General features: G+C 62.0%; 109 protein-coding genes (1 of these 109 cut by a window edge). 68 read left to right on the plus strand and 41 right to left on the minus strand.

The genetic code is table 11. The annotated features are described in order from the left end of the window. Positions 1-467, minus strand: a 467-nt coding sequence (locus tag V3587_RS01980) for an MFS transporter (protein WP_331698992.1), incomplete at its 3' end; no start/stop codon positions are given. A 56-nt stretch (positions 468-523) separates the two neighbouring features. Here V3587_RS01980 and V3587_RS01985 point away from each other — a divergent pair. Further along, complete coding sequence (locus V3587_RS01985; protein WP_042448361.1) at positions 524-1,174, plus strand: TetR/AcrR family transcriptional regulator; 651 nt, start codon at positions 524-526, stop codon at positions 1,172-1,174. A gap of 3 nt (positions 1,175-1,177) precedes the next feature. Here the strand turns inward: V3587_RS01985 and V3587_RS01990 are convergent, their stop codons facing one another. Next, positions 1,178-2,278, minus strand: a complete 1,101-nt coding sequence (locus V3587_RS01990) for an adenylate/guanylate cyclase domain-containing protein (RefSeq protein ID WP_007732623.1) — start codon at positions 2,276-2,278, stop codon at positions 1,178-1,180. A 206-nt stretch (positions 2,279-2,484) separates the two neighbouring features. Between V3587_RS01990 and V3587_RS01995 the strand changes: the two genes are divergently transcribed. Beyond that, a complete protein-coding gene (locus tag V3587_RS01995) occupies positions 2,485-3,204 on the plus strand; it encodes a DUF6319 family protein (protein ID WP_030537011.1) in 720 nt (239 codons plus the stop codon). 74 nt (positions 3,205-3,278) lie between these two features. Then, on the plus strand, positions 3,279-3,935 hold the full coding sequence (locus V3587_RS02000; RefSeq protein WP_007732621.1) for a S1 family peptidase: 657 nt from the start codon (positions 3,279-3,281) through the stop codon (positions 3,933-3,935). A 13-nt stretch (positions 3,936-3,948) separates the two neighbouring features. On the opposite strand, the gene ilvD is transcribed toward V3587_RS02000, so the two are convergent. Continuing rightward, positions 3,949-5,643: a dihydroxy-acid dehydratase gene (gene ilvD / locus V3587_RS02005; protein WP_003940201.1), complete on the minus strand. Its 1,695-nt coding sequence runs from the start codon at positions 5,641-5,643 to the stop codon at positions 3,949-3,951. A 142-nt stretch (positions 5,644-5,785) separates the two neighbouring features. Between ilvD and V3587_RS02010 the strand changes: the two genes are divergently transcribed. The 3 genes from V3587_RS02010 to V3587_RS02020 all read left to right on the plus strand — a co-directional run bounded on the left by V3587_RS02010 (position 5,786) and on the right by V3587_RS02020 (position 9,190). Next, the gene (locus tag V3587_RS02010) at positions 5,786-6,127 is read left to right on the plus strand and encodes a hypothetical protein (protein WP_003940142.1); all 342 of its coding nucleotides are present in this window, start codon (positions 5,786-5,788) and stop codon (positions 6,125-6,127) included. Between the two features lie 103 nt (positions 6,128-6,230). Then, the gene (locus V3587_RS02015; RefSeq protein WP_007732613.1) at positions 6,231-7,919 is read left to right on the plus strand and encodes an alkaline phosphatase D family protein; all 1,689 of its coding nucleotides are present in this window, start codon (positions 6,231-6,233) and stop codon (positions 7,917-7,919) included. After that, the gene (locus V3587_RS02020) at positions 7,916-9,190 is read left to right on the plus strand and encodes an alkaline phosphatase family protein (RefSeq protein ID WP_058037682.1); all 1,275 of its coding nucleotides are present in this window, start codon (positions 7,916-7,918) and stop codon (positions 9,188-9,190) included. Before V3587_RS02015 ends, V3587_RS02020 begins: the two co-directional genes overlap by 4 nt. Here V3587_RS02020 and V3587_RS02025 read toward each other — a convergent pair. Further along, a complete protein-coding gene (locus V3587_RS02025; protein ID WP_007732609.1) occupies positions 9,187-9,744 on the minus strand; it encodes a TIGR03086 family metal-binding protein in 558 nt (185 codons plus the stop codon). The genes V3587_RS02020 and V3587_RS02025 overlap by 4 nt on opposite strands. Positions 9,745-9,845: 101 nt before the next feature. Here V3587_RS02025 and V3587_RS02030 point away from each other — a divergent pair, with 101 nt between their 5' ends. From V3587_RS02030 to V3587_RS02055, 6 genes are all read left to right on the plus strand, one after another. After that, the gene (locus V3587_RS02030; RefSeq protein ID WP_030537012.1) at positions 9,846-10,841 is read left to right on the plus strand and encodes an aldo/keto reductase; all 996 of its coding nucleotides are present in this window, start codon (positions 9,846-9,848) and stop codon (positions 10,839-10,841) included. A gap of 45 nt (positions 10,842-10,886) precedes the next feature. Further along, entirely contained in the window at positions 10,887-12,158 is a 1,272-nt protein-coding gene (locus tag V3587_RS02035; RefSeq protein WP_283376058.1) for an MFS transporter, read from the plus strand. 70 nt (positions 12,159-12,228) lie between these two features. After that, on the plus strand, positions 12,229-12,657 hold the full coding sequence (locus V3587_RS02040; RefSeq protein ID WP_007732604.1) for a DUF6325 family protein: 429 nt from the start codon (positions 12,229-12,231) through the stop codon (positions 12,655-12,657). 24 nt (positions 12,658-12,681) lie between these two features. Further along, positions 12,682-13,008 carry an SHOCT domain-containing protein gene (locus tag V3587_RS02045; protein ID WP_003939954.1) on the plus strand — a complete coding sequence of 109 codons (327 nt, stop codon included), beginning with the start codon at positions 12,682-12,684 and terminating at the stop codon, positions 13,006-13,008. Between the two features lie 63 nt (positions 13,009-13,071). Continuing rightward, entirely contained in the window at positions 13,072-14,979 is a 1,908-nt protein-coding gene (locus V3587_RS02050; RefSeq protein ID WP_283376059.1) for an alkyl/aryl-sulfatase, read from the plus strand. Between the two features lie 114 nt (positions 14,980-15,093). Continuing rightward, positions 15,094-16,332 carry an HNH endonuclease signature motif containing protein gene (locus tag V3587_RS02055; protein WP_317829729.1) on the plus strand — a complete coding sequence of 413 codons (1,239 nt, stop codon included), beginning with the start codon at positions 15,094-15,096 and terminating at the stop codon, positions 16,330-16,332. Positions 16,333-16,399: 67 nt separating this feature from the next. Here V3587_RS02055 and V3587_RS02060 read toward each other — a convergent pair whose 3' ends face one another. Both V3587_RS02060 and V3587_RS02065 read right to left on the minus strand, forming a co-directional pair. Beyond that, the gene (locus V3587_RS02060; RefSeq protein WP_047269774.1) at positions 16,400-17,395 is read right to left on the minus strand and encodes an endonuclease/exonuclease/phosphatase family protein; all 996 of its coding nucleotides are present in this window, start codon (positions 17,393-17,395) and stop codon (positions 16,400-16,402) included. Positions 17,396-17,462: 67 nt separating this feature from the next. Then, complete coding sequence (locus V3587_RS02065; RefSeq protein ID WP_283376061.1) at positions 17,463-18,884, minus strand: short-chain fatty acyl-CoA regulator family protein; 1,422 nt, start codon at positions 18,882-18,884, stop codon at positions 17,463-17,465. 167 nt (positions 18,885-19,051) lie between these two features. Between V3587_RS02065 and prpD the strand changes: the two genes are divergently transcribed. The 6 genes from prpD to V3587_RS02095 all read left to right on the plus strand — a co-directional run bounded on the left by prpD (position 19,052) and on the right by V3587_RS02095 (position 24,966). Then, positions 19,052-20,554 carry a 2-methylcitrate dehydratase PrpD gene (gene prpD, locus V3587_RS02070; RefSeq protein ID WP_007732586.1) on the plus strand — a complete coding sequence of 501 codons (1,503 nt, stop codon included), beginning with the start codon at positions 19,052-19,054 and terminating at the stop codon, positions 20,552-20,554. Continuing rightward, positions 20,554-21,471: a methylisocitrate lyase gene (prpB, locus tag V3587_RS02075; RefSeq protein WP_042448311.1), complete on the plus strand. Its 918-nt coding sequence runs from the start codon at positions 20,554-20,556 to the stop codon at positions 21,469-21,471. The genes prpD and prpB overlap by 1 nt, the downstream gene beginning before the upstream one ends. Beyond that, a complete protein-coding gene (locus V3587_RS02080) occupies positions 21,468-22,589 on the plus strand; it encodes a bifunctional 2-methylcitrate synthase/citrate synthase (protein WP_020909098.1) in 1,122 nt (373 codons plus the stop codon). Before prpB ends, V3587_RS02080 begins: the two co-directional genes overlap by 4 nt. Before the next feature lie 189 nt (positions 22,590-22,778). After that, positions 22,779-23,561 (plus strand): enoyl-CoA hydratase, encoded by a 783-nt coding sequence (locus V3587_RS02085; protein WP_054781517.1) that lies wholly within the window; start codon positions 22,779-22,781, stop codon positions 23,559-23,561. Positions 23,562-23,621: 60 nt separating this feature from the next. Beyond that, the gene (locus tag V3587_RS02090; protein ID WP_042925046.1) at positions 23,622-24,482 is read left to right on the plus strand and encodes an SDR family NAD(P)-dependent oxidoreductase; all 861 of its coding nucleotides are present in this window, start codon (positions 23,622-23,624) and stop codon (positions 24,480-24,482) included. 10 nt (positions 24,483-24,492) lie between these two features. Next, entirely contained in the window at positions 24,493-24,966 is a 474-nt protein-coding gene (locus V3587_RS02095; RefSeq protein ID WP_054781518.1) for a MerR family transcriptional regulator, read from the plus strand. A gap of 6 nt (positions 24,967-24,972) precedes the next feature. Here the strand turns inward: V3587_RS02095 and V3587_RS02100 are convergent, their stop codons facing one another. Then, positions 24,973-25,482 carry a MarR family winged helix-turn-helix transcriptional regulator gene (locus V3587_RS02100; RefSeq protein WP_118606639.1) on the minus strand — a complete coding sequence of 170 codons (510 nt, stop codon included), beginning with the start codon at positions 25,480-25,482 and terminating at the stop codon, positions 24,973-24,975. 94 nt (positions 25,483-25,576) lie between these two features. On the opposite strand from V3587_RS02100, the gene V3587_RS02105 reads away from it, so the two are divergent. Then, positions 25,577-26,545, plus strand: coding sequence for an NAD(P)/FAD-dependent oxidoreductase (locus V3587_RS02105; RefSeq protein ID WP_218679868.1), 969 nt, complete (start codon positions 25,577-25,579; stop codon positions 26,543-26,545). Here V3587_RS02105 and V3587_RS02110 read toward each other — a convergent pair. Both V3587_RS02110 and V3587_RS02115 read right to left on the minus strand, forming a co-directional pair. Further along, positions 26,503-27,423: a TIGR01777 family oxidoreductase gene (locus V3587_RS02110; RefSeq protein WP_283376062.1), complete on the minus strand. Its 921-nt coding sequence runs from the start codon at positions 27,421-27,423 to the stop codon at positions 26,503-26,505. The genes V3587_RS02105 and V3587_RS02110 overlap by 43 nt on opposite strands. Beyond that, complete coding sequence (locus V3587_RS02115) at positions 27,420-28,097, minus strand: TetR/AcrR family transcriptional regulator (protein ID WP_283376063.1); 678 nt, start codon at positions 28,095-28,097, stop codon at positions 27,420-27,422. Before V3587_RS02115 ends, V3587_RS02110 begins: the two co-directional genes overlap by 4 nt. 145 nt (positions 28,098-28,242) lie before the next feature. Here V3587_RS02115 and V3587_RS02120 point away from each other — a divergent pair, with 145 nt between their 5' ends. Together V3587_RS02120 and V3587_RS02125 are read left to right on the plus strand one after the other, a co-directional pair. Then, positions 28,243-28,647, plus strand: coding sequence for an EVE domain-containing protein (locus V3587_RS02120; RefSeq protein WP_050656414.1), 405 nt, complete (start codon positions 28,243-28,245; stop codon positions 28,645-28,647). Positions 28,648-28,659: 12 nt separating this feature from the next. Further along, positions 28,660-29,106 (plus strand): MarR family winged helix-turn-helix transcriptional regulator, encoded by a 447-nt coding sequence (locus V3587_RS02125; RefSeq protein WP_003940281.1) that lies wholly within the window; start codon positions 28,660-28,662, stop codon positions 29,104-29,106. A 6-nt stretch (positions 29,107-29,112) separates the two neighbouring features. On the opposite strand, the gene V3587_RS02130 is transcribed toward V3587_RS02125, so the two are convergent. Next, positions 29,113-29,766: a TetR/AcrR family transcriptional regulator gene (locus tag V3587_RS02130; RefSeq protein WP_231782531.1), complete on the minus strand. Its 654-nt coding sequence runs from the start codon at positions 29,764-29,766 to the stop codon at positions 29,113-29,115. A gap of 94 nt (positions 29,767-29,860) precedes the next feature. Between V3587_RS02130 and V3587_RS02135 the strand changes: the two genes are divergently transcribed. The 9 genes from V3587_RS02135 to V3587_RS02175 all read left to right on the plus strand — a co-directional run bounded on the left by V3587_RS02135 (position 29,861) and on the right by V3587_RS02175 (position 39,614). After that, a complete protein-coding gene (locus V3587_RS02135) occupies positions 29,861-30,322 on the plus strand; it encodes a MaoC family dehydratase (RefSeq protein ID WP_047271233.1) in 462 nt (153 codons plus the stop codon). 28 nt (positions 30,323-30,350) lie between these two features. Beyond that, positions 30,351-31,523, plus strand: a complete 1,173-nt coding sequence (locus tag V3587_RS02140; RefSeq protein WP_047271166.1) for an acyl-CoA dehydrogenase family protein — start codon at positions 30,351-30,353, stop codon at positions 31,521-31,523. A gap of 9 nt (positions 31,524-31,532) precedes the next feature. Continuing rightward, positions 31,533-32,666: an acyl-CoA dehydrogenase family protein gene (locus V3587_RS02145; RefSeq protein WP_283376064.1), complete on the plus strand. Its 1,134-nt coding sequence runs from the start codon at positions 31,533-31,535 to the stop codon at positions 32,664-32,666. A gap of 130 nt (positions 32,667-32,796) precedes the next feature. Continuing rightward, the gene (gene htpG / locus V3587_RS02150; protein ID WP_054187735.1) at positions 32,797-34,725 is read left to right on the plus strand and encodes a molecular chaperone HtpG; all 1,929 of its coding nucleotides are present in this window, start codon (positions 32,797-32,799) and stop codon (positions 34,723-34,725) included. 154 nt (positions 34,726-34,879) lie between these two features. Beyond that, positions 34,880-35,419 carry a DinB family protein gene (locus V3587_RS02155; protein WP_003940638.1) on the plus strand — a complete coding sequence of 180 codons (540 nt, stop codon included), beginning with the start codon at positions 34,880-34,882 and terminating at the stop codon, positions 35,417-35,419. 92 nt (positions 35,420-35,511) lie between these two features. Further along, the gene (locus V3587_RS02160) at positions 35,512-37,092 is read left to right on the plus strand and encodes an FAD-binding oxidoreductase (RefSeq protein WP_042452763.1); all 1,581 of its coding nucleotides are present in this window, start codon (positions 35,512-35,514) and stop codon (positions 37,090-37,092) included. After that, the gene (locus V3587_RS02165; RefSeq protein ID WP_149357924.1) at positions 37,089-38,006 is read left to right on the plus strand and encodes a diacylglycerol kinase; all 918 of its coding nucleotides are present in this window, start codon (positions 37,089-37,091) and stop codon (positions 38,004-38,006) included. Before V3587_RS02160 ends, V3587_RS02165 begins: the two co-directional genes overlap by 4 nt. Positions 38,007-38,052: 46 nt before the next feature. Continuing rightward, positions 38,053-38,880, plus strand: coding sequence for a potassium channel family protein (locus V3587_RS02170; protein ID WP_228401308.1), 828 nt, complete (start codon positions 38,053-38,055; stop codon positions 38,878-38,880). 47 nt (positions 38,881-38,927) lie between these two features. Next, positions 38,928-39,614, plus strand: coding sequence for a TetR/AcrR family transcriptional regulator (locus V3587_RS02175; protein ID WP_007731351.1), 687 nt, complete (start codon positions 38,928-38,930; stop codon positions 39,612-39,614). A gap of 6 nt (positions 39,615-39,620) precedes the next feature. Here V3587_RS02175 and V3587_RS02180 read toward each other — a convergent pair whose 3' ends face one another. Then, positions 39,621-40,805, minus strand: a complete 1,185-nt coding sequence (locus V3587_RS02180; protein ID WP_283376066.1) for a metallophosphoesterase — start codon at positions 40,803-40,805, stop codon at positions 39,621-39,623. Positions 40,806-40,928: 123 nt separating this feature from the next. Between V3587_RS02180 and V3587_RS02185 the strand changes: the two genes are divergently transcribed. Next, positions 40,929-41,558 carry a GyrI-like domain-containing protein gene (locus V3587_RS02185; protein ID WP_007731353.1) on the plus strand — a complete coding sequence of 210 codons (630 nt, stop codon included), beginning with the start codon at positions 40,929-40,931 and terminating at the stop codon, positions 41,556-41,558. A gap of 3 nt (positions 41,559-41,561) precedes the next feature. Here the strand turns inward: V3587_RS02185 and V3587_RS02190 are convergent, their stop codons facing one another. From V3587_RS02190 to V3587_RS02215, 6 genes are all read right to left on the minus strand, one after another. Continuing rightward, the gene (locus tag V3587_RS02190) at positions 41,562-41,954 is read right to left on the minus strand and encodes an RNA-binding S4 domain-containing protein (protein WP_003940158.1); all 393 of its coding nucleotides are present in this window, start codon (positions 41,952-41,954) and stop codon (positions 41,562-41,564) included. 24 nt (positions 41,955-41,978) lie between these two features. Beyond that, positions 41,979-42,872, minus strand: coding sequence for an oxygenase MpaB family protein (locus V3587_RS02195; protein ID WP_007731355.1), 894 nt, complete (start codon positions 42,870-42,872; stop codon positions 41,979-41,981). Between the two features lie 164 nt (positions 42,873-43,036). Further along, entirely contained in the window at positions 43,037-43,885 is an 849-nt protein-coding gene (locus V3587_RS02200) for a 3-hydroxybutyryl-CoA dehydrogenase (protein WP_020909078.1), read from the minus strand. Positions 43,886-43,972: 87 nt separating this feature from the next. After that, positions 43,973-45,130 (minus strand): acyl-CoA dehydrogenase, encoded by a 1,158-nt coding sequence (locus V3587_RS02205; RefSeq protein WP_003939784.1) that lies wholly within the window; start codon positions 45,128-45,130, stop codon positions 43,973-43,975. A 159-nt stretch (positions 45,131-45,289) separates the two neighbouring features. Further along, positions 45,290-45,982, minus strand: coding sequence for a TetR family transcriptional regulator (locus V3587_RS02210; protein WP_030535165.1), 693 nt, complete (start codon positions 45,980-45,982; stop codon positions 45,290-45,292). A 28-nt stretch (positions 45,983-46,010) separates the two neighbouring features. Then, complete coding sequence (locus V3587_RS02215) at positions 46,011-47,615, minus strand: acyl--CoA ligase family protein (protein ID WP_030535166.1); 1,605 nt, start codon at positions 47,613-47,615, stop codon at positions 46,011-46,013. A 131-nt stretch (positions 47,616-47,746) separates the two neighbouring features. On the opposite strand from V3587_RS02215, the gene V3587_RS02220 reads away from it, so the two are divergent. Both V3587_RS02220 and V3587_RS02225 read left to right on the plus strand, forming a co-directional pair. Then, positions 47,747-48,613 carry a helix-turn-helix transcriptional regulator gene (locus V3587_RS02220; protein ID WP_030535167.1) on the plus strand — a complete coding sequence of 289 codons (867 nt, stop codon included), beginning with the start codon at positions 47,747-47,749 and terminating at the stop codon, positions 48,611-48,613. Between the two features lie 115 nt (positions 48,614-48,728). Continuing rightward, positions 48,729-50,156 (plus strand): amidase, encoded by a 1,428-nt coding sequence (locus V3587_RS02225; protein ID WP_003940167.1) that lies wholly within the window; start codon positions 48,729-48,731, stop codon positions 50,154-50,156. Between the two features lie 28 nt (positions 50,157-50,184). Here V3587_RS02225 and V3587_RS02230 read toward each other — a convergent pair whose 3' ends face one another. From V3587_RS02230 to V3587_RS02285, 12 genes are all read right to left on the minus strand, one after another. Then, positions 50,185-50,865, minus strand: a complete 681-nt coding sequence (locus V3587_RS02230) for a 3'-5' exonuclease (RefSeq protein ID WP_003940028.1) — start codon at positions 50,863-50,865, stop codon at positions 50,185-50,187. A 123-nt stretch (positions 50,866-50,988) separates the two neighbouring features. Next, positions 50,989-52,122, minus strand: coding sequence for an o-succinylbenzoate synthase (menC, locus tag V3587_RS02235; protein WP_007731359.1), 1,134 nt, complete (start codon positions 52,120-52,122; stop codon positions 50,989-50,991). Then, complete coding sequence (locus tag V3587_RS02240; RefSeq protein WP_007731362.1) at positions 52,112-52,933, minus strand: GNAT family N-acetyltransferase; 822 nt, start codon at positions 52,931-52,933, stop codon at positions 52,112-52,114. The genes menC and V3587_RS02240 overlap by 11 nt, the downstream gene beginning before the upstream one ends. Next, positions 52,911-54,074, minus strand: a complete 1,164-nt coding sequence (locus V3587_RS02245) for a M20/M25/M40 family metallo-hydrolase (RefSeq protein WP_283376067.1) — start codon at positions 54,072-54,074, stop codon at positions 52,911-52,913. Before V3587_RS02245 ends, V3587_RS02240 begins: the two co-directional genes overlap by 23 nt. Next, positions 54,071-57,430 carry an alpha/beta fold hydrolase gene (locus V3587_RS02250; RefSeq protein ID WP_283376068.1) on the minus strand — a complete coding sequence of 1,120 codons (3,360 nt, stop codon included), beginning with the start codon at positions 57,428-57,430 and terminating at the stop codon, positions 54,071-54,073. The genes V3587_RS02245 and V3587_RS02250 overlap by 4 nt, the downstream gene beginning before the upstream one ends. Then, positions 57,427-58,218, minus strand: coding sequence for an ABC transporter ATP-binding protein (locus V3587_RS02255; protein WP_003940215.1), 792 nt, complete (start codon positions 58,216-58,218; stop codon positions 57,427-57,429). Before V3587_RS02255 ends, V3587_RS02250 begins: the two co-directional genes overlap by 4 nt. Further along, positions 58,215-60,095, minus strand: a complete 1,881-nt coding sequence (locus tag V3587_RS02260; protein ID WP_225320135.1) for a dipeptide/oligopeptide/nickel ABC transporter permease/ATP-binding protein — start codon at positions 60,093-60,095, stop codon at positions 58,215-58,217. Before V3587_RS02260 ends, V3587_RS02255 begins: the two co-directional genes overlap by 4 nt. 1 nt (position 60,096) lies before the next feature. Continuing rightward, positions 60,097-61,110 (minus strand): ABC transporter permease, encoded by a 1,014-nt coding sequence (locus V3587_RS02265; RefSeq protein WP_064443748.1) that lies wholly within the window; start codon positions 61,108-61,110, stop codon positions 60,097-60,099. Between the two features lie 62 nt (positions 61,111-61,172). Beyond that, positions 61,173-62,774, minus strand: a complete 1,602-nt coding sequence (locus tag V3587_RS02270; RefSeq protein WP_283376069.1) for an ABC transporter substrate-binding protein — start codon at positions 62,772-62,774, stop codon at positions 61,173-61,175. Positions 62,775-63,001: 227 nt separating this feature from the next. Further along, positions 63,002-64,600 (minus strand): ABC transporter substrate-binding protein, encoded by a 1,599-nt coding sequence (locus V3587_RS02275; RefSeq protein ID WP_007731371.1) that lies wholly within the window; start codon positions 64,598-64,600, stop codon positions 63,002-63,004. Between the two features lie 144 nt (positions 64,601-64,744). Further along, complete coding sequence (locus tag V3587_RS02280; protein ID WP_007731373.1) at positions 64,745-66,346, minus strand: PucR family transcriptional regulator; 1,602 nt, start codon at positions 66,344-66,346, stop codon at positions 64,745-64,747. A 49-nt stretch (positions 66,347-66,395) separates the two neighbouring features. Then, positions 66,396-67,310 carry an SDR family NAD(P)-dependent oxidoreductase gene (locus V3587_RS02285; protein WP_007731375.1) on the minus strand — a complete coding sequence of 305 codons (915 nt, stop codon included), beginning with the start codon at positions 67,308-67,310 and terminating at the stop codon, positions 66,396-66,398. A gap of 100 nt (positions 67,311-67,410) precedes the next feature. On the opposite strand from V3587_RS02285, the gene V3587_RS02290 reads away from it, so the two are divergent. Together V3587_RS02290 and V3587_RS02295 are read left to right on the plus strand one after the other, a co-directional pair. Then, positions 67,411-68,028 carry a TetR/AcrR family transcriptional regulator gene (locus V3587_RS02290; protein ID WP_003940047.1) on the plus strand — a complete coding sequence of 206 codons (618 nt, stop codon included), beginning with the start codon at positions 67,411-67,413 and terminating at the stop codon, positions 68,026-68,028. 302 nt (positions 68,029-68,330) lie between these two features. After that, positions 68,331-69,482 carry a magnesium and cobalt transport protein CorA gene (locus tag V3587_RS02295; RefSeq protein WP_007731382.1) on the plus strand — a complete coding sequence of 384 codons (1,152 nt, stop codon included), beginning with the start codon at positions 68,331-68,333 and terminating at the stop codon, positions 69,480-69,482. Positions 69,483-69,570: 88 nt separating this feature from the next. On the opposite strand, the gene lppU is transcribed toward V3587_RS02295, so the two are convergent. Beyond that, positions 69,571-70,188: an LppU family putative lipoprotein gene (gene lppU, locus V3587_RS02300; protein WP_007731384.1), complete on the minus strand. Its 618-nt coding sequence runs from the start codon at positions 70,186-70,188 to the stop codon at positions 69,571-69,573. A gap of 109 nt (positions 70,189-70,297) precedes the next feature. Here lppU and V3587_RS02305 point away from each other — a divergent pair, with 109 nt between their 5' ends. From V3587_RS02305 to V3587_RS02365, 13 genes are all read left to right on the plus strand, one after another. Next, the gene (locus V3587_RS02305; RefSeq protein WP_039973226.1) at positions 70,298-71,344 is read left to right on the plus strand and encodes an ATP-dependent DNA ligase; all 1,047 of its coding nucleotides are present in this window, start codon (positions 70,298-70,300) and stop codon (positions 71,342-71,344) included. Next, entirely contained in the window at positions 71,344-72,384 is a 1,041-nt protein-coding gene (ligD, locus tag V3587_RS02310; protein WP_003940248.1) for a non-homologous end-joining DNA ligase, read from the plus strand. The genes V3587_RS02305 and ligD overlap by 1 nt, the downstream gene beginning before the upstream one ends. Before the next feature lie 78 nt (positions 72,385-72,462). Continuing rightward, positions 72,463-72,978, plus strand: a complete 516-nt coding sequence (locus V3587_RS02315) for a DUF6764 family protein (protein ID WP_037128623.1) — start codon at positions 72,463-72,465, stop codon at positions 72,976-72,978. A gap of 108 nt (positions 72,979-73,086) precedes the next feature. Further along, complete coding sequence (locus tag V3587_RS02320; RefSeq protein ID WP_097388129.1) at positions 73,087-74,298, plus strand: serine hydrolase domain-containing protein; 1,212 nt, start codon at positions 73,087-73,089, stop codon at positions 74,296-74,298. Between the two features lie 15 nt (positions 74,299-74,313). Next, positions 74,314-74,532 carry a dodecin gene (locus V3587_RS02325; protein WP_003939815.1) on the plus strand — a complete coding sequence of 73 codons (219 nt, stop codon included), beginning with the start codon at positions 74,314-74,316 and terminating at the stop codon, positions 74,530-74,532. A gap of 10 nt (positions 74,533-74,542) precedes the next feature. Beyond that, positions 74,543-75,424 (plus strand): hypothetical protein, encoded by an 882-nt coding sequence (locus tag V3587_RS02330; RefSeq protein WP_097386914.1) that lies wholly within the window; start codon positions 74,543-74,545, stop codon positions 75,422-75,424. 81 nt (positions 75,425-75,505) lie between these two features. Continuing rightward, a complete protein-coding gene (locus tag V3587_RS02335; RefSeq protein ID WP_283376070.1) occupies positions 75,506-77,188 on the plus strand; it encodes an FAD-dependent oxidoreductase in 1,683 nt (560 codons plus the stop codon). Positions 77,189-77,404: 216 nt separating this feature from the next. Further along, the gene (locus tag V3587_RS02340; protein ID WP_064113418.1) at positions 77,405-78,328 is read left to right on the plus strand and encodes a L,D-transpeptidase; all 924 of its coding nucleotides are present in this window, start codon (positions 77,405-77,407) and stop codon (positions 78,326-78,328) included. Positions 78,329-78,402: 74 nt separating this feature from the next. Beyond that, positions 78,403-79,377, plus strand: a complete 975-nt coding sequence (locus tag V3587_RS02345; RefSeq protein WP_172827032.1) for a carbohydrate ABC transporter permease — start codon at positions 78,403-78,405, stop codon at positions 79,375-79,377. Further along, a complete protein-coding gene (locus V3587_RS02350) occupies positions 79,374-80,276 on the plus strand; it encodes a carbohydrate ABC transporter permease (RefSeq protein WP_003939837.1) in 903 nt (300 codons plus the stop codon). The genes V3587_RS02345 and V3587_RS02350 overlap by 4 nt, the downstream gene beginning before the upstream one ends. A 37-nt stretch (positions 80,277-80,313) precedes the next feature. Beyond that, complete coding sequence (locus V3587_RS02355; RefSeq protein WP_003940485.1) at positions 80,314-81,645, plus strand: ABC transporter substrate-binding protein; 1,332 nt, start codon at positions 80,314-80,316, stop codon at positions 81,643-81,645. A 15-nt stretch (positions 81,646-81,660) separates the two neighbouring features. Then, positions 81,661-82,746: an ABC transporter ATP-binding protein gene (locus tag V3587_RS02360; protein WP_054187729.1), complete on the plus strand. Its 1,086-nt coding sequence runs from the start codon at positions 81,661-81,663 to the stop codon at positions 82,744-82,746. Between the two features lie 16 nt (positions 82,747-82,762). Then, the gene (locus tag V3587_RS02365; RefSeq protein ID WP_003940244.1) at positions 82,763-83,089 is read left to right on the plus strand and encodes a YnfA family protein; all 327 of its coding nucleotides are present in this window, start codon (positions 82,763-82,765) and stop codon (positions 83,087-83,089) included. A gap of 67 nt (positions 83,090-83,156) precedes the next feature. Here V3587_RS02365 and V3587_RS02370 read toward each other — a convergent pair whose 3' ends face one another. Beyond that, positions 83,157-85,115 carry a M13 family metallopeptidase gene (locus tag V3587_RS02370; protein WP_007731407.1) on the minus strand — a complete coding sequence of 653 codons (1,959 nt, stop codon included), beginning with the start codon at positions 85,113-85,115 and terminating at the stop codon, positions 83,157-83,159. Between the two features lie 112 nt (positions 85,116-85,227). Between V3587_RS02370 and V3587_RS02375 the strand changes: the two genes are divergently transcribed. The 3 genes from V3587_RS02375 to V3587_RS02385 are packed head-to-tail and all read left to right on the plus strand — an operon-like array spanning position 85,228 to position 88,506. After that, the gene (locus V3587_RS02375) at positions 85,228-85,677 is read left to right on the plus strand and encodes a helix-turn-helix transcriptional regulator (RefSeq protein WP_030535180.1); all 450 of its coding nucleotides are present in this window, start codon (positions 85,228-85,230) and stop codon (positions 85,675-85,677) included. Positions 85,678-85,682: 5 nt separating this feature from the next. Beyond that, complete coding sequence (locus tag V3587_RS02380) at positions 85,683-86,093, plus strand: VOC family protein (RefSeq protein ID WP_003940539.1); 411 nt, start codon at positions 85,683-85,685, stop codon at positions 86,091-86,093. Between the two features lie 52 nt (positions 86,094-86,145). After that, positions 86,146-88,506, plus strand: coding sequence for an ATP-binding cassette domain-containing protein (locus tag V3587_RS02385; protein WP_007731409.1), 2,361 nt, complete (start codon positions 86,146-86,148; stop codon positions 88,504-88,506). Positions 88,507-88,522: 16 nt separating this feature from the next. On the opposite strand, the gene V3587_RS02390 is transcribed toward V3587_RS02385, so the two are convergent. The 6 genes from V3587_RS02390 to V3587_RS02415 form a co-directional block, all read right to left on the minus strand. Beyond that, on the minus strand, positions 88,523-89,470 hold the full coding sequence (locus V3587_RS02390) for an intradiol ring-cleavage dioxygenase (protein ID WP_283376071.1): 948 nt from the start codon (positions 89,468-89,470) through the stop codon (positions 88,523-88,525). A gap of 66 nt (positions 89,471-89,536) precedes the next feature. Beyond that, positions 89,537-90,463, minus strand: a complete 927-nt coding sequence (locus tag V3587_RS02395; protein ID WP_064443751.1) for a PaaI family thioesterase — start codon at positions 90,461-90,463, stop codon at positions 89,537-89,539. A 44-nt stretch (positions 90,464-90,507) separates the two neighbouring features. After that, entirely contained in the window at positions 90,508-91,290 is a 783-nt protein-coding gene (locus V3587_RS02400; RefSeq protein WP_003940511.1) for a pirin family protein, read from the minus strand. 115 nt (positions 91,291-91,405) lie between these two features. Beyond that, positions 91,406-92,152: a pirin family protein gene (locus V3587_RS02405; RefSeq protein WP_283376072.1), complete on the minus strand. Its 747-nt coding sequence runs from the start codon at positions 92,150-92,152 to the stop codon at positions 91,406-91,408. Between the two features lies 1 nt (position 92,153). Continuing rightward, positions 92,154-93,119: a pirin family protein gene (locus tag V3587_RS02410; protein WP_007731415.1), complete on the minus strand. Its 966-nt coding sequence runs from the start codon at positions 93,117-93,119 to the stop codon at positions 92,154-92,156. Between the two features lie 114 nt (positions 93,120-93,233). Further along, positions 93,234-93,956: an IclR family transcriptional regulator gene (locus tag V3587_RS02415; RefSeq protein WP_283376073.1), complete on the minus strand. Its 723-nt coding sequence runs from the start codon at positions 93,954-93,956 to the stop codon at positions 93,234-93,236. A 138-nt stretch (positions 93,957-94,094) separates the two neighbouring features. On the opposite strand from V3587_RS02415, the gene V3587_RS02420 reads away from it, so the two are divergent. From V3587_RS02420 to V3587_RS02445, 6 genes are all read left to right on the plus strand, one after another. Continuing rightward, the gene (locus V3587_RS02420) at positions 94,095-94,544 is read left to right on the plus strand and encodes a nuclear transport factor 2 family protein (RefSeq protein ID WP_007731417.1); all 450 of its coding nucleotides are present in this window, start codon (positions 94,095-94,097) and stop codon (positions 94,542-94,544) included. A 49-nt stretch (positions 94,545-94,593) separates the two neighbouring features. Next, a complete protein-coding gene (locus V3587_RS02425; RefSeq protein WP_064113425.1) occupies positions 94,594-95,430 on the plus strand; it encodes an SDR family NAD(P)-dependent oxidoreductase in 837 nt (278 codons plus the stop codon). Beyond that, positions 95,423-96,205: an SDR family NAD(P)-dependent oxidoreductase gene (locus V3587_RS02430; protein ID WP_064443754.1), complete on the plus strand. Its 783-nt coding sequence runs from the start codon at positions 95,423-95,425 to the stop codon at positions 96,203-96,205. Before V3587_RS02425 ends, V3587_RS02430 begins: the two co-directional genes overlap by 8 nt. After that, the gene (locus V3587_RS02435) at positions 96,202-97,659 is read left to right on the plus strand and encodes an FAD-dependent oxidoreductase (RefSeq protein WP_003940616.1); all 1,458 of its coding nucleotides are present in this window, start codon (positions 96,202-96,204) and stop codon (positions 97,657-97,659) included. The genes V3587_RS02430 and V3587_RS02435 overlap by 4 nt, the downstream gene beginning before the upstream one ends. A 76-nt stretch (positions 97,660-97,735) precedes the next feature. Then, complete coding sequence (locus V3587_RS02440; RefSeq protein WP_007731424.1) at positions 97,736-99,049, plus strand: MFS transporter; 1,314 nt, start codon at positions 97,736-97,738, stop codon at positions 99,047-99,049. 26 nt (positions 99,050-99,075) lie between these two features. Then, positions 99,076-99,564 (plus strand): nuclear transport factor 2 family protein, encoded by a 489-nt coding sequence (locus V3587_RS02445; protein ID WP_030535188.1) that lies wholly within the window; start codon positions 99,076-99,078, stop codon positions 99,562-99,564. A 68-nt stretch (positions 99,565-99,632) separates the two neighbouring features. Here V3587_RS02445 and V3587_RS02450 read toward each other — a convergent pair whose 3' ends face one another. Together V3587_RS02450 and V3587_RS02455 are read right to left on the minus strand one after the other, a co-directional pair. Continuing rightward, the gene (locus tag V3587_RS02450; RefSeq protein ID WP_283376074.1) at positions 99,633-101,273 is read right to left on the minus strand and encodes an ABC-F family ATP-binding cassette domain-containing protein; all 1,641 of its coding nucleotides are present in this window, start codon (positions 101,271-101,273) and stop codon (positions 99,633-99,635) included. Between the two features lie 208 nt (positions 101,274-101,481). Next, the gene (locus V3587_RS02455; protein WP_021332048.1) at positions 101,482-102,039 is read right to left on the minus strand and encodes a TetR/AcrR family transcriptional regulator; all 558 of its coding nucleotides are present in this window, start codon (positions 102,037-102,039) and stop codon (positions 101,482-101,484) included. 51 nt (positions 102,040-102,090) lie between these two features. On the opposite strand from V3587_RS02455, the gene V3587_RS02460 reads away from it, so the two are divergent. From V3587_RS02460 to V3587_RS02495, 8 genes are all read left to right on the plus strand, one after another. Then, on the plus strand, positions 102,091-103,050 hold the full coding sequence (locus V3587_RS02460) for a DMT family transporter (RefSeq protein WP_118606597.1): 960 nt from the start codon (positions 102,091-102,093) through the stop codon (positions 103,048-103,050). After that, complete coding sequence (locus V3587_RS02465) at positions 103,047-104,642, plus strand: amidohydrolase (protein ID WP_283376075.1); 1,596 nt, start codon at positions 103,047-103,049, stop codon at positions 104,640-104,642. The genes V3587_RS02460 and V3587_RS02465 overlap by 4 nt, the downstream gene beginning before the upstream one ends. Before the next feature lie 516 nt (positions 104,643-105,158). Then, positions 105,159-105,701, plus strand: a complete 543-nt coding sequence (locus V3587_RS02470) for an alternate-type signal peptide domain-containing protein (RefSeq protein WP_283376076.1) — start codon at positions 105,159-105,161, stop codon at positions 105,699-105,701. Between the two features lie 3 nt (positions 105,702-105,704). Then, positions 105,705-106,259 carry a hypothetical protein gene (locus V3587_RS02475; protein WP_007731434.1) on the plus strand — a complete coding sequence of 185 codons (555 nt, stop codon included), beginning with the start codon at positions 105,705-105,707 and terminating at the stop codon, positions 106,257-106,259. Continuing rightward, positions 106,256-106,891 (plus strand): signal peptidase I, encoded by a 636-nt coding sequence (locus tag V3587_RS02480; RefSeq protein ID WP_058226215.1) that lies wholly within the window; start codon positions 106,256-106,258, stop codon positions 106,889-106,891. Before V3587_RS02475 ends, V3587_RS02480 begins: the two co-directional genes overlap by 4 nt. Next, positions 106,884-107,480, plus strand: a complete 597-nt coding sequence (locus tag V3587_RS02485; RefSeq protein ID WP_283376077.1) for a SipW-dependent-type signal peptide-containing protein — start codon at positions 106,884-106,886, stop codon at positions 107,478-107,480. The genes V3587_RS02480 and V3587_RS02485 overlap by 8 nt, the downstream gene beginning before the upstream one ends. A gap of 7 nt (positions 107,481-107,487) precedes the next feature. Then, positions 107,488-109,170, plus strand: coding sequence for a signal peptidase I (locus tag V3587_RS02490; protein ID WP_007731439.1), 1,683 nt, complete (start codon positions 107,488-107,490; stop codon positions 109,168-109,170). 41 nt (positions 109,171-109,211) lie between these two features. Beyond that, positions 109,212-109,829: an alternate-type signal peptide domain-containing protein gene (locus tag V3587_RS02495; RefSeq protein ID WP_283376078.1), complete on the plus strand. Its 618-nt coding sequence runs from the start codon at positions 109,212-109,214 to the stop codon at positions 109,827-109,829. A 98-nt stretch (positions 109,830-109,927) separates the two neighbouring features. On the opposite strand, the gene V3587_RS02500 is transcribed toward V3587_RS02495, so the two are convergent. Next, positions 109,928-110,635 carry a hypothetical protein gene (locus V3587_RS02500; protein WP_283376079.1) on the minus strand — a complete coding sequence of 236 codons (708 nt, stop codon included), beginning with the start codon at positions 110,633-110,635 and terminating at the stop codon, positions 109,928-109,930. A 354-nt stretch (positions 110,636-110,989) separates the two neighbouring features. Between V3587_RS02500 and V3587_RS02505 the strand changes: the two genes are divergently transcribed. Continuing rightward, positions 110,990-112,273, plus strand: a complete 1,284-nt coding sequence (locus V3587_RS02505) for a hypothetical protein (RefSeq protein WP_283376080.1) — start codon at positions 110,990-110,992, stop codon at positions 112,271-112,273. Next, the gene (locus V3587_RS02510; protein WP_378396727.1) at positions 112,273-113,658 is read left to right on the plus strand and encodes a lipase family protein; all 1,386 of its coding nucleotides are present in this window, start codon (positions 112,273-112,275) and stop codon (positions 113,656-113,658) included. Before V3587_RS02505 ends, V3587_RS02510 begins: the two co-directional genes overlap by 1 nt. Before the next feature lie 6 nt (positions 113,659-113,664). Here the strand turns inward: V3587_RS02510 and V3587_RS02515 are convergent, their stop codons facing one another. Continuing rightward, a complete protein-coding gene (locus V3587_RS02515) occupies positions 113,665-114,888 on the minus strand; it encodes a cytochrome P450 (RefSeq protein WP_283376082.1) in 1,224 nt (407 codons plus the stop codon). A 185-nt stretch (positions 114,889-115,073) separates the two neighbouring features. Here V3587_RS02515 and V3587_RS02520 point away from each other — a divergent pair, with 185 nt between their 5' ends. Then, positions 115,074-115,343, plus strand: the beginning of a protein-coding gene (locus V3587_RS02520; protein WP_007731448.1) for a TetR/AcrR family transcriptional regulator. It continues 285 nt past the right edge of the window; the window shows 270 of its 555 coding nt (coding positions 1-270); it begins with the start codon at positions 115,074-115,076; its stop codon lies off the right edge, out of view.

A 115,343-nucleotide genomic window follows, 5' to 3' on the forward strand; every position in this document is an offset into this window, starting at 1 on the left:
CAGACTCCGACGGCGCGGGCACGCTGCGCCGGCGGGAAACCTGCAGTGAGTAGAGACAGCGTCGCCGGCATGACAAATGCGGCGCCGACGCCGGAGATCACGCGGGAGACGATGATCCACGACGGTTCGTCCGCGAAGACCGGAATCGACGAGCCGGCAGCAAAAACGAGTAGTCCGAACATGAGCAGTTCTCGTCGACCGTATCGATCGCCGAGTGCGCCCGCCGGCAACAAGAGACAAGCCAGCGTGAGCGTGTACCCGTCCACGATCCACGTGAGCTGGCTCTGTGTTGCACCGGTATCGCGGGCCAAGTCGGGAAGGGCCGTGTTGAGAGCGGCCATCGCTGCGACGACCAGCGCGACGGCGCAGCACGCGACCGTCAGCATCCAGATCTGTCGGATGGTCCACGTGGACTGTTCGAGCGTCGTATCGCTACTCACGAAACCTCCCGATAGAAACAAGACCATCAGTATCGTTACAAGAACAGCAGTTCCACAACCCCCAAGTGGGTATAACTGAAGTTGTGACGGTGGGAATCGACAAGCAGGGAATCGAACAGCAGGGAAACGACGAGGACCCGCGCAAACAGCGTTCCAGGTCCAGGTTGCTCGACGCAGCGACCACGCTGCTGGCAGAAGGCGGCGTCGACGCCGTGACGATCGATGCCGTCACCAAGTTGGCCAACGTCGCGCGTGCGACGCTGTATCGCCATTTCGACAGCGGCACGGAGTTACTCGCCGCGGCATTTGCACGTCTACTGCCGCCGGTGCCGGAGATGTCCGGTGAAGGCGATCTCCGCGCGCAGTTGCTCGAGTTGTTGACCAGTCAGGCCAAGGCCATCGAAAGCGCACCGATCCAGGTGACGGCGATGTGCTGGCTCGGCTTGGGGCCGGAACTGAAGGGTTATTCGAGCGTCGATGCCCTGTCCACGGACAAGCCCGAATTGCGATCGCTGCGCCAGACGGTTTTCGAGCAGTACCGACACGCGTTCGATCGGATCCTGCGCTCGCCGGGCGCGATCGACGCGTTGGGGGAGTACGACTACGACGTCGCACTTGCTCAGTTGGTCGGACCTTTGGTGCTCACCAAGCTGGCCACGCTGACGCCTCTCGGGGAGGCTGCGTGTGAGCAGATCGTGGACGACTTTCTGGCTGCACGCGGAGTGTCGAGCTGACGCTCACGGCTCCAGGTTGCGTCGAAGGACGTACTGTTCGAGCCTGTCGATTCCGCGTACTCGTCGCGGACGAAGGTGCCGCAGTTTGAAATTGGCGTCCGAGCCGAGTTGGGTGGCCAACTCGGAGTCGATCAGCACGGTGCCGGGACGAGCAGAGCTGGTGAGGCGCGCGGCCTTGTTGACCACCGAACCGTAGAGATCTCCGAAGCGAACCAACGTCGGCCCCATGGCCAGGCCCACCCGAAGCTGCGGATCGTCGTGATCGGCGAGGACCGCCTGCTGGATCTGCAAAGCGATCTCGGCTGCGTGATGAGGACTCTCGGCGGCAAACATGACCTCGTCACCGACGGTCTTGACCACCCAGCCGTAGTTGCGACCGATGATTTCGGTGGACGCGGACTCGAACCGCTCGAGCAGATCGTTGAGTTCGGCGGAGTCGAGGCCGCGGGTCAGCGAGGTGTACCCGACGATGTCGGCGAAACCCACAACCAGAACACGACTCGCTACTTCTTCGCCCGGGTTTCCCACGTTGCGGCCCGTCGACGACGCGACGTGACGCTTCCATACGTACGTCTGCAGAGATTCGACAGCGGGAATGATCTCGGCGCCGAGGCGCAGAACGATCTTCCGGATCGCTTCGGGCTCGTGATCTGCCGAGTCGGCGAGCTGGTCGATGATGTGTGTGCTGATCAGCGAGACCTGCCACTCAGCCAACCTCGACATCGACTGCCCCAGTGAACGGGCGGCAGCCACCTCACTGCTCTGCGAGATGACTCCTCGATTGACCATGTCGATGATCGTCTTGAGGGCGTTGGCGTCTTGCTGGGTGAACATGACGGCGTCAGGATCCTCGTCGACGGCAAAGCCCATCGCGACCCACAAACGATCGGCACGCTCGCGTGTCACACCGGCGAATTCCGCGATCTGCGATTGCGTGAAGCAGCGCGGTCCGCCGAGGAGGGACTCCTCGATGTCGGCTTGAATCCGGCTGAGCAGATGAGCATCGACGTCGACCGGATCAGCAGTGTGAGGTTCGGCAACGTGAGATTCAGCAGGGGCGGGTTCGGTGACCTCGTCGATCCACTCTGACTCCGAACTGCTCACCGTGCTCCTTATTGCCGCAACGAATTTCTGTCCACCATCTTCCACGCGGTGCCCCGAGAACAGTACTGAATTGGCCGAACCGTCTACGGATCCTCGGGCTCAGGCGGGCGGTGAGAGTCAACACGTCGGTGGCTTGTGCAAGAGTTGCCCCGAGAAAAGCACTGTCGATACCGAAATGCACGAGATACTTCTGAAAGGACCTGCGCATGCCACCCCGTAGACGTTCCGGCGCTGCCGCATCAACGCCGGATCACCTCACTGCGGACAATCTGGCAGCGCTCGCCACGGCTGTCGCCGAAGGCAAGCGCGCCACCGTCTATCTGCGCGAGGCGACTCCCAGCCTGGGGATCGAAGCCGGTACCTCGGCGAAAGTCGTGTCGGTGGACGGCAACACCGTGATGATCCGCCCCAAAGGCGTCAACGACGAATTGCCTTTCGAGGCAGAGGAATTGCGCATAAACCGCGTCTCCGCGGCACCGGCCAAACCGGCGCCACGGCCCAAACCAGTTGTGGAGTCCGAGCCCCTGATGGAGCCACTCGTAGAGCCTGTTCGACCGAAGCCGCGTGCGCAGCCTGCACCCGCTCCGGTACCGACTGCCACTGCTGCCCCTGCCGCGACACCTCGTCCGGCCGTCAAGCGTGCGAAGAAACTGCCGGCCGGTATCAGCGTCACCATCCATGCCGGCGCGGACAACGACTGGAGCGTGACGGTCACACAGGGCGCCAAGCGTCCGGGCAAAGCAGTTCCGGTCGCACCCGATGCGGTCGAGCGAGCTGTCCGCGAGTTGGGTGAGCCCACCGCAATCGAGGCTGTCGAGTCCATCATCGTCGCTGCACGGGACATGGCTGCAGCGCGAGTCGACGAGTTGAGTCGTCAGCTCGAGGAGGCACGCAAGATGCTCGAAGCGCTCGGAGCTACCGACTAGAAACGCTGCGTAGGTCCGCACTTTCCGGGGTATGCGTTTTTTGCAGCGGGGAGATTACCGGCGGAGAGATTGTGATGTTGCAGCGAATTGTTTCGGCTCTGGCAGCGTTGGTCTTGGCACTCGGACTCGGGTTCATCGTCAGCAGCAATGCGGTTGCTGCACCCACGCCCATGGGTGGTGGTTCGGGCATCATCATCGACAATCAGCTGGTCTGTACGTTGACCACTATCGGTCACGACAACGGCGGCAGACTCGTAGGTATCACCGCAGGTCACTGCGGTGGTCCTGGATCGTTCGTGATCCCGGAAAGCAACGAGGACGCAGGCGTGGTCGGCACGTTCGTCGAGTCGAACCCGGACCTGGACTACGGGGTCATCCAGTTCGATCCGGGCAAGGTCACACCAGTTCGAACGGTGGGCGCGGCAACCATCACCTCGATCGGCGCTCCAGCCAGCTTCCCGGCCACAGCCTGCAAGGAAGGCCGTACGACGGGCACGACCTGCGGCGTCGTCTGGGGAGACCTGAGTGCCGACGCATCCACCTGGACTCAGATCTGCGTCGACCACGGTGATTCGGGAGCCCCGGTCACGGTCGGGACGACGCTGGTCGCGATGGTCAACGCCTACCTCTGGGTGCCGTGCCTGGGGCCGGAACTCGGCACCAACATGACCTCCATCGTGGACACGATCAATGCCCACGGAGGTGTCGGCGCCGGGTACCGGCCCATCTAGCGGCGAGCTGGGATCAGCCGCACACTGCTCCACCCGAGGCTGATCCCACGAGCTTGGAGTACTTGGCCAACACACCACGTGTGTAGCGAGGCGGCAACGGCTCCCAGCCCTTCTTGCGGGCTTCCAATTCGGAGTCGTCGACCAACAATTCGAGTTGTCCGGTACCCACGTCGAGCCGGATCTGATCGCCGTCGCGAACGAACGCGATGGGACCGCCGTCGACGGCCTCGGGCGCAACGTGTCCGACACACAGGCCGGTGGTGCCGCCCGAGAATCGTCCGTCCGTCAGCAGCAGGACGTCCTTGCCGAGACCCGCGCCCTTGATCGCGCCCGTGATGGCCAGCATCTCGCGCATGCCGGGACCACCCTTCGGGCCTTCGTAGCGGATGACGACAACGTCACCGCCGGTGATGGTGCCGTCCTCGAGAGCATCCATCGCGGCGCGCTCGCGTTCGAAAACCCGTGCAGTGCCGACGAATACATCAGACTCGAATCCTGCCGACTTGACCACCGCGCCGCCGGGCGCGAGTGACCCCTTCAAGATCGTGATGCCTCCGGTCGGGTGAATGGGCTTGTTCATCGCCCGCAGGACCTTGCCGTCCGGATCGGGCGGGGTGATGTGCGCGAGATTCTCCGCCACGGTCTTACCGGTGACGGTCAGGCAATCTCCGTGCATGAGTCCCGCGTCGAGCAATGCCTTCATGATCACGGGGACGCCGCCGATACGGTCGACGTCCGTCATGACGTGCTTTCCGAAAGGCTTGACGTCGGCGAGGTGCGGGACCTTCGCGCCGACGCGAGCGAAGTCGTCGAGCGTCAGCGGGACGTACGCTTCGTGCGCGATCGCGAGGAGATGGAGCACCGCATTGGTGGATCCGCCGAATGCCATGACTACTGCAATGGCGTTCTCGAACGCTTCCTTGGTGAGGATGTCCCTCGCGGTGATACCTCGACGCAGGAGTTCGACAACGGCTTTGCCGCTCTCGCGGGCGAAGCCGTCGCGGCGACGATCCGGTGCGGGCGGTGAAGCGCTGCCGGGCAGCGACATTCCCATGGCCTCGGCGGCGCTGGCCATCGTGTTTGCCGTGTACATGCCGCCGCACGCGCCTTCGCCCGGGCAGATCGCCCGTTCGATGGTGTCGACGTCGGCGCGGCTCATCAGCCCACGCGAGCAGGCGCCAACCGCCTCGAACGCGTCGATGACGGTGACTTCCCGCTCACTGCCGTCGGAAAGTTTGGCGACGCCGGGGAGGGTGGAGCCGGCGTAGAGGAACACGCTGGCGAGGTCGAGGCGGGCCGCCGCCATCATCATGCCGGGCAACGACTTGTCGCAGCCGGCGAGAAGGACCGATCCGTCGAGACGCTCGGCCTGCATGACGGTCTCGACGCTGTCCGCGATCACTTCACGGGAGACGAGGGAGAAGTGCATGCCCTCGTGCCCCATCGAAATGCCGTCGGAGACGGAGATAGTGCCGAATTCGAGAGGGAACCCGCCGGCTTCCCGTACGCCCTCCTTGACGGCCTTGGCCAGGCGATCGAGGGACAGGTTGCATGGCGTGATTTCGTTCCAGGACGAGGCGACGCCGATCTGCGACTTGACCCAGTCGTCGTCGCCCATTCCTACTGCACGCAACATGCCGCGCGCTGCGGTCTTTTCGAGTCCGTCGGTGACGTCACGACTTCTGGGCTTGATGTCGGGTTCGGTCATTTTCCAAGCATAGGCGTCAGCGGGGTGTGTTTCCGGCAGACGAGCGACTCGACTTGCCGACAAACGCCGTCCGTCGTGAATAGACTCGTCGCATCGCAGTTGGGGCTGAGTGTGCAGGTGATTGACGTACAGGGGGATTCACGTGGAGTCGGAACTGACTTCGGCTTTCGGATTTGCAGTTCTGGCCGCCTTCTTGACCGGTAGTGGTGTCTTCCTGGTCGTTCTGACGGTTCTGCACGAGATTGCCCGGTGGAAGGGCCGCTTCGTATCGGTGTGGGTGACTTTCTTTGCCGCTCTGCTGATACTGCCCATCCTGTTCGGCGCGTTGATCGCAGGCTATTCCGCGTTCTCCGAGGTCGACGGGTCCGAGGCTCTGCTTCCGCCGGCGTTCTGGATCCTGATCGCGGCCGGGGGTGCACTCGGCGGTTACATCGGAGTCAAGGTCGGTGTGGTTCGAGGCTCGGCCCTCGATTACCGGTTGTGATCGGGATCGACTCGATCAAACTTCCAGAGAAGCGCAAGCGAAGCCTGGGTGAACATCCCGAAGCTCTCTTGAACGCCCGTTCAGGTGCGGGTTCACTCCTAGCGTGCACACGAATGCCTTCGATCGAATATCCAGACGTGGCCTGCTGCAGGGATCGGCGGCCCTCGCCGGCGCAGTAGGTCTCGGTGTCGCTTCGGCGAGCCACGCCGGTGCCGAGGTTCCGGGTGGCAGCCCGGGCTTCGCGCACGGCGTGGCATCCGGTGACCCGTTGCCGGATGCCGTGATCATCTGGACCCGCATCACCCCGACGGCAGACGCGACGCCCGGTTCCGGCGTCGGGCCGGCGGTGACTCTCAACTGGCAGGTCGCGACCGATGAGGGGTTCGCGAGCGTCGTTGCGTCCGGAAGTGTTGCTGCTTCGGCGGATTCCGATCACACCGCGAAGGTCGACGTCACCGGACTCGATTCGTCGACGACGTACTGGTACCGATTCACTGCGGGTTCGGCTGTTTCTCCGGTGGGCCGCACCCGCACGGCTCCGTCGAACTCGGCAGATCTCGATCGTCTCCGCTTCGGCGTGGTGTCCTGCTCCAACTGGGAGGCGGGGTATTTCGGTGCCTATCGTCACCTCGCGTTCCGCGAAGACCTCGACGCGATCATCCACCTCGGTGACTACATCTACGAGTACGGGCAGGGGGAGTACGGCGCGAGAAACGGATCCGTTCGCCTTCACGAGCCGGCCCACGAGATCATTTCGCTGGCCGACTACCGAATTCGGCACGCGCAGTACAAGACAGACCCGGATCTGGCAGCTCTGCACCTGAAGCTCCCGTTCATCACCACGTGGGACGATCACGAATCGGCCGACAACGCGTACCGGGACGGCGCCGAAAACCACACTCCCGGTGTCGAAGGTGACTGGGTAGATCGAAAGGCCAACTCGGCCAAGGCATATTTCGAGTGGATGCCCGTCCGCCCGTCGGGTAGTGGTTCGAGCGTTCAGCTGTATCGTCGGTTCCGCTTCGGGAATCTGGCCGAGATCTCGATGCTCGATCTGCGTACTTACCGCGACGAGCAACCGACCATGAAGCAGGTCGACGATCCGTCGCGCACCATTACCGGACGCGCACAGATGGATTGGTTGACCAACGGAATCGTCACCTCCCCGACGCAGTGGAAGGTCGTCGGCAATCCGGTCATGATCACGCCCTGCGTGTTCCCGCCGCTGGAACCGGCGACCACCGCGGCGTTGACCGAACTGGTGGGTGTGCCGCAGGCCGGTGTCCCGTACAACACGGATCAGTGGGACGGGTACACCGCCGACCGCACCAGGCTTTTCGACGCGATCACCTCGAACGGTGTGGACAACACCGTCTTCATCACCGGTGACATCCACACGTCATGGGCCTGCGACCTACCGACCAACGCCGCCAACTATCCGGGTGGGCCGACCGTCGGCGCCGAGTTCGTCGTCCCGTCGGTGACGTCGCCCAATATCGACGACATGCTGAAAGTGCCACCGCGCACGGTAACCGTTGCGGCAGAAGAAGCATTCAAGGCCGTGAACCGCCACGTGCGGTACGTCGAACTGGATTCGCACGGCTACGGCGTATTCGAAATTGCCCGCGAAGGTACTCAGATGGACTGGTACTACGTCGACGATCTCACCAATCCGCAGAGCAATGCGCACTACGCCGTGAGCTACCGTCTGCCGGCAGGCGCGGGCAGTAGAGTCTCACCCACCTCGGCCGCCCTCGATCAGGCCTCGTACCGACCAGGAGTCGACCAGTGAGTATCGAAGTTTCGCGTCGTAGCGTTCTGATCGGTGGAAGTGTTGTCGCCGGAACGGCATTGCTCGGAACGCCCGCTCGCGCGAGTGTTCCCACCAGCGCTGGAATCCCAGACCTGGACGTGCATGTCATAGTCGTAGACGGCATGCGGCCGGACGAGCTGCGATCGGAGCTCACCCCGACGCTGACCGGGCTTGCGGCCGGCGGTATCCACTACCCGGACGCCAGTGCCATCACGATCGCAGAGACGCTGCCGAACCACACGGCGATGATGACGGGAGTGCTGCCGGCGCGTTCGGGTGTACCCGCCAACTCCGTCTACGATCCGGCCATCGACAAGAAGCGTGACCTCGATCGGCCTTCCGACCTGCAGGCATCGACGGTTCTGGATCGGGTACGCACCGAACTCGGATTGACCACTGCGAGTGTGCTGTCGAAGCGCTACCTTCACGGGCTGTTCGGTGACCGCGCCTCACTGGTGTGGGATCCGCAGCCGCTCGTTCCCGGTACCGAGCATGCGCCGGACAACTTCACGATCGACGCCTTGATCCGTATCGTCGGCGGGAACTCGCCGCGGCTGTCATTCACCAACCTCGGTGACGTCGATCGGGTCGGGCACCTGGATCTGTCCGGTCCGTCCATCCGGATCGCTCGCACGGCTGCACTTCAGAACACCGACAACCAGGTTCGCCGTTTCGTCGACTTCCTTCATGACACGGGTCGCTGGAATCGGAGCATTCTGATCGTGTTGGCCGACCACTCGATGGACTGGTCGGAGCCCGCGCGGCTCATCGGCTTGGATCGACCGCTGAACGCGGACCCGTTGCTGGCAGGCAAGATTCGAATCGCCCAGAACGGTGGCGCAGACCTGATCTACTTCGTCGGACCCGATGGCGAACGGGCGGAAGCCGTCAGCCGGATTCAGCAGATCGTGGATGGTGTGGACGGCGTCGAATCCAGCCACCTCCCCGCCGAATTCGATCTCGGCACCAATGCCGGTGACGTCGTTGCGTTTTGCGCTCAGGGCTGGCGGTTCAGTGATCCGACTCCACTGTCCAACCCGATTCCCGGCAACCACGGCCACTTCGTGACACTGCCCATTCCGTTCTTCCTCAGCGGCGGACATCCCGCTCTGGACGGTGGACGGAAGATCGACACGCAGGCTCGCACGATCGACGTCGCGCCGACGGTTGCGGCTCTGCTCGGCCTCGGTGCACCTGCCGGCGGCTGGGACGGCGTCGCCCGCACGACGGGTGTGTCGCTGAACGTCTAACGAGGATCGCGACCGGTCAGGGCAATCAGCTTGTCCTGCAACGACGCATCGTCCGGGAGGTCGACGGGATCGGAGAAGAGTCCGCTCTCGGCGAGCATGTCGCGCTGCCCGTCGAGGTCGGACCAGACGGCCTCGACGAGGTCTGGATCGAGCCGCTCGTCTGCTCCGACCGCTCGCGCAAGGTCCCAGGTGTGGATCGTGACGTCCGAGGTCTGCTGGCGCAGATAGGGTTCCACCTTCACCGTGCCGTACGAGAGGTGAACGTGGGCACTGAGGTCCGTCGATTTCCACGCTTTGATTGCGGCATCGGAGTACTTCTGCCATTCGGTCCACAGGTCGTCCCCGACGGGAACGATGTCCGGTGTCGCCTCGCCGACCGTCAGTCCGGCCAGGAGCGGCGGTACCCACTGCTGCTCCTCGATGACGTGGCGGACGAGGTGTTCGACGTGCCAGTCGGAGTCGGGCGTGGGTGCGTTCCAGTCCTCGACCGCAGCGAGTCGTGAACCGAATTCGCGGTGGGCGGTGAGTACGAGTTCGAGCCAATCGAATGCCATCACTCGAGGGTAACCCGATCAGCGTGACGTTAATCGGTGCGTGAGGCTTCGATTCGGTGAAGACTGTCGGGGTTGTCGCTCAGTCGAATCGAGGAGTTTTCATGACCGTCCCCACCGTCACTCTGGCCGAAGGTCTCACTGTCAGCGCCCAGGGATACGGCGCGATGTCCGTCGCCCCGGTCTACGGCCCGGTGGATCCGGCCGAGGCGCTCGCCACGCTGCACCATGCGGTGGACATCGGGATCACGTTCATCGACACCGCCAACGTGTACGGCGAGGGCTCGAGCGAGCGTGCGGTGGGAGAGCTTCTCAAAGACCGCCGGGACGAAGTGCAGTTGGCGACCAAGTTCGGTCTGGTCGGCAACATCGCCAACGGTCAGCGCGGGATCAACGGAGACCCGGCTTACGTGCCGCGGGCACTCGACGAGTCTCTGGGACGACTCGGCGTCGATCATGTCGACCTCTACTACTTGCACCGGGTCGACCCGAACGTGCCGATCGAAGACACCGTCGGCGCGATCGCGGAGCAGGTGAAGGCGGGCAAGGTCCGCAACATCGGCCTGTCCGAGGCGACCGGCGATGAACTGCGTCGTGCGTACGGGGTGCATCCGATCGCGGCGATCCAGTCGGAATGGAGCATCTGGAGTCGGGACGTCGAGAACAAGGTAGTACCCACCGCCGCGGAACTCGGAGTCGGATTCGTGCCCTTCTCACCTGTGGGCCGAGGCTTCCTGGCGGGATCGTTCGATGCGGAGACGCTCGGTGACAACGACCTGCGCCGACGCTTCCCACGCTTCTCGGACTCCGCGCTCCCTGCTAATCAGAAGGTTCTCGACGTGGTCCGCGCCGTCGGTGAGGAGCTCGGCGCGACGCCTGCACAGGTTTCCCTGGCATGGCTCGATGCCAAGGGCCGCCAGTACGGGTTGCCTTCCGTTTCGATTCCCGGCACTCGGTTCGCTGCACGAGTCACCGAAAACGCCGGAGCGTTGGACATCGTTTTGAGCGAAGACCAGATCGCTCGCCTCGACTCCCTCGCCGCGATCACCGAAGGCTTCCGTTCGGCCGATCTGAATTGGGTGTCTCAGGGCCGCGAATAATCATGTCCTGAGCCTTGCGAAAGACAGGAGTAACATACAGACCCGATGAAAAAAGTGTGGTTGGTCTGGGGTGTCGGTGTTTTTGCCTACGTGATCGCCGTGCTTCACCGCACTTCGTTCGGCGTCTCGGGTCTGTCTGCTGCTGATCGGTTCTCGATCTCGCCTAGCGTTCTGTCGAGCTTCGTCGTGCTGCAGATCGTCGTGTACGCCGGCATGCAGATTCCGGCGGGAGTCCTCCTCGACCGCTACGGTTCGCGGATCATGATCGCAGTCGGTGCGTTCATCATGATGTCCGCGCAGTTGGCTCTCGCCTTCACCGAATCGCTGCCCGTCGCGATCGGTGCACGTATTGCCGTCGGTGCCGGGGATGCACTCACCTTCATCTCGGTGTTGCGGTTGGTACCGCAGTGGTTCCCGCCCCGGCAGGTGCCGTTGGTCTCGCAGTTCACGGGCATCCTCGGTCAGCTGGGCCAGGTGATGTCTGCGCTTCCGTTCATGTTGCTGTTGTCCGGACCGGGCTGGACTTTTGCCTACGGCAGCGCTGCCGCTGTCGGACTGTTGGCGTTTGCGCTGGCGTTGAGTGTCATCCGCGACGCGCCTCCCGGTGCCGACGTGGTCGCCGTGCCGGCCGGCGCCAAGGAGATCGGGCGACAGATCAAGACGGTGTGGATGCGGCCCGGCACCCGACTCGGGTTCTTCAGCCACATGGGGACTCAGTTCTCGATCACGACGTTCGCGCTGCTGTGGGGTGTGCCGTACCTGAAATCGGCTCAAGGCCTCGACTCCACGACGGTCGGCTCGCTGCTGACGCTGTCAGTCATCTCGGCAATCGTGGCCGGCCCGATCCTCGGTATTCTCACCGGTCGCTATCCCATGCGTCGATCGTGGTTGGTTCTCACCATCATGGTGGCCAGCGCGCTCATGTGGGCGATCGTGCTTTCACGAAGCGAACCGTCTCCGCTCTGGTTGTTGACGATCCTGGTGGTCGTCATCTCGGTGGGTGGGCCGGGTTCGGTGATCGGCTTCGACTACGCGCGCACATCCAATCCGAGTTCGGCGATGGGCACCGCGCAGGGCATGGTCAACATCGGGGGATTCCTCGCTTCCCTCATCGTGATTCAAGTGATGGGCGTCATCCTCGGACACATGGGCGGGTACACGTTCGACGGATTCCGTGTCGCCTGGATGGTGCAATATCCAGTTTGGATTCTCGGTATCGTCGGTGTGCTCGTCACCCGAGGCAAAGCCCGGCGAGCCCTCGCAGCAGAAGGCGTACACGTACGGCCGATTCGCGAAGTCATTCGTCGCAACAAATAACTCGATCGCATCGGGTAATTCATCCCCTGCGGGTGAGGTTCCCAAGCGTCCGAGCCACCAGGCTTGATGGATGAACGACGCAATGAACATCGGACCGGTCGAGCTCGTGGTGCTGGCATTCCCAGGTTCAACTGTGGATCCTGAAGCTGTCGCCGCGCTGCAGAACGTGGTGGAACGAGGTTTTGTCACTCTGCTCGACCTCGTGTACATCGCCAAGGACGCGGACGGACAGGTGTCGCAGATCGATGTCGACGAAGATCTCACCGACATCGGACTGGCGATTCTGTCCATCGAAGCCAAGGCATTGATCAGTGACGAGGACCTGGACGTGGTCCGTGAGTCACTCGAACCAGGAACGTCCGCCGCAGTCATCGTCTACGAGCAGACGTGGGCGCGTGAGCTCGCGTCGACGGTTCGCGGTGGCGGCGGCGACGTAGTCCTTCACGTTCAGATACCGCGCGAGGTAGTCGTCGCAGCGGTCGAAGCAGCATTTCAGTAGCGACAATTACCCAAGGAGTTCGGCATGGTTTTTCGAGGTGGACGCAGAGGGCGGCCGGGGTTGCTCGGCACGGTGGCGCGCACGGCGGTAGTGGCTGGAACCGCAAAGGCGACGTCCAACGCCATGGATCGACGGAGTCAACGAAAGGCCAGCGAGCAGCAGCAGGAATATCAGCAGGAGTACCAGCAGCAACAGCCGCCGCCGCAGCAGCAGGTCGCCCCCGTGCAGTCCGTTCCCCCTTCAGGCGCGGACGATCTGGTCTCCAAGCTGCAGGAGTTGGGACAGCTTCATCAGTCCGGCGTGTTGACCGATGCCGAGTTCGCGGCGGCAAAGGCGCAGTTGCTGAGCTAGCCCTGCTGTTCTCTTCAATTGCGGCAATGCGCATTGCCGCAATTCGGCGTGAAAGGCTGACTTATGATCGACCCACGTGCGGCATCGGCCGCAATCGAAGCCGCGAACGCCCGAGTCGCCGAGACTCTACCGTTCTCCGACGACGCCGACTTCACCGAGGCGAAGCGGGGTTTCGTCGCCGCACTCGATCCGGGGCTGGTTTCCGATTCGGACGGAAAAGTCCTGTGGAACAACGTTTCCTACGCGTTCCTTGACGAGGACTGCCCGCCAACGGTCAATCCGAGCTTGTGGCGTCAGTCGAAGTTGGTCGCCAAGCAGGGACTCTTTGCGGTGACGGATTCGATCTATCAGATTCGCGGACTTGATCTGTCGAACATGACGTTGATCGAGGGAGATACCGGAATCATCGTCATCGATCCACTGATCTCCCGGGAAACCGCTGCCGCTGGTCTCGCGTTGTATCGGGAGCATCGTGGTGATCGACCGGTTGTCGCGGTGATCTACACGCATTCGCACATCGACCACTTCGGCGGGGTCAAAGGAGTGACCACCGACGACGACGTCGCCGCCGGGCGATGCGTGATCGTCGCACCCACCGGGCTCGTGGAGCACGCGGTCGAGGAAAACGTCTATGCGGGAACGGCAATGGCTCGACGCGCGGCCTACATGTATGGGGCGGCCTTACCCCGAGGTCCCCGAGGTAGCGTCGGAGCCGGGTTGGGGCAGACCACCTCAACCGGCACACCGACGCTCATTTCGCCGACGGTGTCGATCTCGAAGACAGGTCACACGGAGACGATCGACGGCGTTCGGATCGAATTCCAGATGACGCCCGGAACCGAGGCCCCGTCCGAGATGAACTTCTACTTCCCGGATTTGCGCGCACTGTGTATGGCGGAGAACGCAACTCATACTCTCCACAACCTGCTCACGCTTCGCGGTGCCCTGGTACGAGATCCTCATGTCTGGTCTGCGTACCTGACGGAATCGATCAATCGTTACGCCTCACGATCCGACGTTCTGTTTGCGTCCCACCACTGGCCGACGTGGGGGACCGAACGGCTCACCGAGTTCCTGTCATTGCAGCGCGACCTCTACGGGTACCTTCACGATCAGACACTTCGTCGAATCAATCAGGGGTGGACCGGTCTCGAGATCGCCGAATCGATCGAGCTGCCACCTGCATTGGCGCAAGCGTGGCACACGCACGGGTACTACGGTTCCGTCAGTCACAACGTCAAAGCCATCTACCAGCGATACATGGGTTGGTTCGACGGTAACCCTGCGCATCTGTGGGAGCATCCACCCGTCGAATCGGCCAAGCGTCACGTGGAGTTCATGGGCGGATCAGCAGAAGTGTTACGGAAAGCTCGGGAATCGTACGAGCGCGGCGACTTTCGCTGGGTTGCGCAGGTGGTGAACTACGTGGTCTTCGCTGAACCGGACAACGTCGAGGCCAAGAATCTGCAGGCCGATACCTTCGAGCAACTCGGGTACGGCGCCGAGAACGGCACATGGCGGAACTTCTACCTCACCGGTGCATACGAACTGCGCAACGGCTCAGTGGGGACGCCCACGGTTGCCGCGGCGCCCGACATCACCGCAGCGCTGTCGGTAAGTCAAGTCTTCGATGCAGTATCGCTGCGCGTGGACGGAGTGCGCGCAGCGGGCTCGCACATCGTCGTCGATTGGAACATCACTGACGAAAACATCGTTCACCGAACGGAACTCAGCAACGGAGTTCTGATCCATTTCGACGTGGAAGGTGGGTCTGCAGATGCTGGGTCTGTGGATGCGATGTTCAGTTTGAGTCGGCGCGACTTACTCGGTGTGCTGCTCGGTGGTGTGGACTTGGGTGCCGAGATTGCGAATGGAACCATCTCGGTTTCCGGCGACCCGGCGAAGCTCGCAGAACTTGCCGGATACCTCGACGAGCCGGATCCGAACTTTGCGATAGTCACTCCGACCTAGCGCTGTATCAGTCGTGAACGAGCCTGTACTTCAACAGGTCTCGAGTCACGCACCTTTTTGAAGTTGTCCGTTTTGTCTCTGGTTCTCGAAATTATGTTCGATTAAACTTTCGACATGGATAGTCGGGGAGCGTGGCAGCTGGATGGCGAGGGCCTCAAGGGGGAGGTTCTGGATCTGGTGCGTGTCCGGCACGAGTTGCAGTCGCGGTTGGTGTTGCTGATCGTGGAGATGTTTTCCCGTGAGGTTCTCGGCGGGAAGGGTTTTCGGGCGATCGCGCTGTGGTTGCATGGTTCGACGAATCTGGAGATCGGTGAGTGCAGTCTGCTGGTCGGGTTGGCGCGGTTGTTGATGCTCGAACCCGTTGTGGGCGATGCGTTTCACCGTGGTGACGTGGATGCGTTGAAGGCGCGGCAGGTGGCGTCGTTTTGTCAGCATCCGCCGAAGAACATGACGCCGGCGGATGTGGACAAGGCTCGCGGGATCCTGCTTGGCCTGGCGTCGCAGAACATTGCTGATTGTGATGCGGTGCGGGCGGCGATTCGGCGGATCGAGAAGCAGTACGGCAGGCGTGAGGACGGGGTTCCGGTGGGTGAGGATTCGGAGCGTAACGAGTTCTACGCGTCGAAGGGCCTGTACGGGCGGGTGACCGTGAAGGGTGATCTGGATGCTGTGAACGGGGCCCGTCTGATCACGTTGTTGTCGAGCCTGTCTGCGCCGACGCCGGAGAAGGACGGGGTCAAGGACATCCGCACGCCTGCGCTGCGGCGCGCGGACGGGTTCTGCGAACTACTGCGGCGGTACGAGCGGGCGGGGTTGGGTCCGGTCGAGGGCGGGGTGAAACCGCACATCACGGTGACTGCGTCGGCGAAAGACATGACGGACCTCAAAGCCTTGAAGGATATGTTGCCGTCGACTCAGGAGTTGGGTTTCGCGTGGGCGGATTGGGTGGGCCCGATCAGTATCGATACCGCGCGGATGTTGGCGTGCGACTGCACCGTGACGCGGATTTTGTTGGATGAGAGTGGTGTTCCGCTCGACTGCGGTAAGGAAGCGAGAACGGCGACGGTTCCGCAGCGGCGGGCGTTGGCGGTTCGTGATGGTGGGTGTGCGTTTCCGGGGTGCGGGACTCCGTCGGGGTGGTGCGATGCCCATCATATTGTTCACTGGGGTGATGGTGGCCCAACGGATCTCGATAATCTGATCTTGTTGTGCGGTCATCATCACCGGACGCTGCATCACACGGAGTGGCGGGTGGAGATCGGGCCCGATCGGAAATCGGTGTTCTATCCGCCGATGTCGATCGATCCGTATCAGCAGCCGATCGGCGGGAACAGCCCACCGACAGCGGCGTGAACCGCGACAACTGACGAATACGCCGGGGCACAACCATGCCCCGGTGCTTGCTCAATCCAGTATTTACTCAAGACAACGTGATGTCGGCAATCAGGCCGTGGTGATCGGATCCCTCGATCTCGATCCGTTCCAAGGATGTCGCCACGGCGCCTTTCGTGATGATGTGGTCGATACCGACCACCGCCGGATACCGCTTGTCGGTCGGATAGGTCGGGATCAGGCCGGAACCCAATTGGTCGGCGGCGCTGGTGTATCCGTTCGTGAGAAGATTCCGGAACTGTTTGTTCGAGTACGACGCGTTGAAGTCGCCGCTCACTATCACGTTGTCCCGTCCGGCGACTTTGTCCATGTAAGACCCAAGCCTTCGCTGCTCGTCCGCCCACACCGAAGCCGGTGAGATGTACGCCGGTGCCGGATGCACGGCGAACAATGTGACTGGCTGCGCCAAGCCGACATTCAGTTCTGCGGACAGCGTTTCGGGTGAGAATCCGTCGAGGCTACGCGGATTGGAGAGTGGAAAGCGACTGTAGATTCCTGCCCCGCCACCACCGTCGGTGTACGGGACGAGGAATTGGTGGCTCAGAACCTCGTCAAGCCCGGCGGCTTCGAGCGCGTCGGCTTCCTGGTACGTCAACTCCTGGACCGTCACCACGTCGACCTCGCGTTCGCGGACCATCGCCACAAGCGACTCCGGATCCGCTGCACCGACCATCAAGTTGGCCTGCATGATTCGAATCGATGGACCGTTCGCAGACGTCGACTCCCCAGTTCCGCCGATGTACAGCGGGCTCACAGACCATCCGAACAACCCAAGGACGAGGATCGAGGCGGCGCACACGATCCACTGACGCCCAATACCCGAGACGACGGCACCGATCAGCGGAGCAATCATCAACAAGGGCGCCACTGACGCCAGAACGATCACGATGTTGTGATCGACGTCCAACTGAGTTGCGATCAAGGCAACCAAACCAGTCACGATGCCGGCCACACCGGCCACGGCCGAAAGGCGGCGAAGAACCAGTCGACGAGGGGTCACGGCATCGGGTTGCATGACGTCCATGGAAGCAGAAGAGCGTCATAGCTCCGGGAAACTGCAGGTGGAGTCGGTGCGCCCTATTGTTTGCGCCCTATTGTTGCGGATACGGAAGGTGGCTGCTGCTGTTCTCACTGACGGAGATCGAGCGGCCGAGTTGGGGGAAGGCGCGTTGAGAGCACGCTGGCCTGTCACAGACTTTGCACCCCGCGCCGATCGGCACGATGGTCGCGGGGTCGTCCGTCTGAATTCCGTGTGAGTAGACCATGCGATCGGCGTAGCCGATGTCGCAACCGAGTCCGACGGCGAAGTTGCGCTCGGGTGCGAGGTACCCGAGTCCGCCGCTGTGGGTAGTGCGCGCCACCCAGAGGTATGTCCGGCCGTCGGGCATCTTCGCGACCTGAGTGAGGATGCGACCTGGGCTCGCGAATGCCTCGTGGATGACCCACAGCGGGCAGCTGCCTCCGACTCTGGAGAAGTGAAAGGCGGTAGCAGACTGACGCTTCGAGATGTTTCCGGCGCGATCGGTTCGGACGAAGAAGAAAGGGATGCCGCGTTGGCCGTGTCGTTGGAGAGTGGACAACCGGTGGCAGACTGTCTCGAAGCCGACCTCGAACTTGAGGCTGAGCAGGTCGATGTCGTACCGCAAGGCCTCAGCGGATTGCAGGAATTGGGTGTACGGGAGTAGCAGTGCGCCGGCAAAGTAGTGTGCGAGTCCGACGCGAGCCAGCGCTGCGGACTCGGCGCTCAATGATTCATCCTCGGCGACAAGGGAATCGATCACGTCGGCCTGCGTGAAGAAGGCCAACTGCATTGCGATCTGGAACGCGCGTTGTCCTGCCGACAGACGACGGGCGAGTGTGAGGACCGACTTGTTCGGATCGTAGTAACGCTTGGGGCCGAGCTTGTCGGGTTCGTCGGTACGGATCGTCACGGTGACGCCGTGCTGATCGCGAAGTAGTCGTGCCAGTTGCAAATCCACTGCGCCCACGGACAATCCGTTGTCCAGGAACATCTGCTCGGCAGCGTCGTCCAGAACGGCGATGTGATTCTTTCGGTCGTAGAAGAAGTCCCGAACTTCCTCGTAGGGCATCGGTACGAGTGACACATCGGACGCTGGTTCGCCGGACAACTGCGTCGAGAACTGGTCCAACTGCTCTGTCGCGGAGTGAAGGCGGCGGTGCAACATCACGAGGGTGCGTCCGACCGCCGGCATGCGGGCCACCAATTCGTCCACCTCGGCCAGAGATACGTCTCCAGATTCCGAAGTTTCGGCCAAGGCGTGATGAACGTCCGCAACCAGGCGTGCGTCGGAATCGGAGGCGAAGAATTGCACGTCGAGATCGAACTCGGCGTTGAGCTTGAGAAGGACGGGCACCGTCAGCGGTCGTTGATCGTTCTCCAGTTGATTGACATAGCTGGGGGAGAGTTCGAGTGCCTTCGCCAGTGCGGACTGTGACAGGTTTCGTTCCTCCCGCAGCCGTCGCAGCCGCGCTCCCGCGTACATCTTCTTCATCAAATCTCCTCGGTGCCGATCGCGTTCACCCTACCGAGAAGCTATTCGCAACATTCGCAACATCGCAGCATTGTCATTGCACAAATAGGCAATTGCGAGGGCCTATCCCGAGGTGAATGAGCTGCGTAGCGTGCAAATAGATACCGAAGAACGTGAGAAGAGGACCGATGAAGACGCATCTCGTACGCACTCACCGCTCTGCCGAAGAGTTCCCCAAGGAAGACCACCTCGCGTGGAAGATCGCGGAAGTTGCGACGGATTCCGTCGACGTCACCGACGCCACTTCCGACATGATCGTCAACCGGATCATCGACAACGCGGCAGTTGCCGCAGCTTCCCTGGTGCGCCGTCCCGTGGTGAATGCGCGGGCGCAAGCACAGTCGCATCCGTATACGCCGGGCTCCACCGTGTTCGGTATCCCCGGTACGTTCTCGCCTGAATGGGCCGCCTGGGCCAACGGTGTCGCGGTTCGTGAACTCGATTTCCACGACACGTTCCTCGCCGCCGAGTACTCGCACCCCGGAGACAACATCCCGCCGATCCTCGCCGTCGCTCAGCACACCAGCCGTGACGGTCGAGACCTGATTCGTGGTCTGGCGACCGGCTACGAGATCCAGATCGACCTGGTTCGGGCTATCTGCCTGCACGAGCACAAGATCGACCACGTCGCACACCTCGGCCCCTCGGCTGCGGCAGGTATCGGAACTTTGCTGGGCCTGGGCACCGAGACGGTCTACCAGGCAATCGGCCAGGCGCTGCACCTCACGACGGCGACACGTCAGTCCCGCAAGGGCGAGATATCCAGTTGGAAGGCGTACGCGCCTGCGCTGGCAGGCAAGGTTGCCGTAGAGGCGGTCGACCGCGCGATGCGCGGTGAGGGCGCACCGTCACCGATCTGGGAAGGCGAAGACGGCGTCATCGCCTGGCTACTCGGTGGCCCGGACAAGGAGTACCACGTTCCGCTGCCCGGTTCGGGTGAGGCGAAGCGCGCCATCCTCGACTCGTACACCAAAGAACACTCCGCGGAGTACCAGAGCCAGGCGCCGATCGACCTCGCTCGCCGAATGCGTTCTCGTGTCGGTGATCTCGACCAGATCGCCTCGATCGTCCTGCATACCAGCCACCACACCCACGTCGTCATCGGCACCGGTTCCGGCGATCCGCAGAAGTTCGACCCGACCGCCTCGCGTGAAACCCTCGACCACTCGGTGATGTACATCTTTGCCGTTGCGCTACAGGACGGTACGTGGCACCACGAACATTCCTACGCGTCCGAGCGTGCACAGCGCGCGGACACGATCGAGCTGTGGAACAAGATCTCCACGCGCGAAGATCCCGAATGGACACGCCGTTACCACTCGACGGATCCGGACGAGAAGGCTTTCGGTGCTCGCGCCGAGATCACCTTGAAGAGCGGCGAAGTCATCGTCGACGAGCTTGCGGTGGCCGATGCGCACCCGCTCGGCGCACGTCCGTTCGCTCGCGATCAGTACGTCGCGAAATTCCGCACCCTCGCCGAGGGCGTCATCGAGCCGAGCGAACAGGACCGCTTCCTCGATGCGGCTCAGCGCACCGCCGAATTGAAGGCAGGCGAACTCGATCAGCTGACCTTCACCGTTTCCGAAGACGTTCTCGCTCGGGCTCCCAAGGTCGCCAAGGGACTTTTCTGATGTCGGGCCTCATCGCAGCAGCGACGTCTGCAGCCGACAAGCGGATTGCCTTCCGGGCGGGGCTGACGTCCGGAAAGATTCAACGACTCCCGGGTGCAATCAATCCGCTGACAGCCAGACTGATTCAGGAAATCGGGTTCGAGGGTGTCTACGTTTCAGGTGGTGCGTACTCCGCCGGATTGGCGCTTCCCGACATCGGACTGACCACCTTGACCGAGGTCGCCGGCCACAGCAAGCAGATCGCGCGCGTCACGGACCTCCCGACGCTCGTCGACGCCGACACCGGTTTCGGTGAACCTATGAGCGCGGCCCGCACGGTCACGATCTTCGAGGACGACGGAATAGCCGGTCTGCACCTCGAGGATCAGATCAACCCCAAACGCTGCGGGCACCTCGACGGCAAAGCAATTGTGCCCACCGAAGACATGGTTCGCCGTGTTCGTGCTGCAGTGTCGGCGCGTCGTGACCCGAACTTCGTCATCTGCGCGCGCACCGATGCTGCCGGAATCGACGGTATCGACGCGGCGATCGAGCGAGCAAAGGCCTATGTGGATGCCGGTGCCGATCTGATCTTCACCGAAGCTCTTGCCACCGAGGCCGACTTCGAGAAGTTCCGCGCAGCGGTCGACACTCCGCTCCTCGCCAACATGACCGAGTTCGGGAAGTCGAATCTCATTTCGGCGAAGACGTTGGAAGAGATCGGTTTCAACGCCGTCATCTACCCCGTGACCACCCTTCGGCTGGCGATGTTCGCTATCGAAAAGGGTCTGCGCGAGATTTTTGCGGAGGGCACGCAAGAAGGACTGCTCGGCGAAATGCAGCATCGCAGCAGGTTGTACGAGATTCTCGAGTACGAGCGCTACAACGAATTCGACAGTGGCATTTTCAATTTCAGCTTGGAGGGGAGTAGGACATGACCGAACAGATTCCGACGATCTACAAGGGCTTGGCCGGAGTTGTCGTCGATACGACGGCTATCTCCAAGGTAGTGCCCGAGACGAATTCGTTGACGTATCGCGGTTACGCAGTGCAGGACCTTGCCGCGAACTGCAGCTTCGAAGAAGTTGCGCACCTGCTCTGGTACGGCGAACTGCCGACTCCCGAGCAGCTCGAATTGCTCTGTCTGCGTGAGCGTGCGGCCCGTCGTGCCGACCGCTCACTGCTCTCGCTTCTGACCAAGATGCCGGACAACTGCCACCCCATGGATGTTGTCCGCACGGCGATCAGCTACCTCGGCGCCGAGGATCCGGCGGAGGACGACAACTCGGAGAAGGCCAATCTGGCCAAGGCGCTGCGGATGACGGCTGTGCTGCCGACCATCGTCGCAGCCGATTTCCGCCGCCGGCGCGGTCAGGATCCCATCGCGCCGCAGTCGGACCTGGGTTTCGCCGAAAACTTCTTGAACATGTGCTTCGGTGCTGTTCCGGAGCCGGCGATCGTGAAGGCCTTCGAGGTCTCGCTGATCCTGTACGCGGAGCACTCCTTCAACGCCTCGACGTTCGCCGCTCGTGTTGTGACGTCCACACTTTCGGACATCTACAGCGCAGTGACCGCTGCTATCGGCACGCTCAAGGGCCCGTTGCACGGCGGTGCAAACGAAGCTGTCATGCACGACATGCTCGAGATCGACGACCCCGACCGCGCCGAAGCCTGGATGTCGGAGAAGTTGGCTGCCAAGGAGAAGGTCATGGGCTTCGGTCACCGCGTCTACAAGAACGGTGATTCGCGTGTTCCGACCATGAAGCAGGCCCTCCTCGACGTCGCGGCAGCGACCGACGGCGAGAAGTGGGTGCAGATGTACGAGATCCTCGAGAAGACCATGGTCAGTGCCACCGGAATCAAGCCGAATCTCGATTTCCCCACGGGCCCTGCATATTTCCTCATGGGCTTCGACGTCGAGATGTTCACGCCGATCTTCGTGATGAGCCGCATCACCGGATGGACGGCGCACATAATCGAGCAGGGGCAGTCGAATGCACTGATCAGGCCGCTGAGCCAGTATTCGGGCGTGCCACAGCGCACAGTCGTGGCATGACACTTTTTGCTGTCGTGGCATGACGCCCCTTTGATACTGCGTCGGCGAGGTTCGGTTCTGGCATCACCGTCTCCTGGCCTCGTCGACGCTTCTCCGTTCGCACTATCTGCAACTTTGCATCGAGAATTCGCAAAGATATTCAAGTGCAATGTGTTTCGACTTTTCTCTACCGGAAATAACGTGAGTGTCATGACTGAAACGCACGAAGAAATCTTGATCATCCGTCGTGGCGAGACCCTCGACGTCGTGTTCAACCGGCCGGAAAAGCGCAACGCATTGACCCCGCAGATGTACGACGCCATTGCCGGAGCCTGCCGGCGCGCCGACTCCGACCGCGAGATTCGGTTACTCACTCTCCGAGGTGCTGGGGGAGAGGCGTTCTCGGCGGGCTCCGACATTGGCCACCTTCAAACCTTCTCGAGCTTTCAGGACGGGCTCGACTACGAAAGCCGGTTCGTCGGCGTACTGACCGAACTCGAGAAAGTGAGGGTTCCCACCCTCGCGGTCATCGACGGTGTGTGCGCGGGAGCAGGGCTGTTGCTGTCGGCAGCGTGCGATGTGCGGATCGCGACGCAGGGGTCACGCTTCTGCCTACCGATCGCGCGCACACTCGGAAACTCGTTGTCGATCCATTCCGTGGCGTTGCTGGCGGACAGGATCGGCAGTTCGCGTCTGATGTCGTTGATCGCTCGGGCTGGGGTGATGTCGAGTGGCGAGGCTCTGCGGAGCGGCTTCCTCAGCGACTGTGCAACAGAGTCCGAGTTCGCGACCCTGACGGCCCAGGTATCTCGCGATCTACTTGCCGCCGCCCCGATGACCGTCTGGACTATTCGGGAGTCCCTGCGACGCATCAGAACCCGAGTGATTGCCGACAACGATGATCTGATGAGCATGATCTACAGCAGTGACGACTTCAAAGCCGGCGTCGACGGTTTCCTTCGCGGGGAACGACCGCTCTGGGCCGGCGTGTAGTTCGGCGGTAGAACCACAGGCTTGCGTTGGAGCGCGCTCTAACCCCTAGCGTTGCCGACCATGACAACAAAGACCTGGATCATCACCGGAGTTTCTCAGGGTTTCGGCCGTGAACTCGCACTGTCTGCACTTCGATCGGGCGACGCGGTAGTCGCTGCAGTTCGTCGTCCCGAGTCCGTTGCAGATATTGCGTCGGCGAATCCGGATCGGTTCTCGGCGGTGACGTTCGACGTCAGAGACACCGCAGCGGCTCCGGGCGTCGTCGAATATGCGCTCGAGCGCTTCGGTCGCATCGACGTGCTGGTCAACAATGCCGGTCGTGGGATGGTCGGCGCGGCGGAGATGGTGGACGATTCGACCTTGCGGGATCTGATGGAACTGCACCTGATCGGACCCGCCGCGTTGGTGCGCGCCGTCCTCCCGTCGATGCGAGTGCAGGGCAGCGGGACGATCGTGCAGATGAGCAGTCAAGGCGGCCGTATGTCGTTTCCCGGTGTCGGGGCGTACTCGGCGTCGAAGTTCGCTCTCGAGGGTTGGTCGGAGGCTCTCGCCGGTGAGGTCGCGCAGTTCGGCGTTCGGGTGATGATCGTCGAGCCCAGCCGATTCCGTACAGCATTCAACACGCCTGGCGTTCTGAGCTTCGCCGAATCATCATCGGAATACCGTGATTTGCTGGATCCCGTTCTGCGGGACATGGCGGCCGCAGACGGTGTTCAGGAGGGTGATCCGGAGAAAGCAGCAGAGATCATCACCTCGCTTGTGCACAGCGAGAATGTGCCACTTCGTCTGCCACTCGGAAAGGAAGCCGTGGAGCGTGTCTCCGCGTCGTATCGGAAGAATCTCGCCGAGGTATGCGTCTGGGCCGACCTGGCTCGCAGTGCAGACTTCGCGGATGCTGCCGGCCCTGTCCGCCCGTTCTAGGCTGAGAGTCATGGCTACGGAAGACTTGATGCGTAAGGCACTCGAGGCACTTGGGGAAGTGGACGGGCCCATGTCGATCGAGGTGATTCACCGACTCGTCGATGCAGGGGACGTTCAGGAGCCGATGTCGATCGCCGAAGTCTCGGACCTGCTGGATGTCTCGGCACATACGCTGCGCTACTACGAGAAGATCGGTCTGGTCGAGGTCGATCGTGACTCGAGCGGACATCGTGTGTACGGTCCGGAATCTGTTCGCAGGCTGGTGTTTCTGACCCGCATGCGCATCTCGGGTATGGCGATTCGCGACCTGCAGCACTACGTCGAACTGGTCGACGCCGGTGAAGGGACAATTCCGGAGAGGCTCGACATGCTGCTCGAGCACCGAGACACCGTTCGTCGGCAGATCAAGGAGCTCACGTTGTCTTTGGCTGCGACGGAGTACAAGATTGCGACGTACGGCGGGCGGACCGGAGAGCAGGAGTAACCCCGATTACTTGCCCGGCATTCGATTCAGCCCACTTTCCATGGATACTGCCAGTCGCTCGAGTGCGGCAAGGACCTTCCCCCGGTCCCGGCCGAGTTGGGTGAACAATTCACCGTGAGCGGCGAGTTCGCGAGGAAAGACGTCGTCGACGACAGCGTTTCCCTGGACCGTCATCGTGATCAGTGCAGATCGCCTGTCTTCGGGATTGCTTGTGCGGGAGACGAGTCCTCGCTTCTCGAGTCGCGCGAGTGCCTTGCTGACCCCGGCCCGAGACATACCGAGGCGTTCGGCGAGACGAATCGCGGTGACCGGTTCCTCGGCGTATCGCAGTGGCACAAGCAGTTCCACTTCCGACACGGTGAGATCCGCGGTTTGGTATACCGGTTCGACTGCTAGTTCGAGAAGCGCCGTAATCCGTTTGAGTTGCGCGACTACTTCCATGGGCGAGGTGTCGAGGTCGGGATTGTTTTCGGCCCAGAGGTTGCAGGTACGGGAGCGGAGTGTTGGTTCGTTCACGATTCCTCAACTTTGTTAACCGGTAAACAAATTTGCTAGATTGCCAGAATAGCCCACCGTCTCGGGTGGGACGATCTGCGGACTGGGGGAGCACATGAGGTTCGACGTGGTGATTGTCGGTGGCGGTGCGGCGGGGTTGAGTGCCGCGCTTGTTCTGGCTCGTGCTCGGCGGCGAGTGATGATCGTCGATGCAGGTAACCCGCGCAATGGTGTCTCCGAGCACCTGCACGGGTACCTGACGCGGGATGGTGAGAGTCCTACGCAATTACTTGCGGCCGGCCGCAAGGAGGTTCTCGAGTACGGCAGCGAAATGACGACTGGCACCGCAATCCGAATCGAGCACACGGACGACGGTGGGTTTCTTGTGCAAACCGACGCGACTGCGTCGCTGGAGGCACGGACTGTTCTGGTTGCTACTGGGTTATGTGACGAGCTGCCGAACATCGCTGGGCTGCAAGATCGCTGGGGCGTCGACGTTCTGCATTGTCCCTACTGTCACGGGTACGAGGTTCGAGATTCCCCGATCGGTGTGCTCGGTGGTGGCAATAGGCCGTTCACCATTCATCAGGCGTCGTTGGTGCGTCAATGGTCGGAGGATGTCGTCTTCTTTCCCAACCGTATCGAGCTGACGGGAGCCGAACGGGAGCGGCTGATTGCCAGGGGGATTCGCATTGTCGAAGGCGATGTGGCTGGCGTGTCGGTTGGCGATGGTCGATTGGACGGCGTCGAACTGGCCTCCGGTCAGGTAATTCCGCGAAGCGTAGTGTTTGTCGGCCCACGGTTTGTTCCGCGAGGCGATCTGTTGACTGACCTGGGGTGTGAAGCCGACGAAAATGGTTGGGTGGTAACTGATCCTGCAGGCAGCACAAGTGTGCCTGGAGCCTGGGCCGCGGGGAATGTGTCGGATTCTCCGGCGCAGTTGATCACCGCCGCCGCTGCCGGATCAAAGGCTGCGATTGCACTGAATCACTATCTGCTCGAGCAGGATATCGTGCGAGCGGTTGCGATCGCAGCCGAACTTCAGCCGAGTGAAACCGGAAGCAACCCTCGCGGGGTCTCTTGAGCGATCTGGTTCAGCGCAGACTCCAACGTCGGAAATTGATACTTGAAGCCGCTGTCCGCGAGCACCCCTGGTGAAACCCAGCGACTCTTCGTTACCAGTTCAGCCTCGGTGCGGATGATTCGTGCGCCGAACTCGAGCATCCAGCCCGGCGTCGGAAACCCATATTGTCGGCCAAGTTTCGCTCGTACCATCCGCATCATGTCGGTGTTGGTTACCGGATACGGGGATGCGATATTGACCGGGCCTGAGATCTCCGGATTCTCGTAGACGTGGATGATCGCGCGAATGACGTCGGCGATGTAAATCCAGCTGAACATCTGTCGGCCGTCGCCCATTCGTCCGCCGAAGCCCATTCGGGCGAGGTTGACGAACGGATTGATCGCCCCACCGCCGGCTCCGAGGACGATCGACATCCGAAGTGCCACTTTGCGAACAGGCGTTGGGGCTGAGAACAATTCGTGTTCCCACGCTCGCGCGACCGCTACGGAGAATCCCTTTCCCAGCTCTCCGTTCTTCTCGTCCATCGGTCGATCTCGTGCGTCTCGGTAGATCGTGCCGGTACTGGCATTCGCCCAGAGTGAGGGTGGCTGCGGCGTGCGGGTCAGCGCACGACCCAACAGTGCAGTCGTTTCCACTCGGGAGGAGAAGATGTCGTCGGCATTGCGCTTGTTGTAGCGGCAGCTCACGGAGCGGCCGGCGAGGTTGACGAGCAGATCCGTGCCGCTGAGTACATCGGCGACGCCGTGCTCGTCGGACCACGTGGCATCGCTCGTTCCTCCCCGGCCGATCGTCCGAACGTCGACCCCGTTGGATTCGAGCGTTCGAAGAAGGTGTTGGCCTACGTAACCCGACGCACCACAGACAACAACGGCCTTCATGGTTTTGTGTTCCCCTCTGCAGAAACGACTTTTGTCATCAGGGCGGCGACATCGCCGACCAGACCTCGTGCCACTGGCAGCCGGGCGAGTGTGAGCGCTTTCGCGATGATCGGTACCAGGCCGTCGACCAGGGAACGGGTGCGCGCTTGCCCCGGAGACGCGTCGGTAACCCAGTGCAGCGTCACGCCCAGATAGCTGAGCCACAAGAGCGTGGGGAGCTGGGTCTCCAATGACGCCGGAGTCTTCTGCTTCGACGCCGCCAGTGCTTCACGCATCAGATCGACGGCCATCGATCTCGCATCGGTCGACTCGGCCGAGAACGGGCTGGACGGTGATGCGGTGGGCAGTGCAACGTGCAGAAACGCGCTACCGAAGCCGTGATAGGGCCCCATGACATCGAGTCCGGTGTGCAGAACAATCCTGAGATTTTCTGTCAGTGACCCACCTTCGCGAAGGAGTGGAAGCGCCAGAGCGCGGTGATCGCGTTGGATGACGAGATACAGCTCGTGAACCAGTTCGTCTTTGCTGGCGAAGTAGTAGTAGGCGTTCCCGAGCGAGACCTCTGCCTCATTTGCGATCTTGCGCATGGTCGTCGCTGCGAAGCCCTCGTCGCGGAAGAGCCGCAATGCTGTTTCCACCAGCTTTTCCCTGGTCTCGATCCCGCGAGTACTCATCGACACTCCTTCTTTGAACATGTTCAAGTGCAGCGTACGCCCTGGAGTTGAACACGTTCAAGAGTGGATCTGTTGCGTGAAATATAATAAGCGCGCATACTAAATGCATGAATGAATGTGCTTTCGGTTCGCCAGGGGGCCGGCGATGAATGCCTGGTTAGGGGTTGTCTCTGCCGAACATGTGCGTCGCGCAGTGGATCTCGGTATCGCACAGATCGGGCACGGAAAGAGAGCCGGATTGGCACGGATGAAAGCAGGTGACGTGCTGGTCTACTATTCGCCGGTCGAGTCCATTGGTGATCGAGATCCGTTGCGCGAGTTCACAGCTCTCGGTGTGATCGAAGAGGGTGAGATCTGGCAGGCGGACGAGGGGTGCTTCAAGCCGTTTCGGCGTCGAGTGCGATACGAGCAGTTCACGCCCGTTCCACTCGGCGATGTGCGGAGTCGATTGGCGCTGACCTCGGCACCGAATTGGGGGTATCAACTCCGGCGTGGCTTGATTCCGTTGGATGACAACGACGTCGAGGTTCTGCGTTCGACGACGAGCTGACACACTGGCGCTGTGGCGAAGAAACTGGAAACCGACTTCGAGGACGCGGACGAGAGTCCCGGTCTGATGTTGTGGCGTGTCACCAATGCTTGGCAAGCCTCGATTCGCGCGGCGCTGCGACCTTTCGACCTGACCCACGTGCAGTTCGTTCTGCTCGCAGCACTGACCTGGCTGGATGCAGAGACGCCGATAACTCAACGCGGTCTTGCCGAGTACGCGCGCACCGACGCGATGATGACGTCACAGGTGATTCGGACCCTCGAATCCAAGGGGTTTGTCGAACGACGTCCACATCCGACCGATGCTCGTGCTCGCTCGCTTGCCGTCACGCCGGTGGGTGCGGCCTTGGCCGGCAGGGCGAACCGCGCGGTGGAATCTTCGGACCGGGAATTCTTCGCCGCTCTGGGGGATCGTCAGGCGGCCTTCGTCGCGATGCTCGGCGCGCTTGATCGACGGTAACAACCCTCAGTTTCGAGGAGGTTGCTCTGTAGTTCTCTGCAGCAGTGCGTATTTGGCTTCCAGTCCGTCCAGTAGGGATTCCAGCGCGAGTTCGAAACTGGCACCGTCGATTTCCGCAGCACGCTCACGCAACAGATGTGCTCGCGTGAGGTGCGGGTAACGCTCGGCGTAGATCGCAGGATCGTCCACGAATCCGCCGGAGAACGTCGCCGTCGCAGCACCCATGACCACGTACTTGACGGAAGCGCCGATCAGTGTTGCCGTGCGCTGTGGCCATCCGGCGCGCACCAGTCCGCCATGGATGGCGTTCGCGCGATCGAGGGCGATGGGCCTGACGCTCGGACCGTAGGCCAGATAGGGAACGATGTTGGGATGCTTGCCCAGGGCAGCGTGGTAGGACCGCGCCCACGTACGCAGCGCGCCGCGCCAATCGTCGGAGTCGAAGCCGCTCACGTCGACGGACTCCATGATGACGTTCGCGACGTCGTCGAGTAACTCGTCCTTGTTGGCGTAATGGCTGTACAGCGACGGTGCCTGCACGCCGAGGACGGTGGCGAGTTTGCGCATCGAGAAGTCGGTCAAACCGTTCTCGTCGACCAGTTTCAGGGCGGTGTCCCTGATGATCGGCTTGCTCAGTAGTGGAACCCGCGGTCGCGCCATCGCACAGAAACCTTTCGTCTGAGTACTGGACAACCTTACACTGTGAGTTTATTATCCAATTAACCTAACAGTGTTCGGGAACGTGGAGGATCAGATGACACGGGTGTTCGAGAACAAGTCCGATCTCCTGGGGGCGGTCGGTGAAACGCTGGGCTCGAGCGAGTGGGTCGAGGTCACCCGCGAGATGGTCCATCAATTTGCCGACGCGACCGGTGACCATCAGTGGATTCATGTCGACGACGAAAGAGCCAGGCGCGAATCACCTTTCGGTGGACCAATTGCGCACGGGTATCTGACGCTCTCACTCCTGCCGCTTCTGTCGAAGTCCGTGTATCGCATCGACGGCGCGAAGATGGTCGTCAACTACGGGTCCGACAAGGTTCGATTCCCGAGTCCGGTGCCAGTCGGGGCCAAGGTTCGAAATACCGCAGTGCTCTCCGCAATCGAAGAATTGCCGAACGGTTCACTACAGAGTCAGATCACCAACACCGTCGAGATCGAAGGCGTGGGCAAACCTGCCGTCGTTGCGCAGACCGTCGCGCGAATCTTGTTCTGAAATCCTGCAAGAAGAAAGCAGACTCCACATGAATCTCGAACTGACCACTGAGGAAGTTGCGTTCCGCGAGGAGATGCGAAAGTTCTTCACCACCGAATTCTCGCCCGAACTTCGAGCACGTGCAGCCGGATTCGGAAAGCTGACTCGTGAGGACATCGTTGCGGGTCAACAGATTCTGAACGCACACGGGTTGGCGGTTCCACACTGGCCGGTCGAATGGGGTGGCAAGGACTGGACTCCGGTTCAGCGCCACATCTATTCCGAGGAAATGCAGTTGGCGTCGGTACCCAACCCGTTGCCGTTCAACGTGAGCATGGTTGGGCCCGTCATCGCGGCCTTCGGCTCGCAGGAGCAGAAGGAGCAGTTTCTCCCGGCGACGGCTAACGCCGATATCTGGTGGTGCCAAGGTTTTTCGGAACCAGAAGCCGGTTCGGATCTCGCTTCACTCAAGACGGCCGCTGTCCGTGACGGCGCGGATTACATCGTCAACGGTCAGAAGACGTGGACTACTCTCGCTCAGCACGCCGAGTGGATCTTCTGTCTGGTTCGCACAGATGCCAGTGCCCAGAAGCGGCAGGCCGGAATTTCGTTCTTGCTCATCGATCTGGCAACTCCCGGCATCACGGTTCGCCCCATCAAACTGATCGACGGCAGCGTCGAGGTCAACGAGGTGTTCTTCGACAACGTCCGCGTCCCTGCGGAGAATCTTGTCGGCGAAGAGAACAAAGGCTGGGACTACGCCAAGTTCCTGCTCGGCAACGAACGCACGGGCGTCACGCGGGTCGGGTTCTCCAAAACTCTTGTCGCCACGGCAAAAGAGAAGGCGCGGGAAGTTCGCGTCGGAACCGGCACCCTCCTCGATGATCCGTTGTTCGCGGCTCGGTTGGCTGAGCTGGAAAACGATTTGCTTGCGCTGGATCTGACTCAACTGCGAGTTGTGGCGAGTTCGGCAGACGGCAAGCCGAACCCGGCGTCCTCGCTGCTCAAGCTCCGCGGCTCCGAATTGCAGCAGGCAGCAACGGAATTGCTGATGGATGTTGCGGGTCCGGACTCGTTGCCGGTGAATACGGTCGAGATCGACTCGCCGGAGTGGGCGCAGCAAGCGGCGCCGCGCTACCTGAACTACCGGAAGGTTTCCATCTACAGCGGATCAAGTGAGGTGCAGCGCTCCATCATTGCCTCCTCGATTCTCGGATTGTGAGCATCTGACATGAATTTCGAACTCGACGACGAGCAGACGATGCTTCGCGACACGACGCGTGAATTGCTCAACCGCAGCTACGACGCGGAGAAGCGTAACGCCACCTCGGCCACTGACGAGGGATGGAATGCCTCGGTGTGGAAGCAGTTCGCCGAGCTCGGGCTGCTCGGCCTGCCATTCGCGGAGGCCGACGGCGGGATGGGCGCTGGGCCGGTCGAGACCATGGTCGTGATGACCGAACTGGGCCGCGCGCTTGCACCCGAGCCGTATCTGGGTAGTGTTCTGATCCCCGGCGGTTTGATCGCGGCTGTCGGTTCGGCAGATCAGCGGGCGCGGCTCCTGCCGGCGCTCAGCGACGGGACCACTCTGTCGGCCTTCGCGCATACGGAACCCGGCACGCGCTGGCCGGTCGCCACTGTCACGACCACTGCATCGCAGGAGGGATCGGGGTGGACGATCACCGGCGTCAAGAACCCGGTCCTGCAGGGCGACAGCGCGCACGTCGTGATCGTCAGCGCCGCACTTCCAGACGGGGGCACCGGGCTCTTTCTGGTAGATGCGGAAAGCGCGGGTGTCTCATGGAGCAAATACGCAACTCACGACGGCCGTCGCGGTGCGCAGTTCACGTTCACCGATGCCGCGGCCGAACAGCTTGGTGAGGGCGGCGATGTCACGGAGGCGATCGTCGAAGCAGAGGTTCGGGCGCAGGCAGCTCTGTGCGCCGAGGCGATCGGAATCATGACCGAGGCACTGCGACTGACGACGGATTACCTGAAGCAGCGCAAGCAGTTCGGTGTTCCGCTCGCAAAGTTCCAGACGCTGACTCATCGTGCGGCCGACATGTACGTGGCGCTCGAACTGGCGAGCAGCATGAGTCTGTACGCCACCATGGCCATCGCCGACGGAGTGATCGATCCGACGATCGCGTCGCGAGCGAAGCTGGCTGTCGGTCGTGCCGCGCATCAGATCGGTCAGGAAGCAATTCAGATGCACGGTGGTATCGGTATGACAGCCGAGTATCCGGTCGGGCACTACGTCTCGCGGCTGGTGGCCATCGAACACACTTTGGGCGCATCGGACGATCACCTCAGGGTGCTGGCCGCCGGCGTCTCGAACTATTCGATGGTGAACGTCACCGAGTAGATCGGTGGTGAAGATAACGGGAGGTCACGCGCAGGTCGCGTGGCCTCCCTTGTCTGTGCGGGGGCCGACCCGCGGTATTCGCGGTCAAGTAAAATTCCTGTGATCAGTCCGAGAAGAGAAAGGGATCGAAGTGACCGCGCATACCGAGCAGCTCGAGTTCCAAGCAGAAACACGTCAGCTGCTGGATCTGATGGTTCATTCAATCTATACGAACAAGGACAGCTTCCTTCGTGAGTTGATCTCCAACGCTTCGGACGCGCTGGACAAGCTCCGCCTCGAGTCTTACCAGGACAAAGACCTCAACGTCGACGTCTCCGATCTGCACATCGAGATCGACATCGACAAGGCAGCACGCACCCTGACCATCCGCGACAACGGCATCGGCATGTCGCGTGACGAGGTCGTCGACCTGATCGGCACGCTCGCCAAGTCCGGCACCGCCGAGGTCCGTCGCAAGCTCAAGGAAGCCAAGGATGCAGCGGCATCCGAAGAACTGATCGGTCAGTTCGGCATCGGCTTCTACTCCACGTTCATGGTCGCGGACAAGGTCACGCTGCTGACCCGCCGCGCCGGTGAAGATCACGCGACGCGCTGGGAATCGACCGGCGAAGGCACGTACACGCTCGAGCATGTGAACGAGGCACCGCAGGGTAGCTCCGTGACCCTGCACCTGATGCCCGAGGATTCCGAGAACGGCCTGCACGACTACACGTCGGAATGGAAGATCAAGGAACTGGTCAAGAAGTACTCCGACTTCATCGCGTGGCCCATCCGCATGGATGTCGCTCGTACGTCGACGCCGGCCGAGGGCGAGGAGCCCGAGGTCACCATCGAGACCGAGACGATCAACTCGATGAAGGCGCTGTGGACTCGCTCCAAGGACGAGGTGTCCGAGGAGGAGTACAAGGAGTTCTACAAGCACGTCAGCCACGCCTGGGACGAGCCTCTCGAGGTCATCCCGATGAAGGCCGAAGGTACTTTCGAATACCAAGCGCTGCTGTTCATTCCGTCGACGGCACCGTTCGATCTGTTCATGCGTGAGCGCAAGGCCGGCATCCACCTCTACGTCAAGCGCGTCTTCATCATGGACGACTGCGAAGAGTTGGTGCCCGATTACCTGCGCTTCGTCAAGGGCGTGGTCGACGCACAAGACCTCTCGCTCAACGTCTCTCGTGAAATTCTGCAGCAGGACCGGCAGATCGCTGCCATCCGTCGTCGTCTGACCAAGAAGGTCCTCTCGACCATCAAGGACATGAAGGCGAACGAGCCCGAGAAGTACTCGACCTTCTGGACCGAGTTCGGACGCGCGCTCAAGGAAGGCCTGATGGCCGATGCCGACAACCGCAAGACGCTGCTCGACATCTCGTCCTTCGCCTCGACCAACAGCGAAGAGGGCGTGACCACTCTCGCCGAGTACGTGGAGCGCATGAAGGACGGTCAGGAACAGATCTACTTCATGACCGGCGAATCTCGTCACCTCATCGAAAGCTCGCCGCACATGGAGGCTTTCAAGGCCAAGGGCCTCGAGGTTCTGGTACTTACCGATCCCGTGGACGAGATGTGGGTCGACGCAGTCTCGGACTTCGACGGCAAGACCTTCCAGTCGATCGCCAAGGGCGAGGTCGACCTCGACACCGAGGACGAGAAGAAGGCGGCCGAAGCCGAGCGCGAAGAGAAGGAAAAGGAATTCGGCGCGCTGCTGACGTGGCTGACCGAAACCCTGTCCGACGACATCAAGGAAACGCGTCTCTCGACGCGCCTGACCACGTCGGCTGCCTGCATCGTCGGCGACGCGTTCAGCATGTCTCCGACGCTCGAGAAGATGTACAAGGCTTCGGGTCAGCCTGTTCCACACAGCAAGCGCATTCTCGAGCTCAACCCGGAGCATCCGCTTGTCTCGGGTCTGCGGGAGGCGCAGGCCGCCAATGACAATGCAGAGAACCTGACGGAGACGGCTCAGTTGCTCTACGGCATGGCGTTGCTTGCCGAGGGCGGCGAGCTGAGCGATCCGGCGCACTTCACGCGCCTGCTGGCCGATCGTTTGGCCCGCACAGTCTGATCTCGTCTAGCTCGCTCGAACTCCCGGCACTCACCTTCATCGGTGGGTGCCGGGAGTTTTTTCTTGATCGTTTTCTAATGAGGACCGTTTCTGTCCGCAATAACTTCTAACGTAGTTCTCACAGGGCACGAACCCACGAGCGAAGGAAAACATCATGAACGCACCGATCACCACCGTCACCGGCGAGCGCGCGGATCTCCTCCAGAGCCTGCGTCGGCATCGTGAATTCCTTCTCTTCACCGTCAAGGACCTCACCGACGAGCAGGCCGCTTCGAGGCCGACCGTGAGTGAACTGTGCCTCGGCGGATTGATCAAGCATGTGGGTCAGGCGGAAAAGGGATGGGTCGACTTCATTCTGGAAGGGCCGGCCGGACTTGGTGGGGACTTCGACCCGACCCAGTGGTCGGAAGAGATGCAACAGGAACGGGCGAACGAATTCGCGATGGTCGAGGATGAAACCTTGGCAGGCATCGTTTCCGAGTACGAGGGGATCGCGGCCAGGACCGACGAGTTGGTGGCCTCGCTGGACAGCCTCGACATCTCGCATCCACTGCCGTCGGCGCCGTGGTTCGAAGCGGGAGCTCGCTGGTCAGCGCGGCGCGCATTGCTGCACATCATCGCCGAGACGGCCCAGCATGCGGGCCACGCGGACATGCTTCGCGAAGCCATCGACGGTTCCAAGACGATGGGTTGATGGATGGATTGATCCACCGGGATGTTTACACATCACACAAATATGTAACACTAGTGTCTATGAGCACCGAAAAGTCTGCCTTGCAACCGCCGATGCAGTGGGACGCCTGGGGCGATCCGGCCAAGAAGCGTGAACTGTCGGACGCAGTCACATCATTGTTGACCGGATTTCTCGGTGTCTCCGCACCGACTCGATCGCGTCTCGCCATCGAAGACGTCCAGGTGGCTCCGTCCGCTATGGCCCAGTCGCATGTCGAAGCGCTGTCCGGGCTGGTCGGGGCCGAGTACGTCAGTACCAAGGATTCCGATCGAATCCTTCGGGCCGGTGGCAAGAGCACCCCGGATCTGCTTCGCCGTCGTAGCGTCGAGCCGCAGGACGCACCGGACGCAGTCGTCACTCCAGGGACAGACGCAGAGGTCGAGCAGGTTCTCCGATACTGCTCTGCCAACCGGATCGCAGTGGTCCCGTTCGGTGGTGGCACCAGCGTCGTCGGCGGGCTCGATCCCATTCGTGACGGGTTCGACGCAGTTCTTTCTCTCGATCTGCGCAGGTTCGATCAGCTTGTCGGGTTGGACGAGGAATCGGGCATTGCGACGTTCGGCGGCGGAACTACCGGCCCACGGGCCGAGGAGCTTCTGCGTGAGCACGGTTTCTCGGTCGGGCACTTCCCGCAGAGCTTCCTGTTCGCCACTCTGGGCGGGTTTGCCGCAACCCGGTCTTCGGGGCAGGCGTCGGCTGGATACGGGCGCTTCGAGGACATGGTCCAGGGCCTCACTGTTGTCACTCCGAGTGGTGTGATCGAGACCGGGCGTGCGCCGGCATCTGCCGCAGGCCCCGATCTGGGTGAGCTCTTTGTCGGCTCCGAGGGCACCTTCGGCGTCATCACGCACGTGCGTGTGCGGGTTCACCGTCTGCCCGAGACCACCGTGCGCGAAGGGTGGAGCTTCCCCGACTTCGCCACCGGCGCAGCCGCATTGCGTGAGCTGGTCCAGGAAGGATCGGCTCCGACAGTATTGCGGTTGTCCGACGAGGCCGAGAGTGGCGTGAATCTGGCGACCACCGACAAGATCGGCGAGAACGCCTTCACCGGTGGTTGCCTCGGCATCACTACCTACGAGGGCACCGCTTCGCACACCGCTGAACGGATGGCGGAGGCCCGCGCAATTCTCACCGCTCACGGCGGCACGTCGCTCGGTGAGGAGCCCGGAAACAGCTGGGAACACGGGCGATTCGATGCGCCGTATCTGCGTGACGCTCTGCTCGACGTCGGCGCACTGTGCGAAACCCTCGAGACGGCAACCACCTGGGGTAACCTCGCGAACCTGCGCTCCTCGGTCACCGAGGCGCTGACCAAGGCTCTCGTCGAGCAGGGGACTCAGCCGCTCGTGATGTGCCACATTTCGCACACCTACAAGACCGGTGCTTCGCTGTACTTCACCGTTGTCAGCGCGCAGACCGAGGATCCGATCGCTCAGTGGCACAAGGCGAAAACTGCCGCTGGCGATGCGATCATCGCCGCCGGTGGCACGATCACCCATCACCACGCTGTCGGCGCCGATCACCGCCCATGGATGAAGGACGAGATCGGTGAACTGGGCGCGAACATCCTTCGCGCAGTGAAGAATGCAGTGGACCCTGCCGGCATCCTCAATCCTGGAAAGCTGATTCCGTGACCGAAACCCGCAGTCAGATCGAGAAGGTTACCGTCCTGATCAATCCGATGGCGGGACATGGTCACGCGCCTGCGGCAGGACGCAAAGGTGTTGCGCGACTGCGCGCTCGGGGAGTTGCCGTCACCGAGATCATCGGAACCGACGCCGACGACGCCAAGAAATTGGCCCGTCGTGCGATCGAAGACGGTACCGACGCGCTGGTGGTGGTCGGCGGTGACGGTGCCATCAGCATCGGACTGCAGGCTGCCGCGTTGACCGAGACGCCCATCGGGCTCATTCCGGCAGGCACCGGCAACGATCACGCCCGTGAGTTCGGCATTCCCACAGGCGATCCCGAAGCAGCCGCCGATGTGATCGCCGACGGCGTCGTGCAGCAGTCCGACCTGGCGAAGATCACGCTGGCCGACGGTTCCGTCGTCTGGTCGGGAACGATCATCGCGAGCGGATTCGATTCGCTGGTCAGTGAACGGGCCAATCGGATGTCGTGGCCCAAGGGACCGATGCGCTACAACTTGGCGATGCTCGCCGAGTTGGCGAAGATGAAGCCGCTGCCGTACCGGATCGAACTCGACGACGAGGTCATCACGGTGGACGCGACGCTCGTGGCTGTCGGCAACGGCCGCTCGTACGGTGGCGGCATGCTCATCACTCCGGGCGCGTCGAAGTCTGATGGGTTGCTGGATCTGACCGTCGTCGGGCACGGTTCGAGGTTGCGTCTGGTGCGCCTGTTTCCGCGGGTGTACAAGGGAACTCACGTCTCCTTGGATGCGGTGCAGACGTATCGGTCGAAGAAGGTGCGGTTGGTCTCCGAGGGCATCATCGCCTACGCGGACGGCGATCGGGTGGGGCCGTTGCCCATCACGATCGAGGCAGTTCCCACGGCGCTCAACATCTTGACGCACACTCGGATCTGAGTCGGTTCTGCCGGGCACTAGGTAGCGGTGGTGTCAGACTTCTCGGATGAACGAATCGACGAAGTCGGCGCACCGCCGCGCTGCGTGGACGTTGGAGAAATGGCAGCTAGCCATCGACATCCCGTTGACCGCTGCGGCCTGCCTGTTCTTGGTGGCGTACGCGTACCAAGTGCTGGCGCAACCGACGGGCCTTCCACATCGTCTGACCGAATGGACGATGTGGGCTGCGTGGGTCGTTTTTGCCGTCGACTACGCAGTTCGCCTGTGGTTGGCACCTGCCCGCGGTCGCTGGTTCGTCAGGCATCTCTTGGACTTGGCGATGGTGGTGTTGCCCATGCTGCGTCCGCTGCGCCTACTTCGGTTGGTCACACTGCTTGCGATAGTTCACCGCTCGAGCGGGCAAAGCTTGCGTGGACGGGTGGTTATTTACGCCACTGGTGCCACGGCCTTGCTGATCGGTGTCGCGGCGCTGGCCATGCTCGATGCCGAGCGTCACGCGCAGGGCGCTGCCATCACGTCGTACGGAACGGCATTGTGGTGGGCGATGGAGACGGTCACGACCGTCGGTTACGGAGACATGGCGCCCGTTACCACGACCGGGCGCATGATCGCCGGAGCATTGATGATCGGCGGAATTGCGTTGCTGGGCATCGTGACTGCCACACTCGCTTCCTGGTTGGTCGATCGCGTGGCGGAACAGGACGAGGCATCCCAGGCCGCGACGCGTAAGCAGGTGGCGGACCTGTCCGAGGAAGTCCGAGCCTTGGCCACCCGCACGCACCGAGTCGATCTCGCGTCCGTCGATATCGATTCGCTGCGTCGCGAACTGGCGTCGAGGGGAGTCGTGGCGCAGCATGCACCTTCGGACAATTGACCCGCAGTACAGCAAACAATAGAACGATGGTCTGATAATCTTGCGTGATGGTGGCGACCCACGGATTTCAGCGCGCGCGCAGGCCTGAGCAGATCGAAGCGCGTCGGTGCGCGATTCTCGATGCGGCCCGCGCGATGCTCGGGTCCAGGCCCGTCGCCGACATCAGCCTGCGTGAGCTCAGTGAGAGCGTCGGACTGGCGAAGTCGAACGTGCTTCGCTACTTCGACAGTCGCGAAGCCATCTTTCTCGAAGTGCTCGACGAGAACTGGGTTGCGTGGTTGGACGGGTTGTCCGAGTCGTTGACCCCGACCGGTGACGACTCGCCGTTCGCCACTGAAATCCATGTGGCATCGACGGTTGCGGAATCGCTTGTCGCACAGCGTTTACTGTGTGAGTTGATGAGCGTCATGGCAGGTGTCCTCGAAAGAAACATCTCCGTCGACTTCGCCCGTGACTTCAAGAAGCGGGCAACGGTCAACTCGGGAAGGTTTGCGTCGCTGATTCATTCGCAATTGCCTCACCTCTCGGAGGGCGACGCGGCTCAATTCGCCAAGGTAACCCTGGTGATTGTTGCAGGCTTGTGGCCGACTGCCGAGCCTGCCGAATCCATGGTCGTCGTACTGAACGAGATGCAGGCGCCCCCTGCTGCCGACATGTTCGCAACCGGCCTACGTGAAGGTCTGATCAATCAGCTCGTCGGGCTGTCGGCGCGAGCGGCAACCCGAACGAGCTGAGCCCGTTCAGGCGCTGTGCAGCGTCAGGACGGTGATCTCGCTCGGTGCGAACACGCGGAATGGTGGACCCCAGAACCCGGTTCCGCGGCTTGTGTACAACTGCGTGCGGTCGCCGTGACGGGTGAGCCCGTGCACCGACGGTTGATCGAGTTTGACCAGAAGGTTGAACGGCCAGATCTGTCCGCCGTGGGTATGACCGGCGAGCTGCAGATCCACTCCCGCGGAAGCGGACTGAGTTACCTGCTTCGGTTGATGGGCGAGCATCAGGATCGGCAAATCGGGGTCGGTGCCGGCAAGGGCCATATCGAAGTTCGCGCCGTGACCGTCGAGCTTCGATCCCAGAGCGGTGGCGTCGTCGACTCCGGCGATGACCAGGTTGTCGCCGCCCTTGGTGACGACGAGGTGCCGGTTGTGCAGGGCATCCCAGCCGATCGAGGTCATGTAGTCGAGCCACTCCTGAGCCTCGTGGAAGTACTCGTGATTCCCGGTGACGTAGACACGGGCGAGTCTGGCTTCCACCGACGCGAGTGGGGTGGCTTGACCGAGGCGCTGCTCCACTGTTCCGTCGGCAATGTCACCGACGTGGGCCACGATGTCGGCGTCGAGTTCGTTGACTGCCGCGATCACGCGCTCGGACCACTTCTCGCGATTGATCGGCCCGAAGTGAGTGTCGGTGATCGCGACTACCCGAAGTTTGTCCATCCCCGCACCAAGGCGGGGGATGGTGACGTCGACCTGCTTGATCCGTGGCAGTCTCATGGCTTCCCGGTAGCCCCAGATCAGCAGAACGGCCGAGATGATCAGTGCGGCAACGGCGACAATTCTCGATCGAAGCGGGTCATCCACGCCGCCGACGAGCAGTCCGAGCCTCAGAACTTCGCCGAGCAGGGTCCACACGAACACGACCCAGATGATTCCGAGGAGGGCGTCGCCGATCAGGCGAACTGGATCGCGGTCGGTGTGTCCGTGGCTGAGCACCAAACTGGCAGGCAGGGCGATCAAGAGGGTGGCAAACAGAACGGTGCCGAAAACTGCCACCGCCGTCGGCCAGTCCGGCCGGATGAACAAGCTCCACCACGGGTACACGAACAACAGGGCCAAGATCGACGCGACAATCGCGGATATGGCAACGATCCGCAACGGTCTGCGGCGCGGAACTCGAGCGACGTCGGTCGCCTGGGGTGTAGTCACCCCGTCCAGAGTAAAGGTCCACTGGTCTATTAACAAGGGGACGGTGGTCCGCTATCGGGATGTCGGTGTTCTCGGATAGGTTTCCGAACGTTGAAACTCGGCCAGTGATCAGGTGGGTGGCGCATGGAGAAGTACGACGTCAAGAAGGCATACAAGGATCTCTACTCGCCTGGGCGCCGCGATTTTGCCCTCGTGACCGTTCCCCGCTTCGGCTACTTCGCCGTCGACGGTCACGGTGATCCCAACACTGCCACCGAGTACTCCGAGGCGCTCGAAGCGCTGTATTCGGTGTCCTACGCGACCAAATTCGCGAGCAAGAAGGAACTGGATCGCGACTTCGTCGTGGGCCCGCTGGAAGGGTTGTGGCGGGCAGATGACCCCGAGGTGTTCGTGACGCGGGACAAGTCGTCGTGGGATTGGACGATGATGATCTCGCAACCGGAGTGGATCACGGAGACGGAACTGTCTGCGTCGATTGACGCAGTCCGGGCCAAGGCAGTGCGGGCCAAGAAGGAGATTGCCGCTCTCGACAAGGTCAGGTTTCTCGAGTTGGAGGAAGGTCTGTCCGTCCAGATTCTTCACGTCGGCTCGTACGACGACGAAGCTCCCACCCTGGACCGGCTGCACAACACGTTCATCCCGTCGAACGGCCTGAGCTTCAACGGCGATCATCACGAGATCTACCTCAGCGACGCTCGCCGAACGCCGCCCGAGAAACTGAAGACGGTTCTGCGTCAGCCTGTTTCGAGGTAGCAATCAGGGCTCGAGGCCGCGCAGCTTCTCGAGGTCGCGTCGCTCGCGTTTGGTCGGTCTGCCGGCGCCACGATCACGTCGCGGAATGGACGCGATCAGTTCGGGCGGTGGTGGGGGCGGCGAATTGTCCTGCAGGCAATCGGCGGCCAGCACGGCGCTGACTCGCTTCGTGATCGGCTTGACCACGACGACGATGCGCTCGATGCCGGATACACGCACCCGCACCTCGTCGCCGGCTTTCACCTGCTGAGCTGCCTTTGCCGACGTTCCGTTGACCCGAACGTGTCCCGATCGGCAGGCGGTCGCCGCCTGCGAGCGTGTCTTGAACAGCCGAACCGCCCACGTCCAGCTGTCCACACGAACACTGATCGCGTCGGAAGGGAGATGAGCTGGCACGCACTCCAGCCTACCGACGAGTGCTCACAGACCCTGCGCGCGGATGCCCGAGTAGGCGCGCGGCGCGTACCGCAGTTGTAGCGGCAGCAGATGCCAGAATCGATCTGTCAATGTCAGGAAGCGGGCGAACCAGAAGTACATTCGTTCGTCGCGCGGCGTCCATTCCCATCCGAGAGTTTCGCGCGCCTTCTCCGGCATCAGTGCCTTGCCGATCCAGTTCGCCACGGCCATCGTGGGGCGTGAGGTCAGACGCCACAGCCACGTCGGAACCTTCGGAGCCGGTGCGATGTCGTGCTCGGCGATGCGCGTCGACCATTTTGTGGTGTGGGTGTTGATCAGGTGGTTGTCGAGCATGTCTTCCCAGTACGTGCGGAAGCTGGCGTAGTCGTCGAAAGCCGGTCGGTCGGTGAGTCCGTAACAGCGCCACCAGGTTACGGCCTCACGGACAAGCTGGTCCTTCTGCTCCGCCGTGAACTTCTTGTACGCGAATCGCTCGTTGAAATCGAGTATCACCTCGAAGAACGTGACGTGTGTCCACCAGAAAGTGTCAGGAGCGAGGGCGTGGTAACGCCCGCCGGTTTCGTCGATTCCTTTGAGATCGGTGTGGAAGTTGCGAACGAGCGTGCCTGTGCCCTCTTCGGTCCGGTCGTACACGACGCCGTAGATGGGCGGCAGTGAGCGGAACAGGCGGTCGAGCGGGTTGTCGAAAAAATTCGAATGATCCTGCAGCGCTCCACTTACCGCGGGATGCATGTTCTGCAGCGTGCCTGCGCGTCCGAGATACAGCAGACCGCGAACGTCGCCGAAGTGTGTCCACGTCAGGGAACCGGGGCCGATCGGATCGGCTCGTAGTTCCCGGGGCTCTGGTCGCGCCTGGGGCTTAGGTCGACGAGTATCGGTGTCCGGATCGCTGCTCATCTGGTTGACCCTCCGCCTGCGCTCATGTGACAACGGTTGTTGTCAAATGATGACTTTTGCTGCGCCGCGCGAATTTGTCAATGGATTCGGCTAGATCTGCCCGAAAACAACTCCGGCCCCTCACCTGCAACAGGTGAGGGGCCGGAAGAGTGAAGCGGTCGGACTCAGGCGTATTCGTAGAAGCCGCGACCGGTCTTCTTGCCGAGGCGACCGGCGTCGACCATGCGGCGAAGCAGCGCCGGCGGAGCGTAGTGCGGTTCTGCGAATTCCGCGTACAGCGACTCCGCTGCTGCGAGAGCGATGTCGAGACCGACGGTGTCGAGCAGCGTCAGCGGGCCCATCGGGTAGCCGCAGCCGCCCTTCATGGCCTCGTCGATGTCTTCTGCTGTGGCGTAGCCGGATTCGAGCATCCGGACAGCCTGGCACAGGTACGGGATGAGCAGAGCGTTGACGATGAAGCCCGAACGGTCGCCCGCGCGAACCGTCTTCTTGCGCAAGGTGTTCTTGGCGTAGTCGGTGACGGCGAGAACGGTCTCTTCGGACGTCGTCAGGCTGACCACGATCTCCACGAGCGGCATGACCGGCACGGGGTTGAAGAAGTGAACGCCGACAACCTGGCCGGGGCGCGAGGTGGCCTTGGCGATCTTGATGACGGGGATCGACGACGTGTTGGTCGCCAGAATGCCTGCAGGCTTGACGATCTTGTCGAGCTTGCCGAAGATCTCGTACTTGAGAGCTTCGATCTCGGGAGCAGCTTCGATCACCAGATCGCGATCGGCGAACTCTTCCATGTCCAAGGTGACGCGGACGCGTGCGATCGCGGCGTCGGCGTCTTCCTGGGTGATCTTGCCCTTGGCGACGCCGCGGTTGATCGACTTGGCGATCCGTTCGCGAGCAGCGGCGGCAAATTCTTCTTTGGTTTCGAGCACCAGTACCGAGCTACCGGCTTTTGCACAAACTTCGGCAATGCCGGCACCCATGGTGCCGCCGCCGATTACGCCTACGAGTTCCACAATTCTCCTCAAAAATTAGGGGCAAGCCCCTGTGCGCCGTTCCGGTAGTCAGAACTACCAGAAAGGCGCACAGGGGCGCGAAGTGCCTTACTTCAACAGCGCACGCGACATCACGACGCGCTGAATCTGGTTGGTGCCTTCGTAGATCTGCGTGATCTTGGCGTCGCGCATCATGCGCTCGACCGGGAAGTCGGTGGTGTAGCCGGCGCCACCGAACAGCTGCACGGCGTCGGTGGTGACCTCCATGGCAACGTCCGAAGCGAAGCACTTCGCCGCAGCGGAGATGAAGCCGAGGTTCTTCTCGCCACGCTCGGCGCGTGCTGCGGAGGTGTAAACCATCAGACGTGCGGCTTCGACCTTCATCGCCATGTCCGCGAGCATGAACTGAACAGCCTGGAAGTCGCTGATGGACTTGCCGAACTGCTTGCGATCCTTGGTGTACGCCAGCGCCGCGTCGAGTGCGCCCTGGGCCAGGCCGACAGCCTGAGCACCGATGGTGGGACGCGTGTGGTCGAGGGTCTCGAGTGCCGTCTTGAAGCCGGTGCCCGGTTCGCCGATGATGCGGTCGCCGGGGATGCGGCAGTTCTCGAAGTACAGCTCAGCGGTGGGGGAGCCCTTGATGCCGAGCTTCTTTTCCTTCGGTCCGACGACAAAGCCCTCGTCGTCCTTGTGGACCATGAAAGAGGAGATGCCGTTTGCGCCCTTGTCGGGATCGGTGACAGCCATGACGGTGTACCAGGTGGACTTGCCGCCGTTGGTGATCCAGCACTTGGAGCCGTTGAGGATCCAGTCGTCGCCGTCAGCCTTTGCGCGGGTACGCATCGAAGCGGCGTCGGATCCGGCTTCACGCTCGGACAGTGCGTACGACGCCATTCCGCCGTTCACGAGGTCCGGGAGCACCTTGGACTTGAGCTCTTCGGAACCCTTGAGGATCAGGCCCATGGTGCCGAGCTTGTTCACAGCGGGGATCAGCGAGGAGGATCCACAGACGCGGGCGACTTCCTCGATGACGATGCAGGTGGCGACGGAATCGGCGCCCTGGCCGTCGTAAGCCTCGGGAACGTGGATGGCGTTGAAGCCGGACGCGTTGAGAGCGGTGAGCGCTTCCTCGGGGAAACGTGCGTTCTCGTCGACGTCCTTGGCGTACGGCGCGATTTCCTTCTCGGAGAGTCCGCGGATAGCAGCCCGCAGTTCGTCGTGCTCTTCGTTCAGTGCGAAGAGATTGAAATCCGGGTTTCCTGCCATGGGAACGCTCCTTGGTGAAGGTGGCTTGAAGGCGGTCGGTGCGGCTCCGGCGTTACCAGCGAGATTCGCGGACAGACCGGTGCCCATGACCCCAGTCAAACACGGCACTGAGTGCCAGGTCAAGGGATGGGTGTGTGAAGTTTCGGTGCACGAGCAGTGTCAGCCGAGTTGTTCGTGGATTTTTCTGCTGATCTCATCAGCGGACGTGCCCGGGGCAAAGGCTACTACCAGCACGGACTTCGATTCTGGCGTGCTGGTCTTGGACCCGGGTGCCACGCCGTACGTCCGCCGAACGTCGAGCAATGCCTGACTTAGTGCATCAGCTGTGGCGTCCTCGTCGCCTTTGATCATGCTTCGCAAGAGGTAGTTGTGGCACGCGGTGACAGCTGCGGCAAAACCGACAACCTCGAGGACAGGTTCGCGGGGCACAGCGCTGCGCAGGTAGTCGACGAAGAGGCGCTCGTAGCGGAATCCGGTGACGAGTTCGCGGTCGCGAAGAGCCGGAACATGCTGTACGACGCGGTATCGCCGCATCGACAGGTCTCGGTTCCTGCGGAAGAAATCGAACACCAGTCCCGCGGCCTCGCACACGGACGCCCAGGGGTCGGCGGAATCGGACGCGAGGAACTCTGCGACGTGTTCGAGGAGGGACTCGTGATCGGCGAAGATCACGTCTTCCTTGGAGCGGAACTGCCGGAAGAACGTCCGACGCGACACACCGGCGGCAGCGGCGATCTGCTCGACGGTGGTGGCTTCGTACCCGTTCTCCGAGAACAACCGGATCGCTTGAGACGCGACGTGTACCCGAAACTGTGCGGGGTCAGTTCCGGGTACATCGGAGCGCTCGGTCATGGATGCAAGTATCCAGGTTTCGTCGGCGTCAGTTGTCGGCGCGTAGCTGGAACTTGAGAACCTTGCCGGTGGGGGTGCGAGGAAGGTCGAGCGGGAAGACGATGTCGCGGGGAACCTTGTACCCGGCCAGCAAAGTGCGGGTGTGCTCGACGATGTCTTCGGCGGATGCCTGTAATCCCTTGCCCAGCACCACGAATGCCTTCGGGCGCTCGCCCCACTTCTCGTCCGGAACGCCGACGACTGCCACGTCGATCACCGCGGGGTGACTCATGATCGCCTGCTCGACCTCGACGGTGGAGATGTTCTCGCCGCCTGAGATGATGATGTCCTTCGCGCGGTCCTTGAGCTGGATGTATCCGTCGGGATGCATGACGCCGAGGTCGCCGGAATGGAACCAACCACCGGCAAATGCTTCGGCTGTCGCGGCCTCGTCGCGGTAGTACCCGAGCATCACGTTGTTGCCGCGGAGCACGATCTCACCCATGGTCTGGCCGTCGGCGGGGACGTCGTTCATCTCGGCATCGACAACGCGAGCATTTTCGGCCTGCACCATGCCGACTCCCTGACGCGAGAGAAGTGCGGCGCGCTCGGACTGCGGCTTGTCGTCCCAGGCTTCCTGGTATTCGCAGATCGTGTAGGGGCCGTACACCTCGGTGAGGCCGTAGACGTGAACCACGGTGACACCGATGTCTTCGAGTTTTCCGATGATCGTCGGTGACGGGGGAGCGCCGGCGGTGGTGATGCGCAAGGCGTCGACCTTGTGGGCCTGGTCTGCGTCGGCGATGGTGGAGCAGACGGTAGGAGCGCCGCACAGATGTGTCACGCCCAGATTGTCGATGGCGTCCCAGATCGCATCGGCGCGGACCGCGCGCAGGCAGATATGTGTGCCCGCGGCCTGAGTGACGGCCCACGGCGTGCACCACCCGTTGCAGTGGAACATCGGCAGTGTCCACAGATACTTCGTCGCTCCGTCGAAGCCGTTGTGGAATGTCTCGCCGAGCGAGTTCAGGTACGCCCCGCGGTGGGAGTACATGACGCCCTTGGGTTTTCCGGTGGTACCCGAGGTGTAGTTGATGGCGATGCACTGCTGCTCGTCGTCGACGCCCCAGTGCAGTGGCTGATCGGAGAGAGCTTCGCCTTCGGCAATCAGATCGGCGTACTGCCCGGTGACGATTCCGGTGGGAACGTCCGGATAGGGGACGGTGGAGTCCGGGATCTCGACGATCTCACGCAGGCTCCCCACGTTTGCCTTGGACGAGGTGACCGAACCGACGAATTCGGAGTCCACGAACAGGATCGTGGTTCCCGAGTGATCGAGAATGTATTCGAGTTCGGGACCGGCGAGGCGTGAGTTCAGGGCGATCAGGACCCCGCCGGCGAGGGGGACGGCAAAATGCGCGAACAGCATCTCGGGTACGTTCGGCGCCAGGTATGCAACGCGGTCACCGGGCTGAATGCGTTCACGCAGGACGCGGGCCAGAGCCGCGACCTCGTCACCGAACTCTCGGTACGAGTAGGTCCGGTCGCCGTGAACGACGGCGGTGCGCTCGGGGAACACCGCGGCGCTGCGCTCGAGAAAGCGCAGCGGACTGAGCGGGGTGTTGTTGGCTGCAACAGCTGTCGGGACAGACACGGTTCCTCCGAAGGCGACGTGGCACGGTTGGTGTCACGATAAGTGTGATCGGCACTACAAATGGCCTGGATGCACGCTATTGCCCAGCCAAAGGTGCCGCTACCCTCTGAATTGGGTACGTGGAGGTGAGAGTGAGCAGGGTACTGAGACCGAGCGACGACGACGCGTTGCGCGCCGAACTGCGTCGGCTGCACCCCAAAACCGAGTTGCCGGTTCTGTTCGGCGGCTGCGTCAGCGACCGGTCGCTGACCATCACCGGTCACGTCGGCACGCGCAGCAACATCCTGCGAAACCTCCGGATCGACGCCGAATGCGGACTCGGCGGTCGGGCGATCGCAGAACAACGACCGGGCGCGGTCCAGGACTACGCGAACTCGTCGCACATCACTCACGACTACGACTATGAAGTGGGTACCGAAGCGATTGAATCCTTGATGGCAGTCCCCATCGTCGTACGCGGGGTTACTCGCGGAGCGATCTACGGAGGACTGCGTGCCAACCTGCCGATCGGCGACGTGATCGCAGAGACGATGATGCGATCGTCGTACGCGTTGGCCCGAGAATTCGAGATTCGCGACGAAGTGGATCGTCGGGTGGCGATGCTCGATACCGCTGCGGTGGAACATGGTTCGAACCGCGATGCCCAGATATCCGAAGGGTTGACCGAGAGCGTCCTGGCGCTCGGCGAGATCGCGGCGAACCTCGAGGACATGGCTCTCAGCGCGCAGGTCCTCGCGGTCGAGGCAAAGTTGCGGGCGTTGGCGTCGCCGAAACCTTCCGCGAACACTCCAGTCGCGAACACCGTTGTCCTGTCGCCACGCGAGCGGGAGGTGATGGGGTACGTCGCTCTCGGACTGCGCAATGCCGAGATCGCCGAGAGGTTGTCCCTGAGCGTCGAAACGATCAAGACGTACATGAGGAATCTGATGGGAAAACTCGACGTCCGCAGTCGTCACGAAGCGGTCGTGGAAGCGCGGCGGCAAGGTTTGATTCTGTGAGGGCTTGATTCTCTGATCGGTCCCGCCAAGCGGAATTTCGGAACTGCGTCGCCACTCCGGTTGATATGACGGACCTCACTATCGGCAGAGTTCGACACGAGTGATGAGGGCATCGATGCAGGATTTGTTCGACAACAACGACATGACCGGCCTGGCCGAAGCGATCAAGAGCGGCGACGTCTCCGCCAAGGAAGTCCTCGAGTTCAGTCTGGACAGGCTCGACGAGCGCAACCCGGCAGTCAACGCGGTGATCAGTGAGCGCCGAGAGGAAGCGCGCAACGAGGTATCAGGCGGCCTGCCGGATGGTCCACTGCAGGGCGTCCCGTTCGTGATCAAAGACCTCGGCATGGACGTCGCAGGATTGCCGAGCACCAATGGATCTCGATTGTTCGCCGACGCTGTGGCAGAAAAAGATTCGACGCTCGTCGAGCGCTACCGCCAGGCTGGTCTGGTTGTCATCGGCAAGACGAACACCCCGGAGTTCGGCAAGAACGCGAGTACCGAACCTGCGCTGTTCGGACCCACCCGTAACCCTTACGCCCTTGATCGTTCGCCCGGCGGATCTTCGGGTGGCACGGCTGTAGCTGTTGCCGTCGGGATCGTGCCAGGCGGGCATGCCAGCGACGGTGGTGGATCGATCCGTATTCCCGCATCGGCCTGCGGCCTGGTAGGCCTCAAGCCGAGCCGAGGACGTACTCCGACGGCACCGGCGCGCACGCTCTTCTCGTCGCCGATGAGTGTTCATCACGCGCTCACCCGAAGTGTCCGCGACACTGCGCTGCTTCTCGATCTGTCCGCCGGGCCGACAGTGGGCGATCCTTACGTGATCCTGGCGCCGAAGCGGCCGTACATCGAGGAAGTGGGTGCCGATCCCGGACGGTTGCGGATCGGTCTGAGTAACGCTCTTCCTGACGGCACACCGGTGGACCCGGAGTGCTCGGCCGTCGCGACCGGTGTTGCCGGCCTGCTCGAAGAACTCGGTCACGATGTCACCGAGAGTGCCCCGAACTTTCCGCTCGATGCGCTCACTGCCGGGCTTTCGGTGTTGATGGGCATTCCGATGACGATCGAGGTCGACGAACGACTCGACGCCCTGAACCGCGCGATCCGCGACGACGACCTCGAGCCGATGGCGCGGATGATCTACGACCGCGCGAAGTCCGAAAGTGCGACGAACGTTGTCAAGGCATTGCAGGAACTCGAGCGGGCCGCCCAGGTGATCGGTGCGTTCTTCGTCGATCACGACCTGTTGCTGACTCCGACGATGGCTCGGCCGGCAGCTCCGCTCGGTCTGCTCGATACGGCGAATCCTATGTCGATCTGGGAGCATTCGGCCGGGTACAGCGGCTTGACCAGTCCGTTCAACAGTTCAGGTCAGCCGGCGATTTCCTTGCCGATGGGTCATGACTCGGCCGGCGTTCCGATCGGCGTGCAGTTGGTCGGCGCGTTCGGCCGTGAAGATCTGCTGATTCAGGTTGCGTCGCAGCTCGAAACAGCCCGTCCGTGGTCCATTGCGCCGGTGTGGCCGCCGGTCCCGGCGTAGCGCGCGGTCGTCCGAGCCGGGGAGGACGTCAGGCGATGATGCGAATCGGCCACTGGCCGTTCACATCTGCCACGTCCCTCCCTTGGCTGAGAAGGTACTCGGCGAAATCGCGTTGCCGCTCTGCGTGCCAATCGGCTTGATCGACCATGAGATCGAGCCCCAGGATGTCGGGGAACCGCACGGCCAACTCGCGGGCCAACGCTGCCGCAGCTTTGGCATCGGCCTCGGCTTCGTGCGCCGACTCCAATGAAATTCCGTAGTGCTCGCACACGGCCGCAAGCGTTCGCTTGCCCTTGCGGAACGTATCCATCGCCCGATCGATCACGTACGGATCGATCACCAACCCCGGAACGAATGCAGGCTTGCCGATGCGCAGACCCTCGGCATGCATGACCGTCAGATCATAGGAGGCATTGAACGCCACGACGGCGTGATCGCGCGCCCAGGAATTGTGCAGAGCCTCGCGAATCTCTTCGTAGCCCTCGGAATAATCCTGGCCGTGTTGCGCCGCGAACTCGGTGCTGATGCCGTGAACAGCCGAGGCGCCGGCGGGGATGTCGACGCCGGGATCGAGTAGCCACGTGCGTGTTTCGACACTCGAACCGTCGATCACCGCGACGCAGGCACTGACGATACGAGCGGTCGACGGATCCCGCCCCGTGGTCTCGAGGTCGAACGCGCAGATCGGGCGATCGGACCAGCTACTCATCGGGGGCCTTTCGGTGCAGAACGTCATGTCCGAATCACTATGCACCCCCCTACCGACACAAACGACGAACAGCCACCTCCGGGGTGAAGGTGGAGGTGGCTGCTGCGTGACTGTGTGACGGACCTACAGAATCTCGGTTCCGACCGTGAAGCGATCCATGACGTCTTCGCGCGGAGTCACACCGAAGCCCGGTCCCTGCGGCACGGCGATGTGGCCGTCCTCGATGACAAAAGGTTCGGTGATGTCTTCCTTGTAGAAGCGATCGGACGCCGAGATGTCGCCGGGCAGCGTGAATCCGTCCAGCGCCGCGAGGGCTGCGTTGGCGGCGCGGCCGATTCCGGTCTCGAGCATTCCGCCGCACCACACCGCAATACCGTGTGCCGAGGCGAGATCGTGGATGCGCTTGGCTTCCAGATATCCACCGACACGGCTCGGCTTGATGTTGATGACCGAAGCGGCACCGAGCGTGATGGCATCCGCCGCATCCTTGGCCGACTCGACCGACTCGTCGAGGCAGATCGGAGTCGAAAGGGACTGGGCGAGCTTGGCGTGCTGCACCAAATCGTCCTCGGCCAGCGGCTGTTCGATGAGGAGCAGTGCGAATTCGTCCAGGCGACGGAGCAACTGCGCGTCGACGAGGGTGTACGCGGCGTTCGCGTCGACCTGCAGAGGAACGTCGTAGCCGAACTCCTTGCGCACCGCAGCCACGGGAGCGATGTCCCAGCCCGGCTTGATCTTCAGCTTGATTCGCACGTAACCCTGCGACAGATAGTTGCCGACGGTCTCGAGTAGCTGCGGGATGCTGTCCTGGATGCCGATGGACACTCCCGAGGGAACTCGCGTGCGAGTGGCACCGAGGTACCGAGCGAAAGACTGTCCGCGAGCACGCAATTCAGCATCGAGAATTGCCATTTCGATAGCTGACTTGGACATCTGGTGACCCACGATGTGGTGAAGTACGCTGCCGACCGTCTCGGCGGTGAGCGGTTGATCCGACTGCGACTTACGTAGCGTCGGAACAAGATACTCGCGAAGCATCGCCCGCGCACCAGCGGTGTATTCGGAGTTGTAGTACGGATCGCTGAGCGAGCCGCACTCGCCCCAGCCGACGGTCTCCACCGGACCGTTGGGGCCGTCGGTGGTGCCGCTCACTTTCAGGACGAGGGTGTTGCGCTCGAGCTGGGTGCTGAATGACGTGGTGAAGGGGGAGACGAGAGGGATGCGCAGTTCGCGCAATTCGACGGACTCAATGTGCATGGACTTGCTCTTCTCCGGTTGTCTCGCAGATTTTCGTGAACATGTAATAGCCGCTGGGGTCGAAGCCGGTCGATTGCCATTCCTTCGAGGCGATCAGTGGTTCGAGGTACTCGCGAAGCGCGTGTCGCCAGGCAAAGGCAGAGGCGCGGTCGACTGTTCTCAGATGCTCGATGTCTCTGGGTATTCCGACTGCGATATCGACGCAGTCGGGTGGGATCGGGAGCATTCGAGGCGTACCGTCTTCGGTGGGTTGAAGCACCTTGAATGTATCATTCACGGCCACAGTAGAACTCGGAGATCCATCGACGTCGAGGTCCCAACTGACGAGCATACGATCGCTGGCGTCGCCTGCGTTGATTCCGTCTGCCATCGACCCGTAGAAATCCGGGTTGTATTCGGCCGGTTCGGCTCCGAGACGCTGAATGTTGAAATAGGCATTTCGTGCGACCAGTGGATCGAAGGTCCACCGGATCGTCCTGACGCCGCGCTCGATGCACCAGTCTCGCTGATGATGCTTGAGGGCGCGGCCGATTCCCTTGCCTGCGTGTCCCGGTAGTACTCCGGCGATGTGTGAGTGCAGAACCTCGCCGAGAGGCTCGACGAAGAATCCGACGCAACCACCGATCATTTCGCCTTCGGAAAAGGCTCCCACCACGTAGTGACCACCGTGGTGAAGCGCAACCAACATCGCCGTGCCGAAATGAGCCGGTCCGGGACTGGTAGCCCAGATCTCGTCGAAAACGGCGGATAGATCGGCTATTTCGCGGGTATCGACCAGTTCTCGAAACTCAACCGCTTTGCTTTTCGACACGAGGGCCCCCTTCAGACGTGATCGAACGAATAAGGCCCGCAACCAACGCCGTTCTCGGAGCGATTGCGGACACGAGCGCATGCTCGGTCTCGGTGTGTGCACCGCCGCCGACGCCACCGAGGCCGTCGAGGGTGGGGATGCCGATGCCGGCAGTGAAGTTTCCGTCCGAGGCTCCGCCGACGGCGAGGCCGACGGGAGGAGTCAGATCATGCTCGAGCGCAACGCGTTCCGCCAACGCCAGCAACGGTGCGGACATCGTCGCTTCGAGAGGGGGACGGTTGACGCCACCCGAGACCGTGACTACGGCTGCGGGGTGGATTGCCTGCAGGGCTCGGATATTCGCATCGACGCGCTCCTGCTCGGCAGCGCTGGTCGCGCGCACGTCCACGTCGACGAAGGCTTCTGCCGGAACGGTGTTGGTTGTGGTTCCGGCTGAAATGACAGTCGGGGTGACGGTGGTTGCCTGCGCCGGCGAGGACAAGTCGTTGATCGCGATCACGAGACGAGCCAGTTCTACTGCAGCGTTGATGCCTTTTTCCGGCTCCAGCCCGGCGTGGGCGGCGCGACCGGCAACATGGATCCGATACAGCGACACTCCCTTGCGGACAGTCTTCAGTTCGCCACCGTCACCGCCGGCCTCGAGAACCAGTACCGCGCCTGCCGCAAGTTCCTCGATGAGGGACCGCGACGTGGGTGAACCGATTTCTTCGTCACCGGTCACGAGGAGTGTGATTCCGTCGAGTGCATCGTCGCCGTGCAGCTCCCGGACGATAGCGAGGGCGTGGATTGCCTGAACGACACCAAGTTTCATGTCGAGTCCGCCCGGACCTCGGAGCGCTCCGTCGGTGACGGCTGCGGGCAGGCGTGTCAGGGTGCCGATCGGCCACACGGTGTCATGATGACCGAGCAGCATCAGCCGCGTCGGTGAGCTGCCGAAACGGGTCACCAGATGGGTACGGCCTTCCGTCACTATCGACTCCGGTGTCACGCCGAGTCGTTCGTGGACAAGGTCTGACGTCCACTTCGCGCTGCGGGCAACAGCTTCGAGATCGTGTGACGGCGACTCGACTTCGATGAGCGCGATGGCGTCCTCGAGGATCTGAGGAAGTTGGCGCTCGGCCAGATCGCGGAGAATGGTCATCGGTTGTTCACTCGCGGATACGCGCGGCTTCCGACGTGTAGCAATTGTGTACTCCCGTTGTCGGAGAAAGTGATCCGGATCCAACCTGCTGATTGAGGGAGTCGGGTCCCGAACACTCCAGGGTGAACTTCGATCAGGCTGAGAGAGACGGACTCTGCGCTTTCGGCGGTGACCGAAGGGTCGATGTGATCGGTGCGGCGGGCGGTCAGGGAACCGCCGGTCCTTTCCAAGACGAAATCGGCTGCGGCATCGCGGTACAGGCCACACAGCGCATCGAGTTCTTCAGGTGAGGACGTGACGCGGGTGTGGGGGTCACCAGGCGAGAATGCCGGTGTCACACTGACGCCGCCTATGGAACCGATTACTTCAGCCAGAAGATCGCCGGAGAGAGCGTCCATTGCTCCACCGTTGGCCATCAGGACCACGGCTAGACCGCACGACGGCACCACTCGCAAGAACGACTGCTGGCCGATAGTTCCGCCATTGTGGCCATGAGCCAGTACACCGCCCCAATTGTGCAGCAACCACGTGGTTCCCATGATGTCCGCTGACGACACGTCACCGATCTGGCGGCGCTCCTCGAGCATCGCCAGATGAGTGGAACGCCGAAGGAGAACCGGGTCCTCGCGCATCGAGTCCTGAGCGAACAGGAGTAGATCTTCGGCCGTGCTGTTGATGAGGCCGGCGGGGCCCATCGAGCGGGGGATGAGGAACTGTGGTGTCTGCTCGAGGTCGTCGGCACCGCCGACGTGCCCGACTGCAGCGCGGTGCAGTGCCGTCTCCTCAGGCAGGGTCGTGGTTTTGGTCAGGCCGAGCGGTTCGATGATCCGCTCGCGCAGAACCGCGTCCCAACTCTTACCTCGGAGAACCTCGATGATTCGTCCGGCGATCACGAAGCCGGTGTTGCAGTACGACCAATCGGTGCCGGGGGCGAAGAGCTGCACCGTTGATTTCAGTGATGCGACGTATCGCTCGACGCAGTCGTCGCCGCGCCCGCCGTCGATGAAAACGTCACCGTCGATGCCACTGGTGTGAGTCAACAGGTGGCGAGTCGTGACCGTTTCGGTGGCTACCGCGTCGGCAACTGCGAAGTCCGGCAGGATGTTCCGGACAGGTGAGTCGAGATCCAGCAATCCTTCTTCGACGAGCTGCATGATCAGGGTGGCCGTCCAGACCTTGCTGATCGAACCCATCTGGAACAGCGTGTCGGGCGTAGCCGCGACGCCGGTGCGGGTACTGACGACACCGGACGTGACCACGGTGCGGGAGAATCCGCTGCGGGTTGTGGTCAGAATTCCCAGTGAGGCGCCGGGCACCCCGTACTTCGCACTCAGGGTGTCGAGTCGGTACTGCCAGTAGTCGGGATCGACCGTGGTCAGTGCGGGCTTGGGGGAGAGGTGCCGTTCGATCCAGTCGACGAGACGAGTGCTGTACTCCAGTCGGTGGGACGGCCGACCCGTCAACACGAAGGCATGTGACGCGTCCGGGAAAACCACCAACTCGGTCGGGGTGCCGGCCAAACGCAGTCCACCGAACCACTGTTCGGCCTGGTTGACCGGGCAACGGACGTCGCTGCCGCCGTGAAGGATCAGCGTCGGTGTCGTCACCTGGGAGACTCGCCCCAGCGGCGAAAGTTCCCGTACCCGAGATGACTGCGGGTCGAATTCGACCGTCTGCAGCAAGATGCCCTCGTCCGAGGGGCCGGCTGTGTTCGCGATGTCGCAAACGAGACCACCGGCGACTGCGACGGCAAACCGATCGGTGACGGACGTCAGGGCGCACGTCATGAATCCGCCGTAGCTGTAGCCCGTGAGTACCAGTTGCTTCGGATCGGCCATCCCCTCGGCGACAAGGGTTTCGACCGGTTCGAGCAGGTCGGCACGATCCGCCTCACCCCAGCCGTCCCGCACACCGTCGAAGAAGTCGTTTCCGTAGCCGTCACTTCCGCGCGGATTGATCATCAAGACCGTGAATCCCAGCGCGACCAGTTCCGCGTGGTATGCGTGCATCACGGTCGGCGTTCCGGTCCAGGCATTGTGTGGTCCGCCGTGGACGTCCAGAACCAGCGGACCGGCGCCCGTGACGTTCGGGTCGCGCAGGATCCAACCCTGAACACGGGTGCCGTCGCTGATGTCGAACCAACGCTCGGAGGCGACTGGAAACGCGACGGAAGTTGTCAGTTCCGTGTTCAATTCGGTGACGGTTTCGACTGCACGAGTCTCGAGGTCGATGACGGCGACCTCGCCGAAGGATGTCGCCGTTGCCAGCGCGACGACGGCTCGCCCGGACGTCAGGGCAAGGCCTGAGACCACTGTCTGCTCGCCGGTGAGAAGTGGTGAGACGGAGCCTGATCCGAAATCGACCTTGTGCAGTTCGGTGGAGCCGTGGTTGCGGATGCAGAAGACGATGTCGCCGTCGGCGGTGAAACTCGGTGCGCCACCGGGATAACCGGTCCCGCCCGGCATGACGTTTCGGTCGAGTCCGGACGTCAGGCTGCGGTCTTCCGCTCGCTGGTCGCGGTGCAGGACAAGAAGTTCGTTGTTGTGAATGATCGGTGTGTGCCAACCGACGGCTACGACCGCGTCGCCGGCAGGTGTCCATGCAAGTGGTCCTGCGATGCCGCGTGCGTGCCCCAACATCCGCGGAGCGGAGGCGAGATCAGTCAGCGATACGGTCCAGGCGGAACTCGCCCGCGTCAGATCGGCGTCGCCGTCCATCGCCGCGGTGAAAGCCAGTTCGGTGCCGTCGGGACTGTACGCGGGATGCGAAGCGTCCCAATCGCCGTCCGTCAGCTGCCGTAGTGAGCCGGCGGCCAGATCGAACTCGAACAAGTGCGCCCGAACGCTGCCCCGGACACCGGATCCGTCGACCTTGTAGTTGAGGCGCTTCGCCACCAAGAGGCATGACGATCCGGCGGCAGTGCGGTCGACGGGGGCGCTGAAGGCGATCCGAGCGCCGTCGGGAGAGAACACCGGTGCCCCCGCGCCGAGCGGGAGCTGCGCCGTGGTGGTCAGCTGTGTTGCCGGGCCCCCGGTGGCGTCGACCTTCCACAGTTGTGGTGTGCCCGAGGAATCCGGCCGAACGAAGACCAACAGCGTCGAAACGGGATGCCAAGCCGGCGAGGTGTCGGCAGGTCCCGCGGTGAGCTGTAGTTGCGGGGAAGCCAACCAGATCGAGTGCTCGTTGGTATCCGCAGCCGGATTCGCTTCGGTACGTACGTATGCAATGCGTCCCGACGCCGATACGGCGATGTCGGTCGGTGTAACCACCGACGCGTAATCCTGGATTCTCGCCGAACGACGTTCTTCGGCACGGGCTACGGCAGCGGGGGAGTCGAGAGTGGTCGGCGTTGTCATTGGAACATCGGCTCCCCGAATGTCGGGATCGCGGACAACAGCTTTGCCGTGTACGGCTCCTTGGGCGAATCGATCACGTCGAGAACCGGCCCGTGCTCGACGATCTCGCCGCCGAGCATGACTGCGACGTGGTCACAGACGTAGCGGATCACCGCCAGGTTGTGACTGACGAACAGAACCGTCAGACCAAGCTGCTTCTGCAGATCCACCAACAGATTCAGAACCGCGCCCTGCACGGACACGTCCAGAGCGGAGGTGATTTCGTCGGCAAGCAGAACTGCCGGTGCGGCTGCCAAAGCCCGCGCGAGGGCAACGCGTTGGCGCTGACCACCCGACAACGACGATGGGTATTCGTGCGCCTTCTCCACCGGCAGTTGGACGGTGGTGAGGAGTCGAGCGACCTCGGCAGCGCGGTCGCCGCGGCTGCGCCGAGCTTTGTCACGACGCTCGGTGGACCGCAGCGCCTCGGCGAGTGACTGGCCGATGGTCATTCGCGGGTCGAGGCACGAGTACGGATCTTGGAAGACCATCTGGATCCGGTGGCGCAGACGAGCCGTCGCGCCGCGGGCGTGAGCGACGTCCACACCGTCGAGAAGGATCTGGCCGGAACTGGGCTCGGCCAGGCCGACAGTTGCTCGCGCCAGTGTCGACTTTCCGGAACCCGATTCACCGACGAGACCGACCACCGATCCGGAGGGGATGTCGAGATTGATGTTCTTGACGGCGTGGAATTTTTTCGAACCGCTACCGAGGTGGACGTTGACGTCACGGAATTCGAGTCTGCTCATCGGATCTCCTCTGCAACAGCCAACAGTTCTTCCAACTCGATGTCGGCGGTGCTCTCCTCGGCGTCGAGGCTCTCCACCTGCCAGGCTTCGTCGACGGTGGCAAGCGGCTTGTCGCGATCGGTGCTCATGGTGGGGACCGCGGCGATCAGCGCGCGGGTGTACGGATGCTTTGCACGGCCGGCAATCAGATCGTCGACTGCGATGTCTTCGACGATTTCGCCGGCAAACATGACCAGGACACGGGTGCACATGCCGGTGATGACGGCCATGTCGTGCGAGATGAGAAGGATTGCGGCGCCGGTTTCTTCGCGAACCTCGTGGAGCAGCCCGAGGACCTCACGCTGAACGGTCACGTCGAGCGCAGTGGTGGGTTCGTCCGCGATGATCAGAGCGGGCTTACCCATCAGACCCATGGCGATCATCGCGCGCTGACGCATACCGCCGGAGAACTCGTGGGGGTACTGCTTCGCACGCCTGGGCGCGTCGGGGATCTTGACGGCGTTCAGTCGCTCGACTGCCGCCTTCTTCGCGTCGGCCTTGCTCATACCTTCGTGGAGCCAACCGATCTCGGCGACCTGGTATCCGACCTTGAGAGACGGATTCATGGACGACATCGGATCCTGGAACACCATCGCCATACGTGTGCCGAGTTGGCGGGCAACCTTGCGCGAAGCCGCGTCGTCCGGCCGCTTGCCGTCCTTCATCAGCACGGTGCCGTCGAACTCGATGAGCCCGGCGTCGACCACGGTGGGGTGGTCGGTCAGCTGCGCGATTGCCATGCAACTCAGTGACTTTCCGGACCCGGATTCACCGACGATGCCCACGGTTTCGCCGCGGTGAACTGTAAAACTGATGTTGTCGACGGGGCGACGCCAGTCGTCACCCGCGGGGACTGCGACGGACATGTTGCGGACGGTCAGTACCGCGTCTTCGTCGGTGGGCGCCGAATCGGCCTGGGCAGTTTTCCGGTTGATCGGCTTCCACTTCGGCAGGCGACTGCTGATCGGGCTGCGAACTCCCGCGCCGCGAGCAATGGCCTCGCCGAGCAGCGTGAAGGTCAAGCCGGCGAGCACGACGGCGATGCCGGGGGCGAGTGCGGTGGCCGGGTTGACGAAGATCTTCGACAGACCTTCGTTGAGCATCCGGCCCCAGTCGAATGCAGGCGGCTGAATGCCCAAGCCGAGGAACGAGAGTCCGGCGAAGACCACGAGGCCGCTGCCGACAGCGATGCTGGCATTGACGATGAGTGGTTCACGGATATTGGGGAGAATGTGGCGGAACAGCAGCCCCGGCTTGGTAACCCCGAGGATGCGTGCTGCGTCGATGAAGTCGCGTCCGTTGACCGACGAAGCCAGTGCGTACGTCAACCTCGCGAACGGCGAGGCCAGGGCGAGACCGATGGCGATCACCGCGCTGCCAGCACCCTGTCCGAGAACGACCAACAGGAAGATCGCGAGGAGCAGTCCGGGGAATGCGATGGCGAAGTTGAGGAATGCCACGACCATTCGTCCGACCCAGCGGGGAGCGAGCGTCGGGAGCGTACCGAGTATCAGGCCAATTGTGACACCGAGTGCGACGGCTCCGAGAGCCATGAGCACCGACAGTCTCGCGGCGGTCATCGTGCGGGCGAAGACGTCACGCCCGCCGGCGTCGGTGCCGAAGATGTGCTCGGAACTCGGTCCCTGAGAGAGTGCCTTCGGGTTGGCTGCGACAGCGGCGTCACCCCAGATCATCGGTCCGAAGATGACGAGGGCGATCAGAGCGGTCAGGAAGGTGAGGGCCAGGATTCCCAATGGGGTGCGGAACGTTCCGACGATCCAGTGTCGTCGCGGGGGCGTCTTGGGGGCCGCAGTGGGGGCCGTAGGTGAGGTGCTCAACTCAGTTCTCCCGAATTGTGGATCGTGGGTCGATGAGAGCGAGCACCACGTCGACGATGAAATTGATGAGAAGGACGATGGCGCCGTAGATCACGACCAGTGTCTGGGCGAGCGGGTAGTCCTTCTCGGTGATGGACTTGACCAGCGCCATGCCCATGCCGGGCCAGGCGAAGATGCTCTCGATGAGCACGGTGCCGGCAATCAGACCACCCAGGAGGAGTCCGGCGAGCGTCAGCGTCGACGTCATGAGGTTGGGCATTGCATGACGGAAGTAGATTCGTGCCACGGGCATTCGCTTGGCGCGCGCCGTACGGATGTAGTCCATGTCCAACACGCCGAGCGCCTCTGCACGGACGATGCGCGACATCGAGGCGATGGCACCGATCGACATGGCCGCGACCGGGAGGATGTAGCTTTCCGGTCCACCTCGGCCGGCGACGGGCAGAACAGGGAACGTGACGGCAAAGAGGTAGACCAGCGCCGTACCGAACATGAACTCGGGGATCACGGCGATGGTGCCCGACGTTGCGGTGTAACCGATCTCGACTCCGCGTCGTCGACCGTTGCGGGTCAGTGCAGCGAAGATGAGGCCGATCGGAATGCCCACTAGCAGCACCGTGACGACTGTGAGTACAGCCAGTTCGAGTGTTGCCGGTAGGCGGGACGCGATCACCTCGAAGACCGGAGTCCTCAAGGTGATCGAGTCACCGGGATTCCCGCTCAGCAACCCGCCGACGAATCGGAAGTACTGCTGCCACAAGGGAAGGTCGTAACCGAGCTGAGACCTCGTTGTCTCGACCAGTTCGACCGGTGCGTTCATTCCCAGTGCCAACCGAACCGGGTCTCCCGGAATCAGTTGGAGCATCAGGAACGCCGCAGTCACCAGCGCCCAGAGTGAAATCACGAAGGTGCCGAAACGACGCAGAAGATATGTGGGCCAGCTGTCGGACTCGAGCCACTTTGCTCGAGCCTGAGGCGCCGCTTCTGGTTTCGCGGCTTCAATAGTTTGACTCATGGGCTGTCTTTCCGGAGGGCGGGATGCTGGGGCGGGAAGATATTTCAGAGTGGGCGGACGGCCTACTGGTAGAGACGCAGCGCAGAACCGTTGAGCGACTTGCCGAATGAGAGTCCGGCCTTGTTGAAGTACACGTTCATGACGGAGTCTGCGAAGGGCACGGCCGCGATCGTCTTGGTGAGCTCCGACTCGGCGTCGGCCCAGGCGTCACAAGCGTCGCTACCGGTCAGACCGGAAGCCTTGGTGGCTGCTGCTTCGTAGGCGGGGTTGCTGACCGATCCGAAGTTCTTGCCTGCTGCGGGAACCGGCCCGGCAAAGTACGCAGTGAAGGTGCTGGGCAGCGAGGAGTTGACCTGGACCCAGGCGATGTCCCAGGCAGAGTTGTCCTTGCCGCTCAGAATGACGTCGACGATCTTGTTCGAGTCGCCCCCGGTCACCTCGACGTTTGCGCCGAGTTCGGACCACGCCGACTGAGCAAGTTCGGCCGCCGCGTTGCGCGGATCGTCGGTGCCGTCGTACACGAGACGGAGATTGAGCGGCTTGCCATCCTTGCTTCGCTTGCCGTCAGCGCCGGCGGTCCAACCAGCGCCGTCCAGTGTTGCCTTGGCGGCAGTGAGGTCGAAGTCCGGAATGTTGCCTGCGACAGAGTCGTAAACGCAGGCGCGCGGTTCGACGGCGACGAGGCTGGTTGCCCGGACCCCGTGTCCGGCGGTGATGACCTGAGTGAGGTCGTCGAGATCGACCGCTTGGATCAGGGCCTTGCGCACTGCGGGATCGCTGGTGGGATTACTCGCGATCTGGTTGAAGTACATCTGGCCTGCCGGCAGTGGCCGACCGACGGAGTCCAGATTGGCTGCCGCGACGCGGTCCTTGTCCGGACCGGCGATCGGAGCTGCGTTGAGTTCACCCGAGAGCAGCTGATTTGCGGCGGTGCTCACGTTCGGCGACATGGCGGCGACGACCGTCTTGGGGACGCCCGGGGTGTCGGAGGTCGTGCCGTCGGGGCCCCAGTTGTAGCCCTCGCGACGCTGGAACGTGTAGTGGTCGTTGGCGGCAACTTCGGTGACTTCGAACATGCCGGTGCCGAGCGACTTCTTGTTCGACGCTGTCGGATCTTTCAATCCGGCCTCGCACAGGATCGGCAGGCGACCGACGTTGAGAAGAAGGAACGGGCTCGGCGCCGGAGTGGTCACCGTGACAGTGCGCGTTGCAGGATCGGCAGTCGCAGTGGCGCCGGTCGGCACGGAGGACCCGCGCAACTGTGAACCGTTGTCCGGGTTGGCCACGAAGTTGATGTTGTCCGCGACGGTCTGCGGTGTCAGCGTCGATCCGTCGGTACAGGTCACCCCGTCACGGATGGTGAAGGACGCCGAGGTCGGGGTCTCCTCCCACTTCTCCGCCAACCACGGTCCGACTTCACTGGTATCGGGATCCTGGTAGATCAGGTAGTCGTACGCCAAACGCGACAACTCGGCGGTCGCCGAGGCGGCCGACATGATCGGGTTGAGAGCACCCGGATCGGCCTGCAGGGCGAAACGGAAGGTCCCGTCGGTGGCCGGTTCACCGCCACTGGCGCCCGAGGACGTGCCTCCCGAGCCACAAGCAGACAACACAAGCGTGAGCCCTGCGGCTGCCGCAAGTGTTGGATAGAAGCGGTGTTTCATGGTGCCTCCGTGATGGAGCAGGGGCCCGAGCGAAAAACGTGAGGGCGCGGTTGAGTGTTGACTGCTAAATCTTGGCGCATGACGTGACGCGCATCTCTGTCGATCCTCACGAAAATCGGGTCGATTTTCGTCCGCTCCCACGAAAACCGTCAGGATCAGTGAATACCTGTCCGTATACCGACAGCGACCGGCGAAACACGACGATTTCCCCGGTCGCTACCGGCGGTCTACTGGTACAGGCGCAGGGCCGAACCGATGAAATTGCGGCCGAATGCAAGACCCGCATTGTTGAAGTAGAGAGTCGTGATCTTGTCGGCAAAAGGTACCGCCGAGTTTGCTTTGATGATCTCGGACTCAGCGTCTGCCCAAGCGGCACAAGCGTCCTCGCCCGTCAGCCCGGAAGCCTTGGTGACGGCTGCGTCGTAGGCCGGGTTGGAGATCGACGCAAAGTTCATTCCCGCAGCGGGCACCGGACCGGAGAGGAAGGGGACCAGCATGCTGGGCAGCGCGACGTTGATCGGCTCCCACGCGACATCCCACGCCGTGTTGTCCTTGCCGCTGAGTGCGACATCGAGAATCTTGTTCGAGTCTCCACTGGTGAGTTCAACGGTGGCGCCCAGGTCGTTCCACGCGTTGACTGCGACGTCGGCGGCAGCATCGGTCGCGTCGCCGAACGTCTCGTAGACCATCCGAATTCGGAGCGGTGTGCCGTCCTTGCTGCGTTTACCGTCCGCGCCGACCTTCCAGCCCGCAGACTCGAGAGTTGCTGCGGCCGCACTGGTATCGAAGTCCGGTAGGTTTCCGGCGACAGAGTCGTAGATGCAGGCCCGCGGTTCGATGGACACCATCGTGGTCGATCGGGTTCCGCGGCCGGCGGTGAAGATCTCGGCGAGGTCGTCGAGATTGAGAGCCTGGACCAGCGCCTTGCGTACGGCAGGATCGCTCGTCGGATTGCCGGGACTGTGGTTGAAGAACATCTCGCCCGCTGGAGCAGGCTGCTTGACGGTATCCAAGTTCGCGGCGTTCATGCGGTCCTGATCGGGGCCGGAGACGGCAGCGGCATTCAGATCACCGGACAACACCTGGTTGGCCGCTGTGCTGTTGTTCGTGATGATGGATGCGACGACATTCTTGGGTACACCGGCAGTGTCGGAGGTAGTGCCGTCCGGTCCCCAGTTGTATCCGTCGCGCCGAACGTAGGAGTAATGATCGTTGGCGACTGCCTCGGTCATCTGGAACATGCCCGACCCGAAGGTCGTCTTGTTTGCCGCCGTCGGATCCTTCAACCCGGCCTCGCACATGATCGGTATTCGCGCCAGGTTGAGAAGCAGGAACGGAGAGGGTTCCGGAGTTGTGACCGTTACGGTCCGGGTCGCCGGGTCGGCGGTGGCAGTTGCAGTTGCCGGTGCGTACACCCCGCGGAGAGCGGATTTGTTTGCTGCGTTGGTGATGAAATTGACGTTGTCGGCGACGGTCTGGGCAGTCAGAGCGGATCCGTCGTTACAGGTGACGCCGTCGCGAATGGTGAAGGACGCGGAAGTGGTTGTCTCTTCCCATTTCTCGGCGAGCCACGGCTTGGTTACGCCGGTATCGGGATCCGGATGGAGCAGATAGTCGTAGCTCAGACGCGCCAGTTGGTGCGCCGGCGAAGCGGCGGTCATCAGCGGATTCAGAGCGCCGGGGTCGGCCACGAGAGCCAATTTGAAGGTGCCGTCCGTGACGGGTTCACCCCCACCCGAACCCGATGAGCCACCCGTTGAGCACGCGGTCAGGGCAAGAACGGTGCCAGTTGCCGCAGCCAGTAGTGCGTAGGACCGTTGTTTCATGGTGCCTCCGGAAGGTGTGGTCCCGCCCGAGTGACGCGAGGTCTGTCGGGTCAGGAGCAAAAGACGATTGCTTGAATCTTCACCCAACAAAAGAACGAGAACATCGTCCGGATTTACGAATGTTTCGTGAGACTTGGTAGATCGCTACAACATTGTCGGATGGAAGAGACGAAGCTGGAGCATCAGGCTGAATCGAGTTTCCGGATCATCGAGATCGATGCCGGCAATCCCGGCAAGCTTCTTGAGGCGGTACCGGAACGTGTTGACGTGGATGTGAACCAAGGACGCAGCAGCCGGAATGTCGCCGAACGTGTCGAGCCAGGCGCGGAGCGTGTCGACAAGGTTGATGTCGTGACTGCGGTCGTACTCACGCAGTACCGCGAGCGGACCCGATGCGGTCTCGTTCTCGTCCGCCAGGGCGTCGGAGAGGCGCAGAAGTAGGGAATTGATCTGCACGTCGTCGGCGCGCGCGACGGTCCGGCCCGAAGAATTCCACGTCGACCTCAGAACGCGAAGCGCTCGGTCGGCTTCGTCGCGTGACTTCTCCAGCGTCATCACGTCGGCCACTGTCGCACCGATTCCGATGACCACCGACTTTTCCGAACGGGAACGGTCTGCAAACTCCGACGCGATCCGACGCACGTAGTCGTCGTCGGTCTGGTGCCGGGTGTGTGGGATTACGGCGTAGACGGTGCCGCCGATCGCTGCCGCCACCGACAGCGGAAATACTTGGTCGAGATAGGTATTGAGTGTCAGGGCCAGTTGATCGACGTCGGCTTCGGCCTCCAACGATGCACCGGCGCCGCTACGGAAGCCGGCCGCAAGCACGTTTGCTTTCGAACGGCCGTAGCCCAGTCGCTCGGCCGCTTCCTTCGCTGAAGTGCCGCCACTCAGTAACGTGATCACCTCGCCCAACCTCAGTCGTCGTGCCGAATCCGCGGCCAGTTTGGCGCGAAGCAAACTCATGGCGGCCACGCCCGCAGCCTCGACGAGCGTTTTGACCTGTAATTCGTTCGGCTCCTCGTCCAAGATCACCCAGATCGAACCGAGGATCTGCGATGCCGCATGTATTCGCATGCCGACGCGGGGCCTGATGCCCGGCCCGATACCCGGTAGAAATACCGGCAGGGTAGAGCCGTAGATCTTGTTGAAATACCCCATTGACCTGAGCCGATCGGAATAGTGCTGCGGCACTTGATGTCCGAGGACACTCTGCTTACGTGCCTCGTCGCCGAAGGCTTGATCCGCCGAGAACGCGAGGATCCGGCTCGACTGATTCTCGATGGTGACCGGGCCGTTCAATACCTGAGCGATCGAGTTGGCAAGATCGAACAGGTCGGCGTCGGCGGCCGACGTGCGGTCCCCGTTGTTGCCGGATTCGAGGATCTCGTTGATCAACGACGCGCTTTGCAGCCAGCTTGCATCCTTGACCATTCCGAGGAGTGCGACGTCGGTGTCGGCCACCGCTTTCTCGACGAGGCCGTCGAAGTCCAGGGGCTCTTTGACGATCAGCGCTACCGCACCTGCCGAGCCGTATTCTCTTACCGCCGTTGCGATATCGGCCGAACCTGCGAGACCTGCGCCGAGTACGACGGCGCCCGCACTGTCCTGGGTAGCTTCGGACCCTTCGTGCAGGGTCACGCGGCTGACAGTGCGGGCGCCGTCGACGGTGTCGCCACCGCTGAGGAACGTCATTCCCAGTCTGTCGACGATGTCGACGATCGATACTCCCGTAGGTGTGGTCACCACCACACCTTAGGGGGAGCGGGGTCGATCAGTTGTCTGGTTGCCCTGCTCAGTTGCTGGGCTGCTCCGCCACGGCCTTCTCGACGAACCGGCGGGTCTGATCGAACGCCGCGGGCACCTGGACGGAATCGGTCATGTCACTGATCTCGGACCACCGTTCGGCGACGACCTCGGGCGAGAGTGCGCCTTCGGGGATGTAGACGCCCTGCGACTCTTCCATGCGAGCGATCGCGAAGACGCCGGCGCCGGCGCTGAGGATGGTCTTCGTCGGTGCGTCATCGGAGACCATGAACAGTGCGCCGGGTGAAATCGATTCGGGTGCAAGCAGAGCGAGAGTCTTCTCGTCGAGGAGGTCTTCGGTCATGCGGGTCGCGGCGGTCGGGGCCAGCGAGTTGACGCGGATGCCCTTGCGTTCGCCCTCGATGGCGAGAACGTTCATCAGGCCGACGACGCCGGACTTCGCGGCGCCGTAGTTCGCCTGGCCGAAGTTGCCGTAAATTCCCGATGCTGACGTAGTCATGAGGATGCGTCCGTAGTTCTGTTCGACCATGTGCGGCCAGACTGCCTTGGAACAGATGACGGAACCCATCAGATGCACGTCGATGACTTTGCGGAAGTCGTCGAGCTCGGCCTTGATGAACGACTTGTCGCGCAGGATTCCGGCGTTGTTGATCAGGATGTCCACGCGGCCCCACTTGTCCACGGCCGTCGCGACCATGGCGGCAACGGCGTCGACGTCGGTGATGTCGCAGTGGTCCGCGATGGCCTCGCCGCCCAGCTCGACGATTTCCGCCACTACCTTGGCTGCTGCGGTATCAGCGCCGCCACTGCCGTTGACCGAGCCACCCATGTCGTTGACGACGACGCGTGCGCCGCGTGCGGCGAGGGCCAATGCGTGTGAACGGCCGAGTCCGCCGCCTGCGCCCGTGATGATCGCTACCTTGCCGGAAAAATCCAACGACATTGGAAAACCTCTCTGATCTGGGATACTACTCAGTATTACTATGCGATGGCGTGGAAACAGTCAAGGGCCGGCAGGCAGTGTGAATGGGAGTGGAAGTCGAATGAGTAGTGATCTTCCGGACGTGCGATCCGCGATCATCACCAGCGCCGCCGACGCCTTTGCCGAAGACGGTTACGCAGCCACGACTGTAGATTTACTGGCCGATCGAATCGGCGCCACCAAAGGTCTTGTCTACTACCACTTTCGTTCCAAGTTCGACATCTACCTGGCAATCTACGAGCGCGGGATGAGCCTGCTCCGCGCTGAGGTCGAGTCTCGGATGGGCGGGGCAGAAAGCGGCCTCGCGCGTCTCGAAGCGATGTCGCACGCCCACCTGGTCAATCTCATGACGCATCTCGGGTACCACCACACGATCCACCAAGGTGTCCGGGGCCAGATGAACTCCGCGCTCAAGCCGAGGCAACAGCAAGTCCTCGTGGAGCTGAATTCGCTGCGACTCGACTACGAGAATCTGTTCGTCGACGTGATGACGGAAGGCGTCGCGGATGGTTCCATTCGCGTGGGCTCACCACGGATGGCGGCAAAAGTACTCCTCAGCAGTCTCAACGGCATCGACCTCTGGTACCGAAGACGTGAAGGGCAGACGTTGGCGGAGACGGAGTCGTTGGCGGACCAGATCGTCGAACTGTTGATCGGCGGATTGCGCGCTGCGAACTGACTGAAAGCTGCATTCGTCGAGCGGGTTTCCTCCGACCGGTTCGTGCTGTCCTGCGGCTTGTCGTTCGGTTTGTCGTGCTCTGACAGTCGGGGTAGCATGTTGGCGTCGTGCGCGGACTTGCGTAGGAATTCAGGGAAGAGGAGGTGTGGCTGTAATGCGTGGCCAACCTCCGAGTACCAACTGAAGCTGTAGCCGCCCGGGTTGATCCGGTATTTTGCTGCAGCTTCATCGTGTGTTCATCGGCTTCGGCTTTGCTGTGAAGCAAGCGTCGTCGTTCACTCTTCCCTCGAAAGCTGTTCAGCATGCGCGAATTTCGTCGTTCACGTTCGGTACTGCCACGTCGTTCCGCGGGGCTCGGTGACTCACATCCCGGACACTCGCGTGCCGCACGCACCGTCGTCAAGGCTGCCCCGCCCGAGGCGGTGGCGCCCGTCGAATCGACCGTCGTCAACAGCGGCGTGTACCGCGACGGCGAGCGGATAGCGTCGCCGTCCACGCTGGCGGAAGCGCTGTCATGCCTTCCGGATTCGCAGTCGATGGCGTGGATCGGCATGTACCGGCCCGACGACGCCCAGTTGTATGCCGCTGCACAACATTTCGACCTCCACGAACTGGCGGTCGAGGATGCGATCGTCGCGCACCAGCGCCCCAAGCTCGAGCGCTACGGCAAGACACTGTTCGTGGTGCTGCGTGCTGCGCGGTACCGCGACGAGACCGAGCGGGTCGAATTCGGCGAGTTGCACATCTTCTGTGGTCCCAACTTCATTCTGACCGTCCGTCACAGTGAATCGCCGGATCTGTCGGCGGTGCGGACTCGCATGGAGAACGATCCTGACCTGTTGCGGTTGGGTACCGAGGCCGTTCTCTATGCCATTCTCGACGCAGTCGTCGACGGGTACGCCCCGGTGGTGGCCGGACTGCAGAACGACATCGACGAGATCGAAACCGAAGTATTCAGTGGCGATCCCGGAGTTTCGCGTCGCATCTACGAACTGACCCGTGAGGTGATCGAATTCCAGCGGGCGACGCGTCCGCTGCTGGGAATGCTGCGTGGGTTGTCGGCAGGGTTCGACAAGTACCACACGGACGAGGAACTCCAGCGATACCTGCGCGACGTCACCGACCATGCGACGACTGTGGTGGAGCGGGCCGACGGCTTTCGTCAGTTGCTCGGAAACATCCTCACGGTGAACGCAACTCTGGTGTCGCAGAACCAGAACGAGGAGATGCGCAATCTGACGCAGGCAAGCTACGCGCAGAACGAGGAGATCAAGAAGGTCTCGGCGTGGGCGGCAATTCTCTTCGCGCCGACGCTCATCGGAACCGTGTACGGGATGAACTTCGACGACATGCCGGAACTGCACTGGCACTTGGGCTATCCGTTTGCGCTCTCGATGATGTTCCTGACCTGTGGAAGTCTCTACACGATCTTCAAGCGTCGGGGCTGGCTGTAGAAAGCGCCGGCTGTAGAAAGCGCTGTGCGCCTTGCCAACCGAGATCGGTTGGCAAGGCGCACAGGTGTTTTTCGGGAGGGCGCTCGAATCAGAGCGTTGCGACGCAGACCGTGAACTTACGTTCCGGGTGCTCGAATCCCGAGTCTGCCCCCGAACCGCATTCGTCGATCGACGTGGAGTTCTGCAGGATTTCGACGACCTCGACGACGTTGGTGCCGCTGGTATCCGAGCATTCGATGCGGGCGGGCTCGTCCATTCCGCTGCCGAGGTCCATGCATCCGCCGACTACCCAGTCGACGTCGAGACAGACAGCGCCCTGCTCGTCACCCGCGAGGGTCTCGTAGTAGTACGAGTCGACGTCGGAGGCACACAGATCAGAGGTGGGAACCTTGGCGACCACCTTGTAGTTCGAATCCTTGCTACCGCAGTCCGCGTTGTCGATTTCTGCGGCCGTCGTGGTGCCTCCGAGCTTGACGCAATCACCGATCGACACGTCGATGTCGACGTCGCCGCCGTCGTCCGAGCCCTCCTGGCCGGTGATCTTCGAGGTGGTCGGGGCCGCGGAGGTAGTGGTCGAATCGGCAACCGAGGAAGATGATTCCGCAATGGCTTTCGGCTCGATGTCGGAACCGCAACCGACGGTGAAGGCGGCGATTGCAGAAGTTGCGATCACCGCAGTGCAAAGTCGCCGGACGATTCCGGACATAAGGACCCCTTTGTTGATTCTTGGATAATTCTGTTGGTTCGTGGATTGTTCGGGACCTATTCCAATACATCGGTAGTCGAATTGCCAACCGGACTGTCAGTATGGGTAGGTGGAGCTACCCCTGATGCCGCCGCTTGCCCCGATGCTCGCGAAGGCTGCGGCCACTGTGCCGCCTCAGCCCGAGTCCGGTGACCCGACGTGGTCGTACGAGCCGAAATGGGACGGATTTCGAGCAATCATCTTTCGTGACGGTGACGAAGTGGTGCTCGGATCGCGAGGAGGAAAGGACTTGGCGCGGTACTTTCCCGAGGCGGTGGAAGCCGTCAAGTCTGAATTGCCCGAAAAATGTGTGGTGGACGGAGAACTGGTGGTTCCCCGTGAGATCGACGGTGTGACGCGCCTGAGTTGGGAAGCGCTCTCCGAGCGGATTCACCCCGCCGCGAGCCGCGTCGCATTGTTGTCGGAACAGACGCCCGCGCAATTTGTCGGGTTCGATTTACTGGCGCTCGGGGATCGCGACGTCTCGATCGAGGACTTCGGGGTTCGACGTGCGTTGCTCCTCGATTGCGTCGGTGGCGGGCCGAGTTGCCACGTCACGGCAGCGACGGCCGACAGCGCCGAAGCAATGGCCTGGTTCGAAACCTTCGAAGGCGCGGGTCTCGACGGGGTTGTCGCCAAGAAGCTGGCGGGACCGTACCTGCCGAACAAGCGCGAGATGATCAAGGTGAAACACGCCAGGACCGCGGATGTCGTACTGCTGGGCTACCGTCCCCACAAGAGTCAGCCAGGTATCGGGTCGATGCTTCTTGGTCTGTACGACGGTTCCGAATTGAAGATGGTCGGTGGCGCTTCTGCTTTCACCGCGGCGCGGCGGATCGAGTTGTTGGCCGAACTCGAACCTTTGCGCCTCGGGGACGACGTTGTAGCCGAGGGAGAGGCCAGCCGGTGGAGATCGGCCGCAGACCGCTCCTGGATTCCGCTTCGTCCTGAGAGGGTGCTCGAAGTGGCGTACGACCAGATGGAAGGGGAACGCTTTCGGCACGCTGCACGATTCCTGCGCTGGCGTCCGGACAGGGTGCCCGACGAATGCACATTCGATCAGTTGGAGGTTCCGGTGCGATACGACTTCGCGGATGTTCTTGCAGGCGGTAAGTGATGGCGAGCCCGGCAGAGGAACTGGACGTCGACGGGATCGCGGTCCGATTGTCGAGCCCGGACAAGATCTACTATCCGCAGTTGGGTGAGGACGGCGGAACCAAACGGCATCTTGTCGAGTACTACCGAACGGTGGCGCTGCAGGGTGCAGCGTTGCGGGCGCTCCAAGATCGGCCCACGCATCTTCAGCGATTCCCCGACGGCATCGAGGGCGAAGAGGTTTACCAGAAGCGGCTGCCGGCAAAGCGGCCCGAGCACGTCGAATCCTGCGAGGTCACGTTCCCGTCGGGTCGCAAGGCCGACGTCCTTCGAGTGCGAAGTGCTGCGAACATCGTGTGGGCCGCCAATCTCGGGACTGTCACGTTTCATCCCTGGGCCGTGCGGTGCCCGGACACCGACCACCCGGACGAACTGCGCATCGATCTCGATCCGCAACCGGGGACCGGGTTCGACGAGGCCGTTGCCATCGCGGACGAGGTCCTTCGCCCTCTGCTCGCCGAGTTGGGATTGGAAGGATTTCCCAAGACGTCCGGTGGCCGAGGCCTTCACGTCTACATCCCGCTCGAGGCGCGCTGGGATTTTGTCGAGGTCCGCCACGCGGGTATCGCCCTCGCCCGTGAAGTCGAGCGTCGTAGTGCCGATCGCGCCACAACCGCGTGGTGGAAGGAAGAGCGGGGTGAACGGATCTTCATCGACTTCAATCAGAATGCCCGTGACCGGACGATCGCGGCGGCGTATTCCGCTCGTAAGACGCCGATCGCAACTGTGTCGACGCCGGTGACCTGGGACGAACTGCGCGACGTGCATCCAGACGACTGCACCATCGCCACGGTTCCCGGCTTGCTCGCCGATCGTGGTGATCCGATGGAAGCCATGCACGACAAGGCCTTTGCCCTCGATGTTCTGTTGGAGATGTGGGAGAAGGATCTGGCGGCGGGACTGGGCGATCTGCCGTACCCGCCGAACTATCCCAAAATGCCCGGTGAACCCAAACGTGTTCAACCGAGCAAGGACCGCGATCGGAAGAACAAAGACGGGTAGCGTCAGAGGCGGACATATCGGGTAATTCGATCAGACGTCGAATGTACGGTCACGTCGAATGCACTGTGGGGGTTGGATATGGATCGCCGGAAAATGCGAGCAGCAAGCTTAGCGGCGGGCGGTGTGATTCTTGCCGCCTTCGGATTGTCACTCGGTAGCGGAACAGCGTCAGCCGCGACGTTGGATTGTTCGGCGCGCGGGCAAGATCAGACGATCGTCGACGGGTCATCCGCATGCCGAGCGGTGGCAGATCCCTCCAGTTACGCGATTTCACACGTCGAGGGCGACGGTGTCGGCGTCGCGGATTCTCGAGACGGTGGCAGGTCGGCGGGCGTCGGACTCTTCGGCGGCGTTGCTGCGGCGGAGTCGCGCGGTGGGTTACTTGCCGCCGTCGCGTACGGCCCGGGTTCGCTCGCACTCGGTCGCACCGACTCCTCACCATTTGCCGTCGTGCTCAGCGGACCTGGCGGCAGAGCGGCAGTGGGTGACGCGGACGTCGGGGCGATCTGCTCAGGTGGTCCCACCCTTGTTTTCAATATCGCCACAGGTCAGGGATGTTTCAGCGACGGCACTTCGACGTGGGTCACCCCGTGAGGGCACCCCGGCCCTGAGCCTCTTGCGTGACAGTGGTCACAATGGTGTCAAGCTCCTGCCACCGATCGGGTGACCGGGCAACTTGATCAGCGGGGATCGGAGGACGCGATGACTCCCAGTGCACGACGGGGTTCACTCGCCCGGGTGGAGGTGCCTTCGCGCACCGAGCTGTACGTGGACCGGCGATTCCTTCCCTTGGCCGACCGCTTCTTCGCGATGTATCGCCAACCGCAACAAGGTGGCGGCGCTCTCGTCGTGTACCTGGGCGGTGAGAAAGTGCTCGACATCTGGGCCGGCAATGCCGATCGTGATCGGCGCTGGGACCACGACACGGTGTCGCTGTCGTTCTCGACCGGCAAAGGCGTCGCCAGCACCGTCGTTCACCGACTCGCCGAACGTGGGTTGATCGACTACGACGCCCCGGTTGCTCGGTACTGGCCTGAATTCGCGGCGGCCGGCAAGGACAAGATCACCGTCCGTGAACTGATGTCACATCGCGCGGGCCTTCACCGAGTTCGCGGCTTGATGCCGCATCCTCTCGACCTGATGGACTACGACGCGGTCGTTGCCGCCCTGGCTGCCGAGAAACCGGATCCGCGTCGGCTTCGAGGCCCCGGCTATCACGCTGTGACCTACGGCTGGTTGGTAGCCGAACTTGTGGCCAGGGTGTCCGGTCAGCCGTTCATCGACGTCGTACAAGCGGAGATAGCGAAGCCCCTCGGAGTCGACGAATTCTGGTACCGCGTACCCGAAACCGAGCGTCCACGGATCGCGAAGCTGTTCCCACATATCAACCCTGCCGGCTTGAACTGGGCCTTCGCGTCGACCGTGCTCTCACACGTCGGTCCGACTCGCGGACTCGCGGAGGCCGCGATGCCGGACGGTTTCGACGTCATGGTGCGCAACCCGGCTGTCCACGACGCCGTCATGCCGGGCTGGAACGGAGTGTTCAGCGCGCGTGCTCTCGCGAAGATGTACGGCGCCATCGCGAACGGCGGCGTGATCGACGGGAAGCGGTTCCTGAAGGAATCGACCATCGACCAGATGTCGACCATCCAGACTCGCAATCGGGATTACGTGCTGGCGGTGCGGCCCAACTGGACTCTCGGTTACCATCCGCCGATCATTGCCACGCGGCGGCAGCCGCGGAATGCGATAGGCCACTACGGAGTCGGCGGTTCAGGCGCGTATGCGGACCTGTCCAGCGGACTCTCGCTCGGTTTCACCACCAACAGGTTGGGTAGTGCTGTGACAGCTCTCGGTGATCTTCGCCTTGCGAGGCTCGGCGCCGAGGCGCAGGAGTTGGTTCGTCGAATCTGACACGAAGGGAATGCCATGAGCAGCAACGTGTACCGGGTGACCGAGATCGTCGGCTCGTCCACCGAGAGCAGTGACGCGGCAATTCGCACCGCCATCGCCCGGGCGAACGAGACGGTGCGCAACCTCGAATGGTTCGAGGTGGTGGAAACTCGCGGTCACATCGAGAACGGCGCCGTGGCGCATTTCCAGGTCACGTTGAAGGTCGGCTTCCGGCTCGACGGCGACGAATCTTGAGTCGTCGTTCATGAGTGTTGATCTCAGGGCGGCCGTCGGGTTCATGGCGGGACATGCCAGAACTCTCGATCGGCATCGACTGAATTTGATTCTCGGACAGGGTGACCGGACCGCGGCATTGGCGGCTGTGGACAGTTATCGCAACCCGGACGGTGGGTACGGCTGGGGACTCGAACCGGATCTTCGCTCGGCATCGAGCCAACCTGGCGGCGCGCTGCACGCCTTCGAAGCCTTTGCCGACATCGGAACGCCGACGCCCAGAGCCGTCGAACTGTGCGACTGGTTGCAGACCAATTCGCTGGCAGACGGCGGTTTGCCGTTCGCCTTCCCGATCGCCGACCCGGCCGGTTGTGCGCCCTTCTGGGTGGATGCGGATCCGTTGGCGCCGTCGTTGCAGATCACCAGCATCGTGTGTGCTGCAGCGGCTCGCGTTGCCGAATTCGACGAGGCCGTCGCCGAACATCCGTGGTTCGCCTCTGCCGTTCGATATTGCCTCGACGCGATCGACGGGGCGGATTCTCTGCATGCCCTCGAGCTGGCCTTTGCCTTGCAGTTTCTAGACGCGGTTCACCGGAACAGTCCCGAAGCGTCGTCGTTGGTGAGCACTCTTGGTTCGCGTGTCCCGGCTGACGGCTTGGTTCACGTGGACGGGGGAGCCGAGGGCGAATTCATGCGGCCCCTCGATTTCTCACCGCTTCCCGGCGGCCCGACCCGCGCGTTGTTCGACGCATCAGTGATCGAGTCCGAACTGTCTGCGCTCGCTGCGCGACAACATGGCGACGGCGGTTGGGCGGTGGATTTCGACAGCTATTCACCCGCCGCGGCGTTGGAATGGCGAGGTCACGCCACCGTGCAGGCGGTGTGGCTGCTGAAGCGCAATGGGGTGATCTGAAAACGATTCTCGCGCCAAATTGGAACACGTTATAGTCTGGGAACCAGTTCGAGCTTCGTGTTTCAGGGATAGGGGAATGTCATGGCGTATGTGATCACGCAGCCGTGCTGCAACGACGCCTCGTGTGTTGACGTGTGTCCGGTCAATTGCATTCACCCGACACCGGACGAAGCTCCGTTCGCGACCACCGAAATGCTCTACATCGATCCCGACACCTGCATCGATTGTGGTGCGTGTGTGGACGAATGCCCGGTCGAGGCGATCTTCCCGGACAACGAACTCGACGAGGACGACGCGCCGTACCTGCAGATGAACGCGTCGTACTTCGAGAAGCATCCGATGGGCCCGGATTGGCCCGAGCCGATCACGATGGCCAAGATCGATCCCGAACTGGGAACGCTGAAAGTGGCGATCGTCGGCTCCGGCCCGGCCGCCTGCTACGCGGCGATGGAACTGACCGGCAAGCCTCGCGTCGAGGTCGACATGTTCGATCGACTTCCCACTCCATACGGTTTGGTGCGCGCCGGCGTGGCGCCAGACCATCCCGGAACCAAGGGGGTCACCGATCAGTTCCGCGCCGTCGTCGCGAAGAAGACTGTGCGCTGCCACTTCAACGTCGAGGTGGGCACCCACATCTCGCATTCGGAACTCTTGGACCATCACCACGCAGTGATCTACGCGGTGGGCGCTGCCGGGGACCGCAAGCTCGAGATCCCGGGCGAGGATCTGCCGGGAAGTCACGCCGCCACCGAGTTCGTCGCCTGGTACAACGGCCACCCGGGATATGCCGATCGGACTTTCGATCTGTCCGGCGAGCGAGCGGTGATCGTCGGAAACGGCAACGTCGCACTCGACGTCGCACGCATCCTGGTGACCGACCCTGACCAGCTTGCGAAGACGGACCTCGCCGAGCACGCATTGGAAGCGCTGCGGAACAGCAAGATTCGTGAGGTGGTCATTCTCGGGCGTCGTGGGCCGGCGCAGGCCGCGTACACCAATCCCGAACTGTTGGCGCTCGGACAGATGGCGAACGTGGACGTAGTCGTCGACCCGATCGAAGCCGAACTCGACGAGGCCAGTCAGGCGTTCGTGGACAGCGATGCCGCCGAGCCGTCCGTCCTGCTCAAGGTCAAGCAGGCGCAGGAATTTGCTTCGCGTACCGCAGATCCTTCTCGCAAGCGGATCGTTCTCCGGTTCCTCACCTCTCCCGTCGAGATCCTCGGCGACGGTGCAGTCTCACAGGTGCGGATCGTGAAAAACGAATTGGTGGCAACGCCGACCGGTCAGCTCTCCGCCCGGCCTACCGAAACCGAGGAGACGATCGACACTTCACTGGTGCTTCGGTCGGTCGGATACCGCGGCACACCGATGGCCGACTTGCCCTTCGACGACGCTCGCGGCGTGATCCCCAACGAGAACGGCAGAGTAATCGACACCGAGACCGGCACGCCGATCCCGGGTGTCTACGTCGCGGGTTGGATCAAGCGCGGACCGACTGGCGTGATCGGCACCAACAAGTACTGCTCCGCCGAGACCGTGTCGATGATCTTCGACGACTTCGCTGGTGGGCGCCTCGCCACCCCGACCGAGGATGCCGACAAGTTGCAGGTTTTGTTGGCAGACCGGTCGCCGGATCAGGTGGACTATCAAGGTTGGCAGCGGATCGACAAGGCAGAACGCGCATCCGGTGCCGCAACCGGACGGCCGCGAACCAAACTCATCTCCATCGAATCCATGTTGGCGGCTGCCCGCAGCGAGGGATAGCAACGTTTGGGCGAACATCCGAATTGCTCGATTGCCGCATTTGTGTGTTAATGACTATGGAAATGTGCGGTTTGCTCTCTTCGGCGTGCTCGGGTGTGTAGGTGTGCTCCGAGCGGGTGCGTCCGAATGGTGCATCGGCATCGGTACCAGGCGGGTATCGATGCCGGCCGCGCAAACTCCACGTGAGTACGTGGTCATTCGAGCGAAGGTAGTGACATGGGCAGCAAACAGGGTCGTCGGACGTCACGGGTTGCCGTGGCAATCGTCGGAGCGGTGGCTGCCGGCCTGGCTCTCGCCGGACCTTCCGCGGCCGTTCCTCTCTTCCCCGGTGGACCGGACATTCCGTTGCCCGTCATTCCCGGCGTTCCGTACCTCGATCCGGCGATTCCGGTTCCGGGCATCCCGGGTACGCCGATCCAGGCGCCCATCGGCGCTCCCAACTTCTCCGCGCCGTCGCTCAATCCGTCCGCGGGCGAGACCGTCGGTATCGCGCAACCGATCATCATTCGATTCAACGAGGCCGTCGGCGACCGTGCTACGGCCGAACGCGCGATTCGCGTGACCACCGATCCGCCGGTCGAGGGCAGCTTCTACTGGATCAACGACAGCCAGGTCCGTTGGAAGCCGACACAGTTCTGGCCGGCGAACATCTCCGTGACCGTCGACGCCGGTGATTCGCACTCCACGTTCAACATCGGTGACGCACTCGTCACCGTCGCGGACGACAACACCAAGCAGGTCACCGTCACCCGCAACGGTGAGGTCGTGCGCACCATGCCGACGTCGTTCGGCAAGCCGGGTCACGAAACACCGAACGGCACGTACATCGTCGGCGAGCAGTTGCGCGACATGTACATGGATTCGTCCACGTACGGCGTCCCGATCGATTCTCCCGAGGGTTACCGCACCTACGTCGAGTACGCGACACGAATTTCCTACAGTGGCATCTTCGTCCATGCCGCTCCGTGGTCGGTTGCGCAACAAGGTTTCACCAATGTCAGCCACGGCTGCCTCAATGTCAGCACCGAGGACGCCAAGTGGTTCTTCGAGAACGCAGGCAAGGGTGACCCGGTGATCGTGCAGAACACCGCAGGTGGAGTCCTCAGCGGCGCCGACGGATTGGGCGACTGGAACCGCTAGACATCGACGAGGAAGGCCCTGCGCGAGAAGTATTCGCGCAGGGCCTTTTTCGTGTCGCGTTCAGCTCGAGTGTCTTGTACGTTCACCATTCATTCGTTGCGGGCGGTCAGACTGCCTCAGTGAGATCGAGTCCGGAAAGAACGCTGCCCACTTCAGGCAAGCCAGGTCTGTGGGGCAGACCATGGCGTGATTACGCGCTCTTCGCGCTCTTGGTCGGCCCCAATCTCGCGTTGCTGATCTTGTTCACCTATCGCCCGCTGGTGGACAACATCCGACTTTCGTTCTTCGACTGGAACATTGCGGACCCGAAGGCGACGTTCATCGGGCTGAGCAACTACCGCGAGTGGTTCGGACGAAGCGACACCTGGCAGATCGTCACCAACACAGTGATATTCACGTTGGTTACAGTGGTGGGTTCGATGGTCATCGGTTTGGCGTTGGCCATGCTGCTCGATCGCAAGCTCGTCGGGCGAAACCTGGTTCGGTCGGCCATCTTCGCGCCGTTCGTGATCTCCGGTGCAGCGATCGGTGTCGCGTTTCAGTTCGTCTTCGACCCCAACTTCGGCCTGATCCAGGATCTCCTGCACCGTGTCGGACTCCAATCGCCCGACTTCTATCAGGATCCCCACTGGGCGCTGTTCATGGTGACGGTGACATACATGTGGAAGAACCTCGGGTACACGTTTGTCATCTATCTCGCTGCACTGCAAGGAGTTCGGCAGGAGCTGAACGAAGCTGCCGAAATCGACGGCGCCAAGCCGTGGACCAAGTTCCGCCGGGTTCTCCTACCTCAGTTGCGCCCGACGACGTTCTTCCTCTCCATCACCGTCATGCTCAACTCGCTCCAGGTCTTCGACATCATCAACGTCATGACCCGTGGTGGCCCGCTGGGTACGGGGACGACGACGATGGTCTACCAGGTGTACAACGAGACGTTCCGAAACTTCCGGGCGGGCTACGGTGCGACGGTTGCCACCATCATGTTCCTGATCCTGCTGATCATCACCGTCTACCAGGTTCGTGCCATGGATCGGGGAGAAGAGAAATGACAGCGGTAGAGGAAAAGAAAAGCGCTGCTCCGACTTCCGTCGTTAGGCCGGGGCCGGACCGCAAGAACGTGGACCGGCGTGAGGTCGGTGTGAAGATCCTCGGCTATGCGGCAATGGTGATCGCGTTGGTCATCATCGTCCTGCCGCTCTACTGGATCGTGATGACCTCGTTCAAGGAGCGCCCGGAGATCTACACGCAGCCGGCAACGTGGTGGCCGTCGTCGCTGCATCCCGAAAACTATTCGGAAGCAACCACATCGGTCCCGTTCTGGATGTTCTTGCGGAACTCGATAGTGATCACGACGATTCTGTCGGCGGCGAAGTTCGTTCTGGGGACTCTCAGCGCCTATGGGCTTGTTTTCCTGCGCTTCCCGGGGAAGAACTTCGTCTTTCTCGGAATCATCGCCGCATTGATGGTTCCGAACCAGATCACCGTGATCTCGAATTACGCGCTCGTGGCAGAGTGGGGCTGGCGTAACACGTTCCAGGGCATCATAGTTCCGCTCGCGGGTGTAGCCTTCGGTACGTTCCTCATGCGCAACCACTTCCTCTCGATCCCTTCGGAGATCGTCGAGGCGGCGCGGATGGACGGAGCCGGCCACTGGCGGTTGCTCTGGCGCGTGGTGCTCCCCGTTTCCGGACCCACGATGGTGGCGTTCGGCATCATCACGGTGGTCAACGAATGGAACGAGTACCTGTGGCCGTTCCTCATGTCCGACGATTCCTCGGTAGCACCGCTGCCGATCGGATTGACCCAACTGCAGAACAACGACGGACTTACCAACTGGGGTCCGGTCATGGCAGGAACGGTGCTGACGATGCTGCCGATCCTGGTGATTTTCCTTCTGCTGCAAAGACACATGATCAAGGGCCTCACCTCCGGTGCGGTCAAGGGCTGACAGCTTTCCCGTCACATTTCTTTCTCGAGGAGCAGTAATGGCAAACATGAACAGGCGCGGATTCTTGAGCCTCGGCGGTGCAATCGCCGCCGGCGCCGCACTGACCGCGTGCGCGGGATCCGGCGGGTCGAGCGCTGATGCTGCGGGAACATCCGGTGCGTCGGGTGATTCCAACACCATCACCTTCTGGTCGAACCATCCGGGTAAGTCCACCGACGTGGAGAAGGAACTGATCAACCGCTTCCAGACCAAGTACCCGGACCTGAAGGTCAACTTGGTGGACGGCGGCAAGAACTACGAAGAGGTGGCACAGAAGTTCAACGCTGCCCTCTCCGGTGGAGATGTGCCCGATGTGGTTGTGCTGTCGGATGTCTGGTGGTTCAACTATGCACTGGCCGGGGCAATCGAGCCGCTCGACGGACTCTTCTCCGAGGTGGGGGTCGACTCGGCCGACTACGTCGATTCACTGCTCGCCGACTACCTGTTCCAGGGCAAGCACTATGCGCTTCCCTACGCGCGGTCGACGCCGTTGTTCTACTACAACAAGGCGGTCTGGTCGCAGGCAGGTCTTCCCGACCGTGGGCCGGCGACATGGCAGGAGTTCGACGAGTGGGGACCCGAGCTGCAGAAGGTCGTGGGCAACGGCAAGTTGGCACACGGGTGGGGCAACGCGAAGGATTACCTCGGCTGGACCTACGAAGGCCCAATCTGGACGTTCGGCGGCTCGTACTCCGACCAGTGGAATCTGCAGCTCGACAACGAGAAGACCATTGCCGCAGGGCAGTTCCTCTCCAGCATGATTCACGACAAGAAGTACGCCGCGGTCTCCACTGACATCGCGAACGAATTCGGTACCGGCATTCTGGCGTCGACCATCGCGTCGACGGGCGATCTGTCCGGCATCAAGAAGACTGCCAACTTCGACTTCGGCACCGCTTTCCTCCCGGCAGTGGACGGAACTCCCGGTTGCCCCACCGGCGGTGCCGGGCTTGCCATCCCGTCCAAGATCTCCGATCAGCGTAAGAAGAACGCGCTCAAGTTCATCGACTTCATCACCAATGGTGAGAACACGGCGTACTTCTCGCAGAACGTCGGCTACATGCCGGTCCGCAAGTCGGCAACCTCGGAGCCGAGCATGAAGGCGTTCCTCGACGCGAACCCCAACTCCCGTACCGCTGTGGATCAGCTCTCGCGTACGCGCTCGCAGGACTACGCACGCGTGTTCGTCCCGGGTGGGGATCAGATCATCGGCACCGGACTCGAGCAGATCGCTCTCCAGAAGGCCGACGTCGCATCGACATTCGCCGGCGTTGCCACGCAGTTGCAGCAGATCATCGACCGGCAGATCACCCCCAAGCTGCCGAAGTAGTAGGAGAGAACACTCATGGCCAACGTGCAATTCGCGGGAGTCACGCACCGCTACGAAGGAACTGATCGACCGGCAGTCGACCGTCTCGACCTCGACATCGCCGACGGTGAGTTCCTGGTACTCGTAGGACCTTCCGGTTGCGGTAAGTCCACCAGCCTGCGAATGCTCGCCGGTCTCGAGTCCGCGTCGGACGGTCGGATCGAGATCGGCGGCACGGACGTCACGCACCTCGCTCCGCGAGCACGTGACGTCGCCATGGTGTTTCAGAGTTACGCGCTGTACCCGAACATGACCGTCGAGCAGAACATGGGTTTTGCGCTCCAGAACGCGGGAGTAGGAAAGGCCGAGCGACGGGAACGGGTACTCGAGGCAGCACGGATGCTCGAGCTCGAACCGCTGCTCGGACGTAAACCGGCCAAGCTGTCCGGTGGGCAACGCCAGCGAGTCGCCATGGGTAGAGCCATCGTTCGCCATCCCAAGGTGTTCTGCATGGATGAGCCGCTCAGTAATCTGGATGCCAAACTGCGCGTCAGCACACGGTCGCAGATCGCCGCCCTACAGCGTCGACTCGGCACCACGACGGTCTACGTCACCCACGATCAGGTCGAGGCGATGACGATGGGGGACCGAGTGGCGGTGATGCTGGACGGTCGCTTGCAGCAGGTGGCGAAGCCGCGCGAACTCTACGACAACCCCGTCAACACCTTTGTGGCCGCCTTCATCGGATCGCCCGGCATGAACCTGATCGAAGCGCCGGTCGAGGGTACCGTCGCAGTGCTCGGTGATCTGCGGATTCCGCTGCCCACCGGGGCGTCCGAGCGGGAGCGGGTCGTCGTGGGAGTGCGCCCGGAATCGTGGGATCTGGTGGGAGCGTGGCGAAAGGGCTCGCTGGCCGTGGATGCCGATCTGCTCGAAGAGTTGGGAGCCGAATCGTTCGTCTATGCAAAGGGTGCCCCGGATTCGCAGTGGCAGAGCCGATCCGGTCGAATCGTCATTCGCGTCGACCGGAAGATGTCGGTGGCACCGGGGGAGTCGCTTCATCTGCTGCCCAAGGCCGGCGAGGTGTACTTCTTTTCCGCGGAGACCGGAGTACGTCTGTAGCGATACTGTGTGCGGCATGACCGTCGCACGTTCGCTGTTGCTGTTCGTACTCGCCGCGCTGCTCGAAATCGGGGGCGCGTGGTTGGTGTGGCAGGGAATTCGCGAGCACAAGGGATGGATCTGGGTGGGGCTCGGCGTCATCTCGCTCGGCCTCTACGGTCTGGTCGCCACCATGCAACCCGATGCGAACTTCGGGCGCATCCTCGCCGCGTACGGCGGGATCTTCGTCGCAGGTTCACTGCTGTGGGCGGTGGTGATGGACGGATTCCGCCCGGATCGTTTCGACATCGCCGGTGCGCTGATCTGTCTGGTCGGCGTCGGGGTGATCATGTACGCCCGGTAGGCCTTCGGCCCCGTGCGCGCTCAGGGAGTCCAGGGGGTCCCTAAGCGCGCACAGGGGCTTGCCCCTGCTACCAGATCTTCACACGCTTCTCCGGCTCCAAATACAGTGCGTCACCGGGCTTGACGTCGAACTCCTCGTGGAACGTGTCGAGGTTGCGGACGACGCCGTTGCACCGGAACTCCGGCGGCGAGTGCGGGTCGACGGCCAGACGGCGAAGCGCTTCGGCCTCACGGGCCTTCGTGCGCCATACCTGCGCCCACCCGAAGAACACGCGCTGCAAGCCGGTGAGTCCGTCGATGACCGGAGGTTCGGTACCTTCGGTCGCGATCTTGTACGCCGCGATCGCGATCGACAGCCCGCCGAGGTCGCCGATGTTCTCGCCGATCGTGAACTCGCCGTTGACGTGGTGGCCCGGCAGTTCCTTGGGCTCGAACTCGTTGTACTGCTCGATGAGAGCCTTTGTGCGCTTGCCGAATTCGCTGCGGTCCTCGTCGGTCCACCAGTCGACCATGTTGCCGTCGCCGTCGTACTTGGCGCCCTGATCGTCGAATCCGTGACCGATCTCGTGGCCGATGACGGCGCCGATGCCGCCGTAGTTGGCAGCGTCGTCGGCTGCCGCGTCGAAGAACGGCGGCTGGAGAATGGCTGCGGGGAAGACGATTTCGTTCATGCCCGGGTTGTAGTAGGCGTTGACGGTCTGCGGTGTCATGAACCACTCGTCACGGTCGACGGGGCCGCCCAGCTTGGCCAGGTCACGGTCGTACTCGGCGGCGTATCCGCGACGGTAGTTGCCCACCAGGTCGGTTGCCGAGATCTCGAGTCCGGCGTAGTCGCGCCACTTGTCGGGGTAACCGATCTTCGGGGTGAACTTCTCGAGCTTGGCCAATGCAGCCTCACGAGTCTGCGGGCTCATCCACTCGAGGTCGGAGATGTTGCGGCGGTACGCCTCCTGCAGGTTTGCGACCAGTTCCAGCATGCGGGTCTTCGCCTCTGCGGGGAAGTGTCGATCGACGTAGAGCTTGCCGACGGCCTCGCCGAGCAGATCCTGGACCAGGCTTACCCCGCGCTTCCAGCGCTCACGGTTCTCTTCGGTCCCGGACAGTGTGGTGCCGTAGAAAGCGAAAGTCTCGTCGACCAGGGCCGAATGCAGGTAAGGGGAGCGGGCATGAAGCACCTTCCACGCCGCCCATGCCTTCCAGTCGTCCAGTGACTCCGACGCCCAGAGTGCGGTGAAGGTGTGCAGGAATTCGGGCTGGCGGACCACGATCTCGGCGAACTTCTCCGAATCGGCGCCGAGACCGGACAGCCATGCCGCCCAGTCCAAACCGGGGTTCTGCTCGGTCAGTTCCTCGAAGCCCACCAGGTTGTAACTCAAATCTGCGTCACGACGCTTGACGACGTCCCAATGCCCGGCCGCGATCTTCTTCTCGAGCTCGAACACACGCTGGGCGTCGTAGCCGACGCCGGCGAGGGTGAACATCTTGTCGATGTGCGCGACGTACTTCTCGCGGATCTCCGCGTAGTTGTCCTCGCGGTAGTACGACTCGTCGGGGAGGCTGATTCCCGACTGGCTGAAGTGGATCAGGTACCGCTCGGAGTTCTTGGCATCGGTGTCGACGTAATGCGAGATGGCACCGCCGACGCCGACGCGCTGGTGGCGTCCGATCACGGTGGCCAGCGACGACCGGTCCGGCGCATCGGCGACGGCGTCGAGCTCGTCGTCGATGGGGCCGAGGCCTGCGGCCTCCACGGCGTCGGCGTCCATGAAACTCGAGTACAGGTCGCCGATGCGCTGTGCATCGGTACCGGCGGCCGAGTTGGACTCCGCGGCTTCGGTGATGATGGTCTGTACGTCTTCTTCGGCCTTGTCGTAGAGCGTCCGGAAGGCCCCGTCGACTGCGCGGTCTGCCGGAATCTCGTATTCGGCGAGCCATTTTCCGTTGACGTGGACGAACAGATCGTCCTGCGCCCGTGTGTCGCCGTCGAGGTGGGTGAGGTCGATGCCTGAGCGATGAGCCGTGGTCATTTCTCCATCCTTACACGATCATGACGAACTGCTCGGTGTGTGCGCGATCGCTCCACGCCGAGTTCATCTCTTGTGCTGGGCAACGTCGGTATGGCATGGCACGATCGAATACGTGACCAGCAGACCTGCCGCAGATCCGCACCTGCAGGACCTCGCGCGACTACGACGTGTGCGAGACCGTATCGACCGGGAGTACGCGCGGCCTCTGGACGTGGAGGCGCTCGCGCGGGGAGTGAACATGTCTGCGGGGCATCTCAGTCGCCAATTCCGTCAGGCATACGGAGAACCGCCGTACGCCTACCTGATGACCAGGCGAATCGAGCGAGCGATGGCGTTACTGCGGCGCGGAGACCTCAGTGTCACGGACGTCTGCTTCGAGGTCGGTTGCAGCTCTCTCGGCACTTTCAGCAGCAAGTTCACCGAATTGGTGGGGGTTCCGCCCAGTGTCTATCGGCGCGAGGCCGAGCAGTCGACGGCAGGAATGCCGTCCTGCGTGTCCAAACAAGTCACCAGACCGATCAGGAATCGAGAAGCGCAGACCGCGCAGCCGCAATTAACGTGATCGCCATGGACATCACCATTCACTCGAGTTTCCTTCCGCAGGACGACCCTGAAGCCGCCCTGAACTTCTATCGCGACACGCTCGGCTTCGAGGTTCGCAACGACGTCGGCTACGACGGGATGCGTTGGATCACGGTGGGGCCGCCCGGCCAGCCCGGCACCTCCATCGTGCTGCATCCGCCGGCCGTCGATCCCGGAATCACCGACGAGGAGCGCCGCACCATCATCGAGATGATGGCCAAGGGCACCTACGGCGGACTTCTCCTGGCCACCAAAGATCTGGACGACACGTTCGAGCGGCTTCAGGCCGGCGACATCGACGTCGTCCAGGAACCGACCGAGCAGCCGTACGGCGTTCGCGATTGCGCCGTCCGGGACCCAGCGGGAAACCTGATCCGTATTCAAGAACTGCGCTGAGCCCGTCAACTGCGCTGAGACCGTCGGCGATCGACTGACAGATGGAGACACGATGACTGCCTTGCACACCGCAGACAGCCACGATTTGATCCGCGTGCAAGGCGCGAGGGTGAACAACCTCGAAGACATCAGTGTCGAGATCCCGAAGCGGAGGCTGACGGTATTCACCGGCGTCTCCGGTTCGGGGAAGAGTTCGCTGGTGTTCAGTACGATCGCCGCGGAATCGCAGCGGATGATCAACGAGACCTACAGCGCTTTCGTTCAAGGATTCATGCCGACGCTCGCGCGGCCGGACGTCGATGTTCTCGACGGCCTGACCACCGCGATCATCGTCGATCAGCAGCGGATGGGAGTCGACCCGCGCTCGACCGTCGGAACCGCCACCGACGCCAACGCGATGCTCCGCATCCTGTTCAGCCGTCTCGGAAAGCCTCACATCGGTTCGCCTCAGGCGTTTTCGTTCAACGTGGCCTCGATCTCCGGAGCAGGCGCGGTCACGATGGAACGCGGCGGACGTCAGACGAAAGAGCGTCGCAGCTTCAAGATCACCGGCGGCATGTGTCCGCGGTGTGAGGGACGAGGGGCGGTCAACGATTTCGATCTGACCGCGTTGTACGACGACACCAAGTCGCTCAACGAGAGTGCGATCACGGTCCCCGGCTACAGCATGGAGGGTTGGTACGGCCGGATCTACCGCGGCTGCGGTTTCTTCGATCCCGACAAGCCGATCAAGAAGTACACCAAGAAGGAACTGAACGATCTGCTCTACAAAGAGCCGACCAAGATCAAGGTCGAAGGCATCAACCTGACGTACACGGGTCTGATTCCGCAGATTCAGAAGTCGTTCCTGGCCAAGGACGTCGACGCGATGCAGCCCCACATCCGGGCGTTCGTCGAGCGGGCGATCACGTTCACCACCTGCCCCGAATGCGACGGGACGCGACTGAGCGAGGGGGCGCGGTCGTCGAAGATCAAGGGCGTCAACATCGCCGACGCCTGCTCGATGCAGATCAGCGATCTCGCGGAATGGGTCAGCGGACTGAAGGAGCCTTCGGTCGCGCCGTTGCTCACGACGCTCGGTGAAACGCTCGACTCGTTCGTGGAGATCGGACTCGGCTACCTCAGTCTCGATCGGCCGTCGGGAACCCTCTCCGGCGGTGAAGCTCAGCGCACCAAGATGATTCGTCACCTGGGTTCCTCGCTCACCGACATCACGTATGTTTTCGACGAGCCCACCACCGGCCTGCATCCGCACGACATCGCGAGGATGAACGACCTACTGCTGCGCCTGCGGGACAAGGGCAACACCGTGCTCGTGGTCGAGCACAAGCCGGAGACGATCGTGATCGCCGACCACATCGTCGACCTCGGTCCGGGTGCGGGTAGCGCCGGCGGAAACGTCTGCTTCGAGGGCACCGTCGACGGTTTGCGTGCCAGCGACACCGTAACCGGCCGTCACTTCGACGACCGGGCCGCAATCAAAGAGACCGTGCGGGAGTCCACCGGAGCAATCGAGATTCGTGGAGCGAACTCACACAACCTGCAGGACGTCGACGTCGACGTACCGCTCGGCGTCCTGGTCGTGGTCACCGGTGTCGCCGGGTCGGGCAAGAGTTCGCTGATCCACGGCTCGCTCGCGAAACGCGAAGACGTGGTGTCGGTCGATCAGAGCGCGATCCGCGGCTCGCGTCGGAGCAACCCGGCGACGTACACGGGGCTGCTCGACCCGATTCGCAAGGCATTCGCCAAGGCCAACGGCGTGAAGCCGGCGCTCTTCAGTGCCAACTCCGAGGGCGCCTGCCCGACGTGCAACGGCAACGGCGTCATCTACAGCGACCTGGCGATGATGGCCGGCGTTGCCACTCTCTGCGAGGAGTGCGAGGGCAAGCGCTTCCAAGCCGAGGTACTCGAATACAAATTCGGTGGCAAGGACATCAACGAGGTTCTCACGATGTCGGTGGCCGAGGCCGAGGAGTTCTTCGGCGACGGTGAGGCCAAGACCCTCGCTGCGCACAAGATCCTCGTCCGACTGGTCGACGTGGGGCTCGGATACCTCACGATCGGCCAGCCGTTGACGACGCTGTCGGGCGGTGAGCGTCAGCGCATCAAGCTGGCAACCCACCTGGGTGAGAAGGGCGGCGTGTACGTCCTCGACGAGCCGACCACCGGACTGCACCTGGCCGACGTCGAGCAGTTGCTCGGCCTGCTCGATCGACTCGTCGATTCCGGTAAGTCCGTTATCGTCATCGAGCACCACCAGGCCGTGATGGCGCACGCCGACTGGATCATCGACCTCGGCCCTGGAGCCGGTCACGACGGCGGTCGGATCGTCTTCGAAGGCACTCCCGAGGAGCTCGTCGCCGACGGCTCCACACTCACCGGAAAGCACCTCGCGGCATACGTCGGCAGCTGACCACCGGGCTCCTACCTCAGGCGTCGATACCCAGGTTGATGACGGCGAGGTAGGACCCGTCCGACTGCTTTTCGACGGTCATGAGGCCGGTGTCGTCGTAGATGCCGTCACTGGCGTTGTTCGTGTTGTTCTCACGACCGGTGTGCTCGCTGTACGGGGACTGCGAGTACACCTCGTCGAGAAGGGTCTCGTCGAAGAAGGTCTGCGACGTGAGGACCGTCTTCTTGTCGATGTGAACCTTGACGTGGATGTGGGTGGTGCGGCCCATGTACCAGCCGGGAAAGATCGTGGTGAACTGCGCGATGCCGTTTGCATCGGTGGTCTGGGCGCCGCGCAGGTAGGTGCCGTCGTCGGTGGTGGTGGCTTCGGTGTCGCCGACGCTGTACGAACCGTCGGAGGTCTCACCGGACCCTCCCATGCCGCCGCCCATTCCGCCGGGGGCGCCTGACGGTGGTTCGCCCATTCCGCCGGCCGGGGGAGTTCCGCCACCGCCGCCGCCGTTGGCGCTCAGCGAACCGGATTCGAAGCCGGAGTACACGCCGCCGGCGTCGCAGTGCCAGATCTCGACGACGGCGTTACTGACCGCGCCGATGCTGCCGTCGACGTTGCACTGGCTGTTGTCCTGCACGCGCATCGCAACCTGCAGCGTGGTGCCCGGACGGTCCTCGCGGATGTCGCCGCGAATGGAGTCGACGTCGAACCAGTAGGGACCCTGCGTCTCTTCCTTGCTCATGACACACTGCGGTGCTTTGGCCAGAAGTGCGGTGACAGCGTCGCCGGACGTGGCCGCGGCGGAAGTGCCGGAAGTGGTTGTCGTCGACGCAGCCGCAGCCGAAGTCGTCGTGGCGGTGCCACTGTTGCCGGAGCACGCTGCGATGAGCCCGCCGAGACTGATGGTTCCGCCGAGGGCGAGAGCCCGCCGACGGCTCACGCGCAGCCTGCTCGCTTCGATGTCTTTGTTCACGCCGCTGTACCTCCATTGTGTGGGCTGTTGTCTCAATGGTGGACGGGCGACCTGGTGCGGAACTGGTTATCCGCTGTGAACTTGCTGGGAGAGCATCTGAATGCTCGAAGTGGCCCGCACATAGACCTGTCCGCCGGCGTCGACGATGCGAGTTTCGATCAGCGCGAGCCTGCGCCCGGCACGAATCACGGAGGCCTCGGCGCGCAAGACCGGCCCGCCGATGTCGGGTGAGCGCAGGAAGTCGATCTTGTGGTCGAGGACGCGATAGTCCTGGTCGACGCGGGTCAGGGTCTGGGCAGACAGGCCAGTGATGGCGTCGACTGCCGAGATGAGGACACCGCCCTGAACGGCGCCCAACGGGTTGGCCATCCAGGCCACGGGTGCGAACTCACCGACGACGGAACCCGGGGTCACGTCGACGACAGCAAGATCGAGGAGACCGGCGAGTGGACCGCGTTCGAGTTTGCCGTCGCGGATTCCTTCGACGACGTCGGACCCGGACAACCCGCTCAGGTTGCTTGTCTTCTCCGGCGTCGGGACGGGCAGCGGCTCGCCCTCCACGTAGTCGTCGATTCCCACGACGGGGGGACGCGAGACCACCATGGCGCGACCGGCCATCACTGCCAGAAGGGTGCCGTTCTCGTCGCGAAGTTGCCCGGATGCGAGTCCGACGCCGTCGTCGAGATGCACGAGTGTTCCGGTGGCACCGACGTCCGCGATGTCGGGGATGTCGGCGCCCGCACTGACCGTGACCTGCGCGAGCACGGACTGATGGCCCGAGGTCAGTCCCGAGTACACCGCGCCACCCATGGCACCGTCGATCATGACTCCGATGGAACCGAGCACGGTCTTGCCACGGTGATCGTGGAATCGCTCGCCGACGGCCTGCGCGAAGGCCAGGTCCCCGGGCTCGACCGAAACGGCGCGCACACCCATCAATGTGTTGAGTGGGTCAAGCTTCTTGACGGGCGCGGCGGAGTTGTCGATGCTCATCTGTCGAGTATCTCCAGCGCGCCGAGTCCTGCCGAGACCGGGTCTCAACCACCGATACGTGAATGCATCTCCCAGACGAGGACTTCGGCCCCGGCGTCGGAGGTCAGCTGCTGGCCACCCGAATCGCTCAACCGGACAGCATCGCCTTCGTACAGTGTGCCGACGCCCTCCATCTCGGCAGTGCCCTGCGCGACGAAGACGTGCAGGAACCGTGCGCCCGGAAGATTCACGGAGGTGCCCGGCAGAATGCGTGCGACATGCATGGCGGCGTTCTTGTTGTTGATGCGAATCGCCGAATGATCCTTGTAGCGCTCCATCCCGGAGGCAACCGGGATCAGACCGCCGCGCAGCAGTTCGTCGTCGATCTCGAGCTGTTCGTAACCGGGGGTCAGTCCACCTTCGTCCGGTACCACCCACATCTGGATGAAATGCACGGGGTCGGAATGCTGTTCGCCGCCGATACGCCACGAATCGTTCTTCTCACTGTGCATGATTCCGGTACCGGCGCTCATGCGCTGGGCGAGTCCCGGATAGATGACGCCGGTGTGGCCGATGGAATCCTGGTGCACGAGCGAACCGCGAAGCACCCAGGTCACGATTTCCATGTCCTTGTGCGGATGGGTGTCGAAACCGGTTCCCGCCAGTACGGTGTCGTCGTTGTTGACGAGCAGCAATCCGTGATGCGTGTTGTCCGGATCGTAGTGCTGTCCGAACGAGAACGAATGTTTCGAATCCAGCCAGGAGACGCGGGATTTCAAGCGATCGCCGGAGCGGTGCACATCGATGTGCGGTGTCGTCCGTGGGGCCTGTGCTCGACCAGATGCCATGGCTCCTCCTTCTGTACCACCGGGATCCACCACAATCGGGATCCGCCACTACCGGCATCCACCCTACGACGAACCTGCTGTGTAGTCCGAACATTGGGCGTACTCGGTGGTGTCGTCAGTTCGTCGACGCGTGCATCTCCCACACGAGTACCTCCGCATCGCCGATTCCCTCGACTCGTTGACCGCCAGTATCCTTGAGTCGCAACGAATCTCCCGGACCGAGCAATCCGACTCCCTCGACGTCGACAGTGCCACCGGCGATGAAGCCGTGCACGTACGGCGCATCCGGGAGAGATACCGACCCACCGGTCTCGAGGCGAGCAACATGCAGTGCCGCATGTTTGTTGTGCAAGCTGATCGCGCTGTGGTCGCGATGCGCGGGCATCCCCGACGCCAGGGTGATCAGGCCACCGCCGTCGAGTTCGGAGTTGATGTCGAGTTCCTGATAGCTCGGAGTCACTCCGGATTCGTCCGGGGGTATCCACATCTGGACGAGGTGAACGGGCTCGGTGACACGCGAGCCGTCGGCCCGGAAGCGATCGTTGCGCTCGGAGTGCAGGATTCCGGTACCGGCGCTCATTCTCTGCGCGAGTCCGCGATGGATGACCCCGGAGTGCCCAGCGGAATCCTGGTGAACCAGAGATCCGCTGAGCACCCACGTCACGATCTCGGTGTCGCGGTGCTGATGAGTGTCGAAACCGTAGTCGGCTTCGATGATGTCGTCGTTGTTCACCAACAGAAGTCCGTGCGCGTACGCGGCGTGATCGAAGTTTCCGGCGAAGGGGAAACTGTGACGCGCCGTGAGCCAGCCGTAGTTGAGATGCGCACGTTCGTCAGCTCGCTGGACGACTACCGACGACATGTCAGCTCAGCGTCTCGTGTGCCGCCGGGATGGATCCCAGGCGTCCGGCCTGGAAGTCCTCGAAGGCCTGCATGACCTCGGACTTGGTGTTCATGACGAACGGCCCGGCCATCGCGATGGGCTCACGAATCGGTTTGCCGCCGAGGATGAATACCTCGAGAGATTCGGTCCGTGAATCCTGGCGATCGGAAGCGGCGACGGTGATGGAGTCACCGCGTCCGAAGACAGCTGTCTGTCCAACACGAATGGGCCGACGCTCGGCCCCGACCGTGCCTTCGCCGGCGAGCACGTAGACGATCGCGTTGAACTCGGGGTTCCACGGAAGCGTCAGGCTCGCACCCGGGGCCACAGTCGTGTGGGAGAGCGCGATCGGTGTGTACGTCGAACCAGGTCCGGCGTGGCCGGCGATGTCTCCGGCGATGACGCGTACCAAGGCTCCGCCGTCCGGCGAGGAAAGCAGGGCCACCTTGTTACCGGTGATGTCCTGGTACCGCGGAGATGCCATCTTGTTGTCGCGAGGCAGGTTGACCCACAGTTGGACGCCGTGGAAAAGGCCGCCGCTGAGGACGAGGTGCTCCGGCGGAGTTTCGATGTGGAGGATGCCGCCACCCGCGGTCATCCACTGGGTGTCGCCGCCGCCGATAATGCCACCGCCACCGTTGGAGTCCTGGTGCTCCATGATGCCGTCGATCATGTAGGTCACGGTTTCGAAGCCGCGGTGCGGGTGCCACGGTGTGCCCTTGGGTTCTCCGGGTGCGTAGTTGACCTCGCCCATCTGGTCCATGTGGATGAAGGGATCGAGGGCGGAGAGGTCGATGCCGGCGAAGGCGCGGTGAACGGGAAAGCCTTCACCTTCGTATCCGACCGGTGCGGTGGTGATGCTCTTGACGGGGCGGTCGACTGCTGACTCTGCCGGCTCGTCGAGACGGGGCAGGGCCAAGATGTTCTCGACTGTCACAGCAGGCATGTCGTACTCCTTGTATCCGTGAAGCTGATGTCAGGTAGTTGATTGTTCAACTATCTCATTCGGAGTCAACAAAGTCGAGCCCCGGGTATTCCCGGGGCTCGACTGGTGTTCGGATCAGTGCAACATGCTGCCGAGGGCTTTTGCCGCTGCCATGACCTCGGCGCCCAGCGCTGCTTGGTCCTCGGAGTCGAAGACGGAAATTCCGAGGCTGGAGATGGCGTCGCGGCGTCGGCCGGGGATCACCGCTGAGATTCCCAGGACGGACGGGATGACCTCGCCGACGGTCACTGCGTAGCCGCGTGCGCGTGCCGCCGTCACTTCCTCTCGTTCCCCGCTCGTCGGCGGGAGTGAGGCAAGGATGGAAAGCCCGGCGGAGCCGCGGTCGATCGGATCGACCTGCCCTGGATGAAACGCGACGTGAACCTTGGCGCTGCGCGGTTCGACCACCATCAGCGCGCGCACTTCGGTATCACTCTCGCGGACCACCAGGTGCGCTGTCGCCTCGGTGGCCTCGGCAAGTTCTTGAAGTATCGGGCGAGCGAGAGTGCGCAAATCCTGTTCCACCGGTTCGGCGAGGGTGACCAGGCCGGCGCCGAGAGTGACGCGCTTGAAGGAGTCCTTGCGGCACAGGTGATGAGCCTCGAGCGTGCGGATCAACCGATGTGCGACAGTCCGGTGGACTCCCACTCCGTCGGCAATGTCCGTGACTGACAAACCGTGCGGATAGGACGTCAGGAGTTCCAAGATCTCGAGTCCGTGGTGCAGCGTTTTCGACATGCTCGAGTCCACTTGAACTGCGCTTTTGCGCGGTCGGTGTTCCTCGCTCAGCTCTGACATCAAATCCCCTTCTTGACGTTTGTGAGGTATGCCACCTACGCTTTGAACATATCGCACAGTGTGTGCGATTATCGCACACTTTACGGAGCTGCACAACCTTCGGGTGGATGCAGCACAGCGTGTTCGGAGAGAACCTTCATGAGCAACTACAGCGTCGTGGCAACGGAGGATGTTGCCGCAATCCACCAGCTGTACGGCCACCAGAGTCATTGCATAGACTCTGGGCGCCAGCAGGATTGGGCGCAGACATTCACCGATGGCGGTGAGTTTCATTCCCCCAGTTATCCGGAACCCGTGGTCGGTTTCGACGACCTTGCGGCTTTTGCTGCTCGCTTCTTCGCTGCGGCGGAAGCCGCCGACGAAGTGCATCGCCACGTTCTGACCAACCTCGTCGTCGAGGCGGTGGACGAGAGTGCTCTCACAGTGCACGGGTACCTGCAGATCGTTGCCACCGCTCGCGGCGGAGACTCGCGACTGGTGCGGATGACAACTGTCACAGATCACGTGGTTCGGGTCGGTGAGGAGTGGAAGATCGCCCGCCGCACCGTTTCTCGCGACGACGCGCCCCGAGCGTCCGAACAAGCTTGAAGTACCGAAATGATTCTTGCACAACAATATTCAGTAGGAGAAGTACATCATGACCGAAAGCTCTGACCAGACGAACCCGGGCCGTACCGTTGTGACGCAGATGTCGGCGGTGTACCCGGAGTTGGCAGGCAAGGTCGCAGTGGTGACCGGCGCGGCTCAGGGTATGGGTGCGACGTTCGCCGAAGGACTGGCAACGCGCGGCGTACATGTCGTCGGCGCCGACATCAACGAAGAGCAGATGCTCGCCACGGCCGCACGAATCAACACGGACCTCGAATCGAATGCACTGGCGGACAACCCGGGTCGCGTCGTCGGAGCTCGGGTCGACGTCACCAAGCCCGACGAGCATGAATTGCTTGCGCAGTTGGCGTTGAAGGAGTTCGGCCGGGTTGATTTCTGGATCAACAATGCGGGTATCTTCCCGTTTGCGCTGGCCGAGGAGATCACCCCGGAGCAGATCGGCGCAACGCTGAGTGTCAATGTCGAGGGAGTGCTCTACGGTGCTCAGGCGGCGGCACGTCACCTCGGTCCCGGCGGCGCCATCGTCAACATGTCTTCGGTGTCTGCGCTGCGTGTGCGGAAGGGGAGAGGCGCATACTGCACGTCGAAAGCTGCCGTTGCGCACCTCACGGAGTCTCTCGCAGTGGAGTTCGGCGACAAGGGTATTCGGGTCAACTCCATTGCACCCGGCTACATCGACACGGCGATGACGAAGTGGGTCCAGGAAGATCCGATCGCGCTCGCGAACGCACTCGACGCGGTACCACTGCATCGTCTGGGCTCGCCCGAAGAGGTCTTCGGCCCGCTGCTGTTCCTGCTCTCGGACAGCGCGCGTTACGTCACCGGGCACAGCATTGCGGTGGACGGTGGTTCGCGGCATGTCTGAGTCCACGACATATCCCGGCGTCGTTCTCGTTACCGGCGGTGCTGCCGGGATGGGGGCGCATCACGCGCGCACTCTCGCCGCGCGCGGTTCGCATGTCTGCATTGCCGATATTTCGGATTCATCCGGCGTGGTCGACGACATCGTCGCCGCAGGCGGATCGGCATCCGCTCATATTCTCGACGTCACCGATGCCGAGGCCTGGGACCGGGTTGTCGACGAAATTCGCACCACCCGTGGGGAACTCGGCGGACTGGTCAACAATGCCGGTATCTCGCGTCGGCTCGAATTCATGGACACCCCGAACGACATCTGGGAGCTGACCATGAAGATCAACCTCTTCGGCCCGTTCTACGGTATGAAGGCGGTGGCGCCGCTGATGCGCGAGAGTGGTGGCGGATCGATCGTCAACATCTCGTCCATCGCCGGTCAGATCGGATACTTCTCTCCGGCTTACTCGTCGAGCAAGTGGGGTCTGACCGGTCTGTCGAAGTCGGCCGCAGGCAACTTCGCGCAGTGGGGGATTCGCGTCAACTCGGTGCACCCGGGACTGGTCGGTACGGCGCTGCTCGGCGGCGCGAACGACTTCGTCGCCGCGTCACTGAAGTCGGTTCCCTTCGGACGCATGGGAACTCTCGACGAGATCACCGAAGCAGTGCTGTTCCTGCTCTCGAACAGTTCCACCTACACCACCGGTACGGAACTCACTGTCGACGGCGGGTTGGTGTCGAACGGTCTTTACCACCGCATCATCGCGGAGACTGGAGAACTTTCATGACCGAACACTGGGACGTCGTTGTCATCGGTGGCGGCGGAGCAGGTCTCGCCGCTGCGGTGTCGGCAGCTGAAGAAGGCGCATCCGTTCTGCTGTTCGAATCCGAAACCGAACTCGGTGGATCCACCGCGCTGTCGGCCGGTATCTTCACGGCCGCCGGAACGAGCGTGCAGGCCGGCCTCGGAGTCGACGACTCGGCAGAGAAGTTCTTCCAGCACTACATGGACCTCAACCAGTGGATGCTCTCACCCGGATTGATTCGTGCATTCTGCGAAAACGCCGGTCCGACACTGGAATGGCTCATCGGACTCGGCGTCGAGATTCCCGCGGCGATCTCAGGTAACGCTCACCAGCCGGGACTCGCCCAAGCCGGCGTCGAGGACGTCTGGCGCGGCCACGTGCCCAAGGATCAGGGATACGGACTGATTCAGGTGCTGGACAAGGCTCGTCGTAAGCACGGGATCGAGGTCATCTTCGGAACACGGGTGCAGAAGCTGATCGAGGAAGACGGTCGGGTTGTCGGCGTTGTCGCCGACGACATCGAGGTGCCTGCGGGCGCCGTCGTTGTTGCCTCCGGTGGATTCGCGCAAGATCCGGGTTTGGTGGAACGCCACTTCCCGGACGCGAACAAGGCCGGAGAGGCCTTGTTCGTCGTCGCAGCCGAGGGGAGCCGCGGAGACCATCTTCGTTTTGCCGAAGACCTCGGTGCTTCCCTGGCGGGCGACGGCTGGGGTCTGATGCTGCCCACCGTCTACTTCCAGCGATTCCACCACTGGCAGGCCGGCTTTCCGCCGAAGTCGCGGATCTACGTCAACCAGGACGGCCGTCGTTTCATGGACGAGGACAGCTCGTACGCGGTCTCGACCGGCATCATCGACCATCAGGGTGGATACGGTTGGATGATCTTCGACGAGAACGCTCGCGTGAATCTGGCTCCAGGATATGCGGATTGGAATCCCGAACGCATCGAGGAAGAAGTTGCCGCCGGTGGCACGATTCGTGCGGACACGATCGAAGACCTCGCAGTGGCTACGGGTGTTCCGGTTGCGACGTTGGCGCAAACCCTGCGTCGATGGAACGACCAACTGCCCAGCGGTCACGACGACGACTTCCTCCGCCATCGCACGTTGCGGAACAAGGGTGCCGTCGGCAATCCGGATCCTATTGCGACAGCTCCGTTCTATGCCGCGAAAATCCTTCCGGCAGAGCTCGTCTGTACGCATGCGGGAATGGAGATCAACACCGATGCGGCCGTGCTCGGCAGCACCGGAGTACCTATCGAGGGTCTGTACGCCGCAGGTGAGGCCGGCGCCGGAATCCTCGGACTGAGATACGTGGGCGGCGGCAATGCGGTTGCCAACGCTTTGACCATGGGCCGCGTAGCGGGACGTAATGCGGCGAATTACACCAGGACCAGCGCTGAGAGCGCACCGGTCCATTCCATCGCGCACTCCTGACGTCCGACGTCTGCGCGGCACCGAATCCAGTCAGTATCCAATCCAGGCAGGGAACAACATGTCAGAGAATGAGACCATGGCGAGAGCCGAATCCACCGAGGGCAGCAGCGTGGCAACCGAACGACAGTCGACGACGAAGGTAATTCGCGCGGCCATCGTCGGTACCGTCGTCGAGTACTACGACTTCGGTATCTACGGATACATGGCCACGACGATCGCCGCGCTGTTCTTCGTTTCCCATGACCCGAACGCAGCACTGCTCGGTACCTTTGCAGCATTCGCCGTGGCCTTCTTCCTACGCGTGCCCGGCGGCATCTTCTTCGGCCACATCGGCGACAAGTACGGCCGCAAGAACGCGCTGTCCTGGACCATCCTCCTGATGGTTCTCGCGACAGCCGGAATGGGCCTGCTGCCGACTTACGCCACGTTGGGTGTGTGGGCGACGTCCATCCTGGTTCTGGCTCGTTGCCTGCAGGGCTTCGCGGCCGGCGGTGAACTCGGCGGCGCCAACGCGTTCGTCTCCGAGTCCGCTCCCAAACGGTGGCGTGCGACGCAGACCTCGATGGTCAATACCGGCACCTACCTGGGTTCGCTGGCAGCTTCGCTCATGGCCCTCGGCCTGACGTCGGTGTTCTCGCAAGAGCAGATCCTCGAATGGGCTTGGCGTATCCCGTTCCTGCTCAGCCTGCTGATCGGTGGCATCGGTATCTGGATCCGCAGCCAGATGGAAGACACTCCTCAGTTCGAAGAACTGCAGGACAAGGGTGAGACCAAGAAGCTTCCCATCCGTGAGTTGCTCAGCACCTCCGGTGGCAGCGTCGTCAAGATCATCCTGCTGGGCGCACTCATCACCGGCGGTTACTACATCGCCTCGGTGTATGCCGCGACGTACCTGCAGACCACCGGCGGTCATTCGTCGCGCGTTGCTTTCCTTTCCACTTCTCTTGCACTGGTTCTCGGCGTCATCACGTTGCCGATCTCGGGATACATGGCAGACAAGTACGGGCGTCGGCCGGTGCTGTTCGCCGGTAGTGCCGCCGCAGTGGTTCTCGGAATCCCGATGTTCATGATGATGGCCGGTTCTGGCATCTGGCAGGCGGTTGTCGGTCAGTCAGTGCTCTTCATCTGCGTTTCCGTTGTCAACGGTGCTTCGTACGTGACCTATGTCGAAATGCTGAAAGCATCTGTGCGGTACAGCGGTCTGGCATTGGGTAACAACGTCACCAACATGTTCCTCGGTGGCACCGCGCCTTTCATCGCCACCTATCTCATCAGCTTGACCGGTAACTCTCTCGCTCCGGCTGGATACTTCGTCTTCTGTGCGGTGATCACCCTCGTCACGGTCTTCTTCATCAAGGAGACCAAGGGTGTTGAACTGCAGGTTGATTGATCATCGGGTAGAACAGGAGCCTGACCGTGTCCCTCGCTGACAAGCAAGAAATCACCGAAGTTCTGTATCGCTACGCTCGGGCCGTCGATCGGAAGGATTTCGACAGCGTGGCCCTCTGCTACTTCGACGACGCGATAGACAACCACGGTGGTTACATCGGAACCGTCGACGGGCTGATCGAAGACATGAAGCTCAGACACAAGACGATCGACTCGTCGATTCACTGCATTTCCAACATACTGATCGACGTCAACGGCGATGTCGCTCAGTGCGAGTCGTACTGTTTGTGCTTTCTGCGGCAAGAGCGTTCCGGTACGGATACGGTGCAGACGCTTGCGACGATCAAATGCCGTTACGTCGACAGGTTCGAAAGGCGCCACGGTGAATGGCGAATCGCCGATCGGATTGTCGTGTTCGACGAATCCCGTGAAGACGTGATCGAGAACATCCTGTCCACGGACTGGGTGACGCAACGTCGATCCTTCGACGATCCGGTGTACACCAGGACGCCTTGACCAGTAGTGCAGACGAAGGCCTTCACACACATCGTGTGTGAAGGCCTTTCGCCTGTTCACTTCTCGTGTCAGCTCACTGCGCCCGGTGCGGCGACCTCGGTCAAACGGCCGTCCGAGAGCCTGAGCCAGCGTTCGACTTTGACCTCGGCCAGGAATCTCTCGTCGTGGCTGACCACCACGAACGCCCCCTGATATGCATTCAGGGCACTTTCGAGTTGAGCAACGCTCACCAAGTCGAGGTTGTTGGTCGGCTCGTCGAGAAGAAGCAGCTGCGGGGCCGGATCGGCGAAGAGAACGCACGCCAATGTAGCCCGCAGTCGTTCACCGCCCGAGAGTGCAGCGACGGGAAGATGAGCACCCGCACCCCGAAAGAGGAAGCGCGCCAGGATGTTCATGCGTTCCGGTGCCGGTAGGCCTGGAGCAGACAAGGCAAAGTTCTCTGCGACGGTGCGTGCGGGGTCGAGTAGGTCGAGCCTCTGCGACAGGTATGCCACTCGACCGTCGGCTCGCGTGATCTCACCGGAAGTCGGCGCCACACCCCCGTTGACGATGCGTAGCAACGTCGACTTTCCGACGCCGTTCGGCCCGGTCAACGCGATACGCTCCGGTCCTCGAATGGCCAGGTCGATTCCGGAGTCGGCGAAGATCGCATGATCACCGAACGCGAATTGCATTCGCTCACCGAGGAACACCGTCCGGCCGGCGGGTACATGTGTGCCAGGCAATTCGAGTGAAATCGTCTGGTCGTCTCGAAGAGCGCGGCCCGCTTTGTCGAGTCGGTCCTTCGCCGCGTCGACCCGGGCGAGGTGTGTCTCGTTGGCCTTGCCTGCCGACTCCTGAGCATTGCGCTTCATGGTCCCCGCAAAGATCTTGGGCAAGCCCGCGTTCCCGAGATTGCGGGCAGCGTTACTTGCGCGTCGCGAAGCACGTTCTCGGGCCTGCTGCAGTTCGCGCTTCTCGCGCTTGACCTCTTGCTCGGCGTTGCGGATGTTCTTCTCCACCACTTCGCGAGCCGAGCGTGCCGCGGCTTCGTAGTCGGTGAAATTGCCACCGTAGAAGCTGATCTCGCCGCTGTGAAGTTCGGCGATGCGGTCCATGCGGTCGAGTAGTCCTCGATCGTGACTGACCACCAACAGACAACCACTCCAGTCGTCGAGAACGTCGTAAAGCCTGCGGCGCGCGTCCAGGTCGAGGTTGTTGGTGGGTTCGTCGAGGAGAAGGACATCGGGGCGTCGCAGGAGTTGCGCCGCCAGTCCGAGCGAGACGACCTGCCCGCCGCTCAGAGTGTCGAGGCGACGATCGAACGTCATGTCGGCCAAACCGAGTCGACCGAGTTGGGCTCGCGTTCGTTCCTCGATATCCCAGTCGGACCCGATTGTCGTGAAGTGTTCTTCTCGTGTGTCCCCGGATTCGACTGCGTCCAACGCAGCGAGCGTCGGGGCGATCCCCAAGACCTCGGCAATGGTCAGATCGCCCGTCAGTGGCAGGTCCTGCGGAAGGTATCCGAGAACGCCGTCGACGGACACACTGCCGGCGCGCGGCCGCAACTGGCCGGCGATCAATCTGAGCAGAGTGCTTTTCCCGACGCCGTTCTGGGCCACCAGCCCGGTTCGGCCGCCGGGCACGGTGAATGACAATTCGTCGAAGACCGGAGTGTCGTCCGGCCAGGCAAAAGACAGATTCGAGCAAACGATGTAGGTATCGGACATGAATAGACCTCAGGTGTTGTGCGGGCGCGGCAACGCTGCTCCGCGAAGAGTCGGGTAAGTGAACGACAACATGGCCACGACGGCAGCGCTCCGAGGCGTCTGCCGGTGGCCGTCATGCCCGGTTTTATCCGGAGATGTCGAGTTCACCAACCATGTCTGATCCTTCTTGGTCTGTGTTGTTTCATCCGACGATAACAGGAGCCGGTATCTACATACGAGCAATACCGGCGCAGAGAAGTTCGACCAGTCGTCGATACACCCGATCCGGGTCGGTGCCGGCCGGTTGTCCCTCTACCGATTCGAGGATGCAGAAGCCGTGCAGCGCACTGCGAAGAGACCACGCCGCCTGCTCCGAATCATCCGGGCTCAGACCGTATCCCGCGATCACCTTGTTGATGACGTCGACCACCTCGCCGACGGCGGAGACCAGATCGGGATGCGGAGCAGTGGGGTAGCGGTCGGTGATGGCGTAGAGCCCGGGGTGTACTCGGACGAACGCACGCCATGCGTCCGCGAGCGCCATGACGGCGTCGTCGCGCGAGAGACCGACCGCGGCGGCACGCAGTTGTTCGGCGAGAAGGCTGCGTGCGAGGAGGCTGAGTTGATGGTGGACGTCGTCGACCCCGTCGACGTGTTTGTACAGCGCTGACTGCCGGACGTCGAGGGTCTCGGCGAGTTGACTCAGTACCAGAGCGTCGGCGCCTTTGCTGTCGACCAGATCGGCTGCGGCAGCGATCACGCGTTCACGGGTAACCGGAGTTCTCATGCACGCATCTTCCCTGTATGACAGGCTTCGCGTCGGTGATACATTATCACCATGAGTGATGAAGTATCGCCACGCGAGCTGTCCGGCGATCAACTACGCCGTCGTGACCTGCGCGTAGTCGTCACCGGTGCATGCATCCTCGGGTTGACCTCGGTGCTCTACGAACTCTCAGGAGTGTCTCCGTCGACGGGTGCATTCTTTCGGTGTCTCTATGCGCTCATCCCTCTCGGCATGCTCGTGCTCGTTCAGCGTCGTCGGTCACCCCGGCCTTCGGTCTCGGCGCCCTGGATCGTGAAGTCTCTACTTGCCGGCGCGTTCCTCGGAATCGATCTGGTGCTCTGGCACGAGTCGATTCATTCGATCGGGGCAGGTCTTTCGACTGTGATCCTGAATTTGCAGGTGCTGTTCGTCGCAATCCTCGGCTACGTTGTCCTGCGCCAACGGATCGGCCGGGAACTGGTCGCCAGCCTTCCGTTGCTCTTCGTCGGAGTTGCTCTGGTAGCCGGGACGAGCACAACGCTCACCGGGTCGAATCCTGCTGTCGGAGTGTCGTTTGCCGTGATCGCCGCAGGCGCGTACGCGGTCTACATCTTCCTCATGGGTCTGGCTACTCGGGCGGCGGGCAGAACGGCGTTGCCGATGTTCGTCTCGACGGGAGCCACTGCCCTCACGGCAGGTGCATACGGCCTCGTGAGTGGAACTTTGGATCTGACACCGTCACTCGTAGCTCAAGGTTGGCTTGTGCTGCTCGCGTTGGTATCTCAGGTGATCGGGTGGCTGCTGGTAGCCAGCGCCAGTCAGCGTCTGCCTGCCAGTGCAGTCGCCGCCAGCCTCGTGTTGCAATCGGCGTCAGCACTGTTGTTCGGCGCGGTGATGCTTGCGCAGACCCCAACTCTCGTCCAACTTGCAGGTGCCGGAATGATTTTGGCCGGAGTGGTTGTGGCGACGCGGATACCCGCGAAGAAATCCTCGACGACTGTTGTCGGAAAACGAATGGAGACAAGCGTATGACCACTGCGGCTGACCACATCTACATCAACGGCGACATCAGGGCCATGGACGGTGCGGTCGGCGACAACGCGACCGCTGTGGCAGTCAAGGACGGCAGATTTGTCGCCCTCGGAACTGACGCCGAGATCTCGGCGCTGACCGATTCCGAAACCTCCGTTGTCGATCTCGCCGGAGCGGTGGTTGTTCCGGGGTTCATCGAGACGCACCTTCATCCGATGATGTGGGGTTTGATGCTCAGTGGGGTCGACGCAACGACGAATACGTGCCCGACCATCGAGAAGTTGATCACGGCGTTGGCCGCGCGGGCCGCGATCACACCAGTTGGCGAGCCCATCGAAGCGTGGGGCTTCGACGACAGCCTCGTGGCGGAAGATCGAGGCCTGACCGCGGTTGATCTGGACAAGGCTTCCACCGATCATCCGATTCTGGTGCGGCACTTGTCTGCTCACGGGATCTATGTCAACTCGGTCGCACTGGAGAAGGCCGGAATCGATGCCACCACGGTCGATCCGGAAGGTGGTGTCATCGTTCGGGACAGCGACGGTGTACCCACCGGTGAACTGTGCGAGGTTCCGGCAATGTCTCTGGTGCACGGACTTGTTCCGGATATGAACCCGAACGCGTCCAAGATCGCGATGCTGCGCGCGCAGGAAGTCATGGCGTCGGTGGGCGTGACGAGTTTCCACGACATGTACGTCACGGCCGAGATGTACGAGGCGTACCGGCAACTCGACGCCGATGGTGACTTGAGGCTGCGTGCGCGCCTCTATCTCGGCCACGGGGTGCACGATCAGTTGGGTGAACTCGCCGATTCGACAGACCGAGTTCGTGTGGGCGGCGTCAAACTCATTTCGGACGGGTCGATTCAGTTGCACACCGCTGCGCTGACCGCGCCGTACCACGATCTGGGCGGATGCCACTGCGGCGGAATGGCAATCCCGGCAGGTGCGCTCGGGGCACTCGTCGAGGAACATCACGCTGTCGGCCGACAGGTTGCGATTCATACCAACGGTGATCGGGCCATCGATTTTGCATTGGACGCAATTGCAGCGGCACGGACGGCGCACCCGGACATCGAAGTTTCGCATCGACTCGAGCACGTTCAGACGTTGCGGGAAGATCAGATCGCGCGGATGGTCGAACTCGGGGTGGTGGCGTCGATCTTCGTGAACCACGTCTACTACTGGGGTGACCGGCACCGCGATCGTTTTCTCGGACCGGGTCGCGGCGAGCGGATCAGCCCCGTGGCGTCGGTCGTGGCGGCGGGGCTTGCCTACGCGCTGCATTGCGACTGCCCTGTCACTCCAGTGAACCCGCTCTTCACGATGAACACCGCCGTACATCGTGTGACGCGAGAAGGTCACGTTCTGGGTGCGGAGCAACGGGTTTCCGCGTCCGAGGCGCTAGCCGGCTACACAAGCGCGGCCGCTCGTCTCACCGGTGAGTCATCGGACAAAGGTCGGATAGCGGTGGGACTTTTGGCGGATTTTGTTGTGCTCGACGGAGATCCGTTGTGCATCGATTCGACAGACTTGAATGAACTGTCGGTCCTGCGCACGGTTGTCGGCGGTGAGACCGTCTTCGAGGTGTAGGGCCTCCGCCTTAGTTTGTTGCTCGATTGTCGCTGCTTTCAAAGCGGAGGCAATCGAACGATCCCCAAAACAAACCAAAAGTTTGTAGAACTTGTTTCAGGTGAATTTCCGACTGTTTGGACCATCCGGGCGAAGGTTACTTCAGCAAACGGGTTGCAACAAAGTGCTGCGTCTTTTAAATGATCCAGGTGAGAGGCGATTCTGTAGTCAAGTTCAGGTTTCAACAAGCTTCTGGACATTCGACCAGCTTTTCGCCAAAAATTCCTGATACGTGTGGTAAAAATCTAAACGACGCAAGCGGACGTCGACAGCACGAGAGAGGAATGACCCGTTCGCGAGAACGGCTCGCAATCTTTCCGCAACACGCTCTCGCTCTGCACTTACCGCTACGACCCCTCACTGACCACGGATGAACGAAACCCTCTGCCCGTACCAGGGCGCACATGACTGGATCCGACCAGCTTTCTCACCCTGCAAGCTCCCCGCCACGGGGACCAGACGAAAAGAGTGTTCTCCATGAACAAGGCAACCAAGGGCGCAGTCGCGGCCGGTGCAGCAGCACTTCTCCTCGCCGGTGGCGCGGGAACCATGGCGGCGTGGAACGCAAACGCACCGATGACCGGCGGAACGATCACCGCAGGTCATCTGACTCTCAGCGCCGATCCCTCTGCTCTGCCGAGTTGGACCGTCACCAATGGGGCAACAACGGAAACCAATGTCGACATCGCGAGCTATCGCGTTTCTCCCGGTGACAAGATCACCTACACAAGCAAGGTAAAGGTCGGTATCGACGGTAAGAATCTCAAGGCTCAAGTGGTTGCCGACACGACCACGATTACCGGCTCGTTGGCTACTGCCCTGACAACCACGACCTCAACCACCCTCGCGGGGCAGCCGCTCACTCAGCTGACTGAAGCCAACGACGGCACGACAGTTGACGTTGTGGTGACCTTCGACTTCCCTAAGGGCACAGTGTTGCCTGACAACACAGCCAACAACGCCAGCCAGGACCAGACGGCAAGCTTGGCGAACTTCAACGTCAAGCTTGAACAGGTCTAAGGCTTGCGTAAGCACTACCGTTGGTGGGCAACTGCCGCCGCGCTGGTCATCGGACTGATCTTCGTATCGGTGCAACAGACCAGCGCGCGGTGGACGGCCGCTGAAACACTGTCCGGTGGCACGATCCAGTCCGGGATCCTCGACCTGACGGTGGGCAGTGCCGGGAGCGGCCAGAGCAGTTACGACTTCACTGCTCTGGGCGCCACCGGTATGTTCCCCAACGCATATGCACAGGCTCCGTTGACAGTTCACAACTCCGGTAGCGTTCCACTCAATTACCGGATCCAGAACGTCACGCAGTCTTCCGCTGATGTTCCGCTCGCGTTGGTAGTGACGCCAGTGACTACCGAAGCCGGTTGCCCTGCCCAGGGCGCAGCTGCCGGCACCGCGATCTACGACGGTCCCATGGTCGGCGCTCAGGTACCGACAGCTTCGGGATGGCGCACGGTTGCTGCCGGCAGTACCGAAATCTTGTGCCTGCGTGGCACTGTCGGTCCTGACGTCGCATCGGGTGTTTCCACGAGCGTGCATTTCTCGTTCGAAGCGGAGTCGGTATGACGCACGCAGTGAAGGGTTCTGATCAGAGAACCGGCGCCTGGTGGTGGATCCGCAATATTGTCTCGTGGGCTCTGCTGCTGGGTGTTCTGGCGATTCTGTTGTCGACGGTCGTTGTTCCACGTTTGACGGGGTCGACGCCCTTCACTGTGTTGACCGGTTCGATGCAACCCACCTATCCACCCGGCACCCTCATCGTGGTGAAACCGCAGGACGCTGACCGATTGCAGGCAGGCGATGCGATCACCTATCAGATCGAGTCCGGGAAGCCCGACGTGGTTACGCACCGCATCATCATGGTGCGACTCAACTCCGCCGGTGATCTCACCTTCGTCACGCAAGGCGATGCAAATCCGATAGCGGATCAGAATCCCGTTGTACCGGAGCAGATTCGCGGCAAGGTGTGGTACAGCGTGCCGTATATCGGATACGTGTACAACGCCATCACGGGACAGATGCGCTCGGTGATGCTGACGGTTGTCGTCGGCGCATTGTCGATCTATGCCGTGTTCATGTTCGTCGGATCGGTCCGTGACCGTACCCGGCGACGTTCTGCGTCTGCAGACTCCCAACCTTCCGAACCGAGTGCGTCGGCGCCTCGAGTTGAGCAGCAAGAAAGGCACAGCCATGTCTAAGCACGAGGAGCAGCAGGCGCCCGCCTCGCTCGGTACACGTCTGGTTCGGGGCGCAACCAGTGGCCGCGCACGCGCGACTATGTCCGTGGGAATTGTCCTGGGCCTCGGCGCCGTAGGCACTCTTGCTGCGTGGACTGACAACGCTACTGCGACTTCCGGCGTATTCAGCACCGGTTCGATCGAAATGAAGCTCAACGGTGATCCAGGAGATCCAACCGCCTACGGCTTCACGACTCTGACGAAGACGGGCATGATGCCAGGGGATAGCGTCACGGCGACCCTCCCTGTGCAGAATACCGGTGCTGCGCAGTTCAAATACACCCTGGCAGCAACCGCAACAGGCGAGGCCGCGCTTGCTCCGTTCATGAAGGTGACTGTTCTCGATCAGAGTTGCACGACCGCCATTGCCGGGCCCTTGGGATTGTCGACCACGGCCTCGACCCCGATTATCACAGCGGGACGCCAACTGGCCGCAACGACCGGTTCAGAGACCCTGTGCTTCAAGATGACACTCGATCCAGGAGTGACAACTGCACTGCAGAGCAAGTCGCTCAATGTCTCCTTCCAGTTCGCGGCGACGACGGCCTGAGGTGACCATGTCTGATCACACAACCCCCCGCGGTTCGAGGTCGGCTCGTGCCGGTCGCGAATTGGCACTGACCGTAGGTGCTGTGGCAGGACTGATCTGTGTTGTGGCAGCTACGGCCTCAATGCTGTTCGGCATCAAGCCGCTCGTGTTTCGGTCAGGTTCGATGTCTCCCGAAATCACCACTGGCTCCCTGGCATTGGCCCGTACAGTGCCCGCAACCGATCTCGCAGTGGGCGACGTCGTAAGCGTTGTCAACGGCCAGGGCACGCGCATCACGCACCGCGTGTACGAACTTGACCAGCAGGCCGGCAACTCTGTCACGGTGACTCTCAAGGGTGACGCAAATGCCAATCCTGACGTGGAGCCCTACTTCATCACCGAAGCCGACCGCATCTTCTTCAGTGTCGGGGGACTGGGCTACGCAGTTGCCTGGCTCTCCAGTCCACTCGCGATCTTCCTCGGTGGTGCGCTTGTCGGCGGACTGGTGATCATTGCCTTTCGGCCCAACTCTCGCCGCAGGGATTCGGATGACGGTCCGAGCGGAGGAATTGGCAGCGTGGAGAGGGAAGCCGCTGAAACAATGGAATTTCCGATGGTTTCTTCGGGTAGCGGGACAGACGGACGTCGCTCGGCGTTCTCATTCCGAAAGTTTGCGGTTCTCGGTGTTTCGGTGTTGGCGCTGATCGGTGCCACTCAGGTGAACGGCACTTCGGCAGCTTTCACCGATACGTCTGTAGCGAAGAGTGGTTCGCTGGCAGTGAGTTCCAACGTCTTGCCAGCGATCGGATCGATCCATTGCACGACCAATGGTGGCACCGCAATCGGAAACTCAGACGTTACGTGGCCGCATATCGGATACCCATTCAGGTATATGCCTCGTTACTACAATGGGAATACGTCACTGAACAAAGTTTGGCCACGCGATCCAGGAGAGAATGCAACGCCTGGAACTAATGTGGCCATTAATATGGTCTGGAACGACGGTGGATCAGCAACGGGCTACACCTACACGCTCCGTGTCTACACCGTCAATCGACTCACCGGACAAGAGTCAACCGATTGGCGTGGATACAGGCTGAAGCGAACGCTGGCGAATCTCTCGCTCGTTTGTGTGGGCGAGGACAGCAGTATCAGTCCGTCTTCGTTTGCCGTGGATGACCCGGAGTCGGCGCCACTCGCACGTGGAGTGGTACCAACAACCACTCCTGTTGATTCGACGGTCTCCACGGCTCCGACGACCACCATGACTCCGTCGGTGTCGCCCTCGACCGTTGACCCGACAGTCACCACAAGTGCGACGAAAACGGCGGAGCCTTCTACTAGTACGAAGGTTGAGTCGCCGACTTCGACGACGACAACCGACACAACGACAATGACTACCACGGAGACCAGCGATGCTTCAGTACCGATCGCGGCCCCGGAGGCGTCGGCCTCGGGCGTATTTACTGCGGCCCTGATGCAGACGCGTACGGGTGCCGCAGTAGTGATTACCGACCGCGTGGGGACACAAGTCTCAAGCTCGCCGGTGAGTGCTACCGCAACGGCGATGTGGCAGTCCGACGCGGACGAGCTGTGGATCATGGACGGCGCCAACGTCTATCGCGTCAACGCCGAAACAGGGGTCTCGGAAAAGAACCCCTCCGGCGAAGCTCCCGCAGAGATCGCTGCCTGGATCGACGGGCAGAAGTGATGAATACAGAAGAGACGGAATTCGGGAACGGGAGAGTTCGAATGAATAATCGCATCGTTCCCGCAAGTCGATGGAATACGCGACTTACCAAAATTATCGGCGCATCGCTGGTCATGCTCGGAGGGGCGGCATTCCTGACTGGCTGTGCTGATACCGGCTCGTTGGGTTCGTCCGGCGGCGGTAAGCCCACCACGACCACGTCCGTTCCGGCCACAACTACGCCTGTGGTGACTACTCCGGTCGAATCCGGTTCGTTGGCGCTGAAAACCGTCACCGCACCTACCTGGACGGATCAGAACGGTCCGATCGATCTGTCGACGATGGTTGTCGTGCCGGGCGACGTTCTGACCTACCACGCCAGTTTCGCGTTGGAGATCAAGGGAACTGGAATGAAGGCAAAGCTGTCGACCAGTGATCTGGGTGTCTCCGGCGGAGCTGCGCTGGTTGCCCAGCTGAAGCCGGTCACCGAAGTCAAGCTCGACGGGGTGCCAGTGCCTGTCGGTGCCGACGGAACTGTGGTCAGTACGGCGAAGGACGGCAAGATAGTCGACGTGGCAATACGTTTCACCTTCGACAAGGATTCCGCGACAGCGTTGTCGATGGATCAGTCGTTGAACTTGGCGCGATTCGACGTGAATCTGGTGCAGATTCCCGCATGATGTCGGTGCGGACAACACGAGCGCTGTAGCTGTTCAGAAGTGAGGCCGGGTAGCAAATCTGCTATCCGGCCTCACTTTGTGAATTGTTGTAGGGGAGGTTATCCGATGAATGTGACCGGCTTGCCGAGCGATCCGACATCAAGCGATCCGGAGTTGGTAGATCCGGTCTTCACTGATCCGGTGTCGAGTGAACCGAAGCTCGCCGACCCCAAATTCAGGGAACCGAAATCGAGTGATCCGGTTCCGCCGGGCGTGACGGGTGTATCGGTGGAATCGAGTGTGAGGTCCACACTCCAGTTCGGCGTAATACTGCCGTTCTGCGAAGAATTCCCTGCCTCGACGGGCATTCCGATCACGAAGGCAACCTTGGCACTTTGGCCCGGTGCGAGGCGGACCGAGTTCAACTGGGTCCCTGGTGTGGCGGCATTGCCGGTGGCGGTGAGCGGATTGCCGGTGACGCCGTTTACGTCGACACGAAGGAAGGCTTCCATGCCGTCGCTGATTTCGTAGTCTCCGACGTAGAAGTGTGCCTCACCTGCGCGGTCCGATGCGTTTCGGACGTAGAATGTGGTTGTGTTGGTCCCACCCGGGATGAGTATGTCTGTGCTCCAGACGATTTTGGAAGTATCTCCCCAGGTCGAGTTGTCTGCGGAGTACTCGATGATTCCACTCTCACCGTCCGCTGCGTGAGCGAGCGACGGCATCAGTGCTCCGCCCACCAGTGCAAGTACGAGGGCCGTGAGTATCCCTATGACTGTGCTCCATAGCGCGCCAGGCTTTCGAGATGAGTAACTGGTAGTTTTCATAACCCGAATTCTAGTCGGACAAACGTCCAAGGGTGAGGAGTTGTGAGAGTTAACTGTCTGTTGTGCAACCATTTTCGGAAGTTTGATCAATAATCTGCGAGGGAGCTGAAAATGAACTGTAATCGGAGTGGATGCGACACGTAGATTGGGGCGCGGATAGCTGGACGATCGCTTGTCGAGTGGGTTTCGATGCCGACTATTCGGGGTAAAAGATTCTCATCTGCAATGGCTTCAGTCGCTGCAGAGATGTTGATTCGGAATTTGGATTTTCTCCCAGATTCAGTTATCTTACTGCAAAGTAGGTAGGATTCGGCAATCGATCGGGGCGGTGCCGACCTGAGTACAGGGATCGATATGCGGATGAACCTGGGGGCAGGTGTTCGGCGACGTCGTTGGGCGCGCGACGTATTCGCAGCCGCGACGGCATGTGCGCTGGCGATGTCCGCGTTGCTCTCGGTACAGATTTCAGCGTCGGCGTCCGAGCTGGACGAGTACGTGAATTTGCCTTTGGTGAATCGGAATGCCGAACACGGTCCGGGCGGTGTCCATCCCGCGTTGCCGACTGATCTCGGCACCTTGCAAGCCCTTGTGGAAGAAGCCCGCGCCAGTGGTCGCAGTCCGGAATCCTATGCGGCCTTGCTGTTTCAGTATCGATTGGTCGCTGCCACGGAAGCCGCCGGAATCGATCTCTCATCGTGGAATCCGCGCGCCGGAGTGTCGGCTAATCGCACGAACCTGGTGAAGTCGTACCGCTACTACGAGGATCTGCAACTCGGTCACCCGGAATTGCAGTGGGCGGGCATGGGTGGACAGGTTGGTGCGGACTTCGGCGGGGGACTGATCGACTTCGAACTGATGGCGGACATGTACTCGTTTCCGAATCTGCAATATGTTGCCAATTCGATAGTTTCTCAGGTCACGGATCAGGTTGGCGTGCAAGCGCTGAACCAATTGCCGGCAGGGCTGCGCGCACTCGCCGCGGTGGGCAGGAACGTCACAGCGGACGACTTGGATTATGTGCTGGGGATGATCCTGGTGATGCAGAAGAACATCTTCTCGGATCTGATGCCGATGCATCAGGCATACGTGGATGAAGGACTTCCCGCGCTGGAAGAAATGCAGAGTGCCGGAATGTTCGGTCAGGATGTCATGGACGCCTGGCGTGATGTAGCTTCCGGCGATTCGAATCGGATTGCACGTGGGAACGTAGCACTGCTCCAACGTGAGCAAGGGATGATCATCCGTGACCAGTGGGATACCGTGCGCGCCTACAAAGGTGATGTGGGAGAGGCGATCACTTACGCATCGACTGTCGCCGGTTCACCTTCGGTCGCCGGCGTCGTACCGCCTCGCTCGTTTCGGTCTCTCGAGTTCGCGACGACACTGGCGGACGGACGCACCGCGACAGTGACACTGCCCCTCCCGGATTGGAACTGGTCGGTGTACGAGGAACGGTGGGACTACATCACCTCACAGCTCTTGCCGAAGTACCGAGCGATGGTCGAAGAAGATTGGCCACGGCTCGTAGCCACATTGAGTGTTCCCTACGAAATTCAATTGGAGAGTCACCGCCCGATGGTGACCCTCCCACAAACTCTCGAATCGGCCCTCTCCAGTTTGAAAGTGACGGTTCAGTGATGTCGTCGGCGACATTCCGAAGGTTGGCGCCGCCGGTAGCGCTGACCGTTGCGCTGGTTCTGCCTGCGACTGCTGGGGCCGAGGCCCCAGGCAGTGGTGTTCCAGACGATGCGCAAGCTCCGGTATCCCAGGAGTTTCGGACCGATACTCCCACTCTGGGAGAGATTTTCAACGGGTTCACGGTCGGTGCGCTCAGGTCGGGGGAGTTCGCATCGGAAGACGAGATCTTCACTGCGCTCACCGCCGATGATCCGTTTTACGACGAGCCGGTGTTGACCGGCGCCGAGCGTCCCGGTGACCTCCTGAAGTCGAAGAAGGTGGATGTACTGTTCACCGGATACAAACCGGGACAGCTCGACGCCTACAAGATCATGTATGTCACAACCGGAATCGACGGTTCGACGCCGGTAGTGAGCACTGGAATCATGATGATCCCGATCGACGGAACGCCGGCGTCGGAGAAGAAGATCATCAGCTATCAGGAGGCCAACGACAGCGTCGGCGGCTACTGTCATCCGAGTTCACACTGGACCGGCGGCGATCCGCTGGACGGCGCCTCCTGGTCGGCCTTGGGTCCGCTGGCGCTGATGTTCGGAAAAGGTTATGCCGTAGTAATTTCCGACGTCGGGAACAACGGAGACCGTGATCCCCACGGGGTCTTCGCGGGTAAGTTCGCGGGGCACGCGCAGTTGGATGCCGTGCGCGCAGCATTTCAGGTGGAGGATTCCGAGCTGAATCTGGATGCGGAGATTGTGTTGTTCGGAATCGCTGGTGGTGGAGTCGGTTCGGCATTCGCCGCCGAATCTGCGCAGTCCTACGCGCCGGAACTCGATATCGTCTCGACAGTCCTCGAGGGCATGGTGATCAAGCCCCGAACATTCATGGAGACAACAGATTCCTCGGTCGGCGCAGGCTTCGGATTTGCGACGCTCCTCGGTCTCGAACCGTGGTATCCCGAGATGAAGTTGAACGACAAGCTCAATCCCGTGGGCCGAGCGATTGCCGACGTGTACCGGGATGAGTGCCAGATGCCGGCGTACTTCACGCTTCCGTTCGTACCGCTGGCGAGCCTTTTCGAGCCGGGGATCGATCCGATCACAGAACCCAGTTTCCAGCGCGCGTACGACGACAACGTACTGGGCCACGGTGCTCCGGCGTCGAAGGTATTGATAACGTCGTGCGCAAAGGCCGACTCCCCGATGTCACTTGTACCGGCAGCTGATGCGCGAGAACTGGCGGATACGTACAGGAGTGGAGGGACCGACGTGAGCTACCAGCCCACCGACTGCAGTATGGACCGCGCATTCACGAATCCATACGGTTGGGGAACTGATCTGTTCGGAATGCAGACGATCGACTGGATAGCCCACAATTTCGACAACTGAGTGAAACTATCCGGTGACAGCGAGACACAAACTCTGATGGCGGCGCACGAACATGCTGGGGACCCAACGGGGTGGGGATTCGGAATCGATTGTGAAGTGTGAACTGTTTTCGAGAATGACTGCGATCGCGGTCTTTGCTTCCAGACGAGCCAGCGCGGCCCCGACACAGAAATGTGCTCCTTTGCCGAAGGCGAAATGTGCTCGGGGATTGACTCTGTCGAGGTTCATCACCTGTGGTTCGACGAACGACTCGGGGTCGCGGTTCGCCGAACCCCACAGCAGTATGAGATGACTGCCGGCGGGTAGTGCCAATCCACCGAGTGTCGTGTCCGCGTTGACATGTCGGTGATGTCCGCGAAAGGGTGACTCGAGCCTGAGCGTTTCTTCCAGGAACGCGCCCACGAGTAGAGGGTCCTCGCGCAGCTGCGTCTGAATCTCAGGGCGCTCGGCGAGCAACCGTGCAGAGTTGGCGATCAGTCCGGCGGTCGATTCGCCACCCGCACCGACGAGTTGCACCAACATCAGCACGGCCACGTCTTCGCTGAGTTCGCCTGCGTCACAGCAACGGACGAGGTCTCCGAGTAGATCATCCACCGGGTGAGCCCGTGCCTCACGAAACTTGCTGTAGAGGTACCCGGTGAGTTCGGCCGCCGAGGTGACGACGCCTGTCAACCGTTCTGCGGTCACGATGCCGCTGAGAAGTTCGGTGCTGTCGTACGACCACGCCAGCAATTGGGGGACGTCGTGTGCCGGCAGGCCGATCAGCGTGGCAACCATCTGCAGCGGCAGCGTGTCCGCTACCGACGTGACCCATTCGATCCGTCGACCGTCGAAGCCGTTGTCCCACAACTGCTGCGTGTACTCGGTCATCACCGGCTCGAGTGCTCGTATACGTTTGGCGACCAGTGTCGGCAAGACAAGTTTGCGCTGGTGTTGATGGTCTGGCTCGTCGGCAGTCGCGAGAACGTGAACAGCTTGGCCGCCGCCGTTCATGTCGAAGGTCACGGCCGAACCGTCCGGTGTACGAACCAGCACGCCGGTGAGGTTGTTAGAGAAGTCGTCGGTACGGGAAACGGCTTCGGTGACCAATTCCCACGTGGACACCAGATAGAAGTCGGTATCAGGAATGCGGTACACGGGGTGCTCGCGCCGGAGTACGTCGTATAGCGGGTACGGGTCGTCGATGTTCGACGGCAGGAAAGGGTTGATGTCGAGCGTCGATGGTGTCACGAAGGGAAGATTTCACGGCCGTCGAGGAGAAGTCAACAGGTGGAAAATGCCTCTGAACTGGCATTTTGAGAAAATCTCACGCACTTCAACCCCCTCGTACTTCTCCCAGGTCAGAGGCTCGCGGCCTTCCGTAGCCTTGAGATTTCTGACTGAATCTGTCTCAGAGTGAGACGAGGTGACGGAGAGTGACCGGTGCAAACGAGCGCCGCGCCGCCGACTGGTTGGCCGGCGGTAACCGCCGTGAACTCGCAACCGAGCGCATCTTCGCGGCTGCGGCAGAGCTGATTCGAGAACAGGGATTCGATCGGTTCAACGCCGACGACGTCGCTGCCCGCGCAGGCTGTTCGAGGGCAACGCTCTACCGCTACGTAGGTGGCAAGTCCGCGATCCGCGAGGGGTTGTTGTCACGAGGCGCGGCATCCGTGGCGAGCCAGGTCGCGACTGCCGTCGAATCA

Source organism: Rhodococcus sp. IEGM 1306 (assembly GCF_036541985.1).
Taxonomy (GTDB): Bacteria; Actinomycetota; Actinomycetes; order Mycobacteriales; family Mycobacteriaceae; genus Rhodococcus_F; species Rhodococcus_F qingshengii.

Excerpts from the sequence above, each read along its gene's own strand:
- V3587_RS02435 (WP_003940616.1), top strand. The coding sequence starts at position 96,202 with ATGACCGAACACTGGGACGTCGTTGTCATCGGTGGCGGCGGAGCAGGT.
- V3587_RS02000 (WP_007732621.1), top strand. The coding sequence starts at position 3,279 with ATGTTGCAGCGAATTGTTTCGGCTCTGGCAGCGTTGGTCTTGGCACTC.
- V3587_RS02385 (WP_007731409.1), top strand. The coding sequence starts at position 86,146 with ATGACTGCCTTGCACACCGCAGACAGCCACGATTTGATCCGCGTGCAA.
- menC (WP_007731359.1), bottom strand. The coding sequence starts at position 52,122 with ATGCACATTGAGTCCGTCGAATTGCGCGAACTGCGCATCCCTCTCGTC.
- V3587_RS02275 (WP_007731371.1), bottom strand. The coding sequence starts at position 64,600 with ATGAAACAACGGTCCTACGCACTACTGGCTGCGGCAACTGGCACCGTT.
- V3587_RS02295 (WP_007731382.1), top strand. The coding sequence starts at position 68,331 with ATGCGCGAATTTCGTCGTTCACGTTCGGTACTGCCACGTCGTTCCGCG.
- prpB (WP_042448311.1), top strand. The coding sequence starts at position 20,554 with ATGTCGGGCCTCATCGCAGCAGCGACGTCTGCAGCCGACAAGCGGATT.
- V3587_RS02315 (WP_037128623.1), top strand. The coding sequence starts at position 72,463 with ATGGATCGCCGGAAAATGCGAGCAGCAAGCTTAGCGGCGGGCGGTGTG.
- V3587_RS02170 (WP_228401308.1), top strand. The coding sequence starts at position 38,053 with ATGAACGAATCGACGAAGTCGGCGCACCGCCGCGCTGCGTGGACGTTG.
- V3587_RS02425 (WP_064113425.1), top strand. The coding sequence starts at position 94,594 with ATGACCGAAAGCTCTGACCAGACGAACCCGGGCCGTACCGTTGTGACG.
- V3587_RS02055 (WP_317829729.1), top strand. The coding sequence starts at position 15,094 with ATGGATAGTCGGGGAGCGTGGCAGCTGGATGGCGAGGGCCTCAAGGGG.
- V3587_RS02090 (WP_042925046.1), top strand. The coding sequence starts at position 23,622 with ATGACAACAAAGACCTGGATCATCACCGGAGTTTCTCAGGGTTTCGGC.
- V3587_RS02195 (WP_007731355.1), bottom strand. The coding sequence starts at position 42,872 with ATGAGCAGCGATCCGGACACCGATACTCGTCGACCTAAGCCCCAGGCG.
- V3587_RS02455 (WP_021332048.1), bottom strand. The coding sequence starts at position 102,039 with ATGAGAACTCCGGTTACCCGTGAACGCGTGATCGCTGCCGCAGCCGAT.
- V3587_RS02120 (WP_050656414.1), top strand. The coding sequence starts at position 28,243 with ATGAATGCCTGGTTAGGGGTTGTCTCTGCCGAACATGTGCGTCGCGCA.
- V3587_RS02465 (WP_283376075.1), top strand. The coding sequence starts at position 103,047 with ATGACCACTGCGGCTGACCACATCTACATCAACGGCGACATCAGGGCC.
- V3587_RS02370 (WP_007731407.1), bottom strand. The coding sequence starts at position 85,115 with ATGACCACGGCTCATCGCTCAGGCATCGACCTCACCCACCTCGACGGC.
- V3587_RS02480 (WP_058226215.1), top strand. The coding sequence starts at position 106,256 with ATGACGCACGCAGTGAAGGGTTCTGATCAGAGAACCGGCGCCTGGTGG.
- V3587_RS02035 (WP_283376058.1), top strand. The coding sequence starts at position 10,887 with ATGAAAAAAGTGTGGTTGGTCTGGGGTGTCGGTGTTTTTGCCTACGTG.
- V3587_RS02360 (WP_054187729.1), top strand. The coding sequence starts at position 81,661 with ATGGCCAACGTGCAATTCGCGGGAGTCACGCACCGCTACGAAGGAACT.
- V3587_RS02230 (WP_003940028.1), bottom strand. The coding sequence starts at position 50,865 with ATGAGTAGCTGGTCCGATCGCCCGATCTGCGCGTTCGACCTCGAGACC.
- V3587_RS02340 (WP_064113418.1), top strand. The coding sequence starts at position 77,405 with ATGGGCAGCAAACAGGGTCGTCGGACGTCACGGGTTGCCGTGGCAATC.
- V3587_RS02115 (WP_283376063.1), bottom strand. The coding sequence starts at position 28,097 with ATGAGTACTCGCGGGATCGAGACCAGGGAAAAGCTGGTGGAAACAGCA.
- V3587_RS02210 (WP_030535165.1), bottom strand. The coding sequence starts at position 45,982 with ATGACCGAGCGCTCCGATGTACCCGGAACTGACCCCGCACAGTTTCGG.
- V3587_RS02320 (WP_097388129.1), top strand. The coding sequence starts at position 73,087 with ATGACTCCCAGTGCACGACGGGGTTCACTCGCCCGGGTGGAGGTGCCT.
- V3587_RS02145 (WP_283376064.1), top strand. The coding sequence starts at position 31,533 with ATGAATTTCGAACTCGACGACGAGCAGACGATGCTTCGCGACACGACG.
- V3587_RS02030 (WP_030537012.1), top strand. The coding sequence starts at position 9,846 with ATGACCGTCCCCACCGTCACTCTGGCCGAAGGTCTCACTGTCAGCGCC.
- V3587_RS02140 (WP_047271166.1), top strand. The coding sequence starts at position 30,351 with ATGAATCTCGAACTGACCACTGAGGAAGTTGCGTTCCGCGAGGAGATG.
- V3587_RS02040 (WP_007732604.1), top strand. The coding sequence starts at position 12,229 with ATGAACGACGCAATGAACATCGGACCGGTCGAGCTCGTGGTGCTGGCA.
- V3587_RS02160 (WP_042452763.1), top strand. The coding sequence starts at position 35,512 with ATGCAGTGGGACGCCTGGGGCGATCCGGCCAAGAAGCGTGAACTGTCG.
- V3587_RS02175 (WP_007731351.1), top strand. The coding sequence starts at position 38,928 with ATGGTGGCGACCCACGGATTTCAGCGCGCGCGCAGGCCTGAGCAGATC.
- V3587_RS02110 (WP_283376062.1), bottom strand. The coding sequence starts at position 27,423 with ATGAAGGCCGTTGTTGTCTGTGGTGCGTCGGGTTACGTAGGCCAACAC.
- V3587_RS02450 (WP_283376074.1), bottom strand. The coding sequence starts at position 101,273 with ATGTCCGATACCTACATCGTTTGCTCGAATCTGTCTTTTGCCTGGCCG.
- V3587_RS02105 (WP_218679868.1), top strand. The coding sequence starts at position 25,577 with ATGAGGTTCGACGTGGTGATTGTCGGTGGCGGTGCGGCGGGGTTGAGT.
- V3587_RS02135 (WP_047271233.1), top strand. The coding sequence starts at position 29,861 with ATGACACGGGTGTTCGAGAACAAGTCCGATCTCCTGGGGGCGGTCGGT.
- V3587_RS02380 (WP_003940539.1), top strand. The coding sequence starts at position 85,683 with ATGGACATCACCATTCACTCGAGTTTCCTTCCGCAGGACGACCCTGAA.
- V3587_RS02395 (WP_064443751.1), bottom strand. The coding sequence starts at position 90,463 with ATGAGCATCGACAACTCCGCCGCGCCCGTCAAGAAGCTTGACCCACTC.
- V3587_RS02185 (WP_007731353.1), top strand. The coding sequence starts at position 40,929 with ATGGAGAAGTACGACGTCAAGAAGGCATACAAGGATCTCTACTCGCCT.
- ilvD (WP_003940201.1), bottom strand. The coding sequence starts at position 5,643 with ATGACCGAACCCGACATCAAGCCCAGAAGTCGTGACGTCACCGACGGA.
- V3587_RS02440 (WP_007731424.1), top strand. The coding sequence starts at position 97,736 with ATGGCGAGAGCCGAATCCACCGAGGGCAGCAGCGTGGCAACCGAACGA.
- V3587_RS02050 (WP_283376059.1), top strand. The coding sequence starts at position 13,072 with ATGATCGACCCACGTGCGGCATCGGCCGCAATCGAAGCCGCGAACGCC.
- V3587_RS02490 (WP_007731439.1), top strand. The coding sequence starts at position 107,488 with ATGTCTGATCACACAACCCCCCGCGGTTCGAGGTCGGCTCGTGCCGGT.
- V3587_RS02495 (WP_283376078.1), top strand. The coding sequence starts at position 109,212 with ATGAATAATCGCATCGTTCCCGCAAGTCGATGGAATACGCGACTTACC.
- V3587_RS02080 (WP_020909098.1), top strand. The coding sequence starts at position 21,468 with ATGACCGAACAGATTCCGACGATCTACAAGGGCTTGGCCGGAGTTGTC.
- V3587_RS02205 (WP_003939784.1), bottom strand. The coding sequence starts at position 45,130 with ATGGCAGGAAACCCGGATTTCAATCTCTTCGCACTGAACGAAGAGCAC.
- V3587_RS02130 (WP_231782531.1), bottom strand. The coding sequence starts at position 29,766 with ATGGCGCGACCGCGGGTTCCACTACTGAGCAAGCCGATCATCAGGGAC.
- V3587_RS02250 (WP_283376068.1), bottom strand. The coding sequence starts at position 57,430 with ATGACAACGCCGACCACTCTCGACTCCCCCGCTGCCGTAGCCCGTGCC.
- V3587_RS02270 (WP_283376069.1), bottom strand. The coding sequence starts at position 62,774 with ATGAAACACCGCTTCTATCCAACACTTGCGGCAGCCGCAGGGCTCACG.
- V3587_RS02430 (WP_064443754.1), top strand. The coding sequence starts at position 95,423 with ATGTCTGAGTCCACGACATATCCCGGCGTCGTTCTCGTTACCGGCGGT.
- V3587_RS02225 (WP_003940167.1), top strand. The coding sequence starts at position 48,729 with ATGCAGGATTTGTTCGACAACAACGACATGACCGGCCTGGCCGAAGCG.
- V3587_RS02400 (WP_003940511.1), bottom strand. The coding sequence starts at position 91,290 with ATGGCATCTGGTCGAGCACAGGCCCCACGGACGACACCGCACATCGAT.
- V3587_RS02095 (WP_054781518.1), top strand. The coding sequence starts at position 24,493 with ATGGCTACGGAAGACTTGATGCGTAAGGCACTCGAGGCACTTGGGGAA.
- V3587_RS02420 (WP_007731417.1), top strand. The coding sequence starts at position 94,095 with ATGAGCAACTACAGCGTCGTGGCAACGGAGGATGTTGCCGCAATCCAC.
- ligD (WP_003940248.1), top strand. The coding sequence starts at position 71,344 with ATGGCGAGCCCGGCAGAGGAACTGGACGTCGACGGGATCGCGGTCCGA.
- V3587_RS02325 (WP_003939815.1), top strand. The coding sequence starts at position 74,314 with ATGAGCAGCAACGTGTACCGGGTGACCGAGATCGTCGGCTCGTCCACC.
- V3587_RS02025 (WP_007732609.1), bottom strand. The coding sequence starts at position 9,744 with ATGGCATTCGATTGGCTCGAACTCGTACTCACCGCCCACCGCGAATTC.
- V3587_RS02410 (WP_007731415.1), bottom strand. The coding sequence starts at position 93,119 with ATGCCTGCTGTGACAGTCGAGAACATCTTGGCCCTGCCCCGTCTCGAC.
- V3587_RS02460 (WP_118606597.1), top strand. The coding sequence starts at position 102,091 with ATGAGTGATGAAGTATCGCCACGCGAGCTGTCCGGCGATCAACTACGC.
- V3587_RS02505 (WP_283376080.1), top strand. The coding sequence starts at position 110,990 with ATGCGGATGAACCTGGGGGCAGGTGTTCGGCGACGTCGTTGGGCGCGC.
- V3587_RS02060 (WP_047269774.1), bottom strand. The coding sequence starts at position 17,395 with ATGGACGTCATGCAACCCGATGCCGTGACCCCTCGTCGACTGGTTCTT.
- lppU (WP_007731384.1), bottom strand. The coding sequence starts at position 70,188 with ATGTCCGGAATCGTCCGGCGACTTTGCACTGCGGTGATCGCAACTTCT.
- V3587_RS02405 (WP_283376072.1), bottom strand. The coding sequence starts at position 92,152 with ATGTCGTCGGTAGTCGTCCAGCGAGCTGACGAACGTGCGCATCTCAAC.
- V3587_RS02285 (WP_007731375.1), bottom strand. The coding sequence starts at position 67,310 with ATGTCGTTGGATTTTTCCGGCAAGGTAGCGATCATCACGGGCGCAGGC.
- V3587_RS02245 (WP_283376067.1), bottom strand. The coding sequence starts at position 54,074 with ATGACCATTCTCCGCGATCTGGCCGAGCGCCAACTTCCTCAGATCCTC.
- V3587_RS02500 (WP_283376079.1), bottom strand. The coding sequence starts at position 110,635 with ATGAAAACTACCAGTTACTCATCTCGAAAGCCTGGCGCGCTATGGAGC.
- V3587_RS02290 (WP_003940047.1), top strand. The coding sequence starts at position 67,411 with ATGAGTAGTGATCTTCCGGACGTGCGATCCGCGATCATCACCAGCGCC.
- V3587_RS02485 (WP_283376077.1), top strand. The coding sequence starts at position 106,884 with ATGTCTAAGCACGAGGAGCAGCAGGCGCCCGCCTCGCTCGGTACACGT.
- V3587_RS01995 (WP_030537011.1), top strand. The coding sequence starts at position 2,485 with ATGCCACCCCGTAGACGTTCCGGCGCTGCCGCATCAACGCCGGATCAC.
- prpD (WP_007732586.1), top strand. The coding sequence starts at position 19,052 with ATGAAGACGCATCTCGTACGCACTCACCGCTCTGCCGAAGAGTTCCCC.
- V3587_RS02415 (WP_283376073.1), bottom strand. The coding sequence starts at position 93,956 with ATGTCAGAGCTGAGCGAGGAACACCGACCGCGCAAAAGCGCAGTTCAA.
- V3587_RS02470 (WP_283376076.1), top strand. The coding sequence starts at position 105,159 with ATGAACAAGGCAACCAAGGGCGCAGTCGCGGCCGGTGCAGCAGCACTT.
- V3587_RS02255 (WP_003940215.1), bottom strand. The coding sequence starts at position 58,218 with ATGAGCAGACTCGAATTCCGTGACGTCAACGTCCACCTCGGTAGCGGT.
- V3587_RS02155 (WP_003940638.1), top strand. The coding sequence starts at position 34,880 with ATGAACGCACCGATCACCACCGTCACCGGCGAGCGCGCGGATCTCCTC.
- V3587_RS02085 (WP_054781517.1), top strand. The coding sequence starts at position 22,779 with ATGACTGAAACGCACGAAGAAATCTTGATCATCCGTCGTGGCGAGACC.
- V3587_RS02065 (WP_283376061.1), bottom strand. The coding sequence starts at position 18,884 with ATGAAGAAGATGTACGCGGGAGCGCGGCTGCGACGGCTGCGGGAGGAA.
- V3587_RS02355 (WP_003940485.1), top strand. The coding sequence starts at position 80,314 with ATGGCAAACATGAACAGGCGCGGATTCTTGAGCCTCGGCGGTGCAATC.
- V3587_RS02365 (WP_003940244.1), top strand. The coding sequence starts at position 82,763 with ATGACCGTCGCACGTTCGCTGTTGCTGTTCGTACTCGCCGCGCTGCTC.
- V3587_RS02350 (WP_003939837.1), top strand. The coding sequence starts at position 79,374 with ATGACAGCGGTAGAGGAAAAGAAAAGCGCTGCTCCGACTTCCGTCGTT.
- V3587_RS02265 (WP_064443748.1), bottom strand. The coding sequence starts at position 61,110 with ATGAGTCAAACTATTGAAGCCGCGAAACCAGAAGCGGCGCCTCAGGCT.
- V3587_RS02330 (WP_097386914.1), top strand. The coding sequence starts at position 74,543 with ATGAGTGTTGATCTCAGGGCGGCCGTCGGGTTCATGGCGGGACATGCC.
- V3587_RS02045 (WP_003939954.1), top strand. The coding sequence starts at position 12,682 with ATGGTTTTTCGAGGTGGACGCAGAGGGCGGCCGGGGTTGCTCGGCACG.
- V3587_RS02510 (WP_378396727.1), top strand. The coding sequence starts at position 112,273 with ATGTCGTCGGCGACATTCCGAAGGTTGGCGCCGCCGGTAGCGCTGACC.
- V3587_RS02335 (WP_283376070.1), top strand. The coding sequence starts at position 75,506 with ATGGCGTATGTGATCACGCAGCCGTGCTGCAACGACGCCTCGTGTGTT.